The sequence below is a fragment of the Telluria sp. LT2P34 genome (assembly GCF_059685915.1).
On sequence record NZ_JCASIN010000001.1, the window covers coordinates 222,597 to 337,939 of the forward strand.

The 115,343-nt window shown below is 66.5% G+C and carries 94 protein-coding genes, 4 tRNA genes and 1 pseudogene (2 of these 99 cut by a window edge); 44 read left to right on the plus strand and 55 right to left on the minus strand.

The window, feature by feature from the left end; translation table 11 throughout:
* Nucleotides 1–1,382 carry the 5' portion of a phosphoribosylformylglycinamidine synthase gene (purL, locus tag AC56KZ_RS01060; RefSeq protein WP_497160283.1) on the minus strand. 2,647 nt of this gene lie to the left of the window's left edge, so only the first 1,382 of its 4,029 coding nucleotides appear in the window; it begins with the start codon at nt 1,380–1,382; its stop codon lies beyond the left edge, outside the window.
* 200 nt (nt 1,383–1,582) lie between these two features.
* On the opposite strand from purL, the gene AC56KZ_RS01065 reads away from it, so the two are divergent.
* The gene (locus AC56KZ_RS01065) at nt 1,583–3,238 is read left to right on the plus strand and encodes a tetratricopeptide repeat protein (RefSeq protein WP_497160284.1); all 1,656 of its coding nucleotides are present in this window, start codon (nt 1,583–1,585) and stop codon (nt 3,236–3,238) included.
* A gap of 5 nt (nt 3,239–3,243) precedes the next feature.
* On the opposite strand, the gene AC56KZ_RS01070 is transcribed toward AC56KZ_RS01065, so the two are convergent.
* Nucleotides 3,244–6,858: a hydantoinase B/oxoprolinase family protein gene (locus AC56KZ_RS01070; protein ID WP_497160285.1), complete on the minus strand. Its 3,615-nt coding sequence runs from the start codon at nt 6,856–6,858 to the stop codon at nt 3,244–3,246.
* 101 nt (nt 6,859–6,959) lie between these two features.
* On the opposite strand from AC56KZ_RS01070, the gene AC56KZ_RS01075 reads away from it, so the two are divergent.
* On the plus strand, nt 6,960–8,468 hold the full coding sequence (locus tag AC56KZ_RS01075) for an NAD(P)H-hydrate dehydratase (protein ID WP_497160286.1): 1,509 nt from the start codon (nt 6,960–6,962) through the stop codon (nt 8,466–8,468).
* Here AC56KZ_RS01075 and AC56KZ_RS01080 read toward each other — a convergent pair.
* Nucleotides 8,465–9,190 (minus strand): ABC transporter ATP-binding protein, encoded by a 726-nt coding sequence (locus tag AC56KZ_RS01080; RefSeq protein WP_497160287.1) that lies wholly within the window; start codon nt 9,188–9,190, stop codon nt 8,465–8,467. The two genes, AC56KZ_RS01075 and AC56KZ_RS01080, sit on opposite strands and share 4 nt — an antisense overlap.
* Here AC56KZ_RS01080 and AC56KZ_RS01085 point away from each other — a divergent pair.
* Together AC56KZ_RS01085 and mnmH are read left to right on the plus strand one after the other, a co-directional pair.
* Nucleotides 9,189–9,815, plus strand: a complete 627-nt coding sequence (locus AC56KZ_RS01085) for an arylesterase (RefSeq protein WP_497160288.1) — start codon at nt 9,189–9,191, stop codon at nt 9,813–9,815. The two genes, AC56KZ_RS01080 and AC56KZ_RS01085, sit on opposite strands and share 2 nt — an antisense overlap.
* Nucleotides 9,812–10,867, plus strand: coding sequence for a tRNA 2-selenouridine(34) synthase MnmH (mnmH, locus tag AC56KZ_RS01090; protein WP_497160289.1), 1,056 nt, complete (start codon nt 9,812–9,814; stop codon nt 10,865–10,867). Before AC56KZ_RS01085 ends, mnmH begins: the two co-directional genes overlap by 4 nt.
* A 78-nt stretch (nt 10,868–10,945) precedes the next feature.
* Here the strand turns inward: mnmH and AC56KZ_RS01095 are convergent, their stop codons facing one another.
* The 9 genes from AC56KZ_RS01095 to AC56KZ_RS01135 form a co-directional block, all read right to left on the minus strand.
* The gene (locus tag AC56KZ_RS01095) at nt 10,946–12,853 is read right to left on the minus strand and encodes a SurA N-terminal domain-containing protein (protein ID WP_497160290.1); all 1,908 of its coding nucleotides are present in this window, start codon (nt 12,851–12,853) and stop codon (nt 10,946–10,948) included.
* Between the two features lie 114 nt (nt 12,854–12,967).
* Nucleotides 12,968–13,044, minus strand: a tRNA-Asp gene (locus tag AC56KZ_RS01100).
* Nucleotides 13,045–13,080: 36 nt separating this feature from the next.
* Nucleotides 13,081–13,157 (minus strand) — tRNA-Asp (locus AC56KZ_RS01105).
* 51 nt (nt 13,158–13,208) lie between these two features.
* Nucleotides 13,209–13,487, minus strand: coding sequence for an HU family DNA-binding protein (locus AC56KZ_RS01110; RefSeq protein WP_497161193.1), 279 nt, complete (start codon nt 13,485–13,487; stop codon nt 13,209–13,211).
* Nucleotides 13,488–13,639: 152 nt separating this feature from the next.
* A complete protein-coding gene (gene lon / locus AC56KZ_RS01115; RefSeq protein ID WP_497160291.1) occupies nt 13,640–16,051 on the minus strand; it encodes an endopeptidase La in 2,412 nt (803 codons plus the stop codon).
* A gap of 269 nt (nt 16,052–16,320) precedes the next feature.
* Nucleotides 16,321–17,589, minus strand: coding sequence for an ATP-dependent Clp protease ATP-binding subunit ClpX (gene clpX, locus AC56KZ_RS01120; protein WP_497160292.1), 1,269 nt, complete (start codon nt 17,587–17,589; stop codon nt 16,321–16,323).
* A 199-nt stretch (nt 17,590–17,788) separates the two neighbouring features.
* The gene (clpP, locus tag AC56KZ_RS01125; protein WP_497160293.1) at nt 17,789–18,406 is read right to left on the minus strand and encodes an ATP-dependent Clp endopeptidase proteolytic subunit ClpP; all 618 of its coding nucleotides are present in this window, start codon (nt 18,404–18,406) and stop codon (nt 17,789–17,791) included.
* Between the two features lie 50 nt (nt 18,407–18,456).
* Complete coding sequence (tig, locus tag AC56KZ_RS01130) at nt 18,457–19,797, minus strand: trigger factor (RefSeq protein WP_497160294.1); 1,341 nt, start codon at nt 19,795–19,797, stop codon at nt 18,457–18,459.
* A gap of 31 nt (nt 19,798–19,828) precedes the next feature.
* Nucleotides 19,829–19,915 (minus strand) — tRNA-Leu (locus tag AC56KZ_RS01135).
* Between the two features lie 203 nt (nt 19,916–20,118).
* Between AC56KZ_RS01135 and hpnC the strand changes: the two genes are divergently transcribed.
* From hpnC to AC56KZ_RS01160, 5 genes are all read left to right on the plus strand, one after another.
* Nucleotides 20,119–20,946: a squalene synthase HpnC gene (gene hpnC, locus AC56KZ_RS01140; RefSeq protein ID WP_497160295.1), complete on the plus strand. Its 828-nt coding sequence runs from the start codon at nt 20,119–20,121 to the stop codon at nt 20,944–20,946.
* A gap of 78 nt (nt 20,947–21,024) precedes the next feature.
* Nucleotides 21,025–21,858, plus strand: coding sequence for a presqualene diphosphate synthase HpnD (hpnD, locus tag AC56KZ_RS01145; protein WP_497160296.1), 834 nt, complete (start codon nt 21,025–21,027; stop codon nt 21,856–21,858).
* Nucleotides 21,845–23,266, plus strand: coding sequence for a hydroxysqualene dehydroxylase HpnE (hpnE, locus tag AC56KZ_RS01150; RefSeq protein ID WP_497160297.1), 1,422 nt, complete (start codon nt 21,845–21,847; stop codon nt 23,264–23,266). Before hpnD ends, hpnE begins: the two co-directional genes overlap by 14 nt.
* Nucleotides 23,267–23,301: 35 nt before the next feature.
* Complete coding sequence (locus AC56KZ_RS01155; RefSeq protein ID WP_497160298.1) at nt 23,302–24,009, plus strand: DUF1700 domain-containing protein; 708 nt, start codon at nt 23,302–23,304, stop codon at nt 24,007–24,009.
* A 2-nt stretch (nt 24,010–24,011) separates the two neighbouring features.
* On the plus strand, nt 24,012–24,821 hold the full coding sequence (locus tag AC56KZ_RS01160; RefSeq protein ID WP_497160299.1) for a head GIN domain-containing protein: 810 nt from the start codon (nt 24,012–24,014) through the stop codon (nt 24,819–24,821).
* Here the strand turns inward: AC56KZ_RS01160 and AC56KZ_RS01165 are convergent.
* Complete coding sequence (locus AC56KZ_RS01165) at nt 24,815–26,074, minus strand: TIGR03862 family flavoprotein (protein ID WP_497160300.1); 1,260 nt, start codon at nt 26,072–26,074, stop codon at nt 24,815–24,817. The genes AC56KZ_RS01160 and AC56KZ_RS01165 overlap by 7 nt on opposite strands.
* 144 nt (nt 26,075–26,218) lie before the next feature.
* Here AC56KZ_RS01165 and AC56KZ_RS01170 point away from each other — a divergent pair, with 144 nt between their 5' ends.
* The 5 genes from AC56KZ_RS01170 (at nt 26,219) to dctP (ending at nt 29,208) form a co-directional block, all read left to right on the plus strand.
* A complete protein-coding gene (locus AC56KZ_RS01170) occupies nt 26,219–26,605 on the plus strand; it encodes a hypothetical protein (protein WP_497160301.1) in 387 nt (128 codons plus the stop codon).
* Entirely contained in the window at nt 26,602–26,805 is a 204-nt protein-coding gene (locus tag AC56KZ_RS01175) for a helix-turn-helix transcriptional regulator (protein WP_497160302.1), read from the plus strand. Before AC56KZ_RS01170 ends, AC56KZ_RS01175 begins: the two co-directional genes overlap by 4 nt.
* A complete protein-coding gene (locus tag AC56KZ_RS01180; RefSeq protein WP_497160303.1) occupies nt 26,802–27,746 on the plus strand; it encodes an alpha/beta fold hydrolase in 945 nt (314 codons plus the stop codon). Before AC56KZ_RS01175 ends, AC56KZ_RS01180 begins: the two co-directional genes overlap by 4 nt.
* A gap of 20 nt (nt 27,747–27,766) precedes the next feature.
* Nucleotides 27,767–27,994, plus strand: coding sequence for a hypothetical protein (locus tag AC56KZ_RS01185; protein WP_497160304.1), 228 nt, complete (start codon nt 27,767–27,769; stop codon nt 27,992–27,994).
* Nucleotides 27,995–28,167: 173 nt separating this feature from the next.
* The gene (dctP, locus tag AC56KZ_RS01190; RefSeq protein WP_497160305.1) at nt 28,168–29,208 is read left to right on the plus strand and encodes a TRAP transporter substrate-binding protein DctP; all 1,041 of its coding nucleotides are present in this window, start codon (nt 28,168–28,170) and stop codon (nt 29,206–29,208) included.
* A gap of 22 nt (nt 29,209–29,230) precedes the next feature.
* On the opposite strand, the gene moaD is transcribed toward dctP, so the two are convergent.
* From moaD to kbl, 6 genes are all read right to left on the minus strand, one after another.
* Nucleotides 29,231–29,488 carry a molybdopterin converting factor subunit 1 gene (gene moaD, locus AC56KZ_RS01195; RefSeq protein ID WP_497160306.1) on the minus strand — a complete coding sequence of 86 codons (258 nt, stop codon included), beginning with the start codon at nt 29,486–29,488 and terminating at the stop codon, nt 29,231–29,233.
* Nucleotides 29,489–29,513: 25 nt separating this feature from the next.
* A complete protein-coding gene (locus AC56KZ_RS01200; protein ID WP_497160307.1) occupies nt 29,514–30,779 on the minus strand; it encodes a molybdopterin molybdotransferase MoeA in 1,266 nt (421 codons plus the stop codon).
* A gap of 2 nt (nt 30,780–30,781) precedes the next feature.
* Nucleotides 30,782–32,263 carry a threonine synthase gene (gene thrC / locus AC56KZ_RS01205; RefSeq protein WP_497160308.1) on the minus strand — a complete coding sequence of 494 codons (1,482 nt, stop codon included), beginning with the start codon at nt 32,261–32,263 and terminating at the stop codon, nt 30,782–30,784.
* 107 nt (nt 32,264–32,370) lie between these two features.
* Nucleotides 32,371–33,762: an L-serine ammonia-lyase gene (locus AC56KZ_RS01210; RefSeq protein WP_497160309.1), complete on the minus strand. Its 1,392-nt coding sequence runs from the start codon at nt 33,760–33,762 to the stop codon at nt 32,371–32,373.
* 40 nt (nt 33,763–33,802) lie between these two features.
* Complete coding sequence (locus tag AC56KZ_RS01215) at nt 33,803–34,759, minus strand: NAD-dependent epimerase/dehydratase family protein (protein ID WP_497160310.1); 957 nt, start codon at nt 34,757–34,759, stop codon at nt 33,803–33,805.
* Nucleotides 34,760–34,788: 29 nt separating this feature from the next.
* Nucleotides 34,789–36,012 carry a glycine C-acetyltransferase gene (kbl, locus tag AC56KZ_RS01220; RefSeq protein WP_497160311.1) on the minus strand — a complete coding sequence of 408 codons (1,224 nt, stop codon included), beginning with the start codon at nt 36,010–36,012 and terminating at the stop codon, nt 34,789–34,791.
* Nucleotides 36,013–36,214: 202 nt separating this feature from the next.
* On the opposite strand from kbl, the gene AC56KZ_RS01225 reads away from it, so the two are divergent.
* Together AC56KZ_RS01225 and AC56KZ_RS01230 are read left to right on the plus strand one after the other, a co-directional pair.
* A complete protein-coding gene (locus AC56KZ_RS01225; protein WP_497160312.1) occupies nt 36,215–36,793 on the plus strand; it encodes a helix-turn-helix domain-containing protein in 579 nt (192 codons plus the stop codon).
* 169 nt (nt 36,794–36,962) lie between these two features.
* On the plus strand, nt 36,963–38,621 hold the full coding sequence (locus tag AC56KZ_RS01230; protein ID WP_497160313.1) for a DUF4394 domain-containing protein: 1,659 nt from the start codon (nt 36,963–36,965) through the stop codon (nt 38,619–38,621).
* 53 nt (nt 38,622–38,674) lie between these two features.
* On the opposite strand, the gene AC56KZ_RS01235 is transcribed toward AC56KZ_RS01230, so the two are convergent.
* The 6 genes from AC56KZ_RS01235 to AC56KZ_RS01260 form a co-directional block, all read right to left on the minus strand.
* Nucleotides 38,675–39,379, minus strand: coding sequence for an anti-sigma factor (locus AC56KZ_RS01235; protein ID WP_497160314.1), 705 nt, complete (start codon nt 39,377–39,379; stop codon nt 38,675–38,677).
* Entirely contained in the window at nt 39,376–39,942 is a 567-nt protein-coding gene (locus tag AC56KZ_RS01240) for a sigma-70 family RNA polymerase sigma factor (protein WP_497160315.1), read from the minus strand. Before AC56KZ_RS01240 ends, AC56KZ_RS01235 begins: the two co-directional genes overlap by 4 nt.
* Nucleotides 39,943–40,012: 70 nt before the next feature.
* Nucleotides 40,013–42,163 carry a prolyl oligopeptidase family serine peptidase gene (locus AC56KZ_RS01245; RefSeq protein ID WP_497160316.1) on the minus strand — a complete coding sequence of 717 codons (2,151 nt, stop codon included), beginning with the start codon at nt 42,161–42,163 and terminating at the stop codon, nt 40,013–40,015.
* A 100-nt stretch (nt 42,164–42,263) separates the two neighbouring features.
* A complete protein-coding gene (locus AC56KZ_RS01250; RefSeq protein WP_497160317.1) occupies nt 42,264–43,667 on the minus strand; it encodes a tetratricopeptide repeat protein in 1,404 nt (467 codons plus the stop codon).
* A 159-nt stretch (nt 43,668–43,826) separates the two neighbouring features.
* Complete coding sequence (locus tag AC56KZ_RS01255) at nt 43,827–44,474, minus strand: 3'-5' exonuclease (protein WP_497160318.1); 648 nt, start codon at nt 44,472–44,474, stop codon at nt 43,827–43,829.
* A 25-nt stretch (nt 44,475–44,499) separates the two neighbouring features.
* Nucleotides 44,500–45,786 carry an Hsp70 family protein gene (locus AC56KZ_RS01260; protein WP_497160319.1) on the minus strand — a complete coding sequence of 429 codons (1,287 nt, stop codon included), beginning with the start codon at nt 45,784–45,786 and terminating at the stop codon, nt 44,500–44,502.
* 175 nt (nt 45,787–45,961) lie between these two features.
* On the opposite strand from AC56KZ_RS01260, the gene AC56KZ_RS01265 reads away from it, so the two are divergent.
* The 4 genes from AC56KZ_RS01265 (at nt 45,962) to cphA (AC56KZ_RS01280) (ending at nt 50,932) form a co-directional block, all read left to right on the plus strand.
* On the plus strand, nt 45,962–46,420 hold the full coding sequence (locus AC56KZ_RS01265; RefSeq protein WP_497160320.1) for a DUF2244 domain-containing protein: 459 nt from the start codon (nt 45,962–45,964) through the stop codon (nt 46,418–46,420).
* Nucleotides 46,421–46,549: 129 nt separating this feature from the next.
* Nucleotides 46,550–47,458 carry an isoaspartyl peptidase/L-asparaginase gene (locus tag AC56KZ_RS01270; protein ID WP_497160321.1) on the plus strand — a complete coding sequence of 303 codons (909 nt, stop codon included), beginning with the start codon at nt 46,550–46,552 and terminating at the stop codon, nt 47,456–47,458.
* A gap of 1 nt (nt 47,459) precedes the next feature.
* Nucleotides 47,460–48,344, plus strand: coding sequence for a cyanophycinase (locus tag AC56KZ_RS01275; protein WP_497160322.1), 885 nt, complete (start codon nt 47,460–47,462; stop codon nt 48,342–48,344).
* Nucleotides 48,341–50,932 (plus strand): cyanophycin synthetase, encoded by a 2,592-nt coding sequence (gene cphA / locus AC56KZ_RS01280; RefSeq protein ID WP_497160323.1) that lies wholly within the window; start codon nt 48,341–48,343, stop codon nt 50,930–50,932. The genes AC56KZ_RS01275 and cphA (AC56KZ_RS01280) overlap by 4 nt, the downstream gene beginning before the upstream one ends.
* A 66-nt stretch (nt 50,933–50,998) precedes the next feature.
* On the opposite strand, the gene cphA (AC56KZ_RS01285) is transcribed toward cphA (AC56KZ_RS01280), so the two are convergent.
* On the minus strand, nt 50,999–53,632 hold the full coding sequence (cphA, locus tag AC56KZ_RS01285; RefSeq protein WP_497160324.1) for a cyanophycin synthetase: 2,634 nt from the start codon (nt 53,630–53,632) through the stop codon (nt 50,999–51,001).
* 96 nt (nt 53,633–53,728) lie between these two features.
* Nucleotides 53,729–55,204: an iron-containing redox enzyme family protein gene (locus AC56KZ_RS01290; RefSeq protein WP_497160325.1), complete on the minus strand. Its 1,476-nt coding sequence runs from the start codon at nt 55,202–55,204 to the stop codon at nt 53,729–53,731.
* A 275-nt stretch (nt 55,205–55,479) separates the two neighbouring features.
* On the opposite strand from AC56KZ_RS01290, the gene AC56KZ_RS01295 reads away from it, so the two are divergent.
* Nucleotides 55,480–57,003: an FAD-dependent monooxygenase gene (locus AC56KZ_RS01295; RefSeq protein ID WP_497160326.1), complete on the plus strand. Its 1,524-nt coding sequence runs from the start codon at nt 55,480–55,482 to the stop codon at nt 57,001–57,003.
* Between the two features lie 110 nt (nt 57,004–57,113).
* Complete coding sequence (locus tag AC56KZ_RS01300; protein ID WP_497160327.1) at nt 57,114–57,392, plus strand: hypothetical protein; 279 nt, start codon at nt 57,114–57,116, stop codon at nt 57,390–57,392.
* Nucleotides 57,393–57,394: 2 nt separating this feature from the next.
* Here AC56KZ_RS01300 and AC56KZ_RS01305 read toward each other — a convergent pair whose 3' ends face one another.
* Nucleotides 57,395–58,969, minus strand: a complete 1,575-nt coding sequence (locus tag AC56KZ_RS01305) for a TerC family protein (protein WP_497160328.1) — start codon at nt 58,967–58,969, stop codon at nt 57,395–57,397.
* 161 nt (nt 58,970–59,130) lie between these two features.
* Between AC56KZ_RS01305 and AC56KZ_RS01310 the strand changes: the two genes are divergently transcribed.
* The gene (locus AC56KZ_RS01310; RefSeq protein WP_497160329.1) at nt 59,131–61,581 is read left to right on the plus strand and encodes an ATP-binding protein; all 2,451 of its coding nucleotides are present in this window, start codon (nt 59,131–59,133) and stop codon (nt 61,579–61,581) included.
* Here AC56KZ_RS01310 and AC56KZ_RS01315 read toward each other — a convergent pair whose 3' ends face one another.
* On the minus strand, nt 61,582–62,889 hold the full coding sequence (locus AC56KZ_RS01315; RefSeq protein ID WP_497160330.1) for a sialidase family protein: 1,308 nt from the start codon (nt 62,887–62,889) through the stop codon (nt 61,582–61,584).
* A gap of 94 nt (nt 62,890–62,983) precedes the next feature.
* Nucleotides 62,984–65,707, minus strand: coding sequence for a bifunctional diguanylate cyclase/phosphodiesterase (locus tag AC56KZ_RS01320; RefSeq protein WP_497160331.1), 2,724 nt, complete (start codon nt 65,705–65,707; stop codon nt 62,984–62,986).
* 193 nt (nt 65,708–65,900) lie between these two features.
* Here AC56KZ_RS01320 and AC56KZ_RS01325 point away from each other — a divergent pair, with 193 nt between their 5' ends.
* The 11 genes from AC56KZ_RS01325 (at nt 65,901) to arsH (ending at nt 75,157) form a co-directional block, all read left to right on the plus strand.
* Entirely contained in the window at nt 65,901–66,725 is an 825-nt protein-coding gene (locus AC56KZ_RS01325) for a universal stress protein (protein WP_497160332.1), read from the plus strand.
* 159 nt (nt 66,726–66,884) lie between these two features.
* Nucleotides 66,885–68,147 (plus strand): ferritin-like domain-containing protein, encoded by a 1,263-nt coding sequence (locus AC56KZ_RS01330; RefSeq protein WP_497160333.1) that lies wholly within the window; start codon nt 66,885–66,887, stop codon nt 68,145–68,147.
* A gap of 141 nt (nt 68,148–68,288) precedes the next feature.
* Nucleotides 68,289–68,870 carry a Clp protease/crotonase-like domain-containing protein gene (locus AC56KZ_RS01335; RefSeq protein ID WP_497160334.1) on the plus strand — a complete coding sequence of 194 codons (582 nt, stop codon included), beginning with the start codon at nt 68,289–68,291 and terminating at the stop codon, nt 68,868–68,870.
* Nucleotides 68,819–69,631: an NfeD family protein gene (locus tag AC56KZ_RS01340; protein ID WP_497160335.1), complete on the plus strand. Its 813-nt coding sequence runs from the start codon at nt 68,819–68,821 to the stop codon at nt 69,629–69,631. Before AC56KZ_RS01335 ends, AC56KZ_RS01340 begins: the two co-directional genes overlap by 52 nt.
* A complete protein-coding gene (locus tag AC56KZ_RS01345) occupies nt 69,628–70,398 on the plus strand; it encodes a slipin family protein (RefSeq protein ID WP_497160336.1) in 771 nt (256 codons plus the stop codon). Before AC56KZ_RS01340 ends, AC56KZ_RS01345 begins: the two co-directional genes overlap by 4 nt.
* A 222-nt stretch (nt 70,399–70,620) precedes the next feature.
* Nucleotides 70,621–71,679 (plus strand): AI-2E family transporter, encoded by a 1,059-nt coding sequence (locus tag AC56KZ_RS01350; RefSeq protein ID WP_497160337.1) that lies wholly within the window; start codon nt 70,621–70,623, stop codon nt 71,677–71,679.
* Nucleotides 71,680–71,771: 92 nt separating this feature from the next.
* The gene (locus tag AC56KZ_RS01355) at nt 71,772–72,110 is read left to right on the plus strand and encodes an ArsR/SmtB family transcription factor (RefSeq protein ID WP_497160338.1); all 339 of its coding nucleotides are present in this window, start codon (nt 71,772–71,774) and stop codon (nt 72,108–72,110) included.
* 48 nt (nt 72,111–72,158) lie between these two features.
* Entirely contained in the window at nt 72,159–72,650 is a 492-nt protein-coding gene (locus tag AC56KZ_RS01360; RefSeq protein ID WP_497160339.1) for an arsenate reductase ArsC, read from the plus strand.
* A gap of 67 nt (nt 72,651–72,717) precedes the next feature.
* Nucleotides 72,718–73,998, plus strand: a complete 1,281-nt coding sequence (locus AC56KZ_RS01365; RefSeq protein ID WP_497160340.1) for an arsenic transporter — start codon at nt 72,718–72,720, stop codon at nt 73,996–73,998.
* Nucleotides 73,999–74,021: 23 nt separating this feature from the next.
* Nucleotides 74,022–74,444, plus strand: coding sequence for an arsenate reductase (glutaredoxin) (arsC, locus tag AC56KZ_RS01370; protein ID WP_497160341.1), 423 nt, complete (start codon nt 74,022–74,024; stop codon nt 74,442–74,444).
* On the plus strand, nt 74,441–75,157 hold the full coding sequence (arsH, locus tag AC56KZ_RS01375) for an arsenical resistance protein ArsH (RefSeq protein ID WP_497160342.1): 717 nt from the start codon (nt 74,441–74,443) through the stop codon (nt 75,155–75,157). Before arsC ends, arsH begins: the two co-directional genes overlap by 4 nt.
* 14 nt (nt 75,158–75,171) lie before the next feature.
* On the opposite strand, the gene AC56KZ_RS01380 is transcribed toward arsH, so the two are convergent.
* From AC56KZ_RS01380 to AC56KZ_RS01390, 3 genes are all read right to left on the minus strand, one after another.
* Entirely contained in the window at nt 75,172–75,366 is a 195-nt protein-coding gene (locus AC56KZ_RS01380; RefSeq protein WP_497160343.1) for a hypothetical protein, read from the minus strand.
* Nucleotides 75,367–75,451: 85 nt separating this feature from the next.
* Nucleotides 75,452–75,649: a hypothetical protein gene (locus tag AC56KZ_RS01385; protein ID WP_497160344.1), complete on the minus strand. Its 198-nt coding sequence runs from the start codon at nt 75,647–75,649 to the stop codon at nt 75,452–75,454.
* Between the two features lie 175 nt (nt 75,650–75,824).
* On the minus strand, nt 75,825–78,026 hold the full coding sequence (locus tag AC56KZ_RS01390; RefSeq protein WP_497160345.1) for an NADP-dependent malic enzyme: 2,202 nt from the start codon (nt 78,024–78,026) through the stop codon (nt 75,825–75,827).
* A gap of 160 nt (nt 78,027–78,186) precedes the next feature.
* Between AC56KZ_RS01390 and AC56KZ_RS01395 the strand changes: the two genes are divergently transcribed.
* The 4 genes from AC56KZ_RS01395 to AC56KZ_RS01410 all read left to right on the plus strand — a co-directional run bounded on the left by AC56KZ_RS01395 (nt 78,187) and on the right by AC56KZ_RS01410 (nt 83,094).
* Entirely contained in the window at nt 78,187–79,740 is a 1,554-nt protein-coding gene (locus AC56KZ_RS01395) for a DUF7125 family protein (RefSeq protein ID WP_497160346.1), read from the plus strand.
* Complete coding sequence (locus AC56KZ_RS01400) at nt 79,737–80,969, plus strand: sensor histidine kinase (RefSeq protein ID WP_497160347.1); 1,233 nt, start codon at nt 79,737–79,739, stop codon at nt 80,967–80,969. The genes AC56KZ_RS01395 and AC56KZ_RS01400 overlap by 4 nt, the downstream gene beginning before the upstream one ends.
* A gap of 282 nt (nt 80,970–81,251) precedes the next feature.
* Nucleotides 81,252–81,674, plus strand: coding sequence for a post-PEP-CTERM-1 domain-containing protein (locus tag AC56KZ_RS01405; protein ID WP_497160348.1), 423 nt, complete (start codon nt 81,252–81,254; stop codon nt 81,672–81,674).
* Complete coding sequence (locus AC56KZ_RS01410) at nt 81,661–83,094, plus strand: PA domain-containing protein (RefSeq protein ID WP_497160349.1); 1,434 nt, start codon at nt 81,661–81,663, stop codon at nt 83,092–83,094. Before AC56KZ_RS01405 ends, AC56KZ_RS01410 begins: the two co-directional genes overlap by 14 nt.
* Before the next feature lie 76 nt (nt 83,095–83,170).
* Here AC56KZ_RS01410 and AC56KZ_RS01415 read toward each other — a convergent pair whose 3' ends face one another.
* The 7 genes from AC56KZ_RS01415 to AC56KZ_RS01445 are packed head-to-tail and all read right to left on the minus strand — an operon-like array spanning nt 83,171 to nt 91,327.
* Nucleotides 83,171–84,331, minus strand: a complete 1,161-nt coding sequence (locus AC56KZ_RS01415; RefSeq protein ID WP_497160350.1) for a dienelactone hydrolase family protein — start codon at nt 84,329–84,331, stop codon at nt 83,171–83,173.
* 30 nt (nt 84,332–84,361) lie between these two features.
* Nucleotides 84,362–84,751 carry a RidA family protein gene (locus AC56KZ_RS01420; RefSeq protein WP_497160351.1) on the minus strand — a complete coding sequence of 130 codons (390 nt, stop codon included), beginning with the start codon at nt 84,749–84,751 and terminating at the stop codon, nt 84,362–84,364.
* 9 nt (nt 84,752–84,760) lie between these two features.
* The gene (locus AC56KZ_RS01425; protein WP_497160352.1) at nt 84,761–85,942 is read right to left on the minus strand and encodes an acyl-CoA dehydrogenase family protein; all 1,182 of its coding nucleotides are present in this window, start codon (nt 85,940–85,942) and stop codon (nt 84,761–84,763) included.
* 4 nt (nt 85,943–85,946) lie between these two features.
* Nucleotides 85,947–86,810, minus strand: a complete 864-nt coding sequence (locus AC56KZ_RS01430) for an enoyl-CoA hydratase family protein (protein ID WP_497160353.1) — start codon at nt 86,808–86,810, stop codon at nt 85,947–85,949.
* 8 nt (nt 86,811–86,818) lie between these two features.
* The gene (locus tag AC56KZ_RS01435; protein WP_497160354.1) at nt 86,819–87,298 is read right to left on the minus strand and encodes a MarR family winged helix-turn-helix transcriptional regulator; all 480 of its coding nucleotides are present in this window, start codon (nt 87,296–87,298) and stop codon (nt 86,819–86,821) included.
* Between the two features lies 1 nt (nt 87,299).
* Nucleotides 87,300–89,693 carry a bifunctional salicylyl-CoA 5-hydroxylase/oxidoreductase gene (locus AC56KZ_RS01440; protein WP_497161194.1) on the minus strand — a complete coding sequence of 798 codons (2,394 nt, stop codon included), beginning with the start codon at nt 89,691–89,693 and terminating at the stop codon, nt 87,300–87,302.
* Complete coding sequence (locus AC56KZ_RS01445) at nt 89,690–91,327, minus strand: AMP-binding protein (RefSeq protein ID WP_497160355.1); 1,638 nt, start codon at nt 91,325–91,327, stop codon at nt 89,690–89,692. Before AC56KZ_RS01445 ends, AC56KZ_RS01440 begins: the two co-directional genes overlap by 4 nt.
* 226 nt (nt 91,328–91,553) lie before the next feature.
* Between AC56KZ_RS01445 and AC56KZ_RS01450 the strand changes: the two genes are divergently transcribed.
* The gene (locus AC56KZ_RS01450; protein ID WP_497160356.1) at nt 91,554–92,525 is read left to right on the plus strand and encodes an extracellular catalytic domain type 1 short-chain-length polyhydroxyalkanoate depolymerase; all 972 of its coding nucleotides are present in this window, start codon (nt 91,554–91,556) and stop codon (nt 92,523–92,525) included.
* Between the two features lie 33 nt (nt 92,526–92,558).
* Here the strand turns inward: AC56KZ_RS01450 and AC56KZ_RS01455 are convergent, their stop codons facing one another.
* From AC56KZ_RS01455 to AC56KZ_RS01495, 9 genes and pseudogenes are all read right to left on the minus strand, one after another.
* On the minus strand, nt 92,559–94,055 hold the full coding sequence (locus AC56KZ_RS01455) for a tyrosinase family protein (RefSeq protein ID WP_497160357.1): 1,497 nt from the start codon (nt 94,053–94,055) through the stop codon (nt 92,559–92,561).
* A gap of 182 nt (nt 94,056–94,237) precedes the next feature.
* On the minus strand, nt 94,238–95,347 hold the full coding sequence (locus tag AC56KZ_RS01460; RefSeq protein ID WP_497160358.1) for a GGDEF domain-containing protein: 1,110 nt from the start codon (nt 95,345–95,347) through the stop codon (nt 94,238–94,240).
* 402 nt (nt 95,348–95,749) lie between these two features.
* Nucleotides 95,750–95,925, minus strand: a pseudogene (locus tag AC56KZ_RS01465) (MerR family transcriptional regulator); the annotation flags it as partial.
* Nucleotides 95,922–98,219 carry a heavy metal translocating P-type ATPase gene (locus AC56KZ_RS01470; protein WP_497160359.1) on the minus strand — a complete coding sequence of 766 codons (2,298 nt, stop codon included), beginning with the start codon at nt 98,217–98,219 and terminating at the stop codon, nt 95,922–95,924. The pseudogene AC56KZ_RS01465 and the gene AC56KZ_RS01470, both read right to left, overlap by 4 nt.
* A 159-nt stretch (nt 98,220–98,378) precedes the next feature.
* On the minus strand, nt 98,379–98,966 hold the full coding sequence (locus tag AC56KZ_RS01475) for a PEP-CTERM sorting domain-containing protein (RefSeq protein ID WP_497160360.1): 588 nt from the start codon (nt 98,964–98,966) through the stop codon (nt 98,379–98,381).
* A 261-nt stretch (nt 98,967–99,227) separates the two neighbouring features.
* Nucleotides 99,228–99,302 (minus strand) — tRNA-Val (locus AC56KZ_RS01480).
* Between the two features lie 39 nt (nt 99,303–99,341).
* Nucleotides 99,342–100,049 carry a DNA polymerase III subunit epsilon gene (gene dnaQ, locus AC56KZ_RS01485; protein ID WP_497160361.1) on the minus strand — a complete coding sequence of 236 codons (708 nt, stop codon included), beginning with the start codon at nt 100,047–100,049 and terminating at the stop codon, nt 99,342–99,344.
* 55 nt (nt 100,050–100,104) lie between these two features.
* The gene (gene rnhA / locus AC56KZ_RS01490) at nt 100,105–100,545 is read right to left on the minus strand and encodes a ribonuclease HI (RefSeq protein ID WP_497160362.1); all 441 of its coding nucleotides are present in this window, start codon (nt 100,543–100,545) and stop codon (nt 100,105–100,107) included.
* Nucleotides 100,546–100,568: 23 nt separating this feature from the next.
* A complete protein-coding gene (locus AC56KZ_RS01495; protein WP_497160363.1) occupies nt 100,569–101,342 on the minus strand; it encodes a class I SAM-dependent methyltransferase in 774 nt (257 codons plus the stop codon).
* Nucleotides 101,343–101,363: 21 nt separating this feature from the next.
* Between AC56KZ_RS01495 and gloB the strand changes: the two genes are divergently transcribed.
* Nucleotides 101,364–102,173 (plus strand): hydroxyacylglutathione hydrolase, encoded by an 810-nt coding sequence (gloB, locus tag AC56KZ_RS01500; RefSeq protein WP_497160364.1) that lies wholly within the window; start codon nt 101,364–101,366, stop codon nt 102,171–102,173.
* 8 nt (nt 102,174–102,181) lie between these two features.
* Here the strand turns inward: gloB and aceB are convergent, their stop codons facing one another.
* Nucleotides 102,182–103,771, minus strand: coding sequence for a malate synthase A (gene aceB, locus AC56KZ_RS01505; protein ID WP_497160365.1), 1,590 nt, complete (start codon nt 103,769–103,771; stop codon nt 102,182–102,184).
* A gap of 118 nt (nt 103,772–103,889) precedes the next feature.
* Between aceB and AC56KZ_RS01510 the strand changes: the two genes are divergently transcribed.
* The gene (locus AC56KZ_RS01510) at nt 103,890–104,792 is read left to right on the plus strand and encodes a LysR family transcriptional regulator (RefSeq protein WP_497161195.1); all 903 of its coding nucleotides are present in this window, start codon (nt 103,890–103,892) and stop codon (nt 104,790–104,792) included.
* 123 nt (nt 104,793–104,915) lie between these two features.
* On the opposite strand, the gene AC56KZ_RS01515 is transcribed toward AC56KZ_RS01510, so the two are convergent.
* The 4 genes from AC56KZ_RS01515 to AC56KZ_RS01530 form a co-directional block, all read right to left on the minus strand.
* On the minus strand, nt 104,916–105,119 hold the full coding sequence (locus tag AC56KZ_RS01515; RefSeq protein WP_182988379.1) for a cold-shock protein: 204 nt from the start codon (nt 105,117–105,119) through the stop codon (nt 104,916–104,918).
* A 290-nt stretch (nt 105,120–105,409) separates the two neighbouring features.
* On the minus strand, nt 105,410–105,787 hold the full coding sequence (locus AC56KZ_RS01520; RefSeq protein ID WP_497160366.1) for an Hpt domain-containing protein: 378 nt from the start codon (nt 105,785–105,787) through the stop codon (nt 105,410–105,412).
* Nucleotides 105,784–106,434: a uracil phosphoribosyltransferase gene (gene upp / locus AC56KZ_RS01525; RefSeq protein ID WP_497161196.1), complete on the minus strand. Its 651-nt coding sequence runs from the start codon at nt 106,432–106,434 to the stop codon at nt 105,784–105,786. The genes AC56KZ_RS01520 and upp overlap by 4 nt, the downstream gene beginning before the upstream one ends.
* 96 nt (nt 106,435–106,530) lie before the next feature.
* Nucleotides 106,531–108,231 carry an isovaleryl-CoA dehydrogenase gene (locus AC56KZ_RS01530; RefSeq protein WP_497160367.1) on the minus strand — a complete coding sequence of 567 codons (1,701 nt, stop codon included), beginning with the start codon at nt 108,229–108,231 and terminating at the stop codon, nt 106,531–106,533.
* Nucleotides 108,232–108,574: 343 nt separating this feature from the next.
* Here AC56KZ_RS01530 and AC56KZ_RS01535 point away from each other — a divergent pair, with 343 nt between their 5' ends.
* Nucleotides 108,575–110,314, plus strand: coding sequence for a putative bifunctional diguanylate cyclase/phosphodiesterase (locus AC56KZ_RS01535; protein ID WP_497160368.1), 1,740 nt, complete (start codon nt 108,575–108,577; stop codon nt 110,312–110,314).
* 4 nt (nt 110,315–110,318) lie between these two features.
* Nucleotides 110,319–111,851, plus strand: coding sequence for an HDOD domain-containing protein (locus AC56KZ_RS01540; RefSeq protein WP_497160369.1), 1,533 nt, complete (start codon nt 110,319–110,321; stop codon nt 111,849–111,851).
* Between the two features lies 1 nt (nt 111,852).
* On the opposite strand, the gene aroC is transcribed toward AC56KZ_RS01540, so the two are convergent.
* Complete coding sequence (gene aroC, locus AC56KZ_RS01545; protein WP_497160370.1) at nt 111,853–112,947, minus strand: chorismate synthase; 1,095 nt, start codon at nt 112,945–112,947, stop codon at nt 111,853–111,855.
* Between the two features lie 199 nt (nt 112,948–113,146).
* Here aroC and AC56KZ_RS01550 point away from each other — a divergent pair, with 199 nt between their 5' ends.
* Nucleotides 113,147–115,343 carry the 5' portion of a GGDEF/EAL domain-containing response regulator gene (locus AC56KZ_RS01550; RefSeq protein ID WP_497160371.1) on the plus strand. 68 nt of this gene lie beyond the right edge of the window, so 2,197 of the gene's 2,265 nt are visible here — the first part of the coding sequence; the start codon lies at nt 113,147–113,149; its stop codon lies beyond the right edge, outside the window.

Genomic DNA, 115,343 nt, shown 5'->3' on the forward strand with positions numbered 1-115,343 from the left:
AGCAGGCTGCCGGGCGGGATATCGTTCTTGTGCGTGTGCTGGTCGGCAATGTTGCCGATGCCGCCCGCGATCATGATCGGCTTGTGGTAACCGAAGACGCCGCCGGCCGCCTGGGCGTTCACTTCAAAGGTGCGGAAATAGCCGCCCAGCACAGGCCGGCCGAATTCGTTGCTGAAGGCGGCGCCGCCGAGGGGGCCGTCGATCATGATCTGCAGCGGCGAGGCGATGCGTTCCGGCTTGCCGTAGATTTCGGCGCCGTCCCGGCTGCCCGGCGCGGTGACGTCGGCCGCGTTTTCCCAGGGCCGCTGGGCGTCCGGCAGCAGCAGATTCGACACGGTGAATCCGGTCAGGCCCGCTTTTGGCTTGGCGCCGCGGCCGGTCGCGCCTTCGTCGCGGATTTCGCCGCCGGCGCCGGTCGAGGCGCCCGGGAAGGGCGAGATCGCGGTCGGGTGGTTATGGGTTTCCACCTTCATCAGGGTATGGGTCAGGTCCTGGGCCGGGGCGTATTCCTGGCCGGCGCCACGCGGGAAGAAGCGGGCGACGGTGCGCCCTTCCATGATCGACGAGTTGTCGCTGTAGGCCACGATCGTGCCCTTCGGCTGCAATTGGTGCGTGTTCTTGATCATCTGGAACAGCGACATGTCCTGCTTGACGCCGTCGATGATCCAGTCGGCGTTGAAGATCTTGTGGCGGCAGTGTTCGCTGTTGGCCTGGGCGAACATCATCAGTTCGACGTCGGTCGGATTGCGGCGGGCGCTGCTGAAGGCCTCGAACAGGTAGTCGATCTCGTCCGCCGACATCGCCAGGCCGAGTTCGGTATTCGCGCGGACCAGGGCATCGCGCCCCGCTTCCAGCACGTCGATCGATTCCAGCGCCTTGCCCGCCAGCTCGCGGAACAGCTGCGACGCATCGTTCGCGCTGCGCAGGACGGTGTCGGTCATGCGGTCGTGCAGCAGCGCGATGACGGCGGCGCTTTCCTCGTTCGACAGCTTTTTCGGCGCGCCGATGCTGCTGCCGAGGATGCCGCTCTTCAGCACCACCGTATAGGCCACGCCGCGCTCGATGCGGTGCACCTGCGCCATGCCGCAGTTGTGCGCGATATCGGTCGCTTTCGAGGCCCAGGGCGAAATCGTGCCCAGCCTCGGGATCACGAAGAACTCTTCGGTGACGCCTTCGTAGAGTACTTCGGGCACCGGCTCGCCGTAGGTCAGCATGGCGCTCAAGCGCTCGGTGTCCTGTGTCGACAGGGGCGCGCTGGCATCGATGAAATGAACGAAGCGCGCCTGCACCTGGGCGATCGCCGGTGCGGCGGCTTGCAGTTGGGCGAGGAGGCGTTGGCTACGGAATACGGACAGGGCATTGGAACCCGGCAGAATCAACATGGCTGGAAGTCGGTTGATGCAGCATGGCTGCGGGTGGAAGATAGCCCGCAATTATACAGCGTGGCCCGGATTGCCCCTGCACCGGGCCTGAAGGCAGTTGCCCGATGCGGCGCTTGGCGGTATTGTTGCGCCTGAGACAGCCGGCGTACAGACGCACAAGAAACGCACAGAAAAAACGCGGCGCACAGACGAAAGAAAGAATGCAAGATAACAGCAACCTGTCGGTCCTGATCATCGACCCCAATCCAGGCATGCGCAGCAACCTGCAAAACATGCTGAACCTGGCCGGCATCAACAAGGTCGAGTACGCCGTGAACGCGGGCACTGCGATTCGCCAGCTGGCGCGCCGCAGCTATGACATCGTGCTGTGCGAATACGACCTGGGTGGCGGTGCGGGCACGGCAGCCGGCAGCGGCGCCGCCGGCGCCGGCCAGGACGGCCAGCAACTGCTGGAAGACCTGCGCCACCACCGCCTGCTGAGCCCCTGGGCGATCTTCATCATGCTGACTTCGGAAGCGGTCTACGGCAAGGTGATCGGCGCGGCCGAACTGGCCCCCAGCGATTACGTGCTCAAACCGTTCACGGCCGAGACCCTGAGCGCGCGCATCGCGCGCGCGATCGAGCGCCGGGCGGCCTTTCTGCCGGCTTACCAGATGGTCGCCCAGGGCAAAGTGCCTGACGCGATCCGTTCGGCCGCCGCCCTGGAAATCGCGCAGCCGCGCTACGCCCTCGATTTCGCGCGCCTGCGCGCCGAGCTGCACGCCAGCCTGGGCGAACATGGCGAAGCCGAGCAGATTTACCGCAAGGTGCTGGCCTACCGGCCGCTGGGCTGGGCCGGGCTCGGCCTGGCGCGCGCCGAGTTCGCGCAGGGGAAGGTCGACGCTGCGCGCCAGACGCTGACGGCGCTGGTCAACGCCAATCCGCAGCTGATGGCCGCCTACGACCTGCTGGCGCGCTGCCACGAGGCGGCCGGCGAGCATGCGCAGGCGCAGAAGGTACTCGAGGACGCCGTCGCCATCTCGCCGCACCTAGTGCGGCGCCTGCGCAAGCTGGGCGAAGTCGCGCTCGAAGCCGGCGACGCCCAGACGGCGGAAAAATCGTTCAAGCAGGTCGTCAGCAAGGCCCGCTACTCGGAATTTCGCGATCCGGAAGACCATGTGCGCCTGGTCAAGGCAATGGTGCAGCGGGGCGACATGCTGGGCGCGGCCGGCGTCGTGCGCGACCTCGAGCGCTCGATGCGCGCCAGTGCCGAGCTCGACGCCTGCATCGGCGTCGCCAACGCGGCCCTGCACGACGCCGCTGGCAACCGCGACGCCGCCATGCTCGGGCTGCAGAACGCGGTGGCGGCGGTGCGCGGCGGCGGCAACCTGTCTACCGGCATGAAGGTCGGCCTGGTGCGCGCCTGCCTCGAACACCGCCTCGACGCGCCGGCCCAGGAAGTGATGCTGACGGTGGTGAACGACGCCGGCAGCGGCGTCGATTCCCAGGATGCGGTCTCGATCTTCACGAATGCCGGCCGGCGCGACCTGGCCGAGGGCATGAGCCAGCAACTGGCCGCGCAGGCCCAGATCCTGCTCGGCATCGCCGACGAGAAGCGCAACATGGGCGACGTGCGCGGCGCGGTACAAACCCTGCTCGAAGCCCTGCACATGGCGCCGCAGAATTTGCAGGTGATGATCGCGGCCGCCGGCGGCGTACTGCGCCAGATCGGCGAGCTGGGCTGGGACCACCCGCTGGGCGAGCTGTGCCTGGCGCAGCTGGAGAAAATCCGCGCCATCGACGCCCAGCACCCGCGCCTGGGGCCCCTCACCGAGGAGTATGCGGCGATGCGCAGGAAATACGGTATTTCGACGTAAAAGGCTTACGCCGCCCCGTACCCTCCCCCGCCCGGCGTCTCGATCACGAACACGTCGCCCGCAGCCATCTCGACCTTGCCGATGTGGCCGACGGCATCGATGCTGCCGTCGGCGCGCACCACGCTGTTGACGCCGCGCGCACCGGGTGCGCCGCCGGCCATGCCGAAGGGCGCATGGATGCGGTTGTTGGACAGGATGGCCGCCGTCATCGGTTCCAGGAAGCGCAGCTTGCGCACCCCGCCCTTGCCGCCATGCCAGCGCCCCGCCCCGCCCGAGCCGGGGAGGATCGCGTAACTCTCGAGCCGCACCGGAAAGCGAAATTCCAGGATCTCCGGGTCGGTCAGGCGCGAATTGGTCATGTTGGTCTGCACCACATCGGTGCCGTCGAAGCCATCGCCGGCGCCGCTGCCGCCGGAGATGGTTTCGTAGTACTGGTACCTGGCGTTCCCGAAGGTGAAGTTGTTCATCGTCCCCTGCGAGGCCGCCATCACGCCGAGGGCGCCGTAGAGGGCATTGGTGATGCAGGTCGAGGTTTCGACATTCCCCGACACCACCGAGGCCGGGTAATGCGGGTTCAGCATCGAGCCGGGCGGGATAATCACCTCCAGCGGCTTCAGGCAGCCGCCATTGAGCGGGATCTCGTCGTCGACCAGGGTGCGGAACACGTACAGCACCGCCGCCATGCAGACGCTGGACGGCGCATTGAAGTTGTTCTGCAGCTGGGGCGAGGTGCCGGTGAAATCGATTTGGGCACGGCGCGCGGCGCGGTCGACCCGCACCGCCACCACGATCTTCGCGCCGTTGTCGAGGTCGACCGTAAAGGCGCCGTCGTTCAGCGCCCCGATAACGCGCCGCACCGCCTCCTCGGCATTGTCCTGCACGTGGCCCATGTAGGCGCGCACGACCTCAAGGCCGAAATGCGCGACCATGCGCCGCAGCTCCTCGACGCCCTTCTGGTTGGCCGCGACCTGGGCGCGCAGGTCGGCCAGGTTCTGGTCCGGGTTGCGCGCCGGGTAGCGCGCGCCCGTCAGCAGCGCCCGTGTTTCAGGCTCGCGCAGCACGCCATCCTGGCCGTCGACCAGCTTGAAGTTGTCGATCAGGACGCCCTCGTGCTCGATGTGGGTGGAGTCCGGCGGCATCGAGCCGGGTGTGGTGCCGCCGATGTCGGCATGGTGGCCGCGCGAGCCAACGTAGAAAAGAATCTCCCCTCCCGCCTCGTCGAACACAGGGGAGATCACCGTCACGTCCGGCAGGTGGGTGCCGCCGTTGTACGGGTCGTTGAGCATGTAGACGTCGCCGGCGCGCATGCGCCCGGCGTTCTCGCGCATCACCGTCTTGATGCTCTCGCCCATCGAGCCCAAATGCACCGGCATGTGCGGCGCATTGGCCACCAGGTTGCCACCGGCGTCGAAAATCGCGCAGCTGAAGTCGAGCCGCTCCTTGATGTTCACCGAGTGGGCCGTGTTCTGCAGGCGCAGTCCCATCTGCTCGGCGATCGACATGAACAGGTTATTGAAAATCTCGAGCATCACCGGGTCGGCCGTGGTGCCGATCGCGCGCCGCTCGGGCAGCGCCTCGACCCTTCGCAAGACCAGGTGGCCGTAAGGCGTGACCTCGGCCTCCCAGCCTGCCTCGACGACGGTGGTGGCGTTGTCCTCGGCGACGATGGCCGGGCCGCGGATGGTGTCGCCCGGATTGAAGGCGGCCCGGTGATAGATGTCCGTCTGATGCCACCGGCCGCCGGCGAACATGGGCGCCGTCGCAGTAGCAGCAGCGGCAGAGGCAGCGTTGGCGCCGGCGCGCTCGCGAACCGCGGCGAGCGCCTCCGGCGGCGCTTCCGACCGGCCCAGCGCCTCGACCGACACCGCTTCGACAATCAATGCACGCGCCGGCATCAGGAAGGAGAAGCGGCGTTTGTAGGCAGTCTCGAAGGCCGCCTGCATGCCGGCGGCGTCCGCAAACGGCACCACCAGCGCCGAATCGGTGCCCTCGTAGCGCAGGTGGACGCGCTGGATCACGTCGATGCGCTCCATGCCGACGCCCTGGGCCAGCAGTTGCGCGCGCGCCGCCTCGGCCAGGGCCGCCAGGCGCGCGGCCAGCGCCGCGCCCGCCACCAGGTCGAGCTTTTCCTCGACCGCCTGTTCGCGCATCGCGCTCTGGTCGGCCAGGCCCATGCCATACGCAGACAAGACCCCGGCCAGGCTGTGGATGAACACCGTTTTCATGCCGAGCGCATCGGCCACCAGGCAGGCGTGCTGGCCGCCGGCGCCGCCGAAACTGGTCAGCGCATACTCGGTCACGTCGTGCCCACGCTGTACCGAGATCTGCTTGATGGCGTTGGCCATGTTGCCGACCGCGATCTGGATGAAGCCCTCGGCCACCTGTTCCGGCGTGCGCGCTTCCCCGGTGGCGGCCGCGATCTCGCGCGCCAGCGCGTCGAAGCGCTCGCGCACGACGGCGGCGTCGAGCGGCTGGTCGCCGCCGGGGCCGAACAGGTGCGGGAAATGGGCTGGCTGGATCTTGCCGAGCATGACGTTGCAGTCGGTGACGGTGAGCGGCCCGCCGCGCCGGTAGCAGGCCGGGCCCGGATTGGCGCCGGCGCTGTCGGGCCCGACGCGGTAGCGGCTGCCATCGAAATGCAGGATCGAACCGCCGCCGGCGGCCACCGTGTGGATGCTCATCATCGGCGCGCGCATGCGTACGCCGGCGACCTGGGTCTCGAACACCCGTTCAAACTCGCCGGCAAAATGCGAGACGTCGGTCGAGGTGCCGCCCATGTCGAAGCCGATGATGCGCTCGAAGCCGGCCAGGCGGCTGGCGCGCACCATGCCGACGATGCCGCCGGCGGGCCCGGACAGGATGCTGTCCTTGCCCTGGAAGGCCCTGGCGTCGGTCAGGCCGCCGTTCGACTGCATGAACTGCAGGTTCACGCCCGGCAGCTCGCAGGCCACCTGCTCGACATAGCGGCGCAGGATCGGCGACAGGTAGGCGTCGACCACGGTGGTGTCGCCCCTGGCGACCAGCTTCATCATCGGGCTGACTTCGTGCGAAGTCGAAATCTGGGTGAAGCCGATGGCGCGGGCGATACCGGCCAGCGCCGCTTCATGCTGCGTGTAGCGGTAGCCGTGCATCAGGACGATCGCGAGCGCACGCGCACCGCCGTCGAAAGCGGCTTGCAGGCCGGCGCGCGCCGCGGCTTGGTCGAGCGGGCGGACGACCTCGCCATGGGCGCCGATGCGCTCGTCGATCTCGACCACTTCGCCGTACAGCAGTTCCGGCAGCACGATGTGGCGCTCGAACAGGCGCGGGCGGTTCTGGTAGGCGATGCGCAGCGCGTCGCGGAAGCCGCGCGTGATGGCCAGCGCGGTGCGCTCGCCCTTGCGCTCCAGGAGGGCGTTGGTCGCCACCGTGGTGCCCATCTTGACCGCGCCAATGGCCTGTACCGGCAGCGCCTCGCCCGGCGCGACGCCGAGCAGGCGGCGGATGCCGGCGACGGCGGCGTCCGGGTACTGCTCGGGATGTTCGGACAGCAGCTTGTGCGTGACCAGTTGCCCGCCTGGCGTGCGCGCCACGATGTCGGTGAACGTGCCGCCGCGATCGATCCAGAACTGCCAGTCCATGTGTGTATCCTCATGCTGTGTGGGGGTTGGCGCCTATTGTATTCGCGCTCGTCCCGAAAATTGGCGAAAATGCACTCATCTTGAATTGAAATGGAGTCGGAATGGACAATGGTCTCTACAGCGTGGCGCAAATCCGTGCGATCGAAGCTGCTACGACGGCGGCGGCGAGCGCGGACGGCCGCGAGCCCGGAGGCCTGATGCGCGCCGCCGGCCACGCGGCCTCGAACCTGGCGCTGGAATTGATCGGCAGCGCGCGCGCACAGCCGGTGCTGGTGCTGGCCGGGCCGGGCAACAATGGCGGCGACGCCCTGGTGCTGGCCGCCGACCTGGCCGAGGCCGGTGTCGATGTGGTGGTGCTGCACCTGGCCGGCAACGGCCCGGGCTCTCCGGAAGCGTCCCAGGCCCTGGCCCGCGCACGCGCCAGCGCGGCCAACTTCGCCGACGTAGCGCCGGACGTGCGCGAATGGGCCATGGTGGTGGACGGGCTGTTCGGCATCGGCCTGGCGCGCCCGCTCGAGGGACGCTACCGCGAACTCGTGGCCGCCATCGACAAGCTGCGCTGCCCGGTGCTCGCGCTCGACGTGCCGAGCGGTCTCGATGCCGATACAGGCGACGTGGTCGGTCCGGGCGGGGTCGCGGTACGCGCCACCCACACCATCACCTTCATCGGCGACAAGCCCGGCCTGCACACAGCCGAAGGGCGCGACCACGCCGGCATCGTGCACGTCGCCGGCCTCGGGCTGGATGCCGCGGCCCTGGAGCCGCCGCGCGCGCGCCTGTCCAGCCCTGCCCTGTTCGCGCCGCTGCTGCGGCCGCGCCGGCAGAATTCGCACAAGGGCCAGTTCGGCGACGTCGCCGTCATCGGCGGCGCGCACGGGATGGTGGGCGCCGCGGTGCTGGCGGCGCGCGCCGCGCTGCATGCGGGCGCCGGGCGGGTGTTCGCGGTCACGGTCGGCGAGTCGCAGGGCGCCCTGCACTTCGACCCGCTGCAGCCCGAGCTGATGTTCAGGGTCTCGAGCGACTTCGAGATCGGCGAGCGCGTGCTCGTGCTCGGGCCCGGCATGGGCGACTCGAACGAAGCGATGCGCGTGCTGGGCCAGGGCATCGACGCGCCGGGCGCGGTCGTCATCGACGCCGATGGCTTGACCTTGCTGGCGGCCAGCAGCGCGCTGCAGGAACGCGTGGCGCGGCGCCAGGCGGGCACCATCGCCACCCCGCATCCGCTGGAAGCGGCGCGCCTGCTGGGCACTTCGGTGGCCGAGGTCCAGGCCGACCGCCTCGGTTCGGCGCGCGAACTGGCGCGGCGCCTGCAGGCGGTGGTGCTGCTGAAGGGTTCGGGAACGATCGTGGCGCAGCCGGACGGCGAGGTGGCGATCAACCCGACCGGCAACCCGGGCCTGGCCAGCGGCGGCAGCGGCGACGTGCTGGCGGGCGTCTGCGGGGCCTTGCTGGCGCAGGGCTGGCCGGCCTGGGAAGCGGCCGTGGGCGCCGCGTGGATGCATGGCGCGGCAGCCGAGCGCCTGGTCGGGGAAGGCGTCGGGCCGGTCGGGATGACGGCGGGGGAATTGCCGAAGGCGGTGCGGGCGGTGCTGAACGGCCTGGTGAATTAGACCAGCTTGCCCGCCGCAATGGTAATGGTGCGCCCGCAGCGCGCCGCCATGGCCGGATCGTGCGTCACCAGCACCAGGGTCGAGCCGCGCTCGCGGTTCAGTTCGAACATCAGCTGGATAATCGATTCGCCGGTCGTCGCATCCAGGCTGCCGGTCGGTTCGTCGGCGAACAGCAGCGGCGGCTCGGTCACGAAGGCGCGCGCCAGGGCGACGCGCTGCTGCTCGCCGCCGGACAGGTATTTCGGGTAATGCTTCAGGCGGCTCCCCAGCCCGACCCGGCCCAGCATGGCTTCGGCCTTGTCGCGCGCCGCGCGGTCACCGCGCAACTCGAGCGGCAGCATGACGTTCTCGACGGCGTCGAGGTGGGCCAGCAACTGGAAGGACTGGAACACGAAGCCCAGCTTGGCCATGCGAAAGGCGGCGCGGCCGTCCTCGTCGAGCGCGAAGATATCGGTGCCGTCGAGCAGCACGCGTCCCCCGCTCGGGGAGTCGAGGCCGGCAAGCAGGCCAAGCAGGGTCGACTTGCCCGAGCCCGAGGCGCCGACGATCGCGAGCGTCTCGGCCGGTTGCACGGTAAAATCGATGCTGTGCAGGATAGTGAGTTCGCCGCTGGCGTCCGCTACCCGCTTCGACAACCCCGCCACTTCGATTGCGGCGGGTCGGCCCGCGTTGTCAGCTCGCGCGGGAACGTCATTTTTCAAAGCCTCGGGATTATCACGCATGCTTGCTTTTCTTAAGAAATTAACTGTCGCCGCAAGCCTGGTGCTTGCGTCGGCGAGCGCCTATTCTGCACCAAAAACGGTACTCGTGTTGGGTGACAGCCTGTCCGCCGAATATGGCCTGGCGCGTGGCGCGGGCTGGGTCGCCCTGGCTGAACAAAAGCTCAAGGCCAGCAAGATCGACGCCCGCATCGTCAACGCCAGCATCAGCGGCGAGACCACGAGCGGCGGCCGCGCGCGTCTGCCGGCCCTGCTGAACCAGTACAAGCCGCAGGTGGTCGTCATCGAACTGGGCGCCAACGACGGCTTGCGCGGCCTGCCGGTGCCTGCCGCCGAAAGCAATCTGCGGCAGATGATCACACTGTCGCAGCAACAGGGCGCGAAGGTCATGCTGGTCGGCATGCGCATGCCGCCAAACTACGGCCGCGCCTATACGGACCGCTTCTTCGGCATGTTCACGACCCTGTCGAAGCAGACCAGGTCGCCGCTGGTGCCGTTCATGCTGGAGGGGATTGCCGACAAGCCGGCCCTGTTCCAGTCCGACCGCCTGCACCCGAATGCCCAGGCCCATCCCATCATCCTGAATAATATCTGGCCGACCTTCTCCACCTTGATCACCTCCCGATGAAATACCCCGCTGTCCTGAGCTTCGCCGAGATCCTCCCCGAGCTGCATCGTTTCGACGCCATCATCGACGTGCGCAGCGAGGGCGAGTTCGCGCTCGACCACCTGCCCGGCGCCATCAATTGCCCGGTGCTGAATGACGAGGAGCGGGTGCGGGTCGGCACGCTGTACAAGCAGGTCAACGCCTTCGAGGCCAAGAAGGTCGGCGCCGCGCTGGTGGCGCACAACATCGCGCGTCATCTGGAAACCCTGTTCGCAGACAAGCCGCGCGACTGGAAGCCGCTGATCTATTGCTGGCGCGGCGGCAACCGCAGCGGCTCCCTGACGCACATCCTGGCGAAAGTCGGCTGGCCCGCGATCCAGCTCGACGGCGGTTATAAAGCCTACCGTGCCCACGTCAGCGCTGCGCTCGACCATCCGCCGCAGCTGCGCTTCCAGGTCATCTGCGGCACCACCGGCAGCGGCAAGAGCCGGCTGCTGGAAACCCTGGATGCCATCGGCGCCCAGGTGCTCGACCTCGAGCGCCTGGCGGCGCACCGCGGTTCGGTACTCGGCCACCTGCCGAACGAGCCCCAGCCCTCGCAAAAAATGTTCGAGAGCCGGATCTGGGACAAGCTGCGCCACTTCGACCCGAGCTTGCCCGTGTTTGTCGAGTCCGAGAGCAAGAAGGTCGGCAACCTGCGGGTACCGGATGCCGTGATGGAGCGCATGCGCGCGGCGCCCTGCGTGGCCTTGACCCTGTCGCGTCCGAACCGGGTGCGCCTCCTGATGGAAGACTACCGCCATTTCGCGGTCGACCCGCAGGCCCTCAACAGCCAGCTGGACCATCTGGTGCAGCTGCATGGACGCGCGAAGATCGACGCCTGGCACGCAATGGCCAACAGCGGCGCGATGCCGGAACTGGTCGACGAGCTGCTGGTCGACCACTACGACCCCGCTTACCTGCGCTCGATCGACCGCAATTTCGTCCAGTACGGCCAGGCCCGGGTGCTGGCGCTGGACGACATCGGCCAGGAGGATTTTGCCGCGGCGGCGCGGGCCTTGCACACTGGTTAAAACGGGCGTCGTCACCGCACCGGCGTAAAAAAACCCGGCTGCGCGAGCAGCCGGGTTTTTTCTTGTGCAAGCCGGGATTTATTCCGTCTTCTGCGCCGTGTTGGCATTGATTTTGACCTTGGCCTTGGCCTTGACCGCTTCCACATAGTTGTAGAGTTCGGCCTGGCCGGCCAGGCTCGAGAGCTGCTGCGCTTCCTGCGAGCGGCGGGCCTGGTCCAGCTGGGCCGGCTGCACCACTTTGCCGATGCGGTAGACGCCGTAACCGACGCCCGGCAGATCGGCGCCCACATAGGCCGGCAGCTTGGTCGCATCCGCTTTCAGCGCGGCCAGCGCGCCGGCCGGCGCAATGGTCGGCTGCTGGGTACGCGAGACCAGCGTCGGCGCGCCGAAGCCGGTGGCGTCGCCCGAGGCCCTGGCAGCGGCCAGCCTGGCTTCGCCGGCCTGGCGCGCCAGGCGCAGCGCTTCCTCTTGCACCACGCGCTGGCGGATCGCGGCGTCGACTTCAGCCAGCGGACGCTTGGTCGCCGGTTTGAATTCAAGCACGCGGCCCGCGATCAGCACGGCGGGCGCCACTTCGACGGCTTCCGTGTTGCGCTTGTTCTTGATCGCGTCGGTCGAGTACAGGGCGGTCAGGAATTTCTCGTTGTTGAAGGGAGCGGCGCCGAGGGCGGGATTGGGCTTGCGGGTCAGGCCATCGACCGTCTGGATTTTCAGGCCCAGCTTGTCGGCAGCCGGCTTCAGGCTGTCGGCCTGCTCGTAGACGATGTCGTTGAACTGCTCGGCCAGTTCCGAATACTTCTTCGACAGCCTGGCTTTCGACAGTTCGGCCGCGATCTCGGCCTTTGCCGCCTCGACCGACTTCTGGGCGCCCGGCGTCACGCCGGTGACCTTGATGATGTGGAAGCCGAATTCCGAAGGAACGATGCCGGAAACCTCGCCGGCCTTCAGGCTGTAGATGGCATCTTCGACCGACTTGACCAGGCTGCCGCGCTCGATGGCGCCGAGGTCGCCGCCCATCTCAGCCGACCCCGGGTCCTGCGACTGGGCCTTGGCAATGGCTGCGAAATCGGCCGGGTTCTTGCGCACTTCGGCCAGCACGGCCTCGGCCTTGGCCTTGGCGGCGGCCGCCTCGGCCGGCTTGGCGCCTGCCGGGCTGTTGATCAGGATATGGCTGGCCGTACGCTGCTCGGCGGTGGCATAACGCTTCTGGTTGGCGTTATAGAACTGCGCCACTTCGGCGTCGCTGACGGCGACCTGGCTTTCGACCGCGGCGCTGTCGAGCACGATGTACTCGGCCTTCACCTGCTCCGGAATCAGGAACAGGTTGGCGTTCTTGTTGTAGAAAGCCTTGACCATCTCGTCGGTGACTTTCACTTGCGGCAGGTAGTTCGCGAGCGGGAACACCAGTTCCTGCACTTCGCGCTGCTGGTCGTTGATGTTCGAGATGCGCTCGGCGACCGAACGCGGCATGAAGGCGGTCGAACCGATCGAACCGGCCAGCTGCTGGATTGCCAGGTCGCGGCGCATGCGCTCCTCGAACATGACCGGGGTCATGCCCTGGGCGGCCAGCGCGGCCTTGAACGCGTCCATGTCGAACTTGCCGTCCGGCCGGCGGAAGCCTTCGAGGCCATTGATGGCCTTGAAGATGCCCTGGTCGCTGACGGTCAGCTTGCTGCGCGCGATTTCGGCGTTGATCGCGCGTTCGGCGACCAGGTTGTCGAGCACTTCGCGTTTCGCTTCAGGCGTCTCGTAGACTTTCTGGTCGAACTGGGGCCCCGTCTGCTGGCGGGCCTGGTCGATCTGGCGGCGCTGCGCCTCGTCCCATTCCTGCTGCGTGATGTTACGGCCGTCGACTTCGGCAACGCCGACGCCGCTGTCGCCGCGGTCCTGGTAGCTGTCGACACCGACCAGCACGAACGACGGCACAATCAACAGGCCCAGGATGCCGTACATGACGCGTTTGTTGTTACGAACAAAATCAAACATGGTCTACCAATCGCTATCGAGGCTGCAAAACCCAAGTTAAAAAAAAAGGCGAACTCGCGTTCGCCTCTTCTCTGTTGAGGCGCCCTGTGTGGCGCCCCGGTGCTACTGGAAATCTGGCGGAGCGGACGGGACTCGAACCCGCGACCCCCGGCGTGACAGGCCGGTATTCTAACCAACTGAACTACCGCTCCAAAATTCGTTACTCAAAAAATTCGATACCGTGACTGTGGCGGAGCGGACGGGACTCGAACCCGCGACCCCCGGCGTGACAGGCCGGTATTCTAACCAACTGAACTACCGCTCCACATTCATACTCGGTACTGCATCATCTCCGCGTGTCACCGCAGAGAAGGCATTAGTTTACAGCATCTTTTAACGCTTTACCAGCCTTAAATTTCGGAACCTTGGCAGCTTTAATCTTGATTGGCTCCTTGGTACGCGGATCGCGGCCCGTACGGGCGGCGCGGTCGCCGACGGTGAAGGTGCCGAAGCCGACCAGGGTCACGCTGTCGTTGTTCTTCAGGGTGTTGGTCACCGCTTCGATGACTGCATCGAGCGCGCGCGTCGCCGAGGCCTTGGTAATGTCCGCGGATTTCGCGATTTCTTCGATCAGTTCAGTCTTGTTCACTCGTATCCTCTTGGTCGTTCTTGACGCGGCGGCGCTGCGCCTTCCTGCAAAAGTGCAAGCGCGTATTAAACCGGGGTGATTTGCTTCTGTCAAGCAACATTCGCGCGGCGCAAAAAAAGAGGCGCCACGTGGGCGCCTCTCGCTTCAACGACGACAGCTTAGTGCTTGACGACCTCGCCCTGCCCTTCAGCGCCTGCAGCCGGGGCCGGGGCGACCGACACCGCCGGCACCTCGACCAGGGGCTGTGGCTGGCGTTCCAGCGCGATCTCGAGCACTTTCTCGATCCAGCGGACCGGCACGATCTCGAGCTTGTTCTTGACGTTGTCCGGAATCTCGGCCAGGTCCTTCACGTTCTGCTCGGGGATCAGGACCGTCTTGATGCCGCCGCGATGCGCCGCCAGCAGCTTTTCCTTCAGGCCGCCGATCGGCAAGACTTCGCCGCGCAGCGTGATCTCGCCCGTCATTGCCACGTCGGCGCGCACCGGAATGCCGGTGAAGGCCGACACCAGCGCCGTCGTCATGCCGATACCGGCGGACGGACCGTCCTTCGGCGTCGCGCCTTCCGGCACGTGGATGTGGATGTCGTTCTTCTCGAACGCTTCCGCCTTGATGCCGAAACGCTGGGCCCGCGAACGCACCACCGTGCGCGCCGCCTCGATCGATTCCTTCATCACGTCGCCCAGGGTACCGGTGCGGATGATGGCGCCCTTGCCCGGCACGTTGACGGCTTCGATGGTCAGCAGGTCGCCGCCGACTTCGGTCCAGGCCAGTCCGACCACCTGGCCGACCTGGTTTTCCTTCTCGGCCACACCGAAATCGTAGCGGCGCACGCCCAGGAACTTGTCCAGGTTCCTGCCGTTGACGATGACTGCCTTGTCGGACTTCTTCAGCAACAGCATCTTGACGACCTTGCGGCAGATCTTCGAGATTTCACGCTCGAGCGAACGCACGCCGGCTTCACGGGTGTAGTAGCGGATGATGTCGCGGATCGCCGATTCCTCGACCTTGATCTCGCCATCGCGCAGGCCATTCGCCTTGATCTGCTTCGGCAGCAGGTAGCGCTGGGCGATGTTGGTCTTTTCGTCTTCGGTGTAACCCGACAGGCGAATGACTTCCATCCGGTCCAGCAGTGCCGGCGGAATGTTGAACGAGTTCGAGGTCGCCACGAACATCACGTCCGACAGGTCGAAGTCGACTTCCAGGTAGTGGTCCGAGAAGGTGTGGTTCTGTTCCGGATCCAGCACTTCCAGCAAAGCCGACGAGGGATCGCCGCGGAAGTCGGCGCCCATCTTGTCGATCTCGTCCAGCAGGAACAGCGGATTGCGCACGCCGACTTTCGCCAGCGACTGCAGCACCTTGCCCGGCATCGAGCCGATATAGGTACGGCGGTGGCCGCGGATCTCGGCCTCGTCGCGCACGCCGCCCAGGGCCATGCGCACGAACTTGCGGTTCGTGGCACGGGCGATGGACTGGCCCAGCGAGGTTTTACCCACGCCCGGAGGACCCACGAAGCACAGGATCGGGGCCTTCAGCTTGTCGACGCGCTGTTGGACTGCAAGATACTCAAGAATGCGTTCCTTGATCTTGTCGAGGCCATAGTGCTCGGCTTCCAGCACTTTCTCGGCGTTCGCCAGGTCATGCGTGACCTTCGACTTCTTTTTCCATGGCAGCGACACCAGGGTGTCGATATAGTTGCGCACGACGGTCGCCTCGGCGGACATCGGCGACATGAGTTTGAGCTTCTTGATTTCGGCGGTGGCCTTGTCGAGGGCTTCCTTCGGCATCTTGGCGGCGATCACCTTCTTCTCGAGCTCGTCGATGTCGGCGCCGTCTTCGCCTTCGCCCAATTCCTTCTGGATGGCCTTGACCTGCTCGTTCAGGTAGTACTCGCGCTGGGATTTCTCCATCTGGCGCTTGACGCGGCCGCGGATGCGCTTTTCGACCTGCAGGATGTCGAGCTCGCCTTCCAGCTGGCCGAGCAGGTGCTCGAGGCGCTTGGCGACGTTGAAGATTTCCAGGATCACTTGCTTCTGCTCGAGCTTGAGCGGCAGGTGGGCGGCAACGGTGTCGGCCAGGCGGCCGGCGTCGTCGATGCCGGCCAGCGAGGCGAGGATCTCCGGCGGGATTTTCTTGTTCAGTTTGACGTACTGGTCGAACTGCTGGACGATGGCGCGGCGCATCGCCTCGACTTCGGAATCGTCGCCGACTTCCGAGTTCAAGGGGGTCAGTTCGGCGATGAAATGGGTGGCGCCATCGCTGATGCGGTCGATACGGGCACGCTGGGCCCCTTCGACCAGCACCTTGACGGTACCGTCAGGGAGCTTCAGCATTTGCAGGATGTTCGCGACGCAGCCGATCTCGTAGATGTCTGCAGCGGATGGTTCGTCTTTGGCAGCCGCCTTTTGAGCGGCGAGCATGATGCTCTTGCCCTGTTCCATCGCGGCTTCGAGTGCCTTGATGGATTTCGGGCGGCCGACGAACAGTGGTATCACCATATGGGGAAACACGACCACGTCGCGCAACGGCAAGAGCGGCAGCGTCGTTTGCTCGGTTAATTTCGAAGTTGTCATGGCATACCTTATAAAAAGCGTGTTACCAATGTTGGGTGAACACGGTTAAAACTCAAGACCGGCCAACGAATATTTTCTTTAGTAAAAAACATTATTCGTCTAATGCAATCTAGCCGTTCCAATAAAACCCCTGCATGAAATGAAAAAGCCACCACGCGACGTCTGTCGCGAGTGGCTTTTCGATTGAAGCCGGATGCTTTTATTGAGGTAAATTGTACCTCCTAGCATCCAGCGCACAAGTGCTTTTGTCGTTTCCGCGCGGATATTTTTTAATTTTCTCCGCTTGCTTTTGCGCTTTCGCTGTAAATCAGCAATGGTTTCGCGCCATTCGTGATCGTATTTTCATCAATGACGACTTTCACGACGTTTTGCTGATTAGGCAATTCATACATAACATCCAACAGCGCGTGTTCCAGGATCGAACGCAGACCACGGGCACCGGTCTTGCGCGCCAATGCTTTCTTTGCAATGGCATGCAATGCGGCTGGCCGAATTTCCAGTTCCGAGCCTTCCATTTCCAGCAATTTGGAATACTGCTTGATCAGGGCATTCTTCGGCTCGATCAGGATCTGGATCAGCGCTTCTTCCGTCAATTCGTTCAGCGTAGCTACGACAGGCAAACGGCCAACAAGTTCCGGGATCAGGCCGAATTTAATCAGGTCTTCCGGTTCGGCTTCCATCATGATTTCGCTGTTCGAGCGCTGGGTGGCGCTCTTCACGCTCGCCGCGAAGCCGATCCCGCCCTTGTCCGACCGGTTCTGGACGATCTTGGCCAGGCCATCGAAGGCGCCGCCGCAGATGAACATGATGTTGGTGGTGTCGATCTGGACGAAGTCCTGGTTCGGATGCTTGCGCCCGCCCTGCGGCGGCACCGAGGCCATCGTGCCTTCGATCAATTTCAGCAGCGCCTGCTGCACACCCTCGCCCGAGACGTCGCGCGTGATCGACGGATTGTCGGACTTGCGCGAAATCTTGTCGATCTCGTCGATATACACGATGCCGCGCTGGGCCTTTTCGACTTCGTAGTTGCAGCTTTGCAGCAGCTTCTGGATGATGTTCTCGACGTCTTCGCCGACATAGCCGGCTTCGGTCAGCGTGGTAGCGTCGGCAATGACGAAGGGCACGTTGAGCATGCGCGCCAGCGTTTGCGCCAGCAGCGTCTTGCCCGAGCCGGTCGGACCGACCAGCAGGATGTTGCTCTTGGCCAGCTCGACGTCGTCTTTCTTGCCGAGGTGCTTCAGGCGCTTGTAATGGTTGTAAACAGCAACCGACAGGATGCGCTTGGCTGTTTGTTGCCCGATCACGTACTGGTCGAGCAATTCCTTGATCTCATGCGGGGTCGGCAGGTCGGACTTGGCGCCCGCCACCGATTCCACGTTCGAGGTCTCGTCGCGGATGATGTCATTGCACAGGTCGATACACTCGTCGCAAATAAAGACCGAAGGACCTGCGATGAGCTTTTTGACCTCGTGCTGGCTCTTGCCGCAGAAAGAGCAGTACAGAAGCTTTTCGCCGCTGGAAGATTTTTTGTCAGACATGGGGCAGGTTTCTAGTGTAGGACTACGGATGGAAGATCGATCGGCCCGCTATTGCGTCGGCTCGACAAAGGTCCTCAATATAACGCGATCACGGGGCGCGCGACAATACAAGCGCACACCGTCATGCTACCCGAAATAAAAAGCAAACGCCCGAACGTGTTGGCGCCCGGGCGTTTTTCAACAACACCACTGTGATGCATCAAGCGCGCGTCGTCAACACCTTGTCGATCAGGCCATAATCCACCGATTCCTCGGCCGACATGAAACGGTCACGGTCGGTATCCTTGTGGATCTGCTCGATGGTCTGCCCGGTGTTGTCGGCCATGATGCGGTTCAGGCGCTCGCGCAGGTACAGGATTTCCTTGGCCTGGATTTCGATATCCGACGCCATGCCCTGCGATCCGCCCGAGGGCTGGTGAATCATGACGCGCGAGTTCGGCAGCGAAAAACGCTTGCCCTTGGCGCCGGCGGCGAGCAGGAAGGCGCCCATCGATGCCGCCAGGCCCGTGCACAGGGTCGAGACGTCCGGCTTGATGAAATTCATCGTGTCGAAGATCGCGAGGCCGGCCGAGACCGAGCCGCCCGGCGAGTTGATGTAGAGCGAAATATCCTTGTCGGGATTCTCGCTCTCCAGGAACAGCATCTGGGCGACGATCAGGTTGGCCATCTGGTCGTTGACCGGGCCGACGAGGAAAATCACGCGCTCCTTGAGCAGGCGCGAGTAAATGTCGTACGCACGCTCGCCGCGGCCGCTTTGCTCAACTACCATCGGCACGAGGCCGAGTGCTTGGGTGTCCAATGCCGGATTATGGTTCATGCGTGTCTCGTTCCTATTAATGTGGGCAAACTCAAAGACTAAGCGCTCGCTCAGCCTTGTGGGTTGCTGCCCATCAATTCATCGAAAGCGACGGTCTTGGTGCTGACCTTCGCCTTGCCAAGCACATAGTTGACGACGTTTTCTTCCAATACAAGGGCTTCGACTTCACCCAGGCGGCGACGGTCGCTGTAGTAGTACTTCAGCACTTCCTTCGGATCTTCGTAGCTCTGTGCGAAGTCTTCGATCTGCGCCTTCACCTGCTCTTGCGTTGCTTGCAAATTGTTCTCAGCGACCAGCTGCGACAGGATCAGACCCAGGCGCACGCGGCGCTCGGCCTTTTCAGCGAACAGTTCGGTCGGGAACGGCATGTTCTTGACGTCCATGCCGCGCTGCGCCATGTCCTGGCGGGTCTGCTCAGCGAGGCGCTCGGAATCCTGCTGGATCATGACGGTCGGCACGTCCATCTCGGTGGCTTTCACCAGCGCGTCCATCACGGCATCCTTGTTGCGGGCCTTGACGCGGGACTTGACTTCACGCTCGAGATTGACCTTGATGTCTTCACGCATTTTCTCGATCGAACCATCTTCAATGCCGAGCGAGACAGCGAATTCGCCGTCGACTTCAGGCATGTGCGCCCATTCCAGCTTCTTCAGGGTGATGGTGAAGTCGGCGGTCTTGCCGGCGACATCCTTGCCGTGATAGTCCTCAGGGAAAGCCAGCGGGAAGGTCTTGCTTTCGCCGACCTTCAGGCCGATGGTCGCCGCTTCGAATTCCGGCAGCATGCGGCCTTCGCCCAGCACGAAGCCATAGTCCTTGGCCTGGCCGCCGTCGAATTCGACGCCGTCGATCACGCCGGTGAAGTCGACCGTCACGCGGTCGCCGGTGGCGGCAACCGGCTCGCCGCCGTCGCCATGCTCGCCCGCCACGCCCTTGGTGTGGTAGTGCACGCGCTGCTTGCGCAGGATGTCGATGGTCTTGTCGATTTCGGCATCCGACACGTCGGCGGCCACGGTTTCGACTTCCATCGCGGCCAGGTCGCCGATCGTGAACTCAGGGAACACTTCGAAGGTCGCGTCGAAAGCCAGCATGCCTTCGGCTGCATCTTCCTTTGGCTCGATTTTCGGGAAACCGGCAACGCGCAGGCCTGCCTCGTTGGCGGCGTCGTTGAAAGCGCGGCCGACGCGGTCGTTCAAGACGTCCGACTCGATCTGGTAGCCGTACTGCGCGGCGACCATCTTGATCGGCACCTTACCCGGACGGAAGCCAGGCGCCTTGGCGGTCTTGGCCTGCTTCTTGAGGCGTTTTTCAACTTCCGTACGGACGTCACTCAGCGGAAAAGTGATCGTCAAGCGACGCTCGAGTTTATCCAGGGTTTCGACTGCAGTTGCCATTGTAAAAATCGTCCAAAAAAATAATTATTCGTGGTGCGAGGAGGGGGACTCGAACCCCCACACCATTGCTGGCGTCAGGACCTAAACCTGGTGCGTCTACCAATTTCGCCATCCTCGCGCAGGATTGCATATTGCCACATAAACAAAGGGCGCCCGACAGTACAACCGGCCGCCCTGCACTCCTTTGTTTATGGGCTACAACTTCAACCCAGTATTTTACTGGATTTTCTGACACTAGAGTGGTGAATTTTGCTGAGGGGTGCTGGCATCGGCGCGGCAATTATAATCATCCACATTTGCCCCAAGCTATATGATTCCCGGATGCCGGTCGAACACTACGAAAACTTCCCTGTCGCCTCGATCCTGATGCCGCGCCGCCTGGTGCCCGCCGTCGAAGCGATCTACGCCTTTGCGCGCGGCGCCGACGATGTCGCCGACGAGGGCGATGCCGGCGCTCCCGAGCGCCTTGCCGGCCTGGCAGAATACGAAGCCGCCCTCGACGATATCGGCGCCGGCCGCACGCCGGCGCGCCCGATGTTCGCGCGCCTGAAGGGAGTCGTGGAAGCGTATCGCCTGCCCCTGCAGCCGCTGCGCGACCTGCTCTCGGCCTTCCGCCAGGACGTGGTGACGACGCGCTACCCCGACTATCCGGCGCTGCTCGACTATTGCCGCCGCTCGGCCAATCCGGTCGGGCGCCTGATGCTGGCCCTGTACGGCGTCGACGGCGAACGCGAGCTGCAGGAGGCCGACGCCATCTGCAGCGCCCTGCAGCTGATTAACTTCTGGCAGGACGTCGGGATCGATATCGGCAAGGGGCGCATCTACCTGCCGCAAGAAGACCTGGTGCGTTTCGGTGTGGCCGAGGCCGACATCGAAAGCAGCCGCACCACGCCGGCCTGGCGCGCGCTGATGGCCTTCGAGGTCGCGCGCGCGCGTGCGCTGATGCTGTCGGGGGCGCCGCTGGCGGCCCGCCTCCCCGGGCGCATCGGCTGGGAGTTGCGCTTCGTGGTCCAGGGCGGATTGCGCATCCTGGAAGGGATCGAAGCCGCCGATTACGATGTGTTCACGCGGCGCCCGACGATCGGCAAGCGCGATTACCTGCTCATGCTGGGCCGGGCATTGCGCATGCGCGCGCCAAAACCCGTCTAGCGGCCCCGGCAGTAGGCGGATGGGCGGCGCATCGGCTAAGATAGCAGCTTCGCATGCTCTCCTATCGCCGCTTAATACATGTCCCCCGACGAATACTGCCAGCAAAAGACTGTCCAGAGCGGTTCCAGCTTCTACTACAGCTTCCTTTTCCTCGCGCCGGAGCGCCGCCGCGCCATCACGGCCCTGTACGCCTTCTGCCGTGAAGTCGACGACACCGTGGACGAGGCAACCGACCCCTCGCTCGCTCGCATCAAGCTGGCCTGGTGGCGCACCGAAGTCTCGACCATGTACTCAGGGACGCCGACCCACCCGGTGACCCAGGCCCTGAAGCCGCACACCGGCGTCTACCAGCTCGAGGAACAGCACCTGCAGGCGATCATCGACGGCATGGAGATGGACCTCGACCAGAGCCGCTACCTCGACTACCCGGGCCTGCGCAAGTATTGCTGGCATGTGGCGGGCGTGGTCGGCATCCTGTCGGCCAGCATTTTCGGCCATACAAGCCCGCAAACGCTGGCCTATGCGGAAAAACTGGGCCTGGCCTTCCAGTTGACGAATATTATCCGCGACGTCGGCGAAGATGCGCGCAAGGGCCGCATCTACCTGCCGATGAACGAATTGCAGCAGTTCGGCGTGACGGCCAACGAGCTGCTCAAAGCCCAGCACAGCGACAAGTTCGAGGCGCTGATGCGGCACCAAGCCGAGCGCGCCCAGGCGATGTACGACGAGGCCCTGGCCTGCCTGCCGAAGGAAGACCGGCGCGCCCAGCGCCCGGGCCTGATGATGGCCGCGATCTACCGCACCCTGCTCGTCGAGATCGAGCGCGACAACTTCCACGTCCTGAACCAGCGCATTTCCCTCACGCCGCTCCGTAAGCTCTGGCTGGCGTGGAAAACCTATGTCCGCAACTAGCAAGATGAGGAAGGGCGCCAGCGTCGCCGTGATCGGCGGCGGGTGGGCCGGCTGCGCCGCGGCCGTCGAACTGGCTCGGCGCGGCGCGACCGTCACCCTGTTCGAAGCCAGCCGCACGCTCGGCGGGCGCGCGCGCGCCGTCGAGGTGCAGGGCCGCTTGCTCGACAACGGCCAGCACATCCTGCTCGGCGCCTACACCGAAACCCTCGGCCTGTTGAAACGCGTCGGCGTCGACCCGGCAAGCGCGCTGCTGCGCCTGCCGCTGCAGATGCGCTATCCGCCGAACAGCGGCGCCCTCGATTTCGTCGCCCCGCGCCTGCCGGCGCCCTGGCACATGATCGTCGCCCTGGCGCGCAGCAGCGGCCTGGCGCGCGCCGACAAGCTGGCCCTGGCCCAGCTCTTCACCGGCCTGCGCTGGATGGGCTGGCGCCTCGACACTGACGTCAGCGTGTCGGTCCTGCTCGAGCGCTACGGACAAACCCCGCGCCTGGCGCGCCTGATGTGGCACCCGCTATGCCTGGCGGCGCTGAATACCCCGCCCGAGCGGGCCTCGGCCAACGTCTTCATGGCGACCCTGCGCGACAGCCTGGGCGCCCGGCGCGCCGCCTCCGACATGCTCATTCCCCGGCTCGAGCTGTCCGCGCTGTTCCCGCGGGCCGCCGCAAGCTACCTGGAGGCGCATGGCGGCACGCTGCGCGCCGGCGCCAAGGTCGGCGCGCTGGTGCGCGCGGCCGCTGGCTGGCAAGTCGATGCCGGCGCCGCGTCCGCGGCCGCGAGCTTCGACGCCGTCGTGCTGGCCACGCCGCCCGCCGCGGCCGCGGCCCTGCTCGCGCCACATCCGGAAGCCGGCGCGCTGGCGGCGCAGCTGGGCGCTTTCGAACACGAGCCGATCGCCACCTGCTACCTGCAATACACAGCCGACCTGCGCCTGCCGCTGCCCTTTTGCGCCCTGCTCGACGATCCCGCGGCGAACCGCTTCGGCCAGTTCGCTTTCGACCGCGGCCAGCTCGACCCCGGCCAGGCCGGCCTGCTGGCGGTCGTGATCAGCGCGGCGCTCCAGGCGGCGGCGCTTGACCAGGAGAGCCTGGCGCGCCTGGTGGCCGTGCAACTGGCCGAGGCGTTCGCCGACCCGCGCCTGGCCGCGCCGCTGTGGAGCCGCGTGATCACCGAAAAGCGCGCGACCTTCGCCTGTAGCCCCGGCCTGGTGCGTCCCCCGACCCTCACTCCCCTGGCCGGCCTGGTGCTGGCCGGCGACTACACGTCCAGCGACTACCCGGCCACGCTCGAGTCGGCGGTGCGCAGCGGCCAGGCGGCGGCGAAGTCCATCCTTGCGGGCGACCGCCCGCCGCCCCAAAACGGCAGCCTGTCGCACGGCGATAGCAAGCCGGACGCCGGCTCGCTACAGTAACAGCATCGATACCACCGGACTTATTCGCACCGCATATGGGCAAACTGGACTATCTCGAGGCACTCAAGCGCGCCCTGCTCGGCCTGCCGCCGGAACTGCAGGCCAAAACCCTGGCCTGGTACGAGCAGCGCTTCGTCGACGGCATGGCCGCCGGCCGTCCTGAAGACGACATCGCGCGCGACCTGGACGACCCGAAAAAGGTCGCCCTGACCCTGCGCGCCAACACCCACATGCATGCCTTTGCCGAGCAGAAGAACCCGGCGAACCTGGTGCGCATGCTCGTCTCCGTGCTTGGCCTCCTGATCTTCAACCTGTTCATGGTGATTCCGGCCGCGGTGGTCGGTTCGCTCCTGGCCTCGCTCTACCTGGTCGCCTTCGCGTTCTATATCGGGGGTATCGCGGTCACGGCCAGCGGACTGTCCGGCGCCAACGAACTGGTGCTCGATGGCCCGCTCAGCCATGTCATCGAGGACGGCGGGCGCGAGGACCGCGCTACGCGCGTCTCAATCGGCGAAACCGGCATCCACGTGCGCGAGGAAAAAAGCGATGGGGCGGCCAACGGCGGCGTCCACATCACGACCGGGCTGGACGACGAGTCGCGCGCCACCCAGACCGTGCTCGGCCTGGCCTCGGTACTGGGCGGCATCGTGCTGTTCCTGGTGTCGCTGGTCCTGACACGCTATGCGGCGCTGGGCCTGAAGCGCTATGTGCAAATGAATTTGTCGCTGCTGCGGGGGACTTGACCATGCCGACACGTACCTTGTTCCGGGTAGGCATGAGCCTGCTGGTACTGGCCTTCGTCCTGATCGGCCTGTCCTACGCCGGGCTGCGCACCCAGGGCGTGTCGATCCGCCACGAAGGCCGCAATGTGGACGAAGAAACGCGCCCGATCGGGCGCGACATCCGCGTGGTAGAACTGTCCGGCCCGATCGACCTGAGCCTGCGCTACGGCGCCCAGCCGTCGCTGGTGGTGCGCGGCGAGCAGCGCCTGCTGGCGAATGTCGAAACCGTCCAGGACGGCGCCGTCCTGCGCATCGGCACGCGCGGCATCGTGCTGCGCCACCGCGAGCCGATCATGCTGGAACTGACCCTGCCGGCGCTCGAGCGCCTGAAAGTCGACGGCAGCGGCAGCACCGAAGCGAACGGCTTCACCGGCGAACGCATCGAGCTCGAACTGAACGGCTCGGGCAGGCTCGAATTCAATGGCCGCTACCGCCAGGCGCGCGCCCTGATGCAGGGCAGCGGCGAACTGACGCTCGACGCCGGCAATGGCGACAGCGTCGAGGGGGAGCTGACGGGTTCAGGCGAGCTGACCCTGGCCGGCGCCGCGCGCAGCGTGAAACTCGGTTCAAACGGCACCGGCCGCCTCGACGCCCAGCGCCTGCGCGCCGACAGCGCCGAAGTGCGCCAGAACGGCTCGGGCAACGCCAGCGTCACCGCGCACGCCCAGGTGGCGGCGGCCGTCAGCGGCAGCGGCGACATCGACGTCTATGGCAACCCGCCGCAGCGCACGATCAGCCGCACCGGCAGCGGCGACGTCCACTTCGATCACTGATCCCGTGCTGGCTCCTGCGCGGCGCCCAGCCAGCGCAGCACGCCGCTGCCGGCGGCGCGGCCGCTGGCGAAGCAGGCGCTGAGCAGGTAGCCGCCGGTGGGCGCTTCCCAGTCGACCATTTCGCCGGCCACGAACACCCCGGGCAGCGCGCGCAGCATGCCATTCGCGTCGATCGACTCGAAGCGCACGCCGCCGGCGCTGCTGATCGCCTCGTCGATCGGGCGCGCGCGCCTGAGCACCAGCGGCAGCGCCTTGATGGCGGCCGCGAGCCGGTGCGCATCGCTGAAATCATCCTGCCCCAGGCATTCGCGCAGCAAGCCCGCCTTCACGCCCTTGATCCCGAGCCGGCTTTGCAGGTGGCTCGACATCGAACGCGCGCCGCGCGGCCGCGTCACCTCGCCCTGCACCCGCTCCAGGCTGTGATCCGGCGCCAGGTCGAGCCAGATCGTGGTGCTGCCGCGCGCGGCGATCTGGTCGCGCAGCGGCGCCGACAAGGCGTACACCAGGCTGCCCTCGATGCCGCTGGCGGTGACCACGAACTGGCCCTGGCGGCGCTCGCGCAGGCCCGCGCGGTTCTCGTACGCGATGGCGACCGTGGCCAGGGGGGCACCTGCATATTTTTCGCTGAAGTGCGCGCTCCAGTCGGTATCGAAGCCGCAGTTCGAGGGCAGCAGGGGCGCAACTTCGACGGCGCGCGCGACGAGCAGCGGCACCCAGGCGCCGTCGGAACCGAGGCGCGCCCAGCTCGCGCCGCCCAGCGCCAGGACGACCGCATCCGGCCGCAACGCCAGCTCGCCGTCGGGCCCGAGCAGGCGCAGGGAATCGCCCTGCCAGCCGAGCCAGCGATGGCGCATGTGGAAACGCACGCCGCTGCCGCGCAGGCGCAGCAGCCAGGCGCGCAGCAGCGGCGCCGCCTTCATGTCGGCCGGGAACACCCGGCCAGAAGTGCCCACAAAAGTGTCGATGCCGAGGCCGTGGATCCATGCGCGCACCTGGACCGGGTCGAAGTCTGCGAGCCAGGCGCCGACTTCTCCCGCGCGCGCACCGTAGCGCTTCGTGAAATCCGCGACCGGCTCGGAATGGGTGATGTTCATGCCGCCCTTGCCGGCCAGCAGGAATTTGCGCGCCACCGAGGGCATCGCGTCGAACACGTCCACCTGCACGCCGCCGGCGGCCAGGATTTCCGCCGCCATCAAGCCGGCAGGGCCGCCGCCGATGACGGCGACGCGGGGGAGTGGATCGTGTGTCGACATGCTGGCTGCGGCGCAAGGGCGGGAATGGAATCGAGCTGCGCATTGTAGTCGAGAACAGGTGGTGCAAGACAGATGTAAAGGGGACTTGACATGGCGGTTTGACTACCCTACGATGTAAAGCATACTTTACACAAGGAGCCAAGCATGCATGAAAAGCGCATCATGAAAGCCTATCTGCGCGAGCTGTTCGGCGCGATCGCCCTGTACACCGTCCTGCTCGTGCTGGCCATCCGCTTCGGCCGCCCGATGCCCGAAGGCGTGCTGCGCACCGTGGTGCTGGTGACGCCCATGATCGGCTTCGGGCTGGCGATCTGGGCGATCGCGCGCCACCTGCGCCGCGCCGACGAATACATCCGGCAGTTTTTGCTGGAAAACGTCGCGCTGGCGGCGGCCATTACCGCCGGTCTCACCTTTACTTACGGCTTCCTCGAGACGGCCGGCTTCCCGCGCCTGTCGATGTTCACCGTCTGGTGCGTGCTGTGCGGCTCCTTCGGCCTGGCCTGCCTGCTGCGCAAGCTGTTTGCCAGATGAAGAACGCCATCCGCGCGCTGCGCGCCGAGCGCGGCTGGAGCCAGGCCCACCTGGCCGAGCTGCTCGACGTGTCGCGCCAGACCGTCATCGCCATCGAAACCGGGCGCTACGACCCCAGCCTGCCGCTTGCGTTCGCGATTTCCCGCATTTTCCAGCAATCGATCGAATCGATCTTCACCCCTGACCAGGAGCCAGCATGAAACTCGCCTCATCCCTGTTGTTCGCCGTTTGCGTCCTTGGCCTCGCCCCGGCCTGCGCCCTTGAAGCGCCGGCAGCGCCGGCCGCGCCGAACCGCTTTACCAGCGCCGCCCCCGCACCGGCCGAGCGCTTCGAGATCAAGGGCGTGCTGGTCGAGCGCCACGGCAGCGGTTCGACAAGCCTGATCCTGATTCCCGGCCTGGCCACCGGCGGCTGGGTGTGGCAGGAAACGGCGCGCGCATTCGCCGCCACCCACACCGTGTATGTGCTGACCCTGCCCGGCTTCGACGGCCGTCCCGCGGTCGACGGCAAGCCCTTCGAGGCCGCACGCGCCGCGCTGCGCGAACTGATGGTGTCGCGCCGAATGGTCAAGCCGGTCATCGTCGGGCACAGCCTGGGCGGCACGCTGGGCCTCGCCATCGCCGCCGACGAGCCGGGCCGCGTCGGCGCCGTGGTCAGCGTGGACGGCTTGCCGGTATTTCCCCGCACCGAAGACTTCCCGCCTGAACAGCGCGCCGCCATGGCCGAAGGCATGCGGCGCCAGGTGGCAGGCCTGGGCGCGCCTGCATTCGCCGCCCAGCAACGCCAATACATGCGCGCCACCGGCATGGTCGACATGGGCAAGGCGGACGATGCCGCCCTGCTGACGGCGCGCAGCGATCCGGCAGCGGTCGGGGCCTACATGGCGGCGGTGCTGGCGCAGGACTTGCGCCCGCGCCTGGCGTCGATCACGGCGCCGGTGCTGCTGGTGGTGCCCGCCTACGCGCCCGACCTGGCTCAGCAAGGGATTACCGCCGCCGAGAAGCTGGCGTATTATCGGGAACTCATGACGGGAACCAAACGCCTGGAAATCGCATCAATCGACAACGCGCGCCATTTCGCGATGATCGACCAGCCCCAGGCATTCAACGACGCGCTGCGCCGGTTCCTGAACACCCTTTGAAGACTACCGAGGAGCATCCCATGCCCAAGCTGTCGTACTGGATCGGCCAATATTTGGTCGCCGTCGTTTCGATGTTCGTCCTGCTGCTCGTCATCGACCTCTATGTGCGCGGCGAGACACTGGCGCGGGCCTGGCCCTCGGCGCTGGCCTGGGCGGCGGTCGCGTCCGCCATCTTCATCGGTTCGCGTTACCGCAACATGCGCAATAACGTCGCCTGCGGCCTGTGCGATGCCGGCAAGAAGAAGTAAGCCCCTTCATCCTCCAGGGCTGGCCTGTTATTCACGGTGCATTTGTTAAGAATATAAGATTATGCTTGACAAGCATTTTGCAAAGAATATTCTTACAGTCGCGTGAACGATGCGCGTCCTCGAGACGCGCACGATTCGCTCGCACGTCCGTTTCACCATCTTGGAGATGAATTATGTCGTTGAAGACAGGGCCGAATGCGGCCCGCAGGACCGTATTGGGCGCCATCGCGTCCAGCCCGCTGTGGCTGCAAAACGCGTGGGCAGCTTCGCAATCGATGAAGATTTCGCACCAGTTCCCCGCCGGCAGCGTCATGCAGGGCGACTTCCGTGACCGCCTGTGCCGCCTGTTCGCGGCCGACGTCGAAAAGCGCACCCGCGGCTCGCTCAAGTTCTCGATCTATCCGAATGCCTCGCTGATGGCGCCGAATGCGCAGTTCGGCGCCCTGCGCAAGGGCGGGCTCGACCTGTCGTTGATGCCGCTCGCCTATGCCGCGAACGAAGCGCCCGAGGCCAACATCGGCCTGATGCCGGGCCTGGTGACATCCTACGCCCAGGCCTATGGTTGGAAAAACGCCGACATCGGCAGGGAACTGACCCGGGTGCTGGCCGACCAGGGCCTGGTCATCGTCAGCTGGATCTGGCAGGCCGGCGGCGTCGCCTCGCGCGGCAGCCCGATCCTGGCGCCGGAAGACGTGCGCGGCCTGAAAGTGCGCGGCGGTTCGCGCGAGATGGACCTGATCCTGCAGCAAGCCGGCGGCACCGTGCTCTCCATGCCGTCCAACGAAATCCACGGCGCGATGAAGAGCGGCGCGCTGGACGCGGCGTTCACCTCATCGACCTCGCTGATGTCGTTCCGGCTGCAGGACGTGTCGCGCGCATTGACCTCGCCGCGCGGCGGCGGCTACTGGTTCATGCTCGAGCCGCTGATGATGTCGAAGACCAAATTCGACCGCATGAGCCGGGAACAGCAGGCCGCCGTGATGACCGTCGGCGCCGAGCTCGAGAAGTTCGCGCTGCGCATGGCGCAGGCCGACGATGCGGCGGTGGCAAGCGTGTATGCCCGCAGCGGCGCACGCGTGGCCGAGATGGATGCGGTGGCGCTGGCCAAGTGGCGCGACCTGGCGCGCACCACGGCCTGGGCCGACTTCGGCGGGCGCAGCGAAAGCTGCGCGAAACTGCTGGCGCTGGCCGAGAAATCGATCGTCGCGCTGTAAAGCCGCACCGCCTCCGACCGGGCTAGCCCCCGGTCACCGGCGGGAAGAAGGCCACTTCCCCGCCCTCTTTCACTGCAGTTTCCCCATCGCACATCACGTGGTTGAAGGCGGTGCGCAGCGCACGCTCGCCGCCGAGGGCGGCACTCCAGGCGCCGCCGCGCGCGACCAGGTGCGCGCGCACCGCCGCCACCGTGGTCACGCCGGGCGGCAGTTCGATGCGTTCGTTCGAGACGCCGAGCGCCTCGCGGACCGAGGCGAAAAATTTCAGTTCGATGTGCATGGAGAGGTAGCGTCCTTGTGCTGGCTTAGTGCTGCAATTCGGTAAACGGAATGAAGCGCACGGTGTCGCCTTCATGAATGATGCGCCCGGCCGGATTGTCGATCAGGCCGTCGCCCCAGACGGTCGAGGTCAGCACGCCCGAGCCCTGGTTCGGGAACAGGTCCAGGCCGCCGCCTGCATTCACGCGCGCGCGCAGGAATTCGTTGCGGCGGTCGGCCTTGGGCAGGCTGAAGTCGGCGCGCATCTGGAAAGCGCGCGGCTCCACCGGCCCGGACACGCCCTGCAGGCGCAGCACGAAAGGCCGCACGAAGAGCAGGAAGGTGATGAAGCTCGAGACGGGATTGCCCGGCAGGCCGATAAAGAAGCTGCTGCCGCCTGCATTCCTGCGCACGTCGCCGAAGGCGAGCGGTTTGCCCGGCTTGACCGCGATCTGCCACATGTTCAACTGCCCTTCCGCCTCGACTGCCGGCTTGATGTGGTCTTCCTCGCCGACCGACACGCCGCCCGAGGTGATGATCAGGTCGTGCTCGCGCGCGGCCTCGCGCAGGGTGGCGCGGGTGGCCTCGAGCGAATCGGGAACGATGCCGAAATCGGTGACGGCGCAGCCGAAGTTCTCCAGCAGGCCACGCAGCAGGAAGCGGTTCGAGTTATAGATCGCGCCCGGCGCCAGCCGGCCGCCCGGCGCTTCGCCCGGCATGGTCAGCTCGTCGCCGGTGAAGAAAACGGCCACGCGCAGGCGCCGGCGCAGCGGCAGGCTGGCCAGCCCGACCGATGCGGCCAGACCCAGCTCCTGGCTGCGCAGGCGCGTGCCGGCCGTCAGGATGGTCGCGCCGGCCTGGATGTCTTCGCCGGCGCGGCGGATCCACTCGCCGCTGTGCGGGGTATGCCGGATCGTGACGCTGTCGCCCTGGGCCTCGCATTGTTCCTGCATCACGACGGCGTCGGCCCCGGCCGGAATCATGGCGCCGGTGAAAATGCGGGCGGCGGTGCCGGGCGCCAAAGGCTGCCCGACCGTGCCGGCCGGGATGCGCTGGGCCACGCGCAAGGTTGCGCCGCCCTCGCTGCAGTCGAGCGCGCGTACCGCGTAACCGTCCATCGAGGTGTTGTCGGCCGAGGGCACGTTGATCGTCGAGCGCACGTCCAGCGCCAGCACGCGCCCGTTCGCGTCGATGGTCGGCACCTGCTCGATGTCCTCCACCTGCCGCGCCGCGCCGAGCAAGGTGTCGAGCGCTTCCCTCACCGACAGCAGCGGCCGCAAGCTGGGCTGGTCGTTCGCCGTCTTGATCGTCATTGTCATTCCTGGAGCGCGGTGTGGGCGGCGATGAAGTTTTTCATCTCGCCGAGATCCGGGCGCATCAGCACGAACTTCTGCGGCAGCGCCTCGATCTCCTCGAAGCCGGCCGGGCGCTCGGCGTCCATTCCCAGCGCCTCCAGGATGGTCTCGTTGAATTTCGCGGCCAGCGCGGTTTCGAGCACGATCATCGGTACGCCCGGCGCCAGGTGCTCGCGCGCGACCTTGACGCCGTCGGCGGTATGCGGGTCGAGCGTGATGCCGTAGTCGTCGAACGCCATCCGGATCGTCTCGAGGCGGTCCGCGTGGGTCGACTTGCCGGAGACGAAGCCGTATTCGCCGACGCGCCGGAACTCGTCGCCATCCGACCCCGGTGCGCCCGACAGGTCGAAGCCGCCGTGGGTGTCGACCTTGCGAAACAGCGCGTGGGTGCGCTCGCTGTCGCGCCCGACGAGATCGAATATGAAGCGCTCGAAATTCGACGCCTTCGAGATGTCCATCGACGGGCTGCTGGTATGCAGGGTCTCGTTCGAGGCGCGTACCCGGTAGACCCCGGTGCGGAAGAATTCGTCGAGCACGTCGTTTTCGTTGGTGGCGACGACCAGCTTGTCGATCGGCAGGCCCATCATGCGCGCGATATGGCCGGCGCAGACATTGCCGAAATTCCCCGAAGGGACAGTGAACGAGACCTTCTGGTCATTGTCGGTCGTCGCGGCGAGGTAGCCGCGGAAGTAATACACGACCTGCGCCACCACGCGCGCCCAGTTGATCGAGTTGACCGTGCCGATCTTGTGGCGCGCCTTGAACGACAGGTCGTTCGAGACCGCCTTGACCAGGTCCTGGCAATCGTCGAACACGCCCTCCACGGCGATGTTGAAGATGTTCGGATCCTGCAGGCTGAACATCTGCGCGCTCTGGAAGGGGCTCATCTTCCCCTGCGGCGACAGCATGAAGACGCGCACGCCGCGCTTGCCGCGCATCGCGTATTCGGCGGCGCTGCCGGTGTCGCCGGAGGTGGCGCCGAAGATGTTCAGCTCGTCCTCGTCTTGCGCCAGCGCGTATTCGAACAGGTTGCCGAGCAATTGCATGGCCATGTCCTTGAAGGCCAGGGTCGGGCCGTTTGACAGGGCCTGCAGGATCAGCTTGTTCCCTCCCTCTTCTTCCAGCACGCGCAGCGGTGTGATCTCGCCCGCGTTTTCGCCGGGGCGCGCGTTGCAATAGACCTCGGGGGTATAGGTTTTGGCGGTGATCGCGCGCAGGTCGGCATCCGGGATGTCGGTAGCAAACTTGCGCAGGATCTGGTAAGCCAGCTCCGCATACGACAGGCTGCGCCATGCGCTCAATTCCTCGGCGCTGACCTGCGGGTACTCGCTAGGGAGGAACAGGCCGCCGTCCGGCGCCAGGCCGCCGAGCAGGATGCTCGAGAAGGTTTCGGGATTGCGGGAGGCGGACGCGCTGGTGGCGCGGGTAGACAGGTAGTGCATACGGTTCGATGATCCGGTTGGGCTCGCGTTGATCTTTTATTATAGTGCGAGCCGGGGAATCCTGTATCTGCGGCCGGGTTGCGTTCTTTTACCCCTGCCAAACCCGGTCAGCAAGCCGCGTGATTCACCGTCACCACGTGAATCGCCAGCCCGCCCAGCGAGGTTTCCTTGTACTTGACCTGCATGTCGGCCCCGGTCTGGCGCATGGTCTCGATGACGTTGTCCAGGCTGACGAAGTGGGTGCCGTCGCCCTTCAGTGCCAGCGAAGCGGCGGTGATCGCCTTGATCGCGCCCATGCCGTTGCGCTCGATGCAGGGGATTTGCACCAGGCCGCCGATCGGATCGCAGGTCATGCCGAGGTGGTGCTCGATGCCGATTTCGGCGGCGTTCTCGATCTGTTCGTTCGAGCCGCCCAGCGCCGCGACCAGGCCGGCTGCCGCCATCGCGCAGGCCACGCCGACTTCGCCCTGGCAGCCGACTTCGGCGCCCGAGATCGAGGCATTCCTCTTGCACAGCATGCCGATTGCGCTGGCGGTCAGCAGGAAGTCGCGGATGCCGCGTTCGGGATCCGTCGGGCGGCAGTCTTCGGCGTAGTAACGCACGACCGCCGGAATGATGCCGGCCGCGCCATTCGTCGGCGCCGTCACGACGCGGCCGCCGGCCGCGTTTTCCTCGTTCACCGCCATCGCGTACAGCGTCACCTGGTGGGTCGAATCGTGCGGCAATTCGTTCACGCGCTTGCCTTCGACGCAATGCGCCTGCTTCCACAGCTTGGCGGCGCGCCGCTTGACGTTCAGGCCGCCCGGGAGCTGGCCTTCGGTGACCAGCCCGTGCGCGATGCACTCGTACATGACCTGCCAGATCTTGTCGATGCCGGCATCGAGCTCTGCTTCGCTCATGCGCGTCAGTTCGTTCGCGCGCAGCATGTGCGGGATGGAGAGGCCGTGCTCGCGGCCGTGGGCCAGCAGGTCGACCATCGTGCAGAACGGGAAGGGCACAGGGACTGCCACCGCCCCGCAGTCGGGCGCGCGCTGGGATTCGCCGGCCGCAGTGATGAAGCCACCGCCGACCGAATAGAAGATGCGTTCGATGACGCTGCCGTCCGCGAGCTTCAGCACGAAGCGCATGCCGTTCGGGTGCTCCGGCAGCCTCGAGGCCTTGTGCCACACCAGGTTGGTGCGCATGGCGAACGGGACTTCCCTGGTGCCGAGCAGGCGCAGCACGCCATCGAGTTCGGCTTCGGCCAGCTTGTCCTCGACCGATTCGGGATCGATGCCTTGCGGCGTTTCGCCCATCAGGCCAAGGATGACCGCCTTGTCGGTCGCGTGGCCGACGCCGGTCAGCGCGAGCGAACCGTACAGGTGCGCCTCGACGCCGACGGCATTGTCCAGCGGGCCGCACTCGAGCAGGAAGCGGCGCGCCGCCACCATCGGGCCCACCGTGTGCGAGCTCGATGGGCCGATGCCGATCTTGAACAGATCAAATACGCTCATGTCCATCTGGGGGTCGTCTCCGTTTGCATTATTCTTGGATTGTATTTCAGGCGACCGCGCCGATGTCGATATTCTCGAGCATGCTGGCGACCATTTCCGTGGTGCCGACCCGGGCTTCCCAGCCCCAGTCGCGCGTCGCGCGGCTGTCGTCCAGGCTCTTCGGCCAGCTGTCGGCAATCGCCTGGCGGCTGTCCGGTTTGTAGGCGATGCTGAACTCGGGCACGACGCGGGCGATCGCTTCGGCCAGTTCGCGCGGGTTGAAGGACACGCCGGCGACGTTGTACGAGGAGCGGATCGCGACTTTTTCCGCGGGCGCGTCCATCAGTTCCACCGTGGCGCGGATCGCGTCGGGCATGTAGATCATCGGCAGCGTCGTTTCCGGGCCGAGGAAGCACTCGTAGGTCTCGCCCTTGAGGGCCGCGTGGAAGATGGCGATCGCGTAGTCGGTGGTGCCGCCGCCCGGTGGCGACTTGAAGCTGATGATGCCGGGGTAGCGGATGCTGCGCACGTCGACGCCATACTTGCTGAAGTAGTACTCGCACAGGCGCTCGCCGGCGAGCTTACTGATGCCATAGATCGTGGTCGGGTCCATCACCGTGTACTGCGGCGTGTTGTCGCTTGGCGTGTTCGGGCCGAAGGCGGCGATCGAGGACGGCCAGAACACCTTCAGCGGCTTGCCCGCTTCCAGGCGTTCGCGCGCGACTTCCAGGATATTCAGCAGGCCGTCCATGTTCAGGGTCCAGGCCTTGAGCGGCGCCTTTTCGCCGGTGGCCGACAGCAGCGCCGCCAGCTGGTAGACCTGGGTGATCGATTCGTTGTCGACCAGCGCGGCCAGGCGCTCCTTGTCGAGCACGTCGAGCTGGGCGTAGCGCGCCGCGCCGTAGACGTTGGCGCTGCCGATGTCGGTGGCGAGCACGTTCTCCGCGCCGTGTTGTCCTGCGAGTGCAGAGACCAGCTCGCTGCCGATCTGGCCGTTGGCGCCGATGATGAGGATACGTTCCATGTTCTATTCCTGAAGCTGAGGCTTGTTAATTATTCTTGATGCGCATTTTTAATAATGCCCAGCTCGCGCCCGGCCTGTTCGAACGCGGCCAGCACCGTGTCCAACTGCTCGCGGGTGTGCGCCGCCGAGAGCTGGACCCGCACGCGCGCCTGCCCCATCGGCACCACCGGGTAGAAGAAGCCCGACAGCAGCACGCCCAGTTCGAACATGCGCGCCGCGAATTTCTGCGCCACCGGCGCCTCGAACAGCATCACCGGCACCACCGGGTGGGTGCCCGGCTTGATGGTGAAGCCGATGCGCTCGATCTCCTGGCGGAAATAGGCGGTGTTTTCCATCAGGCGGTCGCGCAGTTCGGTGGACTTCGAGATCCGCTCCAGCACCGACAGCGAGGCGCCGGCGATCATCGGCGCCAGGGTGTTCGAGAACAGGTAGGGACGCGACTTCTGGCGCAGCGTCTCGATGACTTCCTTGCGGCCGGAGGTGAAGCCGCCCATCGCGCCGCCCAGGGCCTTGCCCAGGGTGCCGGTGATGATGTCGATCTTGCCGATCACGCCGCAGTGCTCGTGGGTGCCGCGCCCGGTCGCGCCCATGAAGCCCGAGGCGTGGGATTCGTCGATCATGGTCAGGGCGCCGTATTTTTCCGCCAGTGCGACTATCTTGTCGAGCTGCGCGATCGTGCCGTCCATCGAGAACACGCCGTCGGTGACGATCACCTTGTGGCGCTTGCCGGCATCGGTCGCCGCCTGCAGCTGCTTTTCCAGGTCGGCCATGTCGTTGTTGGCATAGCGGTAGCGCGCCGCCTTGCACAGGCGCACGCCGTCGATGATCGAGGCGTGGTTCAGGGCGTCCGAGATGATGGCGTCGTTCTCGTCGAACAGCGGCTCGAACACGCCGCCGTTGGCGTCAAAGGCCGCCGCGTACAGGATCGTGTCTTCGGTGCCGAGAAAACGGGACAGCGCCGCTTCGAGTTCCTTATGCACGGTCTGGGTGCCGCAGATGAAACGCACCGAGGACAGGCCGTAGCCGTATTTCGCCAGCGCCGCTTCGGCCGCCTTTTGCGTCTCAGGGTCGCCCGACAGGCCGAGGTAGTTGTTGGCGCACATATTGATCAGCGTGCGGCCATCTTCGGACTGGACTTGCGCACCCTGGCGCGACGCGAGCACGCGCTCCGGCTTGAACAGGCCCTGGTCGCGCAGGGTGGACAGGTTCTGCTGCAGACCGGTGTAAAACGCGTTCGTCGCTTGCTCGCTCATGGTGGATTTCCTCTCAGTTGCCTGTGAATGGTTGCCGGCTCGGCCGTGGGTCGGACTATACTGTATCGTCGCACGCTGCAAAATTCGGTGGTTCGCTTCAATTTCGCTATGTCGAACCGAAATTCAATATAATGGATATTACGCCGACCTGTTGAACTTGGCAAGGTGCGGCGCCCCAACCATTGCCAAGGCTGTCTCGAGGATGAAAACCGTGGTCACGACCAACAATGCCCCACCCGAAGTCGGCGCCACCCTGCAGCGCCTGCGCCTGGCGCGCGGCCTGACGCTGGAGGACCTGTCGCGCATCGCGGGCGTGTCGAAGTCGATGCTGTCGCAGATCGAGCGCGAAAAGGCCAATCCTACCATTGCCATCACCTGGCGTCTGGCAAATGCGCTGGGGGTGCCGATCGGCGAGCTGCTATCGTCGGAACCGCGCGAGGTCGAAGCCATTCGCGTGCTCGACGCCCACGAGACGCCCACCCTCCCCGGCGCCCATGCCGGCTACACCCTGCGCATCCTCGGCCCCATGGAGCTGGCCGGCCAGTACGAATGGTACGAACTGACGCTGGCCCCGGGCGGCGCGCTGACCTCGCAAGCCCACGACCCGGGCACCAGGGAGCACTTGACCGTGCTCAACGGTTCGCTCGAGGTCGAGGTGGGACCCGAAAAACGCAAGGTCAAGGCGGGCGGAACGGCGCGTTATTCAGCGGACCAGGCGCATGTGCTGCGCAATATCGGCAAGGCCGAGGCCAGGGCGCTGCTGGTGGTGGTGCATCGCTGACAGCACTGCGGGTCGACTGCATGCCGAAATTATATTTATTTGCGAGTGCATCCAGAACGCGCCTTGCAACGTAGTAAGGTTATCAACAGCGCCGTCGCGTCCGTTTCCGCGCGCCACGGCCTTGATCCCTTACTGCACGCAAGTGCCCATACCTTGAAGGATGCCGACCATGCACTCACCTCTTTTCCCAAAACTCATCCTTGCAACCTCGATCGCACTGGCGCTGGCCGCCTGCGGCAGCAGCGACGACGATGCCTCGTTCCCGGACACGTCCGGGGGCAGCCAGGCCCTGCCTCCCGTGCAAACGGCGGGCGACGTCTTCGCCATTACGGCCAGCAATCAACTCGTTTCGTTCAACCGCGATGCGCCGGCCACGCTGCGTACCTCGCTGCCCGTGGTCGGCCTGCAGAGCGGCGAGAGCCTGGTCGGCATCGATTTCCGCCCGGTTGACGGCCAGCTGTATGCGTTCAGCAGCACCGGCCGCATCTACACGATCAACACCGGCAACGGCATCGCCAGCCTGAAGTCGACCCTGACGGCCGATGCCGCCGACACCAGCGCGCCCTTCACGGCATTGAGCGGCACCGACTTCGGCGTCGACTTCAACCCGGCCGCCGATCGCCTGCGCGTGGTCAGCAACACCGGCCAGAGCCTGCGCATCAACGTCGACACCGGCGCGACGACCACCGATGGCGACATCAACGGTGGCGCCGCCAATGCGGCCGTCACCGCGTCGGCCTACACGAATTCCTTCGCCGGCACCGGCAGCACCACCCTGTACGCGCTCGACACCGCCAACGACACGCTGTACGTGCAGAACCCGCCGAACAACGGCACGCTGAGCCTTCCGGTGACGCTGGGCGTGGACGCCACCGGTGTGAACGGACTCGATATCGATGCACGCACGAACATGGGCTATGCCGTGCTGACGGTCGGCGGTGTGCGCAATCTGTACACCATCAACCTGGCGGCTACCAGCGGCGCGGCCACCAGCGTCGGCGCGGTCGGCGGCAGCGAGAACATCCGTGGCATCGCCCTGCGCACGCCGCAAGCCCCGCTGGCCTACGGCCTGACCGATGACGGCCGCCTGCTGGCCTTCAAGCCGGCCACCCCGACCATCATCGACGCCAACGTGGCGATCACCGGCCTGAACGCCAACGAGCGCTTGCTGGGCATCGACTTCCGCCCGCGCGACGCCCTGCTCTACGGCATCACATCGAGCGCGCGCATCGTCACCATCGATCCGGCCACCGGCGCCGCCTCCGTCAAGGCGACGCTGGCCGCCGACGCGGCCGATACGACCGCCCCCTACGCGAGCATCGCCGGCACCAGCTTTGCCGTCGACTTCAACCCGGTCGCGGACCGCCTGCGCGTGATCGGCGACACCGGCCAGAGCCTGCGCATCAACGTCGATACCGGCGCCACCACCACCGACGGCGCCATCAACCGCGCCGGCGCGGCCCCGGTCGTCACCGCCGGCGCGTACACCAACAGCTTTGCCGGCACCACCGCAACCGCCCTCTACGATATCGATATCTCGAGCGCCAGCCTGGCGCTGCAGAACCCGCCGAACGACGGCACCCTGTCGATCATCGGCGCGCTCGGCGTGGCGGTGGCGGGAGACGTCGGCATGGATATCGCGGGCGGCGCGAATGGCCTGGTGCTGGCGGTGCTGCGCACGGCGGCCGGCGGACCATCGAGCCTGTACCGGGTCGACCTGGCCACCGGCGCGGCGACGCCGTTCAACGGCGCGGCCAATCCGGCCAACTCGCTGATCGGCAACGGCACCTTCGGCCTGCGCGACATCGCGATCGCGATCAGGCAGTAAGCACGCCGTCACCGGCGGGCGGCGAACGGCTGAAGACGGCGCGCCCGCGCCGCCTACAGCACCTGGACCGCCCGGCCGATGTAAAGGATCGGGCCGGTCGGACGCCCGATCGGCGAACCGCTCTTCGGTTCCAGCGTGATCTCGAAGAGCTGGTTCGGCTGCAGCGGCGGCAGGCTGCCCAGGGACACCCTGGTCGCCTGCCCCGGCTGGACCAGCCCGAGCGAGACCGGGCCTTTCCAGTTATCGGCCTTGGTCCACAATTGCAGCGCCCGGTCCGGCGGCACTGCGGTGCTTCCCTGCGGCGGCACCAGGCGCAAGGCGCCATCCTCTTCCATCCGCATGACCCAGCCGGGCGCCTTGTTGTCCGGAGTCGCCAGTACCACCAGGTAGCGCGGGCCGGCCTCGTCCAGCTGCAAACGGGGCACGATGGCCAGCATCGCCGCGGCTGCAAAGCCGGCGGCGGCCAGGCCGCGCCACAGCCTCAGTCCTTGCCACCATGGCTCCCGCCTGACGGGCGCCGGGGCTGCGGCCGCCGCAATCGACGCCTCGATCCGCGCCCAGAATTGCGGCGACGGCTCGACCGGCTCGGCCAGCCGCGTCAGCGGCAGCAGGCGCCGCTCCCATTCCTCTACCGCGGCGCGCAATACCCCATCGATCGGCAAGGCGAGCTCGATGCGCCGGCGTTCGCCCGCGGGCAAGGTGCCCAGCACGTATTCGCCGGCCAGCTCGCGGTCTTCCTGTTCGTGTGTCGCGCTCATCCCATGCACTCCCGCAATGCGGTCAAGCCGCGTTTGATCCAGGCCTTGATCGTGCCCAGCGGCGACTGCATGCGCGCCGCGATCTCCGCATGCGAGCAGCCGTCGACATAGGCGTACAGGATGCTGTTGCGCTTGGCGGGGTCGAGCCCGACCAGGCAATCGTGCAGCCGGCCCAGGTCCTGCTGTCGTTCGAAAGCGTCGAGCACCCGGGCGCCGTTTGCTGCGGCCGCGTCGAGCTGGTGCGCGTCGAGCGCTTCCTCATCGCCCTGCACTTCGCGGCCACTCCCGCGCGCCACGCTCAGCGCCTGGTGGCGCACGATGCTGTAGATCCAGCCGCGGCCTTCGCCGCGGGCAGGATCGAAGCTGCGCGCCTTGAGCCAGATGTTCAGGAAAGCGTCGTGCAGCACGTCTTCGGCCACCTGGCGCCGGCGCAGGATGCGCAGCGCGACGCCCAGCAGGGAACGGGCGTCGCGGTCATAGATGCTGCGCAGCGCATGCTGGTCTCCGTTGGCGCAGGCGGCCAGCGCCGCGTTGTAGTCGAAATTGTCCGGCGCATTCTTCAAGGGCTACTCCTGTGAAAACGTCACGGGCCGCCTTGCGGCAGCCCGGATGGCAGATCTACAGCGCTTGCACTTACATCTTCAGGGATTTCGCCAGGAAGCCCCAGCGGTCCGCCACTTCCTCGATCTGCTTCGTGGTCGGCTTGCCGGCGCCATGGCCCGCCTTGACGTCGATGCGGATCAGCACCGGGTTGCAGCCGGCCTGGGCGGCCTGGGCGGCGGCTGCGAACTTGAAGCTGTGCGCCGGCACCACGCGGTCGTCATGGTCGGCGGTGGTGACCATCGTCGCCGGATAGGAAGTACCGGCCTTCAGGTTGTGCAGCGGCGAGTATTTGACCAGGGCCTTGAACTCTTCCGGGTTGTCGGCCGAACCGTAGTCCGAGGTCCAGGCCCAGCCGATGGTGAACTTGTGGAAGCGCAGCATGTCCATCACGCCGACCATCGGGATCGCCGCGCCGAACAGGTCCGGACGCTGGGTCATCGCCGCGCCCACCAGCAGGCCGCCGTTGCTGCCGCCGCCGATCGCCAGCTTGGCCGGCGAGGTCACCTTGTTCGCGACCAGCCATTCGGCCGCGCCGATGAAGTCGTCGAACACGTTCTGCTTTTGCAGCTTGGTGCCGGACTGGTGCCAGGCTTCGCCGTACTCGCCGCCGCCGCGCAGGTTGGCCACGACATACACGCCGCCCATTTCCATCCAGGCCAGGTTGGCCGGCGAGAAGCCCGGGGTCATCGAGATGTTGAAGCCGCCATAGCCATAAAGGTAGGTCGGATTGCTGCCGTCGAGCTTGATGCCTTTCTTCGAGACGATGAACATCGGCACCCTGGTGCCATCGCGGCTGGTGAAGAACTGCTGGCGCGTCTCGTACTGGGCCGGGTCGAAGTCGACCTTCGGCTGGCGGAACACCGTGCTCTGGCCGGTCTTCAGGTTCAGGCGGTAGATCGTGGTCGGCGCGGTGAAGCTGGTGTAGGAATAGAAAGTCTCGGCCTCGTTGCGCTTGCCCTCCAGGCCGCTGACGGCGCCGATGCCGGGCAGCGCGATCTCGCGTACCGGCTTGCCCTTGAGGTCGTGCACGCGCACGACGCTGCGCGCATCCTTCAGGTATTTCAGCACGAGCTGGTTGTCGATGATGTCGGCGCCGGCCAGGGTATCGCTGCCCTCGGCGACGATTTCCTTCCAGTTCGCTTCGCCCGGCTTGCTGACGTCGATGGCGACGATGCGTTTTTTCGGCGCCTTGCGGTCGGTGCTGAAGTAGAACACGGTGCCGACGTTGTCGATGAAATCGTAACCGGCATCGAAGTTGTCGACCAGGTCGACGACTTTCGCATCAGGCTTCGACAAATCCTTGTACGAGACGCGGTATTTCGGGGCCGTGCCCTTGGTGGTGGTGATGACCAGGTAACGGCCGTCGTCGGTGGTCTGGCCGCCGAAACCCCATTCCTTCTGGTCGGCGCGGTCGTAGACCAGGGTATCGGCGCTCTGCGGCGTGCCGACACGGTGGTAGTAGAGCTTCTGGAAGTAGTTGACGTCGGCCAGCTTGGTCGCTTCCTTCGGCTCGTCGTAGCGGCTGTAGAAGAAGCCCTTGCCGTCTTTGGTCCAGGCAGTGCTGGAGAACTTGACGAACTTGACGTGGTCTTCCAGGTCCTTGCCGCTCTCGATATCGCGCACGCGAATCTCGTTCCAGTCCGAGCCCGAGGCCGCGGTGCTGTAGGCCAGCAGTTTGCCGTCCGGGGAGACTTCGGCGCCGGCCAGGGCGACGGTGCCGTCGGCGGCCAGCTTGTTCGGGTCGAGCAGCATGCGCGGCTCGTCGCCCAGCGACTTCATCGTGTACAGCACCGACTGGTTCTGCAGGCCGTCATTGCGCGTGTAGAAATAGCGGCCGCCTTCTTTCGACGGCACCGAGTAGCGTTCGTAATTCCACAGCTTCGTCAGGCGCTGGCGGATCGCTTCGCGCTGCGGGATCTGGCCCAGGTAGGCCTGGGTGACCGCATTCTGGGCATCGACCCAGGTCTTGGTCTGGGCGCTGTTGGCGTCTTCCAGCCAGCGGTAAGGGTCGGCGACGACCGTGCCGTGGTAATTGTCGGTCTGCGCGACTTTCTGGGTCACCGGATAGGCCACCGGGGCGGCGCTGGTGCAGGCGGCCGGGGCGGCGGCCCAGGCGGCGTTGCCGGCGGCGCCGAATGCCGCCATCAGGGCGAGGCCGAGCGTTGCATGTCTCATGTGCATATTCTTCTCTTTGTCTTCTCTGGCGAAATGTGCCGAAAGCAATCATAGCGCGAAACCCGGCAGGAAGCGATATGGACCCGCAGGGCGGGCCCGGGCGGGTCTATTGCGCCGGCCGCTGCGGCAGGACGTCGCGATGGCTGAGCCGCCATTTGTGCGACAGGTCGAGCGCCCAGCCGATTTCGGACGGGCTCAGGCGGCGTGCGACGATGCACTTGTTGACGTTGGCGGTAGCGTCGCCGCCCTCGGCCGCGAGCAGCATCCACATGTAGGCACGCACCGGGTCGCGCGCCACGCCCAGCCCGCTGCCATACATGCCGCCGAGGTTGTACTGGGCCAGCGCATGGCCCTGCTCGGCGGCCTGCTCGTACCAGAACACCGCGAGGCGGTCGTCCTGGGCCACGCCCTGGCCGCTGGCATAGAGCACGCCGAGGTTGTTCTGGGCGCTGGCGTCGCCCTGCTCGGCGGCGAGGCGGTACCACTCGGCGGCGCGCGCGTCGTCCTTTTCGACCCCCTGGCCGTTGGCATAGATGACGCCGAGGCTGAACTGGGCGTTGGCCGCGCCCGCCTCGGCCGCGCGCCGATACCATTCGACAGCCTGCTGTTGATCGGGCTCGGTGCCGCGGCCGCAGGCATACATGCTGGCCAGGTTGTACTGGGCGCCGGTATGGCCCTGGCTTGCCGCGCGCATGTACCAGTCGAGCGCGCGCGCCTCGTCGCGCTCGCCCAGGACGTGGGCGCTGCCCTTGGCGAACATGGTGCCGAGGCGGAACTGGGCCTCGCGGTCGCCATGGGTGGCGGCGCGCTGCAGCCAGGCGCAGGCGCGGCGCGGGTCGGCGCGCACGCCCTGCCCCTCGGCATAGGCGATGCCCAGTTCGCGCTGGGCGCCTCGCTCGCCGGCGGCGGCGGCCTTGCGCAGCCAGTACAGGGCCTGGCTGTCGCTCGCCTCCACGCCCTGCCCGCGCTTGTACATCAAGCCCAGGTTCAGCTGCGCCGGCGCGTCGTCCTGGAGCGCGGCCTTGCGGAACCAGGCCATGGCAAGCGGATAATTGATGGCGGCGCCGTTCCCGTACAGGTAGCATTCGCCGAGCTGGTTCTGGGCGCCGGCCATGCCCTGCTCGGCGGCCCGGTAATACCAGGACAGGGCGCGCTCGGCGTCGACGGCCACGCCGCGCCCCTGGCGGCACATGTGGCCCAGGTTCTGCTGGGCCGACGCATCGCCCTGCTCGGCGGCGCGGCGGAACCAGCGCGCCGCTTCCCCGTCGCAGCGCTGGACGCCGCGGCCATGGTAGTACATGGCGCCGAGGTGGTTCTGGGCAAAGGCCAGGCCCTGGAGCGCCGCGCGGCGCAGCCAGCGCACGGCCTCGGCGTCGTCGCGCGGCACGCCCTTGCCTTTCTTGTACATCAGGCCGAGATTGAACTGGGCATAGGCGTTGCCGCGCTCGGCCGCCTCGCGAAACCACATATAGGTCTGCTGGCTCTCGTTCTGGAGCTTCTGGCGGTTCATTTCCCTCTCCCGGGTTGGGGCGTCGGCGTCGCAGGCAAGCGGCCTCATAAGTATTAACAAAAGTTTAATGAGTCGGATGCATGGCGGGTTTGACTGCGCGCAATCGTGCAGGCGCCGGCACACATGAAAAAACGCGCCGCGCCCCTGCCGAGCCCGCCCTCAAGGCGGGGGCGCGGCGCTCTTGTCGGCGGCGTACTTGCCCAGGTAGCCGTGCACCTTGCCGGCAGCAAGTTTATTCACCGATACCAGCAAGTCCGGCGTCACCTGCGCCAGGCCGTAGTTCGACCCCAGATGGCGGCCGATGTGGATCAGCACTTCGGCCGCCACTTCGGCATCGGCCTCGGCGCGGTGGGCGGCGCTGCGAAAGGCGATGCCGAGCTGCCGCGACAACTGGCCCAGCTTGTAGCTCGGCATGCCCGGAAACACGCGGCGCGACAGCTTCAGCGAGCAGACCAGGCCGACGTGGCCGCAGGCACGGCCGAGGCGCTCGCTTTCGGCGACCAGGAATTTTTCGTCGAAGCTGGCGTTATGGGCCGACAGCGCATCGGCGCCGATGAAGTCGAGCAGTTCCGGCACCACCCTGCGTGCCGACGGCGCGGCGTCGACCATCTCTTGCGTGATGCCGGTCAGGCTGGTGATGAAGGCCGGGATGCGCGCGCCGCAATTGACGAGCGAGACATAGCGGTCGATCACCTGCCCGCCGACGATGCGCAGCGCCGCCACCTCGGTGATGCGGTCGCCCATCGCGGGAGACAGGCCGGTGGTCTCGAAGTCGAGCATCACGATCGGGCGTTCGAATATGGTCATGGCGATCCTTGTAAAGTCTCGACTCTCAGCCGAATTTTCGTAAAGCGTCGAGTGCCAGCCCGGCGCCGATGCTGCCGAACAGGTCGCCCTCGACCTTGCGCGCCTCCGGCACCAGGGCGCCGACGCGCGCGCGCAGGAGACCCACGCCGCTCGAGCCGCCGGTAAAGAAGACGGTATCGACCGCGCCCGGCGCCACACCGGCGTCGGCCAGCAGGCGCAGCACGGTGGCGTCGATGCTGCCCAGCAGCTGGCCGATGGCGTCCTCGAAGCCGGCGCGTTCGATGCGCAGGGTTTCCGGCGGCGCCAGCCGGTCGAGTTCGAGCATCACGCAATCGCTCGAGGACAGGCCGATCTTGGCGCTTTCCACCTGCATCGCCAGCCAGTGGCCGGCGCGTTCCTCGATCAGGTGGCTCAGGCGGGCCAGCTTCGCCGGTTCGCGCGCGTCGCGCACCAGTTCGTCGAGCTGGGCGATGCTCTTGCGGGTATAGGCCTGGTTGATCGTGTGCCAGGTCGCCAGGTTGAAATAATAGCTCGACGGGATCTCGGCGCCGGAACGCAGGGCGCTGCGGTAGCCCAGCAGCGGCATCACCGAGGCCAGGCTCAGGTACTTGTCGAAGTCGGTGCCGCCGATGTGCACGCCCCCGGTGGCGAGAATGTCGTCGCGCCGGTCGGGCTTGCCGACGCGGCCGGGGCCAAGGCGCACGAGCGAAAAGTCCGAGGTGCCGCCGCCGATGTCGGCGATCATGACCAGTTCCTCGCGCTCGATCCGCGATTCGTAATCGAAAGCGGCGGCGATCGGCTCGTACTGGAAGGAGACCTCGCGAAAGCCCACGCTCTGCGCCACTTCCGCCAGGGTGTCCTCGGCCAGCTTGTCGGCCTGGGCATTATCGTCGATGAAGAAGACCGGCCGCCCGAAGACGGCATGCTCGAAACCGCGCCCGGCCTGGACTTCGGCGCGCCGCTTGACCTCGCCGATGAACTGGGCCAGCAGCAGCCTGAACGGCAGCGAACGGCCGGCAACCTCGGTCTGGCCGTCCATCAGGCTGGTACCGAGCAGGCTTTTCAGCGAGCGCATCAGGCGGCCTTCGTAGCCGGCCAGGTAGTCGGCCAGCGCGGCGCGGCCGTAGCGCACCTCGTCGTCGTCGGCATTGAAAAACACCACCGACGGCAGGGTCGGCTTGCCATCCTCGAGGGTCAGCAGCGAATTCGCCACGACCGCGCCCGGCCCGGTTGCAGCCGTGTTCCTGCCCGGTGGGATCCAGCCAACCGTGGAGTTCGACGTACCGAAGTCGACGCCGCATGCGTTCGTCATGTCTGCCTTTACGGAACGCGCCCCGCAGGGGCACGCATTGAAGGGGCGAAATTTTACCAGAATCCACTTGCCGTGGCGAACCGGGACGGCGTGGCGTTGCGCGCCCGTCACGCGCGGCGGGCGTGCGGCGCCATCGCTATACTGACTGTATCGAGCCGACCTCATGGCGGGTGCAATGTCGAATGTCTGGGTCCTGAAACGCAATTGTTCGCTCACGCCGCGCCAGTCGGGTGCGGTCTACGCCCTGCTGTGCACGGCCTCTTTCGGCATCGCGCTGGTATTCCTGCTGCAGGGTATCTGGATCGTGCTGGCTTTTGCGCTGCTGGAAATGCTGGCCGTCGGACTGGCGCTGCTGCACTATGCGCGCCACGCGCTCGACGTCGAACGCATCGCCCTGCATGAGGACTGCCTGACTGTCGAGCGCATCGACGCCGGCCAGCGCGAAGAGCTGCGGTTCGATCCGCGGCGTCTGCGGGTCCATGCGCCGGCGCCGCGCCAGGGCAAGCTGATCCGGCTCGAGTCGCGCGAGCTGAGCGTTGAAATCGGCAGCTATGTCTCGGAACCGATACGGGTCCAGGTTGCCCACGAACTCCACCGCGCCTTGCGCTCCCACCCGATGCGCCTGCTTTCCTGACCTCGGCGGCAAAAAGTTGTCTTCCTTGTAAGTTCTTTCTTACATACACACGGCGACACAACCGATAGGTGTTGTCTATGCCGCCTTGCATAATTCTCTATTAGCACACGTGCTGATCCAGGAGAATAAATGAGCAAGGATTTGCATGGCTTTGCCATCGTCACCCATGGCGGCGCGGGCGAGCCGCTGGCGTTTGCCGACGGCTGCGAGGCAGCGGCGCGGCGCGGCCGTGAACACATGCTGGAAAACGGCGACGCGCTCGATGCCGCGATCGCCGCCGTCCTCGTTCTCGAGGAAGACGAGCGCTTCAACGCCGGCACCGGCGCCGTACTCTGCCTCGACGGCGCAACGATCGAGATGGACGCCGCGATCATGGACACGCGCGGGCGCCTCGGCGCGGTTGCCGCGCTGCGCGACGTGCGCAACCCGATCCTGCTGGCGCGCGCGGTGGCCGATACGCCGCACGTGCTGCTGGCGGGCGCCGGCGCCGAACAGTTCGCGCGCAAGCTGGGCCTGGAGCGAGCCCAGTCGATCCGCGCCAGCCAGCGCGAGAAGCATGACAAGGTCTTGCAGGAGCTGGCCGGCGCGAAGCCGATGATGCCGGGCGTCGACAATGGCAGCTTCGCGCGCTTCTGGAACTATGAAACGCCGCTGCAGTTGCCGCCGGGCGCCGCGCACGACACCGTCGGCGCCGTGGTGCGCGCCCCCGACGGTCATTTCGCCGTGGCCGGCTCGACCGGCGGATCGTCGCCGTCGCTGCTGGGACGGGTCGGCGATACGCCCCTGGTGGGCAGCGGCTTCTATGCCGGTCCGCTGGGCGCGGTGGCGGCCACCGGCATCGGCGAGCACATCATTCGCCATCTGCTGGCGCGCACCGTCTACGGCTGGATCGAAGCGGGCATGCCCTTGCAACAGGCGCTGCAACGCGCCATCGACCTGATCGACAAGCAAGCGCCGACCGGCCTGATCGCCGTCACCAGGACCGAAGCGGCGTCGTGCAGCAACACCCATATGCCAACCGCAACCATCGCCGAATAATATGAAAACCCAAGTGCACCGGACCTCGGTCCACGGCCACCTCGTCATCATCGGCGGCGGCGAAGACCGCCAGCATGCCAAGGCCATCCTCACCCGCTTTGTCGAACTGGCCGGCGGCCCGGAAGCGCGCATCGTCGTCATCACTGCCGCCAGCACGATCGCCGACGACATGTGGGACATCTACGACAAGGCTTTCGGCGATCTCGGCGTGCGCCAGCGCTTCCACCTGCCGCTGGTCAGCCGCCAGGATGCCAACGACGAAGCGAAAGTGCGCATGGTGGCTGAAGCCGACGGCATCTTCATGACCGGCGGCGACCAAAAGCGCCTGCTTGCGATCATCGGCGGCACCGCGCTCGACGCCGCGATGCACACGGCGCTGAAGGTGCACGGCGCCTGCATCGGCGGCACCAGCGCGGGCGCCTCGGCCATGTCGGGCCACATGCTGGCCCAGGGCAAGACCGACCTGCTGCCGCAAAAAGGCACGGTCAGCCTCGGCGCCGGCCTGGGCTTCCTGCATCGCGTCGTCATCGACCAGCATTTCTCGGAGCGCCAGCGCCTGGCGCGATTGCTGTCGGTGGTGGCGCACAACCCCTACCTGCAGGGCATCGGCATCGACGAGGACACCGCCCTGATCATCGAACGCGGGCGCGGCATCGAAATCGTGGGCGAGGGTTCCGTCACCGTCGTCGACGGGCGCACGATGGACACCAACATCGCCGACATCCGCGACCACGCGACGCCGGAACTGATCGACGTGCGCCTGCACCTGCTGCCGGCCGGCAGCCGCTACCGCTTGCCGACGGATGAAGAACCGCTGGAGCGGCCGATGTCGCCCTCGCTGCGCGAATTCCTGGAAACTGTCACAAAACGGAACCCGATCTCATGAAACTCCTCGAAAAGCGCTTCCTGCGCGGTCCCAACCTGTACAGCGCCGCCCCCTGCCTGATGGCCGTCCTCGACGCATCGGGCGCCGCCCCGGTTCCCGGCTTCGGCGCGCGCCTCCAGGCCCTGCTGCCCGGCCTGGCGCTTGACACCCCGGCGGGCCAGGCCGGCGTCGCCTGTATCGCCGACGCGGTCGAACCGGTCGTGATGGAACTGCAGCGCCTGGCCGGCGCCCCCGCCCCGTTCAGCCAAACGCTGGCGGTGCAGCGCAAGCCGGACGCGCGCCGCGCGGTCTGCGGCTACCGCACCGAACAAGTCGCGGGCCAGGCGCTCGAGATGGCCATCCGCATGATCAAGGTGCTGGCGACAGGCGGCGGGGTCGACATCGACGCCGCCGTCGCCGCCCTCAAGGAAACCGCCGGGGACTACGCGATCGGCACCAGCACCGGCGCCGTGGTGGACGCGGCCCGGCGCCGCGGGATTCCCGCCCTGCGCATCACCGACGAAGCGAACCTGTTCCAGCTCGGCTGGGGCAGCCGCCAGAAGCGCCTGCAGGCGACGATCACGGGCGCCACCAATTCGATCGCGGTCGGCATCGCCGGCGACAAGCAGCTGACCAAGACCCTGCTCGAGCAGGCCGGCGTGCCGGTCCCGGCCGGCGCCACGGTCAGCACCCTGGCCGACGCCCAGCGCGTGGCCCGCCGTTTGCTGGGCCCGGTGACCATCAAGCCGCTGGACGCCAACCAGGGCAAGGGCGTGACCACGAGCTGCACCACGTTTGACGAAGTCGAGCGCGCTTTTGCGCATGCGCGGCAGTACGGCCGCCATGTGATCGTCGAACAGTTCCTGGCCGGGCGCGACTACCGCGTGCTGGTCACGGGGTCGACAATTGCGGCGGCCGCGTGGCGCCGCCCTCCTTGCGTCCTCGGCGACGGCAAGGCCAGCGTGCGCGAACTGGTCGAGCGCGAGAACCGCAAGCCGGGCCGGGGCGACGGCCACACCAACATCCTCACAAGGATCCCGATGGACGAGCTGGCCGCGGCCACGCTCGCGAAACAGGGCTTCGACTTCGATTCGGTGCTCCCGGCCGGCCTCAGCGTCGACCTGCGCGGCAACGCCAACTTGTCGACCGGCGGCACCGCCGAAGACGTCACCGACCTGCTGCCCGAGGAAACCCGCGACATCTGCCTGCGCGCCGCCCGCATCATCGGGCTCGACGTGGCCGGGATCGACATCGTCTGCCAGGATATCGCGCAGCCGCTGGGCGAACAGGGCGGCGGCATCATCGAAGTGAACGCCGCGCCCGGCATCCGCATGCATCACTACCCGAGCCGCGGCACACCGCGCGACGCCGGCGCCGCCATCGTCGAGGCCCTGTTCGGCCAGGACGACGGCCGCATCCCGCTGGTCGCCATCACCGGCACCAACGGCAAGACCACGACCTCGCTCCTGATCGCCCATACCGCCCGCCTCGCCGGCCTGCGCACGGGCGTGACCACCACCGAAGGCGTCTACATCGACGGCCGCCTGACGATGAAGGGCGACTGCACCGGTTACCGCTCGGCGCGCGCCATCCTCAGTTCGCCCGAGGTCGATTTCGCCGTGCTGGAGACGGCGCGCGGCGGCATTCTCAAGCGCGGCCTGGCCTATGACCGCTGCGACGTGGCGGTGGTGCTGAACGTGTCGAACGACCACCTCGGCCTGGACGGCGTTGACACGGTCGAGGATCTGGCGCGGGTCAAGGCCGTGGTCGCCCAGCGCGCCTCGCGCGCGGTGGTGCTGAACGCGGAAGACGATTATTGCGTGGCGATGGCGAAAGACCTGGCGGACAGCGTCGAAGTGCTGTACTTCGCGCTCGACGCCGACAACCCGGTGCTGCTGCGCCACCTGGAGCGCGGCGGGCGCGGCGCCTACCTCGAGGACAACACCCTGGTGCTGGCCACCGGCGCGCGCCACGAGGCACTGCTCGACGTGCGCCAGATGCCGGTGTCGATGCAAGGCTGCGCGCGCTACAACATCGCCAACGCCCTGGCGGCCTGCGCGGCGCTGGCCGCGAGCGGCTTCGGCAACGCGGAACTCGTGGCCGGCATGCGCAGCTTCGTTTCCGACAGCAAGCATAATCCGCTGCGCTCGAACCTGTTCGACGTCGACGGCGTGACGGTGATCGTCGACTATGCCCACAACTGCGCGGCCTATGCGGCGCTGGCCGAAACGGCGCGCGCGATGACGCCGGGCCGGGTCGTGGGCGTGGTCGCCGCGCCCGGCGACCGGCGCGACGCCGACCTGGTCGACATCGGCCGCACCTGCGCCGCCGGCTTCGACGACCTGGTCGTGTACGAAACCGAAAACCGCGGCCGCGGCGAAGGCGAAGTCGCCGCCCTGCTGGTGCAGGGCGCGCATCTCGGACGCATCGCCGCCGACAGGCTGGCCCTCGAACTGAACGTGCACCGTGCGATCCGCCACGGCCTGGCCCTGTGCCAGAGCGGCGACGTGCTGGTGTTCGGCTGCGGCTCGTCGATCTCCGAACTGACCGAAGCGCTGCGCCCGACCCGGCCGGAGCTCGCGCGGCGGATCGAGGCCGAGGCGGTGTGAGGCTTGTGCGGACGCAAAACGAATAAGGGCCCTGACGGGCCCATATTTACATCGTCGCCGACGCAATCACAAGGTCTGTGCCAGGATCTTGTCCGCACTCTCCGGATCGTCGACGCGCAGGGCGTCGATGAAGGTCTGGATCGAGGTGCCGCAGGCGAACACCAGCACGTCGCCGGGGCGGCACAGCGACAGGCCGAGGCGGATCGCATTGCCCACTTCGAGCTCGCAGTGCAGCGTGTCGGAGGGCCCGACCACGTTTTCGGCGCCCTTCAGGATAATCCCGACCACTTCGCCGGGGGCGCGGCCGCGGTTTTGCGATTCGTAGATCACCAGTTCGTCGAAGCGCTCGCCGCAGACTTCGCCGATCTGGACCAGGTCGCTGTCGCGGCGGTCGCCCGGCGCGGTGACGATGCCCACCATCTGGCCGGGCAGCAGCGCGCGCGCCATTTCCGACAGCGCCGCATAGGCCGCCGGGTTGTGCGCATAGTCGACGATCACGGTCACGCCGCGCACGTCGAAGACATTGGTGCGCAGCGGGTTGGTCTTGCTGTCGGAGACAAAACTGGACAGGCCGGCCGCGATCTGGATGTTGGAAAAGCCCGAGGCCATCAGCGCCGCCGCGGCCGCCAGTGCATTGGCGATGTTGTAGCGCGCCAGGCCGCCGAAGGAGGCCGGCAGGCTTTCCACCCGCATCAGTTCCTGCTGGCGCATGCCGTCGGCGATCACGATCGCGTTGTCCTGCACGTAGGTGCCGCGCCCGCCCTCGTCCAGGTGCTTGAGCAGGACCGGGTTTTCCGGCTCCATCGAGAAGAAGATGATCTCGACGCCGGGCCTGGCGCGGCGCACCATCTGCACGCACAGCGCGTCCTCGGCGTTGAGCACCAGCACTTTCGCGGCGGACGCGGCCACCACGGCCTTGACCTGCGCCAGGTCTTCGATGGTGTCGATGCCATCGAGGCCCAGGTGGTCCGGCGCCACGTTCAGCACCACGCCCACGCTTGAGTGGTCGAAGGCCAGGCCGCGCTTGAGGATGCCGCCGCGCGCCGTTTCCAGCACCGCGAAATCGACGTCCGGCGCCGACAGGATGGTGCGCGCCGACCAGTAGCCGGTGCAGTCGCCCTTGACCAGGCGCTTGCCGTTGATGAACACGCCTTCGGTGGTGGTCACGCCGGTGCCCAGGCCGGCGACGCGCGCGGTGTGGCCGATCATCAGGGTGGTCGTGGTCTTGCCGTTGGTGCCGGTAACGGCCACCACCGGAATGCGGCCGTTCGAGGGGCCCATCAGGCCTTCGACGATCGCTTCGCCGGCGTCGCGCGCCTGGCCCGCGCTCGGGTGCTGGTGCATGCGGATGCCGGGTGCGGCATTGACTTCGATGACGGCGCCGCCCTGTTCGTCGAGGGGCAGCGCGATGTCGCGGCAGACGATGTCGATGCCGGCCACGTCCAGTCCGATCTTGGCGGCGGCGCGCACGCACAGCGCCCGCGTGATTTCAGGCAGCAAGTCGGTGCAGTCTTCGGCGGTGCCGCCGGTCGACAGGTTGGCATTGCTGCGCAATTCGACGCAGGTCCCGGGTGCCGGTACCGAATCCGGTGCATAGCCCTGGCGGCGCAGCATGTCCTCGGCGTGCGCGTCCAGCGCCAGCGAGGTCAGCACGTTGCTGTGGCCGGAGCCGCGCTGCGGGTTGCGGTTTTCGATCTCGACCAATTCGGTAATGGTGCTGACGCCGTCGCCGACGACATGGGCCGGGCGCCGGAACGAGGCCGCCGCGACCCGGCCGCCCGCCACCAGCACGCGGTAGTCGCGGCCTTCGACGAAGCGCTCGACGATGATCTTGCGGCCGTATTCGCGCGCGAAATCGAAGGCGGTCGCGACTTCCTCGGGCGTCTCGCAGCGGGTGGTCACGCCCTTGCCCTGGTTGCCGTCGAGCGGCTTGACCGTGACCGCCACGCGCAGGCGGCGCGCGATGCGCTGGGCTTCCTCCACCGTGCTCACGGTGCCGCCTTCGGGGACCGGCACGCCGGCTTCCTGCAGCAGGGCTTTGGTGAGCTGTTTGTCGCTGGCGATCTTCACCGCAACATAGCTGGTGTCGCCGGTGATCGTGGCCTGCAGGCGCTTTTGCTTCGATCCCCAGCCGAGCTGGAACAAGTTGGCTTCGTCGGTGATGCGCTGGCTCGGAATGCCGCGCTCGTGGGCTGCGGCCAGCACCGAGGCGGTGCTGGTGCCGATGGCATAGCGCGCGCCGAGGCCGCGCAACTGCTCCATGCGCTCCTCGAACTCGAAGGCTTCGCCGCGCGCCAGCGCACCGACCAGGTCGCAGGCCAGCTGGAACGCAGGCTCGGCCAGCTTTTCGATGGTGTACTGGACAACGACGCGGAACTGGCCCGGGCGCCCGGTCGCGGGGCGGGTGCGGCCATAGCCGACTGCCGGGCCGGCCATGGATTGCAGGGTCAGCGTGACTTGTTCGATGACGCGCGCCAGATAGGTGCCGGCGCGCAGGCGCTGGGCGAAGCCGCCCGGCTGGCTGGAGACCATCAGTTGGCCGTTCAGGGCCGGCAGCAGCGCCAGCAGGGTGTCGTTAAATCCGGGAATGTCTTTTGACGAGATGCCGTACAGGTCTTCCAGGTCGATCACGCTCAGCAGGCAAGGCGTATCGGCGTGGACGTTCGGCCCTCTCAGGAACCGTTGTTCGAGAATGTACAAGGAAGTGCCCCTAATATTTGGCTTGTTATTATAACTGCAATGTCAGCGCCACCGGCCCTCCTTCGGGGCAGCGGTGACGGTTGGTGTGAAACAGGCTCAGGTATCGAGCAGCTGGCTGTACATGCGCGTGGCCATCAGGCCGGCCGCGCTGTGATGGTGCGCGGGCGACATCAGTTCGCCCAGCAGCGCCATCGCCTCGGCTTTCCCGGCCGCGGATGCAACGCGGCTCTCCAACATGCCCAGTTCGTTCTCTCCCGCGGCGTCGCGATCGGTGTCGCGCGCCGCGCGCCGGCGGATCAGCCCGCGCTCCGGGAACTGGCTACCGCGGTCCTGGTGCTCGCCCAGGTTGTCGAGGGTGCGCTGGCGCGCCCGGTGGGTCAACGCGCGCCCTTCCTTGACATTGCTGGCGCCGTGCGGCGGAGTGATGATCCAGTCGCGCAGCACCTGCTGCTCGTAGGCGGAAAAGACGCCGAACATCTCGGCGCGCTCGCCGTGGACCAGCTTCCAGAAGCGGCTGTGCTCGACGTCTTCGCCGCGCTTGATCCAGCCCGCGGTTTCCAGGGCGCCGAGGAAGCCGGGAATCTGCGACGGCTCGCCGAGCCAGTCGTTGACCGAGCGGCCGGCGACGCGGCAGTAATCGGAGTGCATGCTTTTCCCGACGCTGCTCTTCTGCGCCAGCACCCGCACCAGCTCTTCCTGCAAGTCGAAAGCGGCGATGACGGAGTTCGTGCTGGCGCCCAGTTCGTTCAGGCGGTAGCCGTCGAGCACGCGGCGGTAGAAGGCGGCGCGGTCGCCCACGCGCGGCATCAGGTCGACCAGGGCCTGCACCGCCTTCTGCGCATGGCCGCTGGCGGCATTGTCGACCGTGACGTGCAGCGTGAAGTAATACGGATCGATCCCGAATTCGTTCAATTCATAAGACGTGATCAGCAGGTGCAGCGGCAGTTGCTCGTAGCCGAGGTTGTAGCCGATGATCTCGGGCAGCATCCGCTCGGCATTGTGGCCCAGCGCCAGCTGGATCGCACCCTGCACGAAATGCTCCTCGTCCAGGTCTTCCCAGCCCTCGACGCCATGGGCGGCCAGCAGTTTGCGGTAGATCGTGACGTGGTTCTTGCTTGGCGCGCCATCGCCCAGCTCTTCGACATAGGTCTTGATCAGCGGGTGGTAGTCAGGATTGTCCCAGTGCTTGAGCAGGCCGTAGAGCCAGGCGCCGTCGACCAGCTTGGTCGGCGCGACCGACTTGATGAAATTCAGGGCGTGGCTGCGGTTGCCGAAATAACGCCGCGGCGCGCCTGCCTTGCGCGTTGCCAGGTAGTCGCGGTATTCCTGTCCGACCGCTTCGGTGCGGGCGACGATCCAGCCCGGCAGTTGCGCCAGGGTCGGCGGCAGGTCGGCCGGGATATCCTGCACGGCAGCGATCTGCTCGCGAAGGAAGGCTTCGCCGGCACGGGCATTGGCCAGCGGATCGGCGTACAGGGCAAAATACAGCTGCTTGGCACGGTCGGGCCGGGCGGCTTCGTGGCCCTGCGAGCGGACGAGTTCTGGAACTTCGGTAACGAGCGTTTGCGTCATGGGCAGGCGGCCAATAGTCTTGTTGATTAATTACCGGAATTATCCGTTCTTGACTATGCGTTGCGAATCGGCACGCGTGCTTCCACTATGTAAGACTCGGCTTACAAAATAGACAAGCTGACAAGCTGAGGCGGTCATGTCATTTGGTGTGTCCGCCTAAGCCAACAGATTGGGCTATGCGCTGTGAATACGGCACGCGATGCGCGATGCGCACCCGCGCGTGGCGGCAAGAGGCGTAGGATAAGGATTCATCCTTTGCCGCCGGGAGGACCGCGATGGCGCAGACTCAGGTATTGATCGTCGGGGCCGGCCCGAGCGGGCTGGTGCTGGCCTTGTGGCTCAAGGCCCAGGGCGTCGACCTGCGCATCGTCGACGCTGCCGGCGGCCCCGGCACCACCTCGCGCGCGCTCGCGGTGCAGGCGCGCACGCTCGAACTCTACCGCCAGCTCGACCTGGCCGAGCCGGTGCTGGAAGGCGGCTATGCGGTGGGCGCCTTCAATATCTGGGCCGAGGGCGAGCACCGGGCACGGATCGAACTGGGCGCCATCGGCGCCGGCCTGACGCCCTACCCCTTCCTGTTCATCTTTCCCCAGGACCGCCACGAGCGCCTGCTCGAGGCGCGCCTCCTGCAAGCCGGGGTACGGGTCGAGCGCCACTGCAGCCTCGCCGGTTTCGACGAGGCGGGCGATGAAGTCGTCGCTCGCTTGCGCCATGCGGACGGACGCGAAGAAACCTGCAGCGCGCACTACCTCGCCGGCTGCGACGGCGCCCCCTCCAGCGTACGCGACATCATCCAGGCCGGCTTCCCCGGCGGCACCTACCGCCATGTGTTCTACGTCGCCGACATCGAGGGCGAGAGCCCGGCCCTGAACGGCGAACTGCACCTCGACCTCGACGAGTCCGACATCCTGGCCGTGTTCGCGATGGCCCCGCGCGGGCGCGCGCGCCTGGTCGGCACGGTGCGCGACGAGCGCGCCGAGCATCCCGAGCGCCTCAGTTTCGCCGACGTCAGCCGGCGCGCCATCGACAACCTGATGATCAGCATCGAGAAAGTGAACTGGTTTTCGACCTACCGCGTGCACCACCGCGTCGCCGACCATTTCCGCCACGGCCGCGCATTCCTGGTCGGCGACGCCTGCCACATCCACAGCCCAGCCGGCGGCCAGGGCATGAATACCGGGATCGGCGACGCCATCAACCTGGCCTGGAAGCTGGCCGCGGTGCTGCAAGGCGGCGCGCCCGATACCCTGCTCGACAGCTACGAAGCCGAGCGGCGCCCCTTCGCCCGGCACCTGGTCGACACCACCGACCGCGCCTTCAGCTTCATCACGGCCGACGGCCCGGTCGCGGAGGTAGTCCGCACCGGAATCGTGCCGCGCATCATGCCGCTGATGGCGCGCGTGCCGGCGGCGCGCCAGTTTTTCTTCCGCACGATTTCGCAGACCGTGCTGCACTACCGGCATGCGCCCTTGAGCGAGGGCAGCGCCGGCAAGGTGCATGGCGGCGACCGCCTGCCATGGGTGGCGATCGACGGCGGCGACAACTTCGCACCCCTGCCGCGTCCCGGCTGGCAGGCGCACGTGTATGGCGCGGCGCGAACGGAGGCCGCCAACTGGTGCGCGGCGCACCAGGTGCACCTGCGCCAGTATCCCTGGCGCGAAGAATTCCGCGCTGCGGGCCTGGCGCGCGACGCCTTTTACCTGCTGCGGCCGGACACCTATGTGGCGCTGGCCGCCGGCACGCCCGACCCGCGCCTGTTCGACGGCTACCTGCGCGCGAACGGCCTGGCGCTGTCGTGATGACGAAGAGTTGACCGAAGGCAAAGCTGCGCCGCCTCAACGAATTTACGGCGATCATGCGCTGACAAGGCGCCCCCGCGCGGCGCCGTTTCAACCACCTTCGGAGCACCATGGAACTCACCGTCAACAACAGCACCACTTCCGCCTTCCTCGTCACGGTCTTCGCCGAAATGCAGGACGGCAGTTTCGTCGGCAAGGTCATGGCGGAAACCGACGTCCCCTACACGCCGTATTTCGAGAACGAAGTCGACCAGGTGGTCGTGTATATCTCGCCCGACGACGACCAGCTGCAGGCCATCCTGGGCGCGCTCAACGAGGGCCGCCTGCCGTTCGGGGACTTGCAGAATTACGGTTCCTCGGCGGGTGGGACGTCGACGATTCCGGTCTAGATTCACGCGGGCCGTGCACGCCTGCCGGCGCCTTTCAGCTCCGCCACAGGCCGCAGGCGCGTCACCATGACGATTGCGATGCGCCGCTCGACTACCTCGGCCACCTCGAAGCGCAGGTTATCGAGCTCCACCGCCTGGCCGGTCGAGGGTAGCGCGCCGAAGTGTTCCAGCATGAAGCCGGCCAGCGAGCTGTACTCGTCGTTCGTGCTGACCAGCGCCTCGGTGCCGAGCACCTGCTGCAGGTGGTGCAGGTCGGCCGCGCCGTCGACGCGCCAGCAATCCGGCCCTTGCTGGATCACGGCCGGCTGCTCGTCTTCGTCGGGGAAGTCGCCGGCGATGGCTTCGAGCAGGTCGATCGGCGTCACCAGGCCCTGCAGGGTGCCGTATTCGTCGGCGATCAGCACCAGCTGGCCGTGCGAGCGTTTCAGCGTTTCCATCACCTTCAGCACGTCGCCGGACTCGGGCAGGATGATCGGCGTGCGCAAGTGGGCCGGGTCGATCGCGCCGCCCTGGGCCAGGTCGGCCATCAGGTCGCGCGCGCGCACCACGCCGAGGATGTCGTCGAGCTGGCCTTTGCAGACCGGGAAGAAGCTGTGCGGCGTTTCCATGATCTGGGCCTGGATGTCGGCGGCATCGGCATCGATGTCGATCCAGGTGATGTCCGAGCGGTTGGTCATGATCGAACGGATCGAGCGTTGCGACAGGCTCAGCACGCCGCTGACCATGTTGCGCTCGGCCGGATCGAAGGCGCCCGGGGCCGGCGGCGCCAGCAGGACATGACCATCGACCGGGGGCGTGCTCCTGGCGCCCAGCATGCGCAGGATGGCGTCGGCGGTGCGCTCGCGCAGCGGCGTGCGCGCCTCTTCCTTGGCCAGATTGCGCCGGGCCAGCTGGTTGAGCGCCTCGATCAGCACCGAAAATCCGATCGCCGCGTACAGGTAGCCCTTCGGGATGGCGAAGCCGAAGCCTTCGGCGATCAGCGACAGGCCGATCATCAGGAGGAAGCTCAGGCACAGCACGACCACGGTCGGGTGGGCGTTCACGAAACGCGTCAGTGCTTTCGAGGCGAACAGCATCACGCCCATCGATACCACCACCGCCGCCATCATGACCCAGAGTTCGTCGACCATGCCGACGGCCGTGATGACCGAATCGAGCGAGAACACGGCGTCGAGCGCGATGATCTGGGCCACGACCACGCCGAAGCCCGCATAGGCGGTACGGCTGCCGCGGGTCAGCACCACGCCCTCGACCCGCTCGTGCAGCTCCATCGTCGCCTTGAACAGCAGGAACAGGCCGCCGAGCAGGAGGATCAGGTCGCGTCCCGAAAAGGACAGGGTTCGTATGCTGAACAGGGGTTCGGTCAGCGTGACGATCCAGGAAATCATGGTCAGCAGGCCAACGCGCATCAGCATCGCCAGCGACAGGCCGAGCAGGCGGGCGCGGTCGCGCTGCTCCGGCGGCAGTTTCTCCGCGAGGATGGCGATGAAGATCAGGTTATCGATGCCGAGAACGATCTCGAGTACAACCAGTGTGAAGAAACCTATCCAGATATTCGGATCGGATAACCATTCCATGCAGCGTCCCGGCTAATGGTCGAAGTGATAACCATACCATAGCCGGGCAAGGCAATACGGGGCGCACGCATGGCCCGCCGACGCGGTAAAATCCTGTCCTCGTCGGTACACCAGCCCTGCCTTGCCAATGCGTCCCGACCAATTTCATGCCCAGCCCAAGAATGAATGCATCGGTTTCGAACGACAGTGCAATTGACCACGACTACCAGCGCCGGCGCGAATTCGCCAGCCTGTTCCAGGAAGCGCCGATGTTCATGGCCCTGCTCGACGGGCCGGAGCATCGCGTCGAGTTTGTCAACCCGGGCTACCGGCGCCTGATCGGGCACCGCGACATCCTCGGCCAGCGCCTGGCCGACGGCCTGGAAGACGCCGCCGCCCAGGGCTATGTCGCCATGCTCGATGGCGTCTATCACAGCGGGCAGCCGTATACCGCGACGAGCGCGAAATACACGATGCAGGCGGCGCCCGGCGGCCCCGTGCTCGAGCGCTATGTCGACTTCGTGTTCCAGCCGGTACGCGCCGCCTCCGGCGCCGTGAGCGGCATCTTCGTGCTCGGTTCCGACGTCACCGAACGGGTCCACAGCGACATCCGGCGCGACGCCCTGATCCGCCTGACCGACCTGGTGCGCGATGCGCGCGACCCGCAGGAGATCATGTTCGCCGCCTCGCGCGTGCTGGGCGAGACCCTCGGCTTGAGCCGGGCCGGCTTCGGCGTCGTCGATGCCGCGACCGACGACATGTTCGTCAGCCGCGACTGGCAGGCCGAAGGCGTGGTCACGCTGGCCGGCACCATCAACCTGCGCCAGTTCGGCAACTTCATCGACGAACTGAAAGACGGCCGGCACGTGGTGATCGACGACGTGCGCTTCGATGCGCGTACCGAAGCCGCCGCTCCGGTGCTGGCCGCCATGAGCGGCGCCGCCTTCGTCGACCTGCCCGTGATCGAGGACGGCAAGCTGGTCGCGCTGGTGTACGTCAACAGCGCGCAGCCGCGCAGCTGGTCGGCCGACGATATCGGGCTGATCCGCGAAGTGGCCGAGCGCACCCGCACCGCGAGCGAGCGGCTGAGGAGCGAAACCGAGCTCGCCGCGAGCGAGGCGAAGCTGCGCACGATCGCCAACGCCATGCCGCAAATGGTATGGTCGACCCTGCCCGACGGCTACCACGATTACTACAACACCCAGTGGTACGACTTCACCGGCACCGCGCCCGGCGAGACCGACGGCGAGGCCTGGGCGACGATGTTCCATCCCGAAGACCGCGATGCCGCCTGGGAGCGCTGGTCGCACAGCCTGGCCTCCGGCGACACCTACGAAGTCCAGTACCGGCTGCGCCACCACTCCGGGGCCTGGCGCTGGGTGCTCGGGCGTGCGCTGCCGGTCATGGACGACGCCGGCAAGATCATCCGCTGGATGGGCACCTGTACCGATATCCACGACCAGAAACTGGCGGAAAACGAACTGCGCGCTGCCAACCAGCGCAAGGACGAGTTCCTCGCGATGCTGGCCCACGAGCTGCGCAACCCGCTGGCGCCGATCAGCACCGCCGCCCAGGTCATGCGGGTGCGCTACCACGACGCCGAGTATGTGCGGCGCGCCAGCGACATCATCGGGCGCCAGGTCAAACACATGACCAACCTGGTCGACGACCTGCTCGACGTGTCGCGCGTGACGCGCGGCCTGGTCCAGATGGAGCGCGCGCCGGTCGACCTGCAGCTGGTGGTCGGCAGCGCCGTCGAGCAGGCCCGGCCGCTGCTCGAGGCGCGCCATCACAGCCTCTCGATCCAGGTGGACGCGGCGCCGGCCTGGGTCAGCGGCGACAAGACGCGGCTGGTGCAGGCGCTGTCGAACCTGCTCAACAACGCCGCCAAATACACCCAGCAGCACGGCCAGGTCACGCTCGGCCTCGGGGTCGCCGCCGGCGCCGCCGTCCTGACCGTGACGGACAATGGCAGCGGCATCGCACCAGCCCTCCTGCCCCAGGTCTTCGACCTGTTCACCCAGGGCGAACGCACGCCCGACCGGGCCCAGGGCGGCCTTGGCCTCGGCCTGGCGCTGGTGCGCAGCATCGCGCTGCACCACGGCGGCACGGTGGCGGCCAGCAGCGCAGGTCTCGGGCGCGGCAGCACGTTCACGCTGACGCTGCCGCTGGCCGCGGCGCCTGCCTTGATCGACGGGCGCGATGAGGGACGCCATGCCCCTCGCCAGCAGGCCGGGGCCGCGCCCAAGGAGGCGCCGCGGCGCGTGGTGGTGGTCGACGACAACGCCGATGCCGGGGCCTCGCTGGCCGCCGCACTCGAGTCGCGCGGGCATGCGGTCATGCTGTTCGAGGATGCCGAAGCGCTGCTGGCGGCGCAGGAGCTCGGGCCGGTGGACGCGTATGTGCTCGATATCGGCCTGCCGCGCATTGACGGCTACCAGCTCGCGCGCCGCCTGCGCAGGGAAGGTCCCTTCCCGCAGGCGCTGCTCATCGCCCTCACCGGCTACGGCCAGGCGCACGACTTCACGCTCTCGAAAGCGGCCGGCTTCGACCACCACCTGGTCAAGCCGGCCGACCTCGACGAGATCGAACGCCTGTTGCGCGCGGTGCCGGCGCGGCAGGCGCCGGCATAGTCAGGGCATTCTCCGGCCCCGCAGCAGCCAGATCCGGCTGCTCACCCCGGGCAGCATGCCGCTGTTGACGATGGCCAGCTTGCCCGCGCCGTCCACCGCCAGTTTCTTACCCAGCAAACCCTGGTGGCTGCCGTTGGCGCCCCCCACGGGCGCCGCGCTAACCGGCACCGGCGCCGGCGCCGCGAAACTGTCGCCGCCGTCGACGGAGACGGCGATCCGCAGCGCTCCGGGACGTCCCCCGGGCGCCTCCAGCACTTCCCAGACCACGTACACGCCCTTGCCGCCGTCGAGGCCAAGCGCCGGATAGCCGGCGTCGCCCGGCCCGGAAATCGTGCGCGCCTCGCTGAAGGCGCCGGCGCCGCCCGTCGTTCGCGCATGGCGGATGGCTGCGGTTCCGGCCGGCCCGCCCGTAGATTCGGCAAACACCAGGTGCACGACGCCCGCGCCGTCGACCGCCAGGCGCGGCGTGTCGGCATGGCCCGGGCCGGCCTTGACGCGCGCCGCCGGGCCGAAGCTGGCCCCGCCATCGCTTGATCTGGCGACGTGGATGGCGGCGCCGGGATCCTCGCCCACGCTCCAGGCCAGCCAGACGGCGCCGTCGCGGCCGGAGGCCAGCGTCGGCGCGCGCGCCGGCCGCGCATCGTCGCCGGCCACCCTGCGTGGCGCCGTGAAGCTGGCGCCGCCGTCGCGCGAGCGGGCCAGCCAGAGCGCGCCGTGGTATTCGGTCCAGGCCGCGAGGATGTCGCCATTCGCGGCAAGCGCCAGGTCCAGACTGCCGTTCGACCAGGTCGCGCGGTCCAGGCGGCCCTTGCCGTCGCCGCCGCGCGAGCGCGACAGGTTCAGCGGCGCGGAAAAGCTGGCGCCGCCGTCCACCGAACGCGCAAACAGGATCTCGCCGCCGTGCGAGCCCCCCGAAAAGATGATCTCCTGCCACAGCACGAAGATCCTGTCCGTCTTCCCCGGTGCCGCGACGATGCGCGGCTGCCAGGAAAAGGTATCCGGGCTGCGCGAGACGTTCACCTGCCGGCCGTCCCGCGCACCGTGCTTGCGCATGAAGACGTCCTTGCGCTGCTGGTCGACCCAGGCCACGGCCAGTGCGCTGCCACCGGTAAACGCCACGGTCGCATCGTCGACGTAATCGTAGCGCGATGCATTTTGCCGCCACGGCCCGCGCGCGCCGCCGCCGGCGGCGATCTGCACTGGCGCCTGCCACAACAGGCCTGGCTGCGGCGCGGCAGTGCGGGGCGCCGCAGCCGGCAGGGCGAGAGCCGCCGCCAGGGTGGCGGCGATCCGGGACGCGCATTGCATCGTTGCCTCCTGCTAGTTCGTCTGGTTCGACAGCGCCGAACCGGCTTGGTGCCCTGCCCCGTGCGCCCCAAGCGAACTGCCATGCAAATCCAGGTCAGCCGGCCCCCGACACTTCGGCTGCGAGCGAGGGGGCGCCGCTCCCGAGCAGCCCCGGCACCGCGTCCTGCTCGACCGGCCGGCTGAACAGGAAGCCCTGGTATTCGTCGCAATCCATCTCGCGCAGGATGGCCAGCTGGGTCTCGGTTTCGACGCCCTCGGCCACCACTTTCAGTTTCAGGCCGTGCGCCAGGTTGACGATCGAGCGCGCGATCGCGGCGCTGTCCTCATCCTTGCCGAGGTCGCGCACGAAGGCGCGGTCGACCTTCAAACTGGCCACCGGGAAGCGCTTCAGGTAGGCCAGGCTGGAGTAGCCGGTGCCGAAGTCGTCGATGGCCAGTTCGACCCCGAGCGCCCGGATGTCGTGCATCAGGCGGTCGACTTCGTCCTCGCGGCTCATCAGCGCCGTTTCGGTGATCTCGATCTCCAGGCAGCCCGGCGGCACCCCGTGGACGGCCAGGCAGCGCTGGATGGTCGCCAGCAGCGACTTCTGGTAGAACTGGCGCGGCGACAGGTTGACCGCCACCCGCACCGGCTGCCCCGATGCGCGCGACCATTCGCCGACCAGGCGGCAGGCTTCCTCGAGCACCCATTCGCCGATCGGGATGATCAGGCCGGTGCGCTCGGCGATCGGAATGAAGCGCACCGGCGACACCTCTCCCAGCAAGGGATTCGACCAGCGCAGCAGGGCTTCGAAACCGACCACCTGAGCGCCCCGCACCGTCGCTTTCGGCTGGAACACGAGACGCAGTTCGCGCGCCGCGAGCGCCCGCCGCAGCTGCGCTTCCATGGTCAGGCGCTGGTCGAGATCGAGGTGGACGCGGCTCGAGTAGAAATGGATCGTGTCCGACAGGGCGCCCCCGAGCTCCACACCCTGGCCGCCGCGGGCCCCTTGCGCGCAGCGGTAGAGTTCGTCGGGGTTGGCGCCGTCCTCGGGAAACAGGGCCACGCCCAGCTTTGGCCCGAGGAAGAATTCGCGGTCGTCCAGCATCAGCGGCGCCGAGCAGCGCTCGTGCAGCGCCATGGCGAAGCGCTCGAGCGCGGCGCGCCCGCTGCCGGCGTCCACCAGCAGCGCGAATTCGGCGCCGCGGATGCGGGCCACGACCACGCCCTGCCCGCTGTGCTCCGCCGCCAGCGCGCGCAGCAGCTCGCCGATGCGCGCCAGCGCACGCTCGCCCGCCTCATGGCCGAGCAGGTCGACGATTTCATGCAGGCGCTCCAGGCTGAGGGACAGCAGCGCCTGGGCGCGCCCGCTGGCCAGCGCCGTGGCCAGGCGCGCCTCGAACAGGCGCCAGAACTGGGTCTGGTTGGGCAGGCTGGTCGCGCCGTCGAAGTCTGCCAGCCAGGCCAGGCGCGCCTCGGCGCGTTCGCGCTCGGTGATGTCGGTCAGGACGCTGACCAGCTGCGGCTCGCCCGATTCCGCGACCAGCCGCGTTGCCAGCTCGATCACGGTGCGCGTGTCGCCGCCGCTGCCCTGCAGCGGCCCCAGGGTTTCGATGCTGGCGCCGTCGGCGAGCAGGGCGCGGTAGCGGCGCTGCCGGTCGGGGTCGCCGGCGCCGAAGACCTCGGCTTCTTCCACGCCGACCAGCTCGTTTCCCTGGCGTCCGACCAGCCGTTCGAAGGCGTGGTTCGCCATGACGATGCGCAGCTCGCGGTCGAGCACCCAGATCGGGGCGCCCACCGCATTGATGATCGAGGCCAGGTACTGGGCGCTCTTGTCGAGGCGCGCTTCGCTGTACGAGAGCAGTTCGATGAGCTCGAACTGGCGCCGGGCGCCGCGCGCGATGCGCCAGGCCAGCAGGGACAGCACGGCGGCCAGCAGGAGATTGAAGGCGACCGCCATCCACATCCTGCCGTACCAGGGGGCGAGCGCGTCGCTGCGGTTCATGCCGGTGATGATCAGGAGCGGAAAGCCGGGCACGGTATCGTAACCGTACAGGCGGGGCGTGCCGTCGAGCGGACTGGCGGTCTCGAACACGCCGCGCTCGGCGCGCGGCAGGTGCTCGCGATACAGCGGCGTACCGGCATACGAGCGGCCGATGCCCAGCGGATAATCCGGTCCCCGCACCAGCATCGTGCCGTCGCGCTGGAACAGGGTTACCGAACCGCCCTTGCCCAGTTCGACCAGGCCGTACAGGCGCATGAAACGCTCGGCGTCGACCTGGGCGACGATCCAGCCGCCACCGTCGGCGCCCAGCGGCCGCACGAAGTTGATCAGGCGCGCGCCGCTGCGCGGATCGATGTCCGAGACGAAGATGCGCACGCCGTCGCCGCCGGCGCCCTGGCCTGACGCGCGCGCAATATCGGCCAGCGGCGGCAGCGGCGGCAGCGCGGACGCCGCGCCGCCCGGCACGACGTTCGCGACGACGCGGCCGGCGCCGTCGATGATCGCAAGGCGCCGCAGGTATTCCAGCGCGCCGCCGGCATTCTCCCCGAGCAGCACCTGGCCGACGCTGTCGGCGCCCAGGTGCCTGCGGATGCCCGAAGCACGCGCCATGGCGCCGTCGATGGCTTTTGCCACGCTCATGGTCTGCGCCGCCAGCGCGATGGCGACGTTGCGCAGCGAGGTCTTCTGGGCGTCGAGCGTGTCCTTGTAGCTGGCGAACAGCATCGCGGCCGTGACCAGGGCCAGGGCCAGGATCAGGGCGGCCGTCGTGACGACCAGGGTCGCCAGGGAAAAACGCCGGAGTTCGCGCGCGGCGGGGCCTGGCGGCGGTGTCATGGGGCGGGCTCTTGTGAAGGAAGGAGTCGGCGCGATTGTACAACGCAGCAGCTGAGGGCGAAGTTCGCCAGAATAACTCGCTGTTGTTTGATCTGCATCAGTCGCGCGTCTGACGCGGCGCGCGACTCGGCGTAGAGTCGACGGGCGGGGACGCGATACCTCCCCCATTGACGCCTTGCAGGAAGGAGCAGCCATGTTCAAGACGATCATCGTTCACGTCGACGAGCAAGCGTCGATGGATGGGCGGCTGCGGGCGGCCGCCTGGCTTGCCCGAGAGCACGACGCGCACCTGGTGGGCAGCGCCGCCACCGGCCTCTCCTGGCCCGCCTACGCCCTGCTCACCGGTTCGATGGCGGTCACGCCGATCGACGAGTTCGACGGCTTGCGCGAGGCGGCGCGCCGTTCGCTCGCGCGCTTTGCCGAGCGCGCGCGGCAGCTCGGCGTGCAATCGGTCGAAGAGCGCCTGGTCGAGGACGAGCATCGCGATGCGCTGCTGCTGCACGCGCGCTATGCCGACCTGGTGGTCACCAGCCTGGGCGGCGATGGCGGATCCGCCATGCGCGGCCTGCCGCAATACCTGGCGCTGCACGGCGCGCGGCCGGTGCTGGCGGTGCCGCCGGCCTACGCCGGCCAGGCGCTCGGCGAGCGCATCGTCGCCGCCTGGGACGGCAGCATCACCGCGCTGCGCGCCATCAACGCCGCCCTGCCGCTGCTGGTGCGCGCCCGCGCGGTTTACCTGGCGCTGGTCAATCCGGAACGCGGCGGCGACCTGCATGGCGACGACCCCGGCGCCGACATGGCGCTCTACCTGGCGCGCCACGGCGTGCCGGTCGAGGTGGTCTCGGTGCACACCGACAAGCCTGCCGGGGCGGCCCTGCTCGACATCGTCGCCACGCGCGGCGCCGGCCTGCTGGTGGCGGGCGCCTTCGGGCGCAGCCGCTACCGCGAGATCGTGCTCGGCGGCGTCACCCGGGTGCTGCTCGAACGTTCCACGGTCCCCGTCCTGTTTGCGCACTGAGCCCTCCCATGTCCATGGAGCAGGCGATATGTCTTGACACGCTCACCGCGAAGGTGGCCCTCACCGAGAGGCCTGCGCGGCCGGCATCGATGCCGGGCCGCTTCAAGGCAGGCGCGCGCAGCCGCCGGCTTGCGCGCCGTCTTCCGTTATAGTGTTCGAATGAACACATCCACGACCACCGACCAGCATGCAGTGCGCGTCAACGACCGCGAACAGCTCATCTACCTGTTGACCGAAGCGGCCGAGATCGAGCATGGCCTGATGTGCACCTACCTGTTTGCCGGGTGGAGCCTGAAGGCATCCGTTGCCGAGGGCGTGACGCCGGCGCAGCTTGCCGTCATCGACCGCTGGCGCAAGGAAATCCGCAGCGTCGCGATGGAGGAAATGGCCCATCTCGCCACCGTCAACAACCTGTTGATGAGCATCGGCTCGCCGCCGCATTTCCGGCGCCAGAATTTTCCGGTGGCGCCCGGCTACCATCCATCGAGCCTGGTCGTGCGTCTGGCACCGCTCACCCGCGATACGCTGGCCCACTTTGTCTACCTGGAGCGTCCCGAAGGCATGGACCTGCCCCAGGCCAGGGGCTTCGAGTCGGCCCAGGCCTACAAACGGCGTCCGGCCCGCTCGCGCCTGACGCCGACGCTGGAAGATTTCGACACCGTCGGCCACTTGTATCGCGGCATCGGGGAGGGTTTCGAGACCCTGGCCGCGCGCCTCGGCGAAAACGCCCTGTTCGCCGGCAGCCTGGACGCCCAGCTCGGGCCGGAGCTGATGGACATGCCCGGCCTGGTGACGGTGACCGACCTGCGCTCGGCGCTGCACGCCATTGAGGTGATCATCGAACAGGGCGAAGGCGGCCGCCGCGACAGCGAGGAATCGCATTACGCGCGCTTCGTGGCGATGGCCGCCGAATACGACGCCTTCCTGGGCGACGACCCCGGCTTCCTGGCGCACCGCCCGGTGGCCTGCGACCCGCTCATGTTCGCGCCGTTGCCGGGCGCCCCCGGCTGCCACGTCGACCATCCCGACAGCGCGCGGGTGCTCGACCTGGCGAACGCGACCTACGGGCTGATGCTGCGCCTGCTGGCGAGCGGCACCGGCATCGGCGCCGGCGGCCAGGCGCGGCGGCGCCTGGAAATCGATGGTGCGGTTGGGCTGATGCACGTCGTGCATGCGCTGGCCGTCCTCCTGACCCAATTGCCCGCGGGCGCCGAACCGCGCCCGCATGCCGGCATGAATTTCCACTTGCCGCGCAGCGGACTGGTCCTGCCCCAGGTGGGCGCGGGCGCCGCCCTGCTGACCGAACGCGCGAACGAGATCGCGCTGGCGCTCGAGGCGCTGGCGGGCTCGATCCCGGCACTCGACGCCAAGCTGGCCGCGTGCCTGCGCGAGGTCGGCGCGTCGCTGGCCGACGCAGCGTAATCCGGAAAGAGTTCTGCCCTTAAGCCAGGGGAACCAGCGCCGCGCGCGCTGGTCCGATATGGTGTGCGCCCACGCCTGGAGAACATCGTGTTTCTGCACAGCCGGCCCCGGTTATGGTTCGCGCTCGCGCTGCTGCCGCTGGTGTTGGCAGCCCTGCTGGCGCGCCCGGCGCAGGCCGCACCCGGCGTCGGCCTCCTGAGCATCGACGGCGCGATCGGCCCGGCCAGCGCCGACTACATCGTGCGCGGCATCGCGCGTTCGGCACAGAACGGCGACCAGCTGGTGATCCTGCAAATGGATACGCCCGGCGGCCTCGACACCTCGATGCGCAGCGTGATCAAGGCGATCCTGAGCGCCCCGCTGCCGGTCGCCGCTTTCGTCGCGCCGGGCGGCGCACGCGCGGCAAGCGCCGGCACCTATATCCTGTACGCCAGCCATATCGCGGCCATGGCGCCGGGCACCAACCTGGCGCCGCGACCCCGGTCGAGATCGGCATCGGGCCGCAGCAGCCGCAAGAACCGGGCGGCGCCGCGAAGAAACCAGGCGACAAGCGGGCGCCAGACCCTGGCTCGGGCTCAGCCTCGGCAAATAAACAGGTCAACGACGCCGCCGCCTACCTGCGCAGCCTGGCGCAGCTGCGCGCGCGCAACGCCGACTGGGCCGAGCGCGCCGTGCGCGAGTCGGTCAGCCTCAGCGCGACCGAGGCCCTGCGGCAGGACGTGATCGAGTATGTCGCCGTCGACGTCCCCGCGCTGCTGGCCCAGCTCGACGGCCAGGCGGTCACGGTCCTCGGCCAGGAAAAACGCCTGGCGACGCGCGGCGCGGCGCTCGCACCGTTCGCGTCCGACTGGCGCACCGACGTGCTGGGCGCGATCGCCAACCCCGGCGTCGCGCTGCTCCTGATGACCATCGGGATCTACGGCCTGCTGTTCGAGTTCATGAATCCGGGCTTCGTCGCGCCCGGCGTGATCGGCGCCATCTGCCTGCTGCTTGGCCTGTACGCCTTGCAGCTGCTGCCGGTAAATTACGCCGGGCTGGCCTTGATCGCGCTCGGCCTGCTGTTCATGGTGGGCGAGGCTTTCCTGCCCAGCTTCGGCGTCCTCGGCCTGGGAGGCGTGGTCGCCTTCGTGGCCGGCGCCCTGATGCTGATCGACACCGAGCTGCCGGGTTACGGCGTTCCGCCCGGGCTGGTTGCCGGCCTGGCCCTGGCCAGCCTGCTGCTCGTGACCGGCACCGTGCGCCTGGCCTTGAACACCCGCAAGCGTCCGGTCACCAGCGGCGCCGCCGCCTTTGCCGGCGCCGAAGCGCGGGTCGAGGAGCTCGGCGCCGGCGGCCTCGAAGCCTGGGTGCGCTTCGAGGGCGAGCTGTGGAAGGCGGTCGCCGCGCGTCCCCTGCGGCGCGGGCAGGCGGTGCGCGTCGTCGAACGCGACGGCCTGGTACTGCAGGTCGCACCCATCGAACCCCAACCGGGAGCTTCATCATGATCCTCGATATCGGCTTCGGCCTCGCCGCCCTCCTGGTCCTGCTCATTCCACTGCTGGTGTCGGCGATCCGGGTGCTGCGCGAATACGAGCGCGGCGTGGTGTTCCAGCTGGGGCGCTTCTGGGGCGTCAAGGGGCCGGGCCTGGTCATCGTCATCCCGGTGCTGCAGCAGATGGTGCGCGTCGACCTGCGCACCATCGTGCTCGACGTGCCGACCCAGGACGTGATCTCGCGCGACAACGTCTCGGTGAAGGTCAACGCGGTGATTTATTTTCGCGTGGTCGATCCGGAACGGGCCATCATCCAGGTCGCCAATTTCATGGAAGCGACCAGCCAGCTGGCGCAGACCACGCTGCGCGCCGTGCTCGGCAAGCACGAGCTCGATGAGATGCTGGCCGAACGCGAGCGCCTGAACCTCGACATCCAGCAGGTGCTCGACGCCCAGACCGACGCCTGGGGCATCAAGGTCGCCAACGTCGAGATCAAGCATGTCGACCTGGACGAGTCGATGATCCGTGCGATCGCGCGCCAGGCCGAAGCCGAGCGCGAACGGCGGGCCAAGGTGATCCATGCAGAGGGCGAGCTGCAGGCCTCCGAAAAGCTGCAGCAGGCGGCGCTGGTGCTGTCCCAGCAATCGGGCGCGATGCAGCTGCGCTACATGCAGACCCTGTCGGCGATTGCCGGCGACAAATCGTCGACCATCGTGTTCCCGCTGCCGATCGAGCTCCTGACCGGCCCGGGCAAGGCCGGGCGTGGCTACAGCCGCTGAGTTCGGCTCTGAGTTCGGCTTTTCCGAAGGAAATCTTCGTAAAATGCGGCTTTCCCTGCGGCTGCCTGATCTATACTACGCGGACCTTTCTCCCCGCGGCACGCTGCCGCAGCAACAGACTCGACAAGTGAAATACACGATGCCCGTTCCTACCGCTGTCCTGCTTCCACGATCCTGCATGGGGCCATGCAGCCAGGCCGGGCCAAACGCGTGAAGGCCGGCATGCGCTATTCCAACCTGGTCCTCCCGCTGATCTTCGCCGGCGTGCTGGCGCTGCTGCTGCGGCATTTCCTCGGTTCCCTGGCCTGGGCCGGGCTGCTGGCCGTGATCACCTGGCCGCTGCACACGCGTCTGCAGGCACGCGGCTGGCCGCGCGCCGCCTCGGCCAGCCTGCTGCTCGGCGCCCTGCTGCTCAGCTTCATCGGCCCCGCCCTGCTCCTGCTCGACACCCTGACCGACGAGCTGGCCGGCGTGCACCGCCTGATGCTGCAACTGAACGCGACCGGGGTCCCGGTGCCCGACTGGCTCGGCGGCTTGCCCGTCATTGCCGAGTCGGCGCGCGAATGGTGGCAGCAGCACCTCGCGGTCCCGGGCGGCCTGAACAACCTGATCCAGACCTCGCTCGGCGACTTCATGCCGACCCTGACCGGCGCCGCCCGCATCTGGGGCTCGACCATCCTGGCCAATGCGCTCTACCTGTTCCTGACGCTGCTGACCCTGTTCATCCTCTACCTGCACGGCCCGACCGTGGTGCGCTACGTCGACCGCACCGGCATGCGCCTGGCGCCGGATCACTACGGCATGCTGCGCCACGTGCTGCCGCTGTCGGTGCGCGGCACGGCGCTCGGCCTGTGCTCGATCGCCGTGCTCGAGGGCGTGGTGCTGGGCATTGCCTACGCGGTCGCAGGCGCGCCCGCCCCTGTGCTGCTGGGGGTGATCACCGGCTACCTCGCCCTGATACCGGGCGGCGCGCCGCTGTCGTTCACGATGGTGTCGCTGCTGCTGCTGGGCCAGGGCCATTCGGCGGCGGCGCTCGGTTTGTTCGCCTGGGGCACGGTCGAGCTGTTCCTGGTCGACAAATTCGTGCGCCCGAAGCTGATCGGCCACCGCGTCAATCTGCCCTTCCTGGCCGTGCTGTTCGGCCTGCTGGGCGGCGTGTCGACCATGGGCGTGATTGGCCTGTTCGTCGGTCCCTTCATCATGGCGGTGCTGTTCGTCTGGCTGCGCGAAGAGCGCCTGGCCGCCGGCAGCGCTGCACAGGCAGCCGCGATTTCCGACTGAGGCAGGCGCGGGTCAGCTCCGCGCTGTCATCGGCACGTCATGAAGATTCGATATTCTTGGAAGTGTCGTACGATTACCTTAAGATGGCATCCATGGATACGAAAACCACCCTCACAGCGCTCGCCGCCCTGGCCCAGGAAAGCCGGCTGGCGGTTTTTCGCCTGCTGGTGCAGGCCGCACCCGGGGGTCTGGCCGCGAGCAAGATCGCCGAGCATCTCGACATTCCGCCGTCCTCGCTGTCCTTCCACCTGAAAGAGCTGTCGCACGCAGGGCTACTGTCATCACGGCAGGACGGGCGCTTCGTCATCTACGCCGCGAACGTCGCGACAATGAACGGCCTGATCGATTTCCTGACCGAGAACTGCTGCGCCGGGGTGCCCTGCGGCGCGAGTCCAGGTGCCGATTGCAGTCCGGTCGCCAGGCGGGAGTAAGCGACTCGCCTACACCTGTCCATTTCCCTCACTCGAACTTATCCTTGCATGAATATCCTGTTTCTCTGCACCGGCAATTCCTGCCGCTCCGTCCTCAGCGAAGGCATTTTCAACCACCTTGCCCCGGAAGGCTGGACCGGAATCAGCGCGGGAAGTCAACCCACGGGCTGCCTGCATCCGCGTGCGGTCGCCCTGCTTGAGCGCAAAGGGATGTCGACGGAGGGCTATTACAGCAAATCCTGGAATGCGCTGCCGGCGATGCCCGACGTCGTCATCACCGTTTGCAGCAGCGCCGCCGGCGAAACCGCCGGCGAGATTTGTCCCGCTTATCTCGGACCGGTCCTGCGCACGCATTGGGGCCTGGACGATCCCAGCCATGTCGTCGGTACCGAAGAGGCAATCGAAGCAGCATTCGAGCGAACCTGCGAGATCATCCTGGCCCGCACGCAGGCCTTCCTGGCACTCCCGCTGGAAGCGCTGAAAGCCGACAAGGCCAGGTTCAAGGCCGAGCTCGACCGCATCGGCAATCTGCTCCCCTGAGCCCGTCACTTCACGCGGCTCGCCGTCGGCGACCCGCCAATCCATCGATCTGTTACCAGGACCTTTCGTGCTCATCGCATTTCTGATCTTCCTCGCTACACTCATTCTTGTCATCTGGCAGCCCCGGGGACTTGGCATCGGCTGGAGCGCCGCAGCAGGCGCGGTGGTCGCCCTGCTGGCAGGCGTGATCCAGGTCTCCGACATTCCCGTGGTATGGAACATCGTCTGGAACGCGACGGGCGCGTTTGTCGCCGTCATCATCATCAGCCTCCTGCTCGACAAGGCGGGCTTCTTCGAATGGGCGGCCCTGCACGTGGCGCGCTGGGGCAAGGGCAATGGCCGGCGCCTGTTCATCCTGCTGGTCCTGCTCGGCGCCGCGGTGGCGGCGCTGTTCGCCAACGATGGCGCGGCGCTGATTCTCACGCCGATCGTCATCGCCATGCTTGTTGCGCTGCGCTTCTCGGCAAAAGCCACGCTCGCGTTCGTGATGGCGGCCGGCTTCATTGCCGATACGGCCAGCCTGCCGCTGGTCGTCTCGAACCTGGTCAACATCGTCTCGGCCGATTATTTCAATATCAGCTTCGCCCGTTATGCGGCGGTGATGGTGCCGGTCAACCTGGTGTCGGTCGCGGCGACGCTGGCCGCGCTCACCTGGTTCTTCCGCAAGGACATTCCCGCCAACTACGACCTGGCCCAGCTGAAACAGCCGGACGAAGCCATCCATGACCGTGCGACTTTTATCACCGGCTGGTGGGTCCTGGCCATGCTGCTGGTGGGCTTTTTCTGGCTTGACGAGATCGGCGTTCCGATCAGCGCGGTCGCGGCGGCGGGCGCAGCCCTGCTGCTGGCGGTAGCGGCCCGCGGGCACCGCATCTCGACGCGTGAAGTACTGCGCGGCGCGCCCTGGCAGGTTGTCGGATTCTCGCTGGGCATGTACCTGGTCGTGTATGGCCTGCGCAATGCGGGACTGACGAACTACCTCACCGACCTCTTGAACCAGTGCGCCGGGTACGGTGTATGGGGCGCGGCGCTGGGCACCGGCTTCATCATCGCGATCCTGTCCTCGATCATGAACAACATGCCGACCGTGCTGGTGGGCGCCCTGGCGATCGACGCCACCGCCACCAGCGGCGTGGTACGCGAGGCGATGATCTACGCGAACGTCATCGGCGCCGACCTCGGGCCGAAGATCACCCCGATCGGCAGCCTCGCCACCCTGCTCTGGCTGCACGTGCTGGAGGCGAAGAATATCCGCATCTCCTGGGGCCATTATTTCCGGGTCGGGATCGTGCTCACGCTCCCGATTCTTTTCCTTACCCTGTGCGCGCTCGCCCTGCGCCTCAGTTGAGTCAGCCAGAGAGGTCTTACAACATGGACGTCACCATCTATCACAACCCGGCTTGCGGCACCTCGCGCAACACGCTCGGCCTGATCAGGAACAGCGGGATCGAACCGGCCGTCATCGAGTACCTGCAGCAGCCCCCGAGCCGCGCCGTGCTGGCCGGGATGATCGAACGCGCCGGCCTGTCGGTCCGCGAGGCGGTGCGCAGCAAGGAAGCGCGCTTTGCCGAACTCGGCCTGGATGATCCGGCCACGAGCGACGACCAGCTGCTCGACGCGATGCTGGCCGATCCCATCCTGATCAACCGCCCCTTCGTCGTGACGCCGCTTGGCGTACGCCTGTGCCGTCCTTCGGAGCTGGTGCTCGACATCCTGCCGGCCGCGCAGCGCGGCGCCTTTGCCAAGGAAGACGGCGAACGCGTGGTCGGCGCCGGCGGGGAGCGGCTGGTATGAACAAGATCGAGGGACTGCCCAACATCCGCCCCGAGCACTTCGAGGCGCCCAGCGAAGCGAAGCTGGCGCCGGTCGGTGATTTCAGCCATCCGCCGCGCATCCTGCTGCTCTACGGCTCGCTGCGCGAGCGCTCGTTTTCGCGCTTCCTCAGCTTCGAGGCGGCGCGCATCCTCGAGCAGTTTGGCGCGGAAGTGAAGATCTTCGATCCGATGACCCTGCCGATGGTCGGCAGCGTGCCCGAGACGCATCCGAAAGTGGTGGAGTTGCGCGCGCTGTGCCTGTGGTCCGAAGGCCAGGTATGGTGCAGCCCGGAACGCCATGGCGCGATCACCGGCGTGATGAAGAACCAGATCGACTGGATCCCGCTCGAACAGGGTGCGCTGCGCCCGAGCCAGGGCCGCACCCTGGCCGTGATGCAGGTCTGCGGCGGTTCGCAATCCTTCAATGTCGTCAACACGCTGCGCCTGCTGGGACGCTGGATGCGCATGATTACGATTCCGAACCAGTCCTCGGTGCCGATGGCTTACAAGGAATTCGACGATGAGGGGCGAATGCGTCCCTCCGCCTATTACGACCGGGTAGTCGACGTGATGGAGGAGCTGTTCAAGTTCACGCTCCTGACGCGCGGGCGCAGCGACTACCTGACCGACCGCTACAGTGAACGCAACGAGCGGGCCTTACAGGCAATCGACCGCCAGATCGGCAAGGTCTGAATACTCGCTTGCGCTCAAGGACGGGCGCTGGCCGCTGCCAACTTGCGCACCAAAGCCGGGCGCATCGAATCGGAACCACGCGCCAGCCGGTACAGCTGCCAGAGCTCGCCCTTGTCCTGCGCAGGGGCGACCAGGCGCGTCATGAAGGCCTGCACGCGGGCCAGGGCGCGCTGCAAGGTCGTGGAAGGAAGTGACTGGGTAGTGAACATGATGTCCTCGCTGGTTATCCGTTGTATGCAATCAGTATGGGCGCATTGAGATAGAAATCAAATTGAGGCTCATGATGATCGACATTCAGCAATCGGATATCTTCGGTGCGCTGTCGCTGCGGGGAATCAGACGGTAGAGCTTCCAGACTTTATTCATTTCATCGGTCGAGCTGACCGGGACGACGAAGCGCTGCAGGACCTTCTGCAAGCGTGACACGGTTTCCTTCCGCAAGCCGGCAAGCGGACTGGAACTGGCAGGCTGGACGATGTGGGTACTGGACATGGGAAGCTCGTTATGATCGGATACCGAGCAGTATGATGCTTTCGAGAAATAAATCTAATTGCTTTTAGGAATGATGGATATTCAGCGGCCGTATCTCTGCCGCCTTCTCCTATGCCGGCGCACGAGGGTCATCGACCGGATGCTGCATATGCGCAACATCCGGCAGATTTTTCGATCAGCGAACCGCCGCCACGGCCAGCGCAGTCATGTTGACGATCCGGCGTACGGTGGCGCTCGGGCTCAGGATGTGCACCGGCTTGGCGCTGCCGAGCAGGATCGGGCCGACGGTGACGCCCTTGCCCGCCGCGACCTTCAGCACGTTGAACAGGATGTTGGCGGCGTCCAGCGACGGCATCACCAGCAGGTTGGCGCTGCCGGCAAAACCGCTTTCGATGTCGTACATGGCGCGGATCTCTTCCGACAGCGCGGCGTCGCCATGGACTTCGCCGATCGCCAGCAGCTCCGGCTCGCTCTGTTTCAAGAGCTCGCGCGCTTCGCGCATGCGGATGGCCGAGGGGCGGTTCGACGACCCTTGCGAGGAATGCGAGAGCAGCGCCACTTTTGGTTCGAGGCCGAATTCGCGTAGCGTGGCGGCGGCCAGGCGCGCGATCCCCGCCAGTTCGGCGGCGGAGGGCGCGTCGTTGACATAGGTGTCGGTGATGAACAGCGTGTACTTGTCGAGCACCAGCGCATTCATGGCGGCCAGCACCTCGACGCCGGGCGCGGTGCCGATCTCGTTTTTCACGTGTTCCAGGTGGCTGTCGTAGCTGCCCGTCATGCCGCAGATCAGCGCATCGACTTCGCCCCGCTGCAGCAGGCGCGTCCCTTGCAGGGTCGGGTCTCCCTGGCCTTCGGCCAGGGTATAGTCGACGCCCGCCTGCAGGCGCAGCCCGGCGTCCTTGATGGCGCGCTCGATGGCGCCTTGCTCGCCGATCAGGACCGGCTTGGCGATGCCTTCGTCGACCACGGTCTGGACCGCGCGCAGCACGCGCACGTCGAGCGCTTCGGCATAGGCCACGCGGCGCGGGTTGGCCCTGGCCTTGGTGAACACCGGCTTCATGAAGAAACCCGTGTGGTAGATCATCTGCGCCAGTTTGTCGCGGTAGGCCGCCATGTCCGTGATCGGGCGCGCCGCCACGCCCGAATCCTGCGCGGCCTGCGCCACGCGCGGCGCGATCGCCGCCAGCAGACGCGGATCGAAGGGCTTCGGGATGATGTATTCGGGACCGAAGGCCAGGTCCTGGCCCTCGTAGGCCGAGGCCACCACGTCGCTCGCTTCAGCTTCGGCCAGTTCGGCGATCGCGGTGACGCAGGCCAGCTTCATCTCGTCGGTGATGCGGGTGGCGCCGCAATCGAGGGCGCCGCGGAAGATATAGGGGAAGCACAGCACGTTGTTGACCTGGTTCGGATAGTCCGAGCGGCCGGTGGCGATGATGCAGTCGGGCCGCGCCGCGCGCGCCACTTCCGGGCGGATTTCAGGCTCCGGGTTGGCCAGCGCCAGGATGACGGGTTTGTCGGCCATGGTCTTGACCATCTCGCCGGTGAGCACGCCGGCGGTCGAGCAGCCGAGGAAGACGTCGGCATCGCGGATGATGTCGGCCAGGCTGCGCGCCGTCGTCTCCTGCGCGTAACGCGCCTTGTTGGCCTCCATGTTGGCCTCGCGCCCGACGTGGATCACGCCTTTCGAGTCGGTCACATAGATATGCTCGCGCTTGACGCCGAGGATCACCATCATGTCGAGGCAGGCGATCGCCGCCGCGCCGGCGCCGGAAGCGACCAGCTTGATCTGGCCGATCTCCTTGCCGACAACCTTCAGGGCATTCAGCAGGGCCGCGCTCGAAATGATCGCCGTGCCATGCTGGTCGTCGTGGAAGACCGGGATGTTCATCCGCTCGCGCAGCTTCTTCTCGATGTAGAAGCACTCGGGCGCCTTGATGTCTTCCAGGTTGATGCCGCCGACGGTGGGCTCCAGCATCGCGATCGCGTCGACCAGCTTGTCGGGATCGAGTTCGTCGAGTTCGAGGTCGAACACATCGATGCCCGCGAATTTCTTGAACAGGCAGCCCTTGCCTTCCATGACCGGCTTCGAGGCGAGCGGACCGATGTTGCCCAGGCCCAGAACCGCGGTACCGTTGGTGATCACGGCCACCAGGTTGCCGCGCGAGGTGTATTCGGCGGCCATGGCGGGATTGGCGGCGATTTCCTCGCAGGCATAGGCCACGCCGGGCGAATAGGCCAGCGACAGGTCGCGCTGGTTCGACAGCGGCTTGGTGGCAACGACCTCGATCTTGCCGCGTGTCGGGCTGCGGTGGTACTCGAGCGCATCGGCGCGCAATTGGGTGTCTTTGGCTTCGCTGAGATTGGATTCGGTGGTCATGGCGTCGGCTGTCAATGGTTGAAGCTTAAAGGATATACCAGCGCCGCTGAGGGCGTACGCAATCGACAAGTCTCCCGGAACGCGGCCATTCCGCCGGCATGGCGCAGACACGCCGCAACCCGCATGATAAACTGCGCAACCATAGCAAAAAGGCAGTCATATGAACGAGTTGGTGAAGACCGGTATCGTCGGGCTCGACGAAATACTCCTGGGCGGCATTCCCCGCAATAACAACCTGATCGTCGAAGGCCCGCCAGGGTCGGGCAAGACCACGCTCGGCCTGGGCTTCATCTACCATGGCGCGCTCGACCATGACGAACCGGGCGCCATCGTCTCCTTCGAACTCGACCCCGCCAAGCTGCTGCGCGACGCCGCCGGCTTCAACTGGGACCTGCAAGGCCTGATCGACCAGGGCAAGATCAAGATCATCCAGACCAGCCCGGCCGTGCTGCTGAGCGAGTTTCGCAGCAGCGACGGCGTGTTCGCCGCTTCGCTCAAGGAAATGGGCGCCAGGCGCCTGCTGATCGACGGCCTGACCCCGCTTCGCCTGTACGCCGAAGGAAACGACCTGCCCTTCCGCGAGGACGTGCACCTGCTGATCGAGGGGCTCACTCGCCTGGGCGTGACGACCATGGTCACGGCCGAAAAGGACGAATCGCTGAGCGGCGTGCTGGCCCACGAACGCTTTGTCTTCGACACGATCATTTCGCTCACGCGCGAAGAGACACGGCGCCGCGTCAGCCGCCGCCTGACCGTCATGAAGTCGCGCGGCCAGGATTTCATCACCGGCAGCCACACCATGCGCATCGAGCCGGGCGAAGGCGTGCACGTGTACCGCCGCGCCCAGTCGCGCCCGGTCGCGGCGCTCGACCAGCCCACCTCGGAAGAGCGCCTGTCGACCGGTGCGCCGGCGATCGACAGGATGATGGACGGCGGCCTCTACAAGGGCTCGGTGACGCTGGTGAGCGGCATTTCCGGCACTGGCAAGACCGTGTTCAGCGTTCAGTTCCTGACCCATGCCATCACGACCGGCCACAAGGCGCTGCTGGTCAGCCTGGACGAGCACCCGCGCCAGTTGATGCGTAACGCCAGGTCGCTCGGCTTCGACCTGGAAAGCCTGGTCGAATCGGGCGACCTGTTCATCCACTACGAGTCACCACTGGAACTCGAACTGGACGTGCACTTCGACCGCATTGTCAGGCTGGTCGAGAAGGAAGGGATCGACTGCGTCGTCTTTGATTCGATCGCCGTCTATGAAATGGCCAGCCGCACCGAGGTCTCCGACTTCCTGTACGTCCTCGCCAGCTACTTCAAGAACCGGCTCGCCACGACCCTGTTCAACTATGAAAGCCCGGAGCTGCTGGGCGTGTCCCAGATCAGCGAAGAACTCAAGGGTTCGCACCTGGTCGACAACATCATCCTGCTCAACTACGTGGAGATTTCCACCGTGCTGCGCCGGGCGCTGGCCGTACCGAAGGTGCGCGGCAGCCGCAACCTGCAGGTCACGCGCGAATACGCGATCGGCCAGGGCGGCCTGATGCTGGTGGACGAAAGCGATACCGATACCCAGGCCGTGCCGCAGCTGCCGTTCTCGTCCTACTACGGCCTGCTGTCGCGTTCGCCGTCACGCCAGAGTCCGGCGGTCGAGGAAGCCCTGGCCAGCGGCAATCCCTTGCCGCACTCCGAACATCCGCCCACCGAAAAGCCCCAGTGATCACGGCCGAATTGCCAGACAATGCGCCAGTGGACTGGGACGACTGGCACACGCCGCTACGGCAGTTCACGGAAGCGACAGGCCTTGTCACGTCGGCCTACGACGTGTCGGGCCTGCGCCGCATCGGCCCATTGACGGGATCGCGCCTGGCAAGCCTGCTGGCGTCGCGCTCGACCCTGTGGGCGGTGGATGGTCCGGGCACGGCATTCGAGCGCGAGCTGGTGCGCACGGTGCACGCAAGCGGCGCATCGGTGTCGGCGCAATTCGGCGAGGGTTTGCGGGTCTGCGCCCAGCCGCTGCTGCTGCGCGGCGAGGTGTACGGCGTGCTGGTGTTCGGCTGGCGCTTCGCCGACTTCAGTTCGCCCCTGGCTTGCGAAGCCATCGCCAGGCAGATCGGGCTGACCGGCCACCTGCTGTGGAGCGAAGTGCGGCTCGACGCGCCCGTATCGGAGACGCGCATGGCAACCTACACGGCGCTGCTGGGTACCTTGTCGAGCACGCTGGACCGCCAGCGCGAAACCATCGACGACCTGACCCGGGTGCACCGCACGCGCGAACTGTTCCTGGCCACCGTGTCGCACGAGATGCGCACGCCCCTGTCGGCGCTGTCGATGCGCATCGAACTGATGCTGCGCACGATGCCCGACCTGCCGCCGGCGGCCGTGGGCGGCCTGGAATCGATGCGCGTGCACGTGCGCCAGGAAACGGCCATGGTCGACGACCTGATCGACGCGGCGCGCACCCTGACCGGCCAGATGTCGATCAACCGCACGCCGGTGGTGCTGGGCCAGGTCCTGCGCGACGCCATCTCGACGGTGGAACCGCACGCGCACGCGAAAAATATCCTGATGCAGGTGACGCCCAGCGATTACGGCGACACCATCCGCTTCGAGGCCGACGGGCGGCGCCTGCAGCAGGTGTTCTGGAACCTGCTGTTCAATGCGGTGAAATTTACCCCGGACGGCGGCCTGATCCGGATCACCATCCGCCGCAGCGACGGCGCCGTCGGGATCGACATCGCCGACTCCGGCCAGGGTATCGAGCCCGAGGACCTGCCGCACGTGTTCGGCGCCTTCCGGCTGCAGCAGCACGACAACGCCACCGGCCTCGGGCTGGGTCTCTACATCGCGCGCCGCATCGTCGAGCTGCACGCGGGCACCCTGGGCGTCAGCAGCGCCGGGCGCGGCCACGGCGCCACCTTCGCCATCCGCCTGCCGACGGCCGTCTGAGCCGACATCCGGTCGTCCCCGCACGTCCTTATCCGCAAAAAATTCCTGCTGGAATTTTTGCGTGGGAAATACAACGCGGCAGTAAAAATATTTCCAGTGCACTTTCTCATTGCAAAGACCGAACGATCTTTCGTCAATTGTGAACTCAACCATACAATATTTTTAACAACTTTTGCCTGATTTTATTGGCTCCAAAGCTATAGTTCGTCGCAACCGGCTCATCCAAGAAGCGGGGAAAACACTGCACCGATCGACGACTTTTTTTAGAAGAGACAAGACAACATGCACACCCCCGTTCGCACACTGCGCAGCATCGTCGCCATTGCGGCGCTGGCGCTCACCGGCTCGGCATTCGCCGCCGGCCAGGATGGCCAGACCGTCCACAAGGACCCACGTACCGGCAAGATTCGCAACGCGACCGCCGCCGAAGCGAAACAGCTGAACGACCTGCGCGCCGCCGACCGCGCCGCCCAGAAGGCCGCCCGCGCGGCTTCCGGCGCCCCGGCCGCCGGCGTCGTGCGCCTGCAGCAAAACGGCATCGTCGCCGCCCACGTCGATGAAGAGTCGATCGTCTACTCGGTGGTGCGCCGCACGCCTGATGGCAAGCTCGAAGCCGATTGCATTCACGGCAAGAGCGCCGCGGAACATGCCAGCAATCACCCAGTGACCACGCAATCGAAGGAGCACCAGAATGAAGTCCAGTAAGCCTACCCTGCGCCTGGTTGCTGCCAGCCTGGCTCTTTCCTGCGCCGCCATGGGCTCGGCCCAGGCCGCTGCGACGATCGTCATCAAGAACCTGAACGCGCCTGGCGTCGGCTTCAACGATACGACCCCGGCCGCGCCCGTCGGCGGCAACACCGGCACCACCATCGGTGAGCAGCGCCTGATCGCGTTCACGCACGCAGCCAACATCTGGGGCCGCACCCTGAGCTCCGCGGTGCCGATCGTCATCAACGCGCAGTTCCGTCCGCTGACCTGCACCGCCACAGGCGCCGTCCTCGGCAGCGCTGGCGCCACCCAGGTGTTCGCCGACTTCCCCGGCGCACCCAAGGCCGGCACGATCTATTCGTACGCACTGGCCAACAAGCTGTACGGCAAAGAGATTTCGGACGCCCCCGGCGCGCAGATCAGCGCCAACTTCAATTCCGAACTCGGCAAGCCGAACTGCCTGGCCGGCAGCTCGTTCTACCTGGGCCTGGATGCCAATGAAGGCAACAACATCGACTTCGTCGCCACCCTGCTGCACGAAATGGGTCACGGCCTGGGCTTCCAGACCTTCACCAACGGCGCAAGCGGCGCGATGTTCGCCGGCTATCCATCGGTCTGGGACCACAACCTGCTCGACAACACGACGAACAAACTGTGGATCAACATGACCAATGCTGAGCGCGCGGCATCGGCGCTCAAGCCATCGGGCCTGTCCTGGACCGGCGCCAACGTGACCGCGGCCGTGCCGTCGGTCCTGCTCGCCACGCCCCAGCTGCGCGTGATCGGCGCCGGCGCCCACTCGGCAGCCGGTGACATGTATGCCGTCGGCGAAGCCGATTTCGGCCCGAAACTCGACAAGTCGCCCCTGGTCGGCCAGATCGTCCAGGTCGCGATGCAGGCTGACAGTCCCGGCTCGGCCTGCACGCCCTTCAATGCAGTTAATGCCGAAGCCGTGCGCCGCAAGATTGCCCTGGTCAGCCGCGGCACCTGCGGCTTCGCGATCAAGGTCAAGAACGCACAGGACGCCGGCGCCATCGGCGTGATCGTGGCCGACAACGCACCGGGCGCCGTCACCGGCCTGGGCGGCGCTGATGCGAGCATCGTCATCCCGGCAGTGCGCGTAACGCAAGCCGACGGCGCGAAAATCGTCGCCGGCCTGGCCAAGCCGAACGGCAATACGGCGGGTACCGTCGGCAAGTTCGAGCGCTCCAAGACCTCGAGCTCGGGCGCCGATGCGCAGCGCCGCATCACGATGTTCACGCCGAATCCTTATCAGCCGGGTTCGTCGGTCTCGCACTACAACACGACCGCCACCCGCAACCAGCTGATGGAGCCGTCGATCAGTTCGGACCTCACCCATGCGGTGACGGCGCCGACCGACCTGACCATGGAACTGTTCAAGGATATCGGCTGGTAACGGCTGACAACTGAGCATTGCCGCTGAGATGTAAAACCAGGCCGCCTGTTCGCAGGCGGTTTTTTTGTGCGTGTCGTCAGCGCTGGCCTTTGGCCGGCATGAATTCCATTGTCATGGAATGGGGCGGCGCGCCGTTCCTGGCCGGCCTGTTTGCCAGGTAGGCGCGTCCAGCCGCGTCGTTCTTCAGGTAGCCGTCGAGGAAGCGCAGGATATAGCGGGCGCCGAGGCTGTAGGCGGCCGATACCTCCTGAGGGCTGTATTCCTTGTACGCGGCGCCATCGTCGAGGCGAACGTAGGCCGACCCGAAATGCTGGTGCTCCATCGGATACATCGTCAGCAGGTAGACGTCGGCATTGCTCATGCGGCTGATGAAGCTGCCGCTGATGTCTTCCTTGTAACGGACATTCGACTCCATCGAGGCGGGCGTCTGCGCCAGGAACAGCAGTGGCGTGCGCAATTTCTCGGGGACGGCATACCTGGCCTGCACCGCGAGCGTATTGTAATAACGGATCGCACCGTCGATGCACACCAGCGCCTTGATGCGCTCGTCTTTTGCCGCCGCCAGCACATTGGCGAACCCGCCCCAGCTGAATCCCGCCACCGCCACGCGCGCCATGTCGGCCTGCGGCAGCGTCCGCGCATAATCGATCAGGAAGCGGATATCGTCGGCCTGCAGTTCCGCGTCGTGCAGATCCTTCTTGATATAGCGGCGGGTTTCGCCGACGGTCGGCGCCGCGATCACGATATAGCCGTGGCTGGCCAGGAATTCGGCGATGTCGGCATTCTCGAAAGCCGTGTTGTTGATACTCGGCGCGTAGATCACCACAGGAAATTTGCCGCCTTTCGGCACGGCGTCCCGAACCGCCCACATGGTTTTGCGCCGCTCCGATTCGATTTGCGCCGGGCGCTTGCCATCGGTGACCATCTGCAGCCAGGCGTCCACGGTGCGCTTTTGCGCGCGCGGGGAAGCGTCGAAGTCGGTTTCCCAGCCGACCAGTTGCAGGTAATGGTCGTAGCTGACGCGCTCGCCGCCTTTGAGCGCCGGATACCAGATGACGGTCTGGATCGGCCGGCCCCGATTTTCGGGTTTGGGCAAAAGGCTGGCCAACACGCCACGCTCGGGCGTAAAGCTGCGTGCGCGATCGTATTGCTTGAGGTAGCGGACGCCGACGGCGTGGATGCCTGGTGTGTTGGAGAAGGTGAACAGGCTTTCGGCGCGGGTTGCGCTGCAGGCCAAGAAACACATCAGGCATAAAAAGAGTCGCATTCAGGGGACCATCGCAGTCACCTCGATCTCCACCCTGGCCCGATCCTCGACCAACCCCGCTACCTGCACCGCACTCATGGTCGGGTAATGCCGCCCGATCAGATCACGGTAGGCCACGCCGATCTCTGGATAAGCCGCGACGTATTCCTTCTTGTCGAGCACATACCAGGTCATGCGGACGATATGTTCGGGCCTGGCGCCGCCCTCGGCCAGCACCGCGACGATGTTGGTCAAGGCCTGGCGCACCTGGCCGGCGAAGTCGTCGGTGTGGAAGACACCGTTGGCGTCCCAGCCGACCATGCCGCTGACAAACACCATCCGGCCCGAGCAGGCAATGCCGTTGGCATAGCCGCGTGGTCTTGGCCAGCTCTCTGGCTGCAAAAATTCCATGTTCTGCCTTTACTCGATAGTCGCGCTCGCCGCCGCTTCAGCCAGCAGCTCGCGCGCGATGATCAGCTGCTGCACTTCGCTCGCGCCTTCATAGATGCGCAGCGAGCGGATTTCGCGGTACAGGCGCTCGACCGGCTGTTCGCTGACCACGCCCAGGCCGCCGAACATCTGCACGGCGGCGTCGATCACCTGCTGCGCCGTTTCCGTCGCCGTCAGCTTGGCCATGGCCGCTTCCTTGGTGACGCGCCGGCCTTGGTCCCGCTGCCAGGCGGCGCGGTAGGTCAGGAGCGCGGCGGCGTCGATGCCGGTGGCCATGTCGGCCAGCTTGGCCTGGGTCAGCTGGAAGTCGGCCAGGGTCTTGCCGAACATCTTGCGCGAGGTGGCGCGCGCCAATGCTTCGTCGAGTGCGCGCCGGGCAAAACCGAGGGCGGCGGCGGCAACCGAGGTGCGAAAGACGTCGAGGGTGGCCATGGCGACCTTGAAGCCCTGCCCTGCGGCGCCCAGGCGTTTCGACGCCGGCACCCGGCATGCCGTGAAACGCAGGCGCGCCAGCGGGTGCGGCGCGATGACGTCGATACGTTCGGCGATCTCGAAGCCGGGCAAGCCGGCGTCGACGATGAAGGCGGAAATGCCGCGCGAACCGGGCGCCTCTCCGGTGCGCGCGAACACGACGTAGAAGTCGGCGATGCCCCCATTCGAGATCCAGGTCTTTTCGCCGTTCAGCAGGTAGTCCTCGCCGTCGAGCGTGGCCGCGCAGGACAGCGCCGCCACGTCGGAACCGGCATCGGGCTCGGACAAGGCGAACGCGGCGATCGCTTCGCCACGGGCGACCCGGCCCAGGTAATCGCGCTTGTTGGCCTCACTGCCGAACAGGGTGATGGCGCCGCTGCCCAGGCCCTGCATCGCAAAGGCGAAATCGGCCAGGCCCGAATGCCGGGCCAGGGTTTCGCGGATCAGGCAAATGGCGCGGGTATCGATGGCCTCGCCGGCGCCGCCGTAGCCGATGCCGCCGATTGCGTGGCTCAGCCAGCCGGCCTCACCCAGCTGCGCCACCAGCGCGCGGCAGGCGGCGTCGACGTCATGCCCGTGCTGCCGGGGAATGTGGCGCGCGGCCCAGGCGTCGAGCCGCAGCGCCAGTTCGCGGTGGCGCGGCTCGAAGAAGGGCCAGTTCAGGTAGTCGGTATCCGCCACTTGCTCAATCTCCTTCGAACTGCGGTTTTTCCTTTGCCACGAACGCGTGGTAGGCACGGTGGAAGTCGTTGGTGGCCATGCAGATGGCCTGGGCCTGGGCCTCGGCCTCGATGGCTTCGTCGACGCCCATGTTCCACTCCTGCTGCAGCATTTTCTTGGTCATGCCGTGCGCGAAGGTGGGCCCGGACGCCAGGGTGGCGGCGAAGGCCCGGGCCTCGGCCAGCACGGCGTCGGGCGCGCACAGACGGTTCAAAAAGCCCCAGCGTTCGGCTTCCTCGCCACCCAGGCTGCGCCCGGTGTAGAGCAGCTCGGCCGCGCGGCCCTGGCCGATCACGCGCGGCAGCAGCGCGCAGGCGCCCATGTCGCAGCCGGCCAGGCCGACCCGGGTGAAGAGGAAGGCCGTCTTGCTGCGCGCGGTGCCGTAGCGCAGGTCCGAGGCCAGCGCCAGCATCGCCCCGGCGCCGGCGCAGATGCCGTCGATGGCGGCGACGATCGGCTGCGGGCAGGCGCGCATCGCTTTCACCAGGTCGCCGGTCATGCGGGTGAAGGCCAGCAGGCCCGGCATGTCGAGCTTCGTGAGCGGGCCGATGATTTCGTGCACGTCGCCGCCCGAGCAGAAGTTGTCGCCGGCGCCGGCGATGACGACCGCCTTGACCTCGGCGGCACAGGCCAGCGCGCGGAACAGGTCGCGCAGCTCGGCGTAGGAATCGAAGGTGAGCGGGTTCTTGCGCTCGGGACGGTTCAGGGTCAGCGTGGCGACGCCCTCCTTCACCTCGAACAGGAAATGGCGCGGCTGGTAATTGACAAGGTCGGCGAAGTCGCCGCGATTTCCCGGCAACTGGTGTGGTTCGCCCGTGAGGTAAGGCATGGATTCTCCTAGTGTTGCGCTTGCATGGGAATTTTCATCCCCTGCTTCATGATCGACAGCAGCTCGTACAGCGCCGCCCTTTCGTGTTCGTCCAGCGCGCCCGTCAGTTCCCTGATCCAGGCTTCGTGCCGCGTCGCCATGCGCCCGAAAGCCTGGCGCCCGCCGGGGGTGAGCGTGACCAGGAAAGCGCGGCGGTCATCCTGCACCGGTGTGCGCAGCACCAGGCCTTCCTGCTCGAGCAGGTCGGTGATGCCGGTCACATTGCCGCCGGTGACCATCATGCGTTTCGACAGTTCGCCCATTCGCAGGCCGCCCGGATGGCGCTCCAACTGGGCCATCAGGTCGAAGCGCGGCAGCGTAATGCCGAATTCAAGGCGCAGGCGGCTGCGCACCTCGGCTTCGATCAGGTTGGTGACCGACAGCATGCGCAGCCAGAGTTTGAGCGGGCCGTGATTGTCGTCGCTCAGGCGGCTCTCGACATCGGTCATGTCATCCCTCGAGCAGTTTGGCCGCGACCTGCTGCGGGGTGAGGCCGGCGCCGGCCGCCGCCGCCTGGCGCTCGCGTTCCAGGTTGCGTTCGAGCTGCAGCTTGCCGGCATGGTACTGCTTGGGCCAGGCGATAGCGGTGTAGCCCAGCTTCGCGGTTTCGTGCAGGGTCCAGGCCGGGTCGGCCAGGTGCGGCCGGGCGATCGCGCACAGGTCGGCGCGGCCGGAGGCGATGATGCTGTTGACGTGGTCGGCCTCGGCAATCGCGCCGACCGCGATGGTCGGGATGCCGACCTCGTTGCGGATGCGGTCGGCGAACGGGGTCTGGAACATGCGGCCATAGACCGGCTTTTCGCGTTTGCTGACCTGGCCCGAGGAGACGTCGATCATGTCGGCGCCGGCCTTCTTGAACAGGCGCGCCACCCGCACCGCGTCGTCCGGGGTCAGCCCGCCCGGAGTCCAGTCGTGGGCCGACAGGCGCACGCTGATGGGTTTTTCGTCCGGCCAGGCGGCCCGCACCGCGGCGAACACCGCCAGCGGATAGCGGCAGCGGTTCTCGAGGCTGCCGCCGTACTGGTCGGAGCGCTGATTGGTGAGCGGCGAGATGAAACTCGACAGCAAGTAGCCGTGGGCGCAGTGCAGTTCCAGCCAGTCGAAGCCGGCGTCGGCCGCCGCGCGGGTGGCGCGCACGAAGTCGCCCTTGATGCGTTCGAGGTCCAGGGCGCTGGCCTCGCGCGCCGTTTGCGACACGCCTTGCAGGTATTGCTGTGGCGATGCCGACACCAGCGGCCAGTTGCCATCGCCCAGCGGCAGATCGCTGCCGTCCCAGGCGCGCCGGGTCGAGCCCTTGGCGCCGGCATGGCCGAGCTGGATCGCGATCCTGGCGTCGCTGTTGGCGTGGACGAAATCGACGATGCGCTTCCAGGCCGCCGTATGCTCGGGCGCGTACAGGCCGGGGCAGCCGGGCGTGATGCGGGCGTCGGCCGAGACGCAGGTCATTTCGGCGAACACCAGGCCGGCGCCGCCGAGCGCGCGGCTGCCCAGGTGCACCAGGTGGAAGTCACCGACCGCGCCATCGACGCTGGAATACTGCGCCATCGGCGAGACCAAGATGCGGTTCTTCAGGGTCACGCCGCGCGCCTTGTAGGGCGTGAGCATCGGCGGTATGCCGGCATCGGCTGGCGGCGGCGGCAGGCCGGCCTGGTCGAAAGCGCGGCGGGCGATCCAGTCTTCGAAGCGGCGCACGTAAGCGGGATCGCGCAGGCGCAGGTTCTCGTGCGACAGGCGCTGGCTGCGCGTCAGCATCGAGTAGGCGAACTGCTCGGCCTCCATCGCGGTGTAGCGCTCGACGTTCTCGAACCACTCCATCGAATTGCGCGCGGCGCTCTGGATTTTCAGCACCTCGACCGAACGCAGCTCCTGGTAGGCCGCCAGTACGCTGTCGATGCCCGCGGCGCCATGCGCTTCGCAGCAGCGCGCAAGTTCGATCGCATCCTCGAGCGCCAGCTTGGTCCCGGAACCGATCGAAAAGTGCGCGCTATGGGCGGCGTCGCCCATCAGCACAACGGGCACGCGGCGCCCGTCGATGCGGTTCCAGTGCACCCAGTCGCGGCAGACGATGCGCGGGAAGGTAATCCACATGGCCGAGCCGCGCAGGTGCGAGGCATTGCTCAGCAAGGCGTGGCCGCCCAGGTAGCGGGCGAACAGCTTTTCGCAGAAAGCGATGCCCTGTTCCTGGCTCATGTCGTCGAGTCCGGCCTTGCGCCAGACGGCTTCCGGGGTCTCGACGATGAAGGTGGAAGTGTCGCCGTCGTACTGGTAGCAATGGGCCTGGAACCAGCCATGCTCGGTTTCTTCGAACGCGAAGGTGAAGGCATCGAATTTCTGCTTCGTGCCGAGCCAGACGAAGCGGCAGCGGCGGCTGTCGATCTCGGGCTGGTAGGAGCCGGCGTAGCGGGTGCGCACGCGGCTGTTGAGTCCATCGCAGGCGACCACGAGGTCGGCATCGTAGCGGGCGGCGAGCGCCTGGTCGTCATCGACGTCGGTCTCGAAGACCAGCCGCACGTTCAGTTCTTCGCAGCGCGCCTGCAGGATGCCCAGCAGGCGCTTGCGGCCGATGCCGCAGAAGCCATGCCCGCCGGAAGTGATGCTGCGGCCCCTGAAATGGACGTCGATGTCGTCCCAGTGGTTGAACGATGCGAGGATGCTGCGCGCGCTCGCCTCGTCGGCCGCGGCCAGGTTGCCCAGGGTCTGGTCGGAGAACACCACGCCCCAGCCGAAAGTGTCGGACGGCCGGTTGCGCTCGACGACGGTGATCTCGTGCGCCGGATCCTGTTTCTTCATCAGGAGCGCGAAGTAGAGGCCGGCCGGGCCGCCGCCGATGCAGACGACCTTCATGGCTGGCACGCCCCCTGCGCGGCTTCCTGGCGCAGCTTGAAGCGCTGCAGCTTGCCGGTTTCGGTGCGCGGCAGGCTGGTGCGGAACTCGATCCGGCGCGGGTATTTGTAGGGCGCGATGGTGGCTTTGACATGGTCCTGCAGCGACGTTGCCATGGCCAGGTCGCCGACTCCCGCGGCGGCGCGCAGCACGACATAGGCCATGACCACCTGCCCGCGCTCGGAGTCGGGCGCGCCGACCACCGCGCATTCGGCCACCGCCGGGTGCTGCAGCAGCACCTCCTCGACTTCCGGCCCGGCGATGTTGTAGCCGCTCGAGATGATCATGTCGTCGGTGCGCGCCTGGTACCAGTAATAGCCGTCCTCGTCGACCTTGTAGGCGTCGCCCGTCAGATTCCAGCCATCGCAGACATAGTCGAGCTGGCGCGGGTCGTCGAGGTAGCGGCAGCCGGTCGGGCCCTTGACCGCAAGGCGGCCGATGTGGCCGGGGCCGAGCGGCTGGCCGTCGTCGTCGAGGATGCAGGCGCGGTAGCCGGGGATCGGACGCCCGGTGGCGCCGGGTCGGATCTCGGCGCCGGCACTGGAAATAAAGATGTGCAGCATTTCGGTCGCGCCGATGCCGTCGATCATGGCCAGGCCGGTCGCGTCCTGCCAGGCGCGGCGCGTTTCCAGGGGCAGCGCTTCGCCGGCCGAGACGCTGCGAGACAGGCTGGACAGGTCGTGCTTGCCGGCCAGCGGCGCCATCTGGCGGTAAAAGGTGGGCGCGGTGAAGCAGACGGTGGCGCGGTACTCGGCAATCGCGGCCAGTAGCAGGTCGGGCGTAAGTTTTTCCAGCAGCACGGCGCAGGCGCCGTAACGCAGCGGGAACAGCAGCAAGCCGCCCAGCCCAAAGGTGAACGCCAGCGGCGGCGAGCCGATGAAGACGTCGGCCGGGGTGGTTGCCAGGATCGAGCGCGGGAAGCAGTCGCAGATCGCCAGCACGTCGCGATGGAAGTGCATCGTGCCCTTCGGGCGGCCGGTGGTGCCGGAGGTAAAGCTCAGCAGACAGACGTCCTGGGCCCAGGTATCGACCGCCTCGAAGCGAGCCGGCATGGCAGCCATCAGGGTATCGAGCGCATCCGGATGGCCGTCGTTAAAGGCGAGCACGGGCGGCGTCGCCTTCAGGCTATGGCAGGCGAGATCGAGCTCGGCGCGCAGGTCGGCGGCGCACAGCACGGCGTCGACGCGCGCCAGATCCATGATGGTGGCGAGCTCTTTGGCGCGCAGCAGCGGCATGGTCGGCACCGCGACGCAGCCGGCTTTCCAGACCGCCAGCACGCAGGCGGCCATCATCGGGTTGTTGGCGCCGCGCAGCAGCACCCGGTTGCCGGGGACCAGGCCCAGGTGGGTGCGCAGCACGCCGGCGATGCGGTCGACCCTGGCCAGCAGGTCCGCGTAGCTCCAGCACAGGCCGGCGCCGCGGATCGCGACCGCCTCGCCATGGCCCCGGGCCACCATCCGGTCGAGCAATTCATGAGCGCAATTAAGGCGCTCGGGGTAAACCAACTCTTCCCGCTCGAACAACAATTCCGGCCACTGTTCGCGCGGCGGCAACTTGTCGTTCGCAAACGTGTCCAGGTACGCGCTTCCGTTCATCTTGTCTCCGGCCAGTCGGGGAAGAATGTCTCGACATACTTTAAGCCTAAAGTATCGACGGCGGCAAGCAATTCCCGAAACCGGCCGCGTCCGGCTGCGCTCACGCAGCCGGCTCTTTCTCCTACAATGTGCCCCGCCCGACCCTGACATGCTGCACCGCAGCATCCGGCTATACTCACCAAAAAAAGTACAGGAGCGTTCTGAGCAAGCCATCGATGAGGTGAACATGATTGACCTAGCAAACGCAAGCTGGCCTTTTTTCGGCTTCAACCCCTGGGCCGGGATGTCGACGCCGGCTGCCTCCGGCACCCCCCACAGCACCGGGCAATTCCTGTCAGGCAGCTTCGACAGCGACGCGCGGTCGCTCGACTACAAGCTCTACGTGCCCCGTGCCTGCAACGGCGAGCCGCTGCCGCTGGTGGTGATGCTGCATGGTTGCGGTCAGAGCGCGGCCGATTTTGCCCTCGGCACCGGCATGAACGAACTGGCCGAGGAAGCGCGTTGCCTGGTACTCTATCCCGAACAGTCCTCGCAAGCGAACTGGAACCGCTGCTGGAACTGGTACGAGCAGGCGCACCACGAGCGTGACGTCGGCGAACCGGCGCTGATCGCGGCCCTGACGCGCAGCCTGCTTGCGCAGTATGCGATCGACGAAGCGCGCATATCGGTGGCCGGCCTGTCCTCGGGCGGCGCCATGGCCGTGATCCTGGGACGCACCTATCCCGACCTGTTCAAGGCGGTCGGCTGCCACTCGGGCCTGGCCCATCGCAGCGCGATCGACGGCTTGTCCGCCATGTCGGCCATGCGCGACGGCGCCGAGCCGGCCTGCATGAGCAATCCGACGCCGGCCGCCACGCCGTCGGCAAGCACGCCGGTGATCGTCTTTCATGGCGACATCGACCGCACGGTGCACCAGAAAAACAGCCAGGACGTGGTGCGCCAGACGATCGAATGCCATATGGCCCAGGGCGCGAACCAGGAACGCGCCATGGCCATGCTCGAGGAAACCGGCGAAGCGAGCGGCCGCAATTTCACCCGCCATACGCATCGCGACGACACCGGCGAAGTCATCGCCGAGCACTGGACCATCCACGGCACCGGCCACGCCTGGTCCGGCGGGAATGCGCACGGCAGCTATACCGACGCGCGCGGCCCCGACGCCAGCAAGGAAATGCTGCGCTTCTTCACGCAGCAATAGGATGCAAGCTGGTGCAACCGGACGGCCGCGCGCTTAACGATAGCCGCCCGCAATTCCCTTCAAGCGGGGCGGCTGCACGGCTTGCATTTCGTAGTCGATATCGATGCGGGCTTCGTGCGCGTTGATCGTCTGCCCGGCCGGGGGATTATCGCCGTCGACGCGCACCCAGGAAAGCGACAGCTCCGAAAAATCCTGTACGTCCTGCTGCAACAATAAACTGACGAGATCGAATTCGAGCTTGGCCGGGCCGTGGTGCGAAGCCGCGGAAATCTCGAAGGCGCCCAGGGTGCCGAGAAAACACCTGTCGTGCATGCTTTCCGAATCGATCACGGGCGGCATGTTCAAATACAGGGCATAGAAATAACCGCCCTGGCGTCCTCCCTCGCTCAGTTTGGCGCCGTCGACGACGAATTTGACGGTGCCGACACGGGTGCCGCCCGCCTCGCCCTCCCCCGCCCGCCGCGCCGCAATGATGGCCCCGATTTCCGCCGCATCCTTCCTGCTGAAGGCCAGGCTGGTGGAATACGACTGCTCGTCGAAGGCGACTTTCGCGGCGCCCGCCAGCACGCGGCGCGTTGCCGAGATCTGGCGCCCGGGTACCGGGATATGGCGCTTCTGCGGCGGCCTTTGCCGCGCCCGCAGGCGCGGCGAGGACAGCGCGCCGGCCTTGGCCGCCTGCATCGTTCCCGAGGCCGGGGGCAGCGAGGTCGGCACCGTCACGTCGGCGTAGTCGTAGCCGAGCCAGCCGGGATAATAGGTGCGGTAGCGCTCGATGCTCAGTTGCGGGGCGTAGAGATTCGAGCCGGCCCAGTAGGCGCTGCTGTTGGTGGCGGAATAGGGATTGGCGGTATCCGGAATGCCTTTCCCGTCGGGAAGCGCCCAGGCATGCGTCAGGCGGTCGATATTCGCATGGTGCAGATAAAAGATCGGATCGAAAGGCGATTGCATCGTCGTCATGATGCCGCCAATCAGATTGTGCACCGGGTTATGCGGTGCACTTTCAATGCGCGCCTCGAAAGAATTCGACGTGCCGCGCTGGAAATTAAATACCTCCGGGGCGAATGGCGACAGGGTCAGCGCATTATAGACATTCGCTCCCGCCCGCTGCAGATACAGCGGATTGCCAGGCGACGGATCCGTGAATTCGCTTGGCAATGTTGAATAGGAATAATAATCCCAATACGGCAGGTTCAGGCTCGGATCGCCTGAAGCGATGCGCAGTTGCTGCTCGAAATAATACAGATAGCCGCGATGCCAGGAAATGAAATACGGCACATCATGCGGGCAATAGGTCTGGTGGGCCCGGACCCAGTAATGCAAGGAATTGCGGTCGTTCGGATTGGTATTCCGGCGCATTGCCGCAATGGCGTTCAGAAATGACTGATATTGGCTGCTGCCCTTGAATTGCTGCCACTCCACCCGAATGCGCACGCCCGTATTCGCCAAAGCGATATTCGGGAAGGCTTGCACGGTAGCAGCCCCTAAAATGCCCTTCATCAATTGCCTACGGTGCTGATCAGCGCTTTTCATACCCTGTCCTTTGAGCGAATAATCACGAATTGTGGGTTGCTCAAGTTTAGGATAAGGCTGGGCGAAAGGATCGGGCACGGCGATAAAGCTTGACAGGGCTCACAGCAGAGAACGCTTAAATATTTCTCCTAATTACGGGTTTATCCGGAGGGTAATAAAAGCGGCGATTCCTCAGTCCCCAATCAGGCCAGGATGACCCGGTCGCGCCCGCCCTCTTTTGCCCGGTACAGGGCGGCGTCGGCGCGGCTGACGACATCGGCGCAAGGCTCGCCGGGATGGCGGCTGGCCAGTCCGGCCGAGAAGCTGATGCGCTCGCCGTGCATTCCAGGCACCACCATGCCATTGACGCGCTCGGCCATGCGCTCGAGCACGGCCCGTGCATCGCCGGCCGAGGTATCCGGCAGCAGCAACAGGAATTCCTCGCCGCCCCAGCGCGCCAGCACGTCGTTCGCGCGCAGCGAAGCGCGCGCAGCGGCCGAGAAGCAGCGCAGCACGGCGTCCCCGGTAGCGTGGCCATGGCGGTCGTTGACCTGCTTGAAGAAGTCGATGTCGAGCAGGGCGATGCAGGTTTCGGCGCTGGAGTCCGAGGCCAGGGCCTGGCGCCGCTCCTCGGTTTCGAGCACCTGGTTCATGTGGCGGCGGTTGACCAGTGAGGTCAGTTCATCGATGGTGGCCAGCACCCGGATGGTGTCGAGCGCCTCGGTCAGCTCGCCTTTCTGGCGCTTCAGGCGCGAGCGCAGCTTGCTCATTTCGCCACTCAGCACCGCCGTCGACATCAGCGCGCCTGCCAGGTAGCCGAAAGTGATCGCCTCGGTGATCGGCGGGTAGCGCAACGGGTCGGTCGCCTGCAGCCACCACATGGCCGCGCCCATGCCGACGGTGGCGCCGGCCGACAGCAGCAGGGTCTGGCGCGGGCGCAGTGCGAACATGCAGAACACGATGATGACAACCGTCATCGTCAGCATGGCTGCGCGCAAGGGTCCTGAAATGACATAGGCCCAGATCGCGCACACCAGCGAAAAGACGGCTTGCGACACGGCGAGCTGGTCGGTTCCCAGCCCGAGGCGTGCATGAATGCGGATCAGCACGTAAAACGCGAGTGCGCCGGCGCCGCCGAAAGCCATCAGGCCATGCGTCGCGCCGGCGTCGCTCAGACCGTGCTGCACCTGCATCAGCAGCAGGCTCAGGCATACGATATACAGGACGCAGGTCGCGGCCCAGTATTGCAGCATGCGGTGCAGGCGGGTATCGGTACTGCACAGCAGGACGGCAAGGCGGCGCAAGGTGATCACGACTGCTTCCCGCAGGCTGTGCACCTGGCATGGAGTGGAGAAGGTGAAAGGTGCATCGTGTTCGAAAAGTGGCCGGGCGATTGCGCAGCGCTAAATGGCGCATACGTCATGAGAAGGCTCAAACTGTAGCGAATCGACGCCCCAAAGTCGAGAAATTTACTTGCAAAAGAGAAACAATGACGACATGTGGTTGCAACGCTGCAACCGAAATTTTAAATCCAGTGAAAATACCAGGGGGCTTGTCCGCTCAGGCACCGGTCCCTGGGCACGGACAGGCATGGGCAGGGCTTCCTGTCCGTGCCTGCGGAGACGCTGGCGCCCCGAGCGTTGATCATGCTCCGGGCCGCTGCGCGGGATCTTCGAGGGTCGCCAGGATCGGGCAGGCAGCGCCCCAATTTACGCAACCGAAACCCCGAGGTCGCGCGCAAGCCCGACAAAATGCAAGCGGTGCACGTCCTGATTGGCATATTTCCGGTACCCCGCTTCGTTGCGCGCCGCCGCAATCACGTTGATTCCCTCGTAATATCGAATCATCGTCGCCGAGACGCCTGACGCTTTCGCTGCTGCCCGATATTCATACCCGCACTTCGGCAAACGAGCGCAGGCGTAAAGCATTCCCGAGCACGAACACGCTCGACAAGGCCATGGCGCCGGCCGCGAAGGGCGGCGACAACAGCAGGCCCCAGGCCGGATACAGGGCCCCGGCCGCCACCGGGATCAGCGCCGCGTTATAGGCAAAGGCCCAGAACAGGTTTTGCCGGATGTTGCCGATGGTGGCCTTCGAGAGCGCAATCGCCGTCGGAACGCCTTGCAGGCTGCCCGACATCAGCACCACATCGGCCGCCTCCATCGCGACATCGGTACCAGTGCCGATCGCCAGGCCGACGTCGGCCTCGGCCAGCGCCGGCGCGTCGTTGATGCCGTCGCCGACAAACGCCACCGCGCCGTGTTCCGAGCGCAGCCGCCGGACCGCCTGCACTTTCCCCTCGGGCAGCACGCCGGCAATCACCTCGTCGATGCCGAGGTGCGCCGCAATCGCCCTGGCGGTGCGTTCCTCATCGCCGCTGATCATCGCCACCTTCAGGCCCAGCCCGTGCAGGGCGGCAATCGCCGCCGCCGAGTCGGGTTTGACGGGATCGGCCACGGCGAGGATGGCGGCCAGGCGGCCATCGATGGCGGCATACAGCGGCGATTTGGCTTGCTGGCCCAACCGGGCGGCGGCGAGGGCGAAGCCTGCCACGTCGATGCCGAGCGAGTGCATGTAGCGCCCGGCCCCCACTTCCACGCGGGCGCCGTCAACGACGGCGCGCACGCCCATGCCGGTCACGGAATCGAAACCGGTCGTCTCAAGCAGCGGCACACCTTCCCTGGCTGCGGCGTCGACGAGCGCGCGGGCGATCGGATGCTCGGAGCGCGACTCGGCGGCGGCCACCAGCGCCAGTACCCGGCCGCGTTCGAAGCCGGCCGCCAGCTCGAGGTCGGTCAGCGTGGGCCGGCCCGCGGTCAGCGTGCCGGTCTTGTCGAAGGCAACCACCCTCGCCTCCTTCAAGCGCTGCAGGGCTTCGCCCTTGCGAAACAGCACGCCGAGTTCGGCGCCGCGCCCGGTCCCGACCATGATCGAGGTTGGCGTCGCCAGTCCCATCGCACAGGGACAGGCGATGATCAGCACCGCCACGGCATTGACCAGCGCAAACCCGAGCGCCGGCGAAGGCCCGAACACCAGCCATGCCAGGAAGGTCAGCGCAGCCGCCAGCATCACCGCGGGCACGAACCACATCGTCACCCTGTTGACCATCGCCTGGATCGGCAGCTTGGACGCTTGCGCCCCCTCCACCAGGCGGATGATTTGCGCCAGCACCGTGTGCGCGCCGACGGCGGTGGCGCGCAGGCGCAAGGCGCCCTGCTGGTTGACGGTCCCGCCGACCACCGCGCTGCCCTGCGTTTTCCTGACCGGCAGCGCTTCGCCGCTGATCATGGACTCGTCGACATAGCTGTCGCCATCGAGGACCGTGGCGTCGACCGGAATGCGCTCACCCGGACGTAGCTCGAGGATCTCGCCAACGGCCACCTCGCCCACCGGGATATCCTGCGTGCGCCCAGCGCGTACCACGTGCGCCACCCTGGCCTGGAGGCCGACCAGCCGCCCGATCGCCTGCGAACTGCGGCCCCTGGCGCGCGCTTCGAGGAAGCGCCCGAGCAGGATCAGCGCCACGATCACGGCGGCCGCCTCGTAATACACGTTCACCGTGCCGGCCGGCAGCAAGCCTGGAGCGAAAGTCGCGACCACCGAATAGCCCCAGGCCGCCAGCGTGCCGAGCGCCACGAGCGAATTCATGTCGGGCGCCAGGCGCAGCAGCGCAGGTAGGCCTTGCGTGAAGAAGCGCCGGCCTGGTCCCAGCAGCGCCAGCGTCGTCAGGACAAATTGAAGTATCCAGCTCGGCCCTTGCCCGACTTTGGCCATCACCCATTCGTGCATGGCCGGTACCAGGTGCGCGCCCATGTCGAGCAGGAAGACCGGCAGCGCGAGCGCCGCTGCCAGCAGCAGATCGCGCCTCAAAGCCCTTTGCTCTGCATCCTTGCTGGCCGCGCCCGCGTCGTCGCCGACGCCGGCCAGCGTATCGACCTGGCGCGCCGCGTAGCCGGACTGGCCGAGCGCGGCCAGCAGCGCCGTGGGCGCCGCCACGCCGCGCACGGTCGCGCGTTCCGTTGCCAGGTTGACGCTGGCCTCGGCCACGCCGGGCACGGCCCTGATCGCCCGCTCGACCCGGCCGACGCAGGACGCGCAGCGCATGCCCTCCACGGACAGCTCGACGGTCTGCCCGGGAAGCGCATGGCCGGCCTCGATTGCCGCCCCTTTGCGCAAGATGTCCATGCCACGCCCTCCTGGTGTTTTTGTTTGAGAAACGACAGCCTACACCTTGCCACGGTGGGAAGGAATGCCAGGCCAGAACGCAAAAAGCCCATCAACCGAAGCTGATGGGCTTTTTTACTACCCGCGCAGCGCAGGTCAAATCAAGGATGCAGCAACCAATCAGGCTGCGCGCACGCGGCGACGGCGCAGCATGGTCAGTGCGCCAAAGCCGAGACCGAGCAGGGCCAGCGAACCTGGCTCAGGCACTTCGTTGAAACGGAAATTGTCCATGGCTACGTACGTGCCCGAACCGGGCGTGCCGGCATCGACGCCGCCATAACTATTCAGGACCAGACGATCGATGCCGGTGTAAGCAAAGGCGAAATAGGTTGCGACGTCGTCGCTGATAATTTTGGTCTGGTTGTAGACCAGCACGTTGTTCTTGTAGCCTTTGACATCGACGTTCAAATTGTCGTTCCATGCGGCCGTCAGGAAGGAGCCGTTGAAGTCGAACAGTCCGCCCCCGCTCTTGGTCACAGTCGTCGTCTCGTAGAAAAATGCCGTATAGTCACCAGATGCCAGTCCACGGCAATAGCCAGTGTCTTGAGTGAAATAGGTGCTGCATTTAAGACGATCAGCCTGAGAAAACACCAGGCCGCTGGACGAGATGGAGCTGGCCGTTTCAAAGTCAATGATGCTTGCTTGTGCGCTACCGGCAAAGGCGAATGCAGTGGCGAGGATGGTGGCGAGTTTGGACAGTTGATTCATGATTTTTCCCAGGGGCTAATGCTACATTGATTTATATTAACTATAAATGAAATATAGCAACATTCATGCCAGCTAAGAAATACTCAATGAAATCAATGGCTAAGGTAAACGGTTGAAATTCGCCAGCGCCACGATGTAAAGTTTCTCGACAGAATAAAAGCTTCGCATCCAGAAATACACCGGAAAATTACACAGACGAAAAAAGAGCCGGTAGCATTTAGCTCCGGCTCTTTCTGGGTGGCTGATTGAACAGCTGAATTCTGGTGGGAAGTGCAAGTTTCGAACTTGCGACCCCTGCAGTGTGAATGCAGTGCTCTACCCCTGAGCTAACCTCCCTGACAACGAGGCGTATTATGCCACAGGATTTCTCTACCGTCACCCCTGTAGAGAATAATTTCTCCAAATGCAATTCCCTTTGACGCCCTTGTCGAGGCCGGCAAGCAGCTCTTCATGCTGCGCCTGTTCCTCATCGCTGGCGGACACAACGATGATCTCGCCGAGCGGCACGGCTTCCAGCAGCATGCCGTCGTTCGCGGTTTCCACCTCATGGTCCATCGACAGCGAATTCTGGCCGCGCGTCATCGCCAGGTAGACGTCGGCCAGCAGTTCGGAGTCGAGCAGCGCGCCGTGCAGCTTGCGGTGGGCGTTCGAGACGCCATAGCGGTCGCACAGGGCGTCGAGAGAGTTGCGCTTGCCGGGGTGCATTTCCTTGGCGTTGACGAGGGTATCGATGACGCCGCCGCAATGCGAAACAAAACTCGGCAGGCCGAGGCGCTGGAATTCGTGGTTCAGGAAGCCCAGGTCGAAGGGCGCGTTGTGGATGATGACTTCGGCGCCCTGGATGTAGGCGCGCAGATCTTCGGCAATCTCGTGGAACTTCGGCTTGTCGCGCAGGAATTCCGTGGTCAAGCCGTGCACCGCGAGCGCGGCCTCGTCGGACTCGCGCTCGGGGTTGATATAGACGTGAAAATTATTGCCGGTCAGCGTGCGGTTGAATAGTTCGACGCAGCCGATTTCGATGACGCGGTCGCCGGTTCGCGGGTTCAGGCCGGTGGTTTCGGTATCGAGGACAATCTGGCGCATGGCTTGCTTTTGTTAAGGTTAGGCAAGCCTGCAGTATAACGCAAGCAGGCGCGGCCTAACGGCGGACGGTGGCCGCTCCCCGGTTCGCCAGCACGTCGGCGCGCTCGTTCCCGGGGTGGCCATTATGGCCGCGCACCCAGCGCCATTCGACGGCATGCTGTTGCTGGGCCAGGTCGAGCGCCTTCCACAAATCATCGTTCTTCACCGGCTCCTTGGCCGCCGTCTTCCAGCCGCGCGCCTTCCAGCCGTGGATCCATTCGGAGATGCCCTTCTGCACATACTGGCTGTCGGTATGCAGCACCACGTCGCAGGGACGATTCAAAACGCCGAGCGCTTCGATCACGGCCTTCAGTTCCATGCGGTTGTTGGTGGTATTCGGTTCGCCGCCAAAGATTTCCTTTTCATGACCATCGGCCACCAGCAGTGCGCCCCACCCGCCCGCGCCCGGATTGCCCTTGCAGGCGCCATCGGTAAAAATTTCCACTTTCGTCGTCATGCTGCCGGGTCTTCCTTGATTCGTCATTCTCTGTTGGTTGCCGGGACCGCTTGCGGAGCCCGGTTTGACTTCTTGCTCCATGCCGGCCCGATCAGGTGCATGCCCTTGACCCGCTTGACCGCGTGCACGACATACACCGCGCCCAGGTAAGGCCACCAGCGCTGCCCCGCCGCTTCCATGCTTGAGAAGCGGTCGATCCACTGGGCGGTGCGAAACGGTGGCGCGTAACAACCGAAATGGTTGCGCGTCGGGCCGAGATTCAACAATTTTAACCAGTCTTTCAGGCGGGGCATAGAGATGAATTCGCCTGCGGCCGGCAGGTAGCCGTTGCGCGTGACCTTGCCGATCCCCTGGCGCACGCCCCACAGGCTGGCCGGATTGAACCCGCAAATGATCACCTGGCCTTCGGGAATGAGCACGCGCTCGACCTCGCGCAGCACCTGGTGCGGTTCGGCGGCGAACTCGAGCACGTGCGGCAGCACCACCAGGTCCAGGCTTTGCGAGGCGAAGGGCAACTCGGCGAAATCGAGGGCCACGGCAATCTGCTTGCCGCTCGCCGCGAATTCAAGTTCGTCAAAAGTCGAGGTGCGCGTGGCCGCCTGCCACTTGTTCGGCATGCGGTTGGCGGCCAGCGCGTCGATCTGCGGCACGCCGACCTGCACGGCGTTGTAGCCGAAGATGTCGGCCGTGAGTTCGTCCAGACAAGCTTGCTCGAAGGCGCGCACATAGGCGCCGGCCGGCGAAAGCAGCCATTCGTCGAGCGCTATAATGGATTTTTCGGATGCAGCGCTATCCATGACCACCTCTTTTGCAAAACCATGACCCATTTGCCTGACGGCGCCCGTAACGATTTGACTGTCCTGACCGTACCGGCGTTCAAGGATAATTACCTGTGGCTGATCCATGACGGCCTGCACGCCGCCGTCGTCGATCCCGGCGACGCCGCGCCTGTCCTGGCCGCATTGCACGAACATGGATTGAGCCTCACCGCCATTTTACTCACCCATCATCATGCTGACCACATTGGCGGCGTGCCCGCGCTGCTGGCGCATTTTCCGGTGCCGGTATATGGCCCGCGCAATGACGGGATCGATGCGCTCACCCATCCCCTGGGCCAGGGCGAGCGGGTGCAGGTGCCGGGAATCGATCTCGCGCTCGAGGTGCTCGAGGTTCCCGGCCACACGCTCGGCCATATTGCCTATGTACGGCGTACGCCGGGGCTGCACTGGCTGTTCTGCGGCGATACCCTGTTCGCGGGCGGCTGCGGCCGCCTGTTCGAAGGCACGCCGGCGCAGATGGCAGAGTCCCTGGAGAAACTCGCTGCCCTGCCCGAGGACACGGAAGTCTATTGCGCGCACGAGTACACCCTGGCAAACCTGCGGTTTGCCGAGGCGGTCGACGCCGAGAATGGGGCCTTGCACCTGCGCATGCGCGACGAGACGGCGAAAAGAGCAGCCGGGCTGCCCACCGTGCCGTCAACGATAGGACTCGAGCGCAGCACGAATCCCTTCCTGCGTTACCGCGAGCCGGGCATCATCGCGGCCCTGGTGGCGGCGGGCAAGCTGAAAGAAGGCGCAACGCCGCTGCAAACCTTCGCGGCCTTGCGGGAGTGGAAGAACGTGTTTTAAGGCAGCGCTCAGATTTCCTCGTACAGCGGCAGCGTCAGGAATTCCGCGAACTGTTCAGACGTCGACATTTCTTCGAAGATCACGGCGGCCCTGGCATAGCTCGGGTTGTCGCCATTGGGCGCGGCAGCTTTCGCATTGGCCAGTTCTTCCGGAATCATGGCGCGCACCATCTCGGCGGTGACCTTGCGGCCGTCCTCGAGCACGCCCTTCGGCGAGCGGATCCACTGCCAGACTTGCGAGCGGCTGATCTCGGCGGTGGCGGCGTCTTCCATCAGATTGTGGATCGGGACGCAGCCGTTGCCGGCCAGCCAGGCGCCCAGGTAGTGGATGCCGACGTTGATGTTGTAGCGCAGGCCGGCTTCGGTGATCGGGGTTTCCGGCTTGAAGTCGAGCAGCTGGGCAGCGGTGACCTCGACATCCGGGCGCTGCTTGTCGATCTGGTTCGGACGCTCGCCCAGCACCCTGGTGAATTCCGTCATCGCCAGCTCGACCAGGCCCGGGTGGGCGACCCAGCCGCCGTCGTAGCCGTCGTTCGCGTCGCGCGCCTTGTCGCTGCGCACGCCGCCCATGGCGATGTCGTTCTTTTCCGGATCGTTCTTGATCGGGATCAGCGCCGCCATGCCGCCGATCGCCGGCGCGCCTCGCTTGTGGCAAGTCTTGAGCAGCAACAAGGCATAGGCGCGCATGAAGGGCGAGGTCATCGTCACTTTCGGGCGGTCGGCCAGGCAGAAGTCCTTGTCGAGCTTGAATTTCTTGATGCACGAGAAGATGTAATCCCAGCGGCCCGCATTCAGGCCGGCGCTGTGCTCGCGCAGCTCGTACAGGATCTCGTCCATTTCGAAAGCGGCGAGGATGGTTTCGATCAGCACCGTCGCCTTGATCGTTCCACGCGGCAGGCCGAGCGCTTCCTGGGTGGCGATGAAGATATCGTTCCACAGGCGCGCTTCCAGATGCGATTCCATCTTCGGCAGATAGAAATAGGGCCCGGCGCCGCGCGCGAGTTGTTCTTTTGCGTTGTGGAACATGAACAGCGCGAAGTCGAAAATGCCGCCGGAAACACGCTTGCCATCGACCAGCACATGTTTTTCGTCGAGGTGCCAGCCGCGCGGGCGCACGACCAGGGTCGCTACCTTGTCGTTCAGCTGGTAGGTCTTGCCGTTCTGCTCGAGGGAAATCGTGCGGCGCACGGCGTCGCGCATGTTGATCTGGCCGGTGATCTGGTTGTCCCAGTTCGGCGCGTTCGAGTCCTCGAAATCGGTCATGTAGCTGTCGGCGCCGGAGTTCAGCGCATTGATGACCATCTTGCGCTCGACCGGGCCGGTAATTTCGACGCGGCGGCATTCGAGTGCCTTCGGAATCGGCGCGATGGTCCAGTCGCCCTCGCGGACGTGGCGCGTCTCCGGCAGGAAGTCCGGACGCTCGCCGGCGTCGATGCGGCGCGCGCGTTCGACGCGGGCGGCGAGCAGCTCCTGGCGGCGCGGCTCGAAGCGACGCGTCAGGTCGGCGATCAGCGCCAGGGCGTCAAACGTCAGGATCTGCTCGAAGCCCGGCTTGATCTCGGCGCGGATCTCCAAACCCGGCGGGGTGGCGATGGTCATGGCATTACTCCTCGTGTGTTGGCGTTTGTCATATCATTAAGTATATTAGAGTTAAAGTAGCGAAACGATACAATTACTCACTTCATCTGTGCGTATTTGTCACAGATGGGAGCACGTGTTGGGAAAATTCCGGGAAATATCGACCTTCGTCGAAGTGGTGGCGCGCGGCAGTCTGTCCGGTGCGGCGCGCGCCGAGGGCATCGCGCCGGCCATGATCGGGCGCCGGCTCGACGCGCTCGAAGGCCGCCTCGGCGTCAAGCTGCTGCAGCGCACGACGCGGCGCCTGGTCCTCACCGACGAGGGCGCCGCTTTCCTGGAAGACTGCCAGCGCATCCTGGCCGAGATGGAAGAAGCCGAGAATGCGGTGGCCGAGCGCAGCGGCCATGCCAAGGGACATTTGCTGGTATCGGCGCCCGCGGGTTTCGGGCGCCAGCACGTCGCCCCGCTGCTGCCTTCTTTCCTCGCCGAACACCGCGAGCTCGGCATCAACCTGAACCTGACCGACCGCATCGTCGACGTCGTCGGCGAAGGGGTCGACGTCGCGATCCGCATCGCCAGTCTCTCGGATTCCAACCTGGTCGCCGTGAAACTGGCAGGCAACGCGCGCGTCGTGGTCGCATCCCCCGCTTATCTGAAGCGTCACGGCAGACCGAGCACGCCTGGCGACCTGGAGCGCCATCAATGCCTGGCGATCAGCAGCGAAGGCAGCCAGCGCGGCTGGACCTTCCGTGACGGCGGCAAGACGCTGACCCTGAAAGTACCGGGCAACCTGGTCTGCAACGACGGCGAGGTATTGCACGATTGGGCGCTGGCCGGCAAAGGCCTGGCATGGCGCTCGATGTGGGAAGTGGGCGCGCAGATCGCGGCGGGACGGCTGGTAACGGTGCTCGATGAATATGCGGCGCCTGGAAACGATATCCATGCGGTATTCGCCCAGAGGCGCCATCTGCCATTAAGGATTCGTGCTTTTGTCGACTTCCTGCGCCGCGCTTATGCAGAGCGTCTTGCTCCGGCCGGATAAAGTCGCGTAGTAATGAGAGACGCGTAACTACCGAGTAAAAATCAAAGGCGGCCTGGAACAAAAAGTCCAGACGAAAAAAATCCCCGGCAAGCCGAGGATTTTTTACATCAGTAATTCAGACGATTAGATCGGCTGGATGTTCGATGCTTGTTTGCCCTTAGGACCCGAGGTCACGTCGAACGAGACGCGCTGGTTCTCTTGCAGGGACTTGAAGCCTTGGCTCTGGATAGCCGAGAAGTGAGCGAACAGATCTTCGCCGCCTTCGTCAGGGGTGATGAAGCCGAAGCCCTTCGAGTCATTGAACCATTTAACGATGCCAGTTGCCATTACAATTTCCTATTTCAGTTAAGTGGGCTTACGCCCGTTTATGATCGTTTGAAGTAGCAAGAAAGAAATGACAGACAGACTGCACTTACTAGCTCGAACCCAACGATCCCGTATTATACCGAATAAAACAGATTGCAACCGGTTTTCGCAAAATAATTGTGCGAACCGCTTAGCAATGCTCTAAACCAACTTTGCGCGGCTTGATTTTGAATCGGCAGTAAGGAGAATATAGGGCATCGTCAGGGCTTAAGTTTGCGGTGGATCAAACGGTCCGGTGCAATACTTTTGGATCAAGGCAATAGCGAGAAAGCGGCGCTGTGATACGCGGGAGGCGGCCCGTCCAGGCCTGCCTGCACGAAGTCGTCGAGCGCAGCCAGCCAGGCGCGCCAGTCGTCCTCGCCCACCGAGTCGAAAGCGCGCAGCACGCGCAAGCGCTGTTCCAGCGCACGCGCACCCTGCCCCAGCTCGCGAAAGCCGAAGGTCACAGCGGCGCCGGCCAGCGTGTGCAGCAGCGCCTGCAGTTCGACCACCTGCTGCTGGCTGGGCACGGCCGGCAGGAAATCGGCGCGCGCCGCCTGGATGCGCCCCAGCGTGGCCGGCAGGCCGCTGCGGAAATCGCGGTTGGCCTGCGTCAGGCGGGCGAAGAAGCCGCTGTCGATGCCGGTCACTTGGTACCGAAGATACGGTCGCCGGCGTCGCCCAGGCCCGGCACGATATACGCATGCTCGTTCAGGTGCGAGTCGAGCGAGGCGACATACAGCTTCACGCCGGGGTGCGCGTCGTGGAACACCTTCACGCCTTCGGGCGCCGCAACCAGGGCCAGGAAGATGATGTGCTCTTCCGGTACGCCGCGCTTTTTCAGCACGTCCACCGCGTGCACCGCCGAATTGCCGGTGGCGACCATTGGATCGCACAGGATGAAGGTGCGCTCGGAGGTGTCAGGCAGGCGCACCAGGTATTCGACCGGCTCGTGGGTGTCCGGGTCGCGGTAGACGCCGATGTGGCCGACGCGCGCCGATGGCACCAGTTCCAGCAGGCCGTCGCTCATGCCGATGCCGGCGCGCAGGATCGGCACGATGGCCAGCTTCTTGCCCGCGATCACCGGCGCGTCGATCGTCACCAGCGGCGTCTGGATCGGACGCGTCGTCAGCGGCAGGTCGCGCGTGATCTCGTAACCCATCAGCAGCGTGATTTCCTTGAGCAGCTCGCGGAAGGTGCGCGTCGAGGTGTCGTGCTCGCGCATGTGCGACAGCTTGTGCTGGATCAGCGGGTGGTTCAGGATGTAGAGGCTGGGAAAGCGCGGGTCTTGGTTCATGATCGGCATGGGGTGTGTTCTTTGGTTGAGGCTCGTAACCGGGCATTATCCCAGCCGCGCGCGGATTTGTCGCGTCCAGCTTGTAGAAATTTCATGTCAACTCCTGAGGGCGCGCGCCAGGATGGCTTCCAGGTCGAGGCCGGGCGGCAGCCGGCCGAAGGCGCCGCCGACATCCTGGGCAATGCGCGAGGCGACAAAGGCCTCGGCGACATAGGGCGGCGCGTGGCGCAGCAGCGTCGCGCCCTGCACCGCAATCACCAGGCGCTCGGCCAGGCGGCGCGCGCCGGCCTCGTCGGCGCCGGCCAGGTCTTCCAGGAGCATCTCCACATAGCGCGCGAAGCGGGCATCCTGCGCGGCCGCCGGCGCCAGTTCCGCTTCGAGCACGGCGCGCGCCGCCTGCGGGTGCTTGCCCAGCGCGCGCAGCACGTCCAGGCACATCACGTTGCCCGAGCCTTCCCAGATCGAATTGACGGGAAACTCGCGGTAGAGCCGGGCGAGCGGGCCATCCTCGACATAGCCATTGCCGCCCATGACTTCCATCGCTTCGGCGCCAAAACCCGGGCCGCGCTTGCAGAGCCAGTATTTGCCGGCCGGGGTCAGGATCCGCCCCAGCAGGTGTTCATGGGGATCGTCGGGGCAATCGAAACAACGCGCCAGGCGCAGCGCGAACGCGGTGGCCGCTTCCGACTCGAGCGCGAGGTCGGCCAGTACATTCTGCATCAGCGGCTGCTGGACGAGCGCTTTGCCGAAGGCGGCGCGGCCGCGTGCATGGTGCAGCGCGTGGCACAGGGCGGCGCGCATGATGCCGGCCGTGCCGACCACGCAGTCGAGCCGCGTATGGCTGCCCATTTCCAGGATGGTCGGGATGCCGCGCCCGACCTCGCCCACCAGCCAGCCGCCCGCGCCGCAGAATTCGACCTCGGACGAGGCGTTCGAACGGTTGCCGAGCTTGTCCTTCAGGCGCTGCACGCGGATCGCGTTGCGCTCGCCGTCGGGCAGAAAGCGCGGGACCAGGAAACAGGACAGTCCGGCACAGCCCTCGCCGTCCGCCTGGGCCAGCACAAGGTGGGCATCGGACTGGGGCGCCGAGAAGAACCACTTGTGGCCGACGATGCGCCAGGCGTCGTCGCCCTCGTCGCCGAAGCGCCTGCGCGCATCGGTCGGGTCCCAGCGGGTGGCGCGCGTGGTGTTGGCGCGCAGGTCGGTGCCGCCCTGTTTCTCGGTCATGCCCATGCCGACCAGGACGCCGCGCTTGTGCTGCATCGGCAGCGAGCGCGGGTCGTAGTCGAGCGTCAGTATCTTGGCCAGCCAGCGCTCGCCGAGGCGGCCGGCGCGGCGCAGGGCTGGCACCGCAGCGTAGGTCATGGTCACCGGGCATTGGGCGCCGTTCTCGACCTGGCCGAACAGCAGGTAGGCACCGGCGCGCGCGACCTGGGCGCCAGGGCGCGGTTCAAGCCACGGCTGGCTGTGCGCGCCGGCGCCGATCATCAGTTCCATCAAGGCATGCCAGGCGGGATGGAATTCCACCTCGTCGATACGGCGACCGCTGCGATCGAAGTTCACCAGCCGCGGGCCGTTGGCGTTGGCCAGGCGCGCCAGGTCGAGCACCTCGGCGCGGCCGAGCCGCTCGCCCAGCGCATCGAGTTCGGCTGCGGCCCAGCCGGCGCCTTCGCGCACCAGCGCTTCCTGCAAGGCCGGGTCGGCCAGGAACAGGTTGACGTCGCCGAAGGGCGGCGCCTGGTTCACGACTTCATGCGTGTCGAAGGGCGTCGCAGCGGGTGGCAAAGCGTGGGTCATGGCGGTTCCTGCCCGGGCACTGGCCATGCCCAGGCGGTTATGTTGCGCAAAAGCATCGTTTTAGACCGATAGCTTCCCTTGTTTCTTTCCTATCGGCGACAATGCAAAAGATGTCACGACCCTGCATTATTGGCGATTCGTCAAGAGGCTAACGCAAAGCGCGGCTTGCGGCAAGTTGCCCCTGCTGCGAGGCAGACGACGCGTGAAAGAGGCGCGAACGAGAACGCACGTCCAGAATATTAATTCCTGACGGAATTATTAAGTGATAAAGTCATTGGCGGATTGAACCCATTGCGCGGTTCCACCCTTTCCCGGTTCCAGCAATAAGACAACTATTTTAATAATGCGCTCCAGTTCCGCCGCCGTGCCGATGAACCCGCCGCTGCAGGCCCAGGCAGGTACCGGCCTCGACAGCCTGATGGAGGCGGCCGGGGACGCCGTATTCCAGATCGCCGCGAGCGGCCAGATCCGCGCTGTCAGCCGCCGCGCCGTGCGCCTGCTGGGGATCGACCTGCCGCTCGAGGGAACGCCGCTGGCCGCGCTGGTGGCCGACCACGACGCGCCTGCGCTGCGCACCGCCATTGTCGAGGCCGTTGCGGCGGCCGAACCGGTGCTGGTGCGCGTGCGCATGCGCTGCGATCCGCGCGATGCCGGCATCGACTACCGTCCCTTCGAACTGCGCATCGCCACCGTCAGCAGCGGCGTCCTGCTGGTGGTCGGGCGCGACATGGGCGTCCAGCATGCGACCGAAGAGCGGCTGCGCCACATGGCCACCCACGACGCCCTCACCGAATTGCCGAACCGGCTGCTGCTGGCCGACCGCGTGCGCATGGTGGTGGCGAATGCGCGCCGCTCCGGCCAGGGCTTCGCCGTGGCCACCGTCGGCCTCGACGGCTTCAAGAAAGTCAACGACGGCCTCGGGCACCAGGTCGGCGACACGGTGCTGCGCCAGGCCGCGGCGCGCCTGCGCCGCGCCCTGCGCGACAGCGACACCCTGGCGCGTCCGGGCGGAGACGAATTCGTCGCCGTCCTGCCCGGCACCGTGAGCGAGGCCCAGATCAAGCTCGTCACCGGCCGCCTGCTGGCGGCGCTGCAGTCGCCCTTCGAGGTCGACGGCCACACCATCTATCTCGCGGCTTCGGTCGGCGTCTCCCTGTACCCGCAGCACGCCGAGGACGACGTCGGCCTGCTGGCGCTGTCCGACGCCGCGCTGGCGCGCGCCAAGGAAACCGGCAAGGCGCGCGCGGTGGTCTACAGCGTACGCGAAGAGGGCCCACCGCAGCACGACATCTCGCTCGAGGCGGCCATGTTCACCGCGGTACGCGAGGGCGAATTCCTGCTCTACTACCAGCCGATCGTCGACGCGAAAACGCGCCGCATCGAAGGCTTCGAGACGCTGATGCGCTGGAAGCACCCGACCCTGGGCATGGTGCCGCCGGTGCGCTTCATCCCGATCGCCGAAACCAACGGCCTGATCAACCTGCTCGGCGCCTGGGCCCTGAAGGCGGCCTGCGTCCAGCTGCGCCAGTTCGAGGAAGCCGCCGGGCGCGAGCTCTACATCTCGGTCAACATCAGTCCGCGCCAGTTCCGCAACGACAAATTCCTCGAGGTGCTGGACCAGGCGCTGGCACTGTCCGAGCTGCCCGGCAACCGGCTGGTGCTGGAAATTACCGAGGGCACGCTGATGGTCGATCCGCAGCATGCCGAAACCATCCTCACCCGCATGGCCGAACGCGGCGCGCGCATCGCAATCGACGATTTCGGCACCGGCTATTCCTCGCTGGCCTACCTGAAACGCTTCCCGATTTCGGTCTTGAAGGTCGACCGCGCTTTCGTGAAGGATTTGCCGGGCGCGCACAAGGAAGCGGCCATCTGCTGCGCCGTGCTCGACCTGGCGCGCCACCTCGACCTGGTGGTCGTGGCCGAAGGCGTCGAGACCGAAGAACAGCTGGGCTGGCTGCAGGAGCGCGACTGCCGCTACGTGCAGGGCTACCTGACCGGCAAGCCGATGCCGGCCCATGTCGCCCTCGCCGCCTTGCATGACAACCATTACACGGCATTGCTGCCGCAAGACCGGCGCTGACACCATGACGCTTCAAGCCACCAAGCTCGCCCACTTCGCCGACACGGCCGTCGACACCCCAGCCGCCAACACCGTCAGCGCCGACGCCACCCTCGCCCTGCTGTGGGAGCGGATCCGCCGCCAGGGCGACATGCCGGGCTTTACGCGCGCGATCAATGCGATCCTGGCCTCGATGCGCGGCGAAGACGAACGCGAATTTTCGATGACGCAGACGGTCCTGTCGGACCCGGTCCTGACGCAGAAGGTGCTGCGCCTGGCCAACAGCGGCATGTATTCGGCATTCGGGCAGCGCATCAATACCGTCTCGAAAGCGGTGCTGGTGCTGGGCACCGAAGCCATCGGCCACCTCGCGCTCGGCCTGAAACTGATCGAGGAGATCTCGAAGAGCACGCCGGATACGGCCAATGCCCACGTCGAGATGGAAAAGGCCGTGCTGGCCGGGATGGTGGCGCAGCAGATCGCCTCGAGCGCCGCCACGCGCGACCCCGAAGAAGCGGTGGTCTGCTCGATCCTGCATTCGCTGGGGCGGATGATGGTGACGTTCTACCTGCCCGAACGCTGGAGCGCGCTGCAGGCGGCCAGCGGCGCCGGCAACGAGGGCGCCTCCGCGCCACGCCTGCTCGGGCTGTCGCTGGAGGCGCTCGGGCGCGCCACCGCCGAGCACTGGGGCCTGCCGCGCAACCTGGTGGCCGGCATGCGCACGCTGGAACCGGACCAGAGGGCCGAGGGTTTCGGCCATGACGACTGGCTCGCCGCCCTGGGCACGATGTCGACCCGCTGCGCCGCGTCGCTCTGGAACGACGACGAAGCCGGCGCCGCCGAGGTGCGCGAACTGGCGGCCGCGTTCGCGCCGATGCTGGGCGTGCAGGTCGAAAACATCCTGGGCGCGATCGACCGCGCCCGCGTTGGCGCCGCCGCCGACCTGACGATCGCGCCGCTCGCCAACCCGGCCGACAAGCGGGCGAAAGTCGACGCCGTCACGCGCAAGCGCGAAGCCGGCAACCGCATTCTGATGAGCGGCGTGGCCGACATGCGCGACGCCGGCCCGGGCGTCAACCCCGGCCAGATGATGTCGATGGCGCTTGAAACGGTGTACCAGGGCCTGTCGTTCACGCGCGCCTTTGCCTTCCTGCGCAACCGGCGCGAGGGCAAGTACCTGGCCAAGATGGGTTTCGGCACGGGCACCAGGGCCTTGTTGCCGAACCTGGCCTTCGAGGATGGCTACGAGGCCGACGTGTTCCACGCGGCGCTGGCCAGCGACCGCGTGATCTTCATCGAAAACGCGCAGGACCCGAAGTTCTCCAGCAAATTGCCGCTGTGGTGGAAGGGCACGCTGTCCGAGGCGAGCAGCTTCGTTGTCGTGCCGCTGTGCCTGAACGGCCAGCCGGTCGGCTTCATCTATGGCGACTGGGACGACAGCCTGCCGTCGGTGAACCTGAATCCGACTGAATTCTCGCTGCTGAACGACCTGCGCGGCTTGGTGGTGCGCACCGTCGAGCGGCGCGCAAGCATGGAAGCCGTCGCCAGCCGCGGCTGATTTATGTAAGCTGCGGCGTCTCCACGCGCACATCCCCGCACTGCGCCCGGTGCATCAGGGCATGGTCGATCAGCACCAGGGCCAGCATGGCCTCGGCGATCGGCGTGGCGCGGATGCCCACGCACGGATCATGGCGGCCGAAGGTCTCCACCATGGCGGGCAAGCCCGCCTTGTCGATCGAGCGGCGCGGCACCCTGATCGACGAAGTCGGCTTGATCGCCAGCGACACCGTGATCGCCTGGCCGGTCGAGATCCCGCCCAGCACCCCGCCCGCGTTATTTCCGATAAAGCCCTCGGGCGTCAGTTCGTCGCCGTGCTCCGACCCCTTCTGCGCCACCGCCCCGAACCCGGCCCCGATTTCCACGCCCTTGACCGCGTTAATCCCCATCATGGCGTAGGCGATGTCGGCGTCGAGCTTGTCGTAGATCGGCTGGCCCCAGCCCGGCGGCAGGCCGGTCGCGACGACGTCGATGCGGGCGCCGATCGAGTCGCCGGCGCGCCGCAAGTCATCCATATAGGCTTCCATCCGCGCCAGCAGGGCCGCGTCGCCGGTGGCGGCGAAGAAGGGGTTGTTCGCCACGTGCTCCCAGCCGCCGAAGGGAATCTCGATCTCGCCCAGCTGGCGCATGCAGCCGGCAAATTCCACGCCATGGCGCTCGCGCAGCCATTTCTTCGCCACCGCCCCGGCGCCCACCACCGGCGCGGTCAGGCGCGCCGACGAGCGGCCGCCACCGCGCGGGTCGCGCACGCCGTACTTGTGCCAGTAGGTGTAGTCGGCGTGGCCCGGGCGGAAGGTCTCGGCGATGTTGCCGTAATCCTTGCTGCGCTGGTCTTCGTTCGGAATCAATAGTGCGATCGGGGTGCCGGTCGTGAAGCCCTGGTAGACGCCCGACAGGATCTGCACGCGGTCCGCTTCCTGGCGCTGGGTGACATGGCGCGAGGTGCCGGGTTTGCGGCGGTCGAGTTCGAGCTGGATATCCGACTCGGCCAGCGCCAGGCCTGGCGGGCAGCCGTCGATCACGCAGCCGATCGCCGGGCCGTGCGACTCGCCGAAAGTAGTAACGGAAAACAGCTTGCCGAATGAATTGCCGGACATGGTAGCGGAGGGGAAGTGGCGAAACGACCATTCTACCAGCGTCGCGCGGGCCCGGGACCGCGCCGCGCCGCAGGCCGGGAAACGACAAGCCGGCCAAAGTATTTTTCTCTATGGCAATATTATCGCGTTCAAATACGTATTAACCGCTATACTGCCATGGCAAGAAATGCAGAGCCCAAGCCTGGAGACGGAAATAATCATGCCCGCATCGATCATGCCTGGAGTCGGTGCCGACCCACGCGATACCCTGGTTTTCCTGGACGAGGCGCCGCCGGCGCCGCGGCCTGGCCACGGCCCTGGCCCGCAAGCGGGTCAGCGGCCAAGCTGGCGTATCCTGATCGTCGACGACGACGCCGACGTCCATTCGACCACCACCTTCGCCCTCGCCGGGCTCGAGGTGCTGGGGCGTCCGCTCGAATTCCTGCACGCCGGCTCGGGCAGCGAGGCGCGCGCGCTGCTCGCGCAAGACCGTGAAATCGCCGTCATCCTGCTCGACGTCGTCATGGAGCAGCCCGACGCCGGCCTGCTGCTGGTGCGCCACATTCGCGACACCCTGGGCATGGTCGACGTGCGCATCATCCTGCGCACCGGCCAGCCCGGTTATGCACCCGAGATGGATGCGATCCGCGACCTCGACATCAACGACTACCGCACCAAGTCCGAGCTGACCCGCACCAAGCTCTACACGGCGGTGGCCGCCGCCGTACGCGGCTACCAGCAGCTGCGCGCCCTGAGCCTGGGGCGCGCCGGTCTCGAACGGATCGTCCACGCCGGCGCCGAACTCATGACCCTGCACAGCCCGCGCGACGTGGCGCGCGCCGTGCTGGCCCAGGCCGCGGACCTGCTCGGCCAGGAAGCCGACGGCGTCCTGTGCGCGCGCGACGGCAAGGCGTTGCGCGTGCTCGGCGGCGCCGGCAGCGGACGCGACCTCGAAGGCGGCCCGCCCGAGGTCCACCTCGACGGCCGCATCGCCGCCAGCCTGCACCGCGCTTTCGAGGAACGGGTTTCCGCCTTCGGCCCGGGCTGCCTGGCGCTCTACTTCCCCGGCAAATCCGGGCGCGACTTCGCCGCCGCCATCCCCTTGCAGCACGCCGTCAGCGAGGGCGCGCGCCGCCTGCTGCGGGTCTTCACCAGCATCGTCGCGGTAGGCCTGGACAACACGGAACTGGTCGGGCGCCTGAACAATGCCGCCTTCGTCGACCGCCTGACACGCCTGCCGAACCGTATCCGCCTGGTCGAGGAACTGGACAAGACGGTCGCCGCCGGTCGCGCCGACGGCGCACGCCTTGATGCCACCCTCACCCTGGTCGACCTGGATCACTTCGCCGCATCGAACGACGCGCTCGGCCACGGCTTCGGCGACCTGTTGCTGGTCGCCGTGGCGGGCCGGCTGCAGGCCTCGCTGCATCCGCGCCTGTTTGTCTCGCGCATCGGCGGCGACACCTTCGCCGTGCTGGGCGACGGCGCGTTCAACACGCCCGCCACGATCCACGCCCTGTTCGAAGCGCCCTTCTCGATCGACGGCCACGACGTGCAGGTATCGAGCACGCTCGGCCTGCTGCGCCTGGCCGAGCACGACGGCGGCGGGGCCGACGCGCTGAAGGACGCCGACATCGCACTGAAGCGCGCCAAATCGCAGCAGCGCGGCGGTCACTTCACTTTCTCACGCGGGATGGGCATCGAAATCCGCGAACGGGTGCGCATGATGCACGCGCTGCGCGGCGCCCTCGGCCGCGACGAACTGTTCCTCGCTTACCAGCCGCAAGTCGACCTTGCCACCCACCGGCCCTTCGGCGCCGAGGCGCTGCTGCGCTGGCGTACCGCGGACGGCAGCACGATCCCGCCCGACCGTTTCATCCCGATCGCCGAGTATTCCGGTTTGATCGTCGAGATCGGCGGTTGGGTGCTGCGCCAGGCCTGCGCCGAACTGATGCGCATCCGGGCGGCCGGCTATCTCGATTTCACGATGTCGGTCAACGTCTCGCAGGCGCAGCTGCGCCATCCGCAATTCATCGACGTGCTGTCGGGCGCCCTGCGCGATACCGGCGCGCCGGCCCAGTATCTCGAACTCGAGATCACGGAATCAATGGCGATGGAAGAGCCGCAGCAGCTGGCCGCGATGCTGGCCGAGGTCAAGCGCACCGGCGTGTCGATCGCGATCGACGACTTCGGCACCGGGTTTTCCTCGCTGTCGCACCTGCAGCGCCTGAAAGTGGACCGGCTTAAGATCGACCGCGCCTTCGTGACCGAAATTACCGGCTCGGCGCGCGGCAGCAGCATCGCCGGGATGGTCATCCAGCTCGGGCGCAACCTGGGCTTGTCGGTGATCGCCGAAGGCGTCGAGGACGAGCGCCAGGCCCAGATCCTGCACGCGCTCGGCTGCCCGCTGGCGCAGG

Bases quoted from the DNA above. Each gene is read 5' to 3' on its own strand.
- AC56KZ_RS01065 (WP_497160284.1), top strand. From the start codon at position 1,583: ATGCAAGATAACAGCAACCTGTCGGTCCTGATCATCGACCCCAATCCA.
- AC56KZ_RS01070 (WP_497160285.1), bottom strand. From the start codon at position 6,858: ATGGACTGGCAGTTCTGGATCGATCGCGGCGGCACGTTCACCGACATC.
- AC56KZ_RS01075 (WP_497160286.1), top strand. From the start codon at position 6,960: ATGGACAATGGTCTCTACAGCGTGGCGCAAATCCGTGCGATCGAAGCT.
- AC56KZ_RS01085 (WP_497160288.1), top strand. From the start codon at position 9,189: ATGCTTGCTTTTCTTAAGAAATTAACTGTCGCCGCAAGCCTGGTGCTT.
- AC56KZ_RS01080 (WP_497160287.1), bottom strand. From the start codon at position 9,190: ATGCGTGATAATCCCGAGGCTTTGAAAAATGACGTTCCCGCGCGAGCT.
- mnmH (WP_497160289.1), top strand. From the start codon at position 9,812: ATGAAATACCCCGCTGTCCTGAGCTTCGCCGAGATCCTCCCCGAGCTG.
- AC56KZ_RS01095 (WP_497160290.1), bottom strand. From the start codon at position 12,853: ATGTTTGATTTTGTTCGTAACAACAAACGCGTCATGTACGGCATCCTG.
- lon (WP_497160291.1), bottom strand. From the start codon at position 16,051: ATGACAACTTCGAAATTAACCGAGCAAACGACGCTGCCGCTCTTGCCG.
- clpX (WP_497160292.1), bottom strand. From the start codon at position 17,589: ATGTCTGACAAAAAATCTTCCAGCGGCGAAAAGCTTCTGTACTGCTCT.
- clpP (WP_497160293.1), bottom strand. From the start codon at position 18,406: ATGAACCATAATCCGGCATTGGACACCCAAGCACTCGGCCTCGTGCCG.
- tig (WP_497160294.1), bottom strand. From the start codon at position 19,797: ATGGCAACTGCAGTCGAAACCCTGGATAAACTCGAGCGTCGCTTGACG.
- hpnC (WP_497160295.1), top strand. From the start codon at position 20,119: ATGCCGGTCGAACACTACGAAAACTTCCCTGTCGCCTCGATCCTGATG.
- hpnD (WP_497160296.1), top strand. From the start codon at position 21,025: ATGTCCCCCGACGAATACTGCCAGCAAAAGACTGTCCAGAGCGGTTCC.
- hpnE (WP_497160297.1), top strand. From the start codon at position 21,845: ATGTCCGCAACTAGCAAGATGAGGAAGGGCGCCAGCGTCGCCGTGATC.
- AC56KZ_RS01155 (WP_497160298.1), top strand. From the start codon at position 23,302: ATGGGCAAACTGGACTATCTCGAGGCACTCAAGCGCGCCCTGCTCGGC.
- AC56KZ_RS01160 (WP_497160299.1), top strand. From the start codon at position 24,012: ATGCCGACACGTACCTTGTTCCGGGTAGGCATGAGCCTGCTGGTACTG.
- AC56KZ_RS01165 (WP_497160300.1), bottom strand. From the start codon at position 26,074: ATGTCGACACACGATCCACTCCCCCGCGTCGCCGTCATCGGCGGCGGC.
- AC56KZ_RS01170 (WP_497160301.1), top strand. From the start codon at position 26,219: ATGCATGAAAAGCGCATCATGAAAGCCTATCTGCGCGAGCTGTTCGGC.
- AC56KZ_RS01175 (WP_497160302.1), top strand. From the start codon at position 26,602: ATGAAGAACGCCATCCGCGCGCTGCGCGCCGAGCGCGGCTGGAGCCAG.
- AC56KZ_RS01180 (WP_497160303.1), top strand. From the start codon at position 26,802: ATGAAACTCGCCTCATCCCTGTTGTTCGCCGTTTGCGTCCTTGGCCTC.
- AC56KZ_RS01185 (WP_497160304.1), top strand. From the start codon at position 27,767: ATGCCCAAGCTGTCGTACTGGATCGGCCAATATTTGGTCGCCGTCGTT.
- dctP (WP_497160305.1), top strand. From the start codon at position 28,168: ATGTCGTTGAAGACAGGGCCGAATGCGGCCCGCAGGACCGTATTGGGC.
- moaD (WP_497160306.1), bottom strand. From the start codon at position 29,488: ATGCACATCGAACTGAAATTTTTCGCCTCGGTCCGCGAGGCGCTCGGC.
- AC56KZ_RS01200 (WP_497160307.1), bottom strand. From the start codon at position 30,779: ATGACGATCAAGACGGCGAACGACCAGCCCAGCTTGCGGCCGCTGCTG.
- thrC (WP_497160308.1), bottom strand. From the start codon at position 32,263: ATGCACTACCTGTCTACCCGCGCCACCAGCGCGTCCGCCTCCCGCAAT.
- AC56KZ_RS01210 (WP_497160309.1), bottom strand. From the start codon at position 33,762: ATGGACATGAGCGTATTTGATCTGTTCAAGATCGGCATCGGCCCATCG.
- AC56KZ_RS01215 (WP_497160310.1), bottom strand. From the start codon at position 34,759: ATGGAACGTATCCTCATCATCGGCGCCAACGGCCAGATCGGCAGCGAG.
- kbl (WP_497160311.1), bottom strand. From the start codon at position 36,012: ATGAGCGAGCAAGCGACGAACGCGTTTTACACCGGTCTGCAGCAGAAC.
- AC56KZ_RS01225 (WP_497160312.1), top strand. From the start codon at position 36,215: ATGAAAACCGTGGTCACGACCAACAATGCCCCACCCGAAGTCGGCGCC.
- AC56KZ_RS01230 (WP_497160313.1), top strand. From the start codon at position 36,963: ATGCACTCACCTCTTTTCCCAAAACTCATCCTTGCAACCTCGATCGCA.
- AC56KZ_RS01235 (WP_497160314.1), bottom strand. From the start codon at position 39,379: ATGAGCGCGACACACGAACAGGAAGACCGCGAGCTGGCCGGCGAATAC.
- AC56KZ_RS01245 (WP_497160316.1), bottom strand. From the start codon at position 42,163: ATGCACATGAGACATGCAACGCTCGGCCTCGCCCTGATGGCGGCATTC.
- AC56KZ_RS01250 (WP_497160317.1), bottom strand. From the start codon at position 43,667: ATGAACCGCCAGAAGCTCCAGAACGAGAGCCAGCAGACCTATATGTGG.
- AC56KZ_RS01255 (WP_497160318.1), bottom strand. From the start codon at position 44,474: ATGACCATATTCGAACGCCCGATCGTGATGCTCGACTTCGAGACCACC.
- AC56KZ_RS01260 (WP_497160319.1), bottom strand. From the start codon at position 45,786: ATGACGAACGCATGCGGCGTCGACTTCGGTACGTCGAACTCCACGGTT.
- AC56KZ_RS01265 (WP_497160320.1), top strand. From the start codon at position 45,962: ATGTCGAATGTCTGGGTCCTGAAACGCAATTGTTCGCTCACGCCGCGC.
- AC56KZ_RS01270 (WP_497160321.1), top strand. From the start codon at position 46,550: ATGAGCAAGGATTTGCATGGCTTTGCCATCGTCACCCATGGCGGCGCG.
- AC56KZ_RS01275 (WP_497160322.1), top strand. From the start codon at position 47,460: ATGAAAACCCAAGTGCACCGGACCTCGGTCCACGGCCACCTCGTCATC.
- cphA (WP_497160323.1), top strand. From the start codon at position 48,341: ATGAAACTCCTCGAAAAGCGCTTCCTGCGCGGTCCCAACCTGTACAGC.
- AC56KZ_RS01290 (WP_497160325.1), bottom strand. From the start codon at position 55,204: ATGACGCAAACGCTCGTTACCGAAGTTCCAGAACTCGTCCGCTCGCAG.
- AC56KZ_RS01295 (WP_497160326.1), top strand. From the start codon at position 55,480: ATGGCGCAGACTCAGGTATTGATCGTCGGGGCCGGCCCGAGCGGGCTG.
- AC56KZ_RS01300 (WP_497160327.1), top strand. From the start codon at position 57,114: ATGGAACTCACCGTCAACAACAGCACCACTTCCGCCTTCCTCGTCACG.
- AC56KZ_RS01305 (WP_497160328.1), bottom strand. From the start codon at position 58,969: ATGGAATGGTTATCCGATCCGAATATCTGGATAGGTTTCTTCACACTG.
- AC56KZ_RS01310 (WP_497160329.1), top strand. From the start codon at position 59,131: ATGAATGCATCGGTTTCGAACGACAGTGCAATTGACCACGACTACCAG.
- AC56KZ_RS01315 (WP_497160330.1), bottom strand. From the start codon at position 62,889: ATGCAATGCGCGTCCCGGATCGCCGCCACCCTGGCGGCGGCTCTCGCC.
- AC56KZ_RS01320 (WP_497160331.1), bottom strand. From the start codon at position 65,707: ATGACACCGCCGCCAGGCCCCGCCGCGCGCGAACTCCGGCGTTTTTCC.
- AC56KZ_RS01325 (WP_497160332.1), top strand. From the start codon at position 65,901: ATGTTCAAGACGATCATCGTTCACGTCGACGAGCAAGCGTCGATGGAT.
- AC56KZ_RS01330 (WP_497160333.1), top strand. From the start codon at position 66,885: ATGAACACATCCACGACCACCGACCAGCATGCAGTGCGCGTCAACGAC.
- AC56KZ_RS01345 (WP_497160336.1), top strand. From the start codon at position 69,628: ATGATCCTCGATATCGGCTTCGGCCTCGCCGCCCTCCTGGTCCTGCTC.
- AC56KZ_RS01350 (WP_497160337.1), top strand. From the start codon at position 70,621: ATGCGCTATTCCAACCTGGTCCTCCCGCTGATCTTCGCCGGCGTGCTG.
- AC56KZ_RS01355 (WP_497160338.1), top strand. From the start codon at position 71,772: ATGGATACGAAAACCACCCTCACAGCGCTCGCCGCCCTGGCCCAGGAA.
- AC56KZ_RS01360 (WP_497160339.1), top strand. From the start codon at position 72,159: ATGAATATCCTGTTTCTCTGCACCGGCAATTCCTGCCGCTCCGTCCTC.
- arsC (WP_497160341.1), top strand. From the start codon at position 74,022: ATGGACGTCACCATCTATCACAACCCGGCTTGCGGCACCTCGCGCAAC.
- arsH (WP_497160342.1), top strand. From the start codon at position 74,441: ATGAACAAGATCGAGGGACTGCCCAACATCCGCCCCGAGCACTTCGAG.
- AC56KZ_RS01380 (WP_497160343.1), bottom strand. From the start codon at position 75,366: ATGTTCACTACCCAGTCACTTCCTTCCACGACCTTGCAGCGCGCCCTG.
- AC56KZ_RS01385 (WP_497160344.1), bottom strand. From the start codon at position 75,649: ATGTCCAGTACCCACATCGTCCAGCCTGCCAGTTCCAGTCCGCTTGCC.
- AC56KZ_RS01390 (WP_497160345.1), bottom strand. From the start codon at position 78,026: ATGACCACCGAATCCAATCTCAGCGAAGCCAAAGACACCCAATTGCGC.
- AC56KZ_RS01395 (WP_497160346.1), top strand. From the start codon at position 78,187: ATGAACGAGTTGGTGAAGACCGGTATCGTCGGGCTCGACGAAATACTC.
- AC56KZ_RS01405 (WP_497160348.1), top strand. From the start codon at position 81,252: ATGCACACCCCCGTTCGCACACTGCGCAGCATCGTCGCCATTGCGGCG.
- AC56KZ_RS01410 (WP_497160349.1), top strand. From the start codon at position 81,661: ATGAAGTCCAGTAAGCCTACCCTGCGCCTGGTTGCTGCCAGCCTGGCT.
- AC56KZ_RS01420 (WP_497160351.1), bottom strand. From the start codon at position 84,751: ATGGAATTTTTGCAGCCAGAGAGCTGGCCAAGACCACGCGGCTATGCC.
- AC56KZ_RS01430 (WP_497160353.1), bottom strand. From the start codon at position 86,810: ATGCCTTACCTCACGGGCGAACCACACCAGTTGCCGGGAAATCGCGGC.
- AC56KZ_RS01435 (WP_497160354.1), bottom strand. From the start codon at position 87,298: ATGACCGATGTCGAGAGCCGCCTGAGCGACGACAATCACGGCCCGCTC.
- AC56KZ_RS01440 (WP_497161194.1), bottom strand. From the start codon at position 89,693: ATGAAGGTCGTCTGCATCGGCGGCGGCCCGGCCGGCCTCTACTTCGCG.
- AC56KZ_RS01445 (WP_497160355.1), bottom strand. From the start codon at position 91,327: ATGAACGGAAGCGCGTACCTGGACACGTTTGCGAACGACAAGTTGCCG.
- AC56KZ_RS01450 (WP_497160356.1), top strand. From the start codon at position 91,554: ATGATTGACCTAGCAAACGCAAGCTGGCCTTTTTTCGGCTTCAACCCC.
- AC56KZ_RS01455 (WP_497160357.1), bottom strand. From the start codon at position 94,055: ATGAAAAGCGCTGATCAGCACCGTAGGCAATTGATGAAGGGCATTTTA.
- AC56KZ_RS01470 (WP_497160359.1), bottom strand. From the start codon at position 98,219: ATGGACATCTTGCGCAAAGGGGCGGCAATCGAGGCCGGCCATGCGCTT.
- AC56KZ_RS01475 (WP_497160360.1), bottom strand. From the start codon at position 98,966: ATGAATCAACTGTCCAAACTCGCCACCATCCTCGCCACTGCATTCGCC.
- dnaQ (WP_497160361.1), bottom strand. From the start codon at position 100,049: ATGCGCCAGATTGTCCTCGATACCGAAACCACCGGCCTGAACCCGCGA.
- rnhA (WP_497160362.1), bottom strand. From the start codon at position 100,545: ATGACGACGAAAGTGGAAATTTTTACCGATGGCGCCTGCAAGGGCAAT.
- AC56KZ_RS01495 (WP_497160363.1), bottom strand. From the start codon at position 101,342: ATGGATAGCGCTGCATCCGAAAAATCCATTATAGCGCTCGACGAATGG.
- gloB (WP_497160364.1), top strand. From the start codon at position 101,364: ATGACCCATTTGCCTGACGGCGCCCGTAACGATTTGACTGTCCTGACC.
- aceB (WP_497160365.1), bottom strand. From the start codon at position 103,771: ATGACCATCGCCACCCCGCCGGGTTTGGAGATCCGCGCCGAGATCAAG.
- AC56KZ_RS01515 (WP_182988379.1), bottom strand. From the start codon at position 105,119: ATGGCAACTGGCATCGTTAAATGGTTCAATGACTCGAAGGGCTTCGGC.
- upp (WP_497161196.1), bottom strand. From the start codon at position 106,434: ATGAACCAAGACCCGCGCTTTCCCAGCCTCTACATCCTGAACCACCCG.
- AC56KZ_RS01530 (WP_497160367.1), bottom strand. From the start codon at position 108,231: ATGACCCACGCTTTGCCACCCGCTGCGACGCCCTTCGACACGCATGAA.
- AC56KZ_RS01535 (WP_497160368.1), top strand. From the start codon at position 108,575: ATGCGCTCCAGTTCCGCCGCCGTGCCGATGAACCCGCCGCTGCAGGCC.
- AC56KZ_RS01540 (WP_497160369.1), top strand. From the start codon at position 110,319: ATGACGCTTCAAGCCACCAAGCTCGCCCACTTCGCCGACACGGCCGTC.
- aroC (WP_497160370.1), bottom strand. From the start codon at position 112,947: ATGTCCGGCAATTCATTCGGCAAGCTGTTTTCCGTTACTACTTTCGGC.